Source organism: Streptomyces sp. BA2 (genome assembly GCF_009769735.1).
GTDB lineage: Bacteria > Actinomycetota > Actinomycetes > Streptomycetales > Streptomycetaceae > Streptomyces.
Genome location: NZ_WSRO01000002.1, coordinates 2,165,020 through 2,280,362, shown reverse-complemented (window position 1 = coordinate 2,280,362; position 115,343 = coordinate 2,165,020). Strand labels below are relative to the sequence as shown.

The window sequence follows — 115,343 nt, the reverse complement described above, 5'->3', positions numbered from 1 at the left end:
ACAAGGGGACTTGGGGTGTACATGAACATCCCGAGCACCGGCCGCGACGGCTTCCGCCACGGACTCGGCCATCGCCCCGGGCGACAACGGGATCACCGCACCATCGCTCGCGCCGCGGGCGCCGTTCACACATACCTGCATCACGACAGGACAGTACAGACGACGACACACAGGGGGATAGTCCGATGGGAATCGCCATCTGCTCGTTGCTGTGGAGTTCCGCGCACTCGGGGCCGCAGAGGATCAGGTACGACAGCGACGGCTACCACCTCGTGCGGTTCCCGTACGCGGACGCCGAGGAGTCGTACGACCCGTGGCACATGCACCACCCCGGCAAGGGGGGCACGAGCCCGTCGAAGTTCCCGGACGCCCGGTCCGCGCTGATCTGGCCGAGCCACGACGGCTGGGGCACCCTGTCGGCGATGATCTTCTGGGAGCCGGACGACCGGCCCACCGAGTACCGTGCGCGCTATGTGCGCGATCCGCTCGGCCTCTCCACCGGGTACGACTCGACGGCCACCACCGACTGGGCTCCCACCAGGGGCGGGCAGTACCGGACGCACATCTGGCAGATGTTCGTCCACCCGCAGACACCGGTCGGCCTGAAGATATCGGCGCGCGGTCCCGGCGACGTGAAGATCGCCGCGCCGCTCATGTTCGCCGAGTTCAAGCTGGCCATACAGTCCGACGTGGCGACGCCCTAGTCGCCGTACACCGCGATCCCGTCCGTCCTGACCTCATGCCGAGACCAGCGGCCGTGCCCGTCGTGCCCGTGCCCTCGCCATCGCGGCGGGCGTGAGCACCGGGGCCGGCACGACGATCCCGCAGCCCGTGCAGACGGCGCCCGAAGAGGGCTCGTGCGCCAGGCCGTGGGTCCAGACGAGGTCGGAACTGTCGCACACCGGGCAGTCCGTGCCCGGCTCCCGCTCCAGCGCCGCGATCAGCCGGCGCAGCACCTCGGCGAGCGGTCCGGAGGGATACACGCAGGGGTCGTCGCACCAGGCGACCCCGAACCCTCCCCAGGTGCACCGGTGCCAGTCGTCCACGCTGCCGGGACTGCGGAGGCCGTCGTGCTTCTCCTTGCGGCGGCGCTCCGCGAACCCCTCCTCGTAGGCGAGCCAGACCGCACGCGCCGCTTCCAGTTCATCTAGCGCGGCCACGAGCCGCGCCGGGTCGGGTGAGCGGTCCTCGGGCCCGAAGCCCGCCCGGGAGCACAAATGGTCCCAGGTCGCCCGGTGGCCGTAAGGGGCGAACCTCTCCAGGCACTTGCGCAGTGAGTACCGTCGCAGTGCCAAATCGCTCAGCGGATCGCGCACCTGTCTCGCGAGACTCCGGAATCCGGCCATCGCCCTGCACCTCCGTCGCACGTTCTCGGACGTTGCCGAGTAGACGTATCGACACGCGATTCGGCTCCCTCGACTTCCATTCGATTTTCGATGCCTGACATAAGGCGGCCGTGAGCTGGAGCTATGTGGTGGTTCTGAAAAGGCGACGCATGCTCATCTTCCGGGTTGGGCAACCCGCCAGTAACCTCCGCCTCAACTCCCTCCCACAGGAGCACAAGCGGAGCCCAGAGGAGCACACATGCGACGACGCATCGTCCGGCTCAGAACCCTCACCGCCACCGCGGCGCTCGCGCTCGCCGCGTCTCTCCTCGCGCCGCAGCCGGGGGCGGCAGCCGACGAGCCGCCACCGGTCACCGCCACGGACCACTGCGAGGGGCAATGTGCTGACGTGCTGCCGCCCGGTGCGAACGGCAACGCCACGCTCGCCGAGATCCTCGCGCACCGCGTCCTCGGCACCCAGCCCAAGCACGCGAACGACCAACTCGGGCCCTACGACGCACTCTCCTCCGGCTATCAGTCCCTCACCGACGACAAGCTGACGGAGTTCTTCAACGACGCCTCCTTCGGCGTCCGCGACGGCCAGGTCGCCTCCGTCACCAAGCCGCGCGACGACGTGACGATCACCCGGGACAAGAAGTACGGCATCCCGCACATCAAGGGCTCCACGCGCTACGGCACCGAGTTCGGCGCGGGCTTCGCGGCCGGGCAGGACCGGCTCTGGCTCATCGACCTGTTCCGGCACATCGGCCGCGGCCAGCTCACCTCGTTCGCGGGCGGCGCTCCCGCCAACCAGGGCCTTGAGCAGCAGTTCTGGCCGCAGGCCCCGTACACGGAGAAGGACCTGGAGAAGCAGGTCGAGTACATCAAGTCGACCCAGGGCGAGCGCGGCAAGCAGGCCATGGAGGACGCCCAGGCCTATGTCGACGGGCTCAACGCCTACCGTGTGAAGGCGAAGAACGGCCGCTACTTCCCCGGTGAGTACGTCCTCACCGGCAAGATCGACGCGATCACCAACATCGGCGAGATCGAGCCCTTCAAGGTCACCGATATGATCGCCCTCGCCTCCGTCGTCGGCGGGCTCTTCGGCAACGGCGGCGGCGGAGAGGTCGACTCGGCACTCTCCCTCCTCAAGTCCCAGGAGAAGTACGGCATCGAGAAGGGCACGAAGGTCTGGGAGTCCTTCCGGGCCCGCAACGACCCCGAGGCCGTCCAGACGATCCACGACGGCACGAGCTTCCCGTACGCGGGCAAGCCGGAGAACGCGCGCGGCACCGCGATGCCCGACGCGGGCTCGGTCGAGCGCGAACAGCTCGTCTACGACCGGGAAGGCGGCGCCAAGTCCGCGTCCAGCGCCCCCAAGGACCCGGTGAAGGCGCCCAAGAAGCTCGAACCGCTCCAGGGGATGTACGACGACGGGGTGCTGCCCGCCGACCTGTTCAAGCAGGACGGCCAGAAGAAGGGCATGTCGAACGCTCTTCTCGTCTCCGGGAAGCACACCGCGAGCGGCAACCCGGTCGCCGTGTTCGGCCCGCAGACCGGCTACTTCGCCCCGCAGCTCCTGATGCAGCAGGAGCTCCAGGGCCCCGGCATCAGCGCGCGCGGCGTCTCCTTCGCGGGCGTCGGCATGTACGTCCAGCTGGGGCGCGGCCAGGACTACGCCTGGTCGGCCACGTCCGCCGGGCAGGACATCACGGACACCTACGCCGTGGAGCTCTGCGAACCGGGCGGCGGCGCCCCCACGAAGCAGTCCGCCCACTATCTCCACCACGGCACCTGCACCCCCATGGAGAAGCTGGAGCGCAAGAACGCCTGGAAGCCGACCCTCGCCGATTCCACCGCGGCGGGCTCCTACCGCATGCAGGTGTTCCGCACGAAATACGGCGTCGTGACGCACCGCGCGAGCGTCGACGGCAAGCCCGTCGCGTACGTCTCGCTGCGCTCCACCTACCGCCACGAGGCCGACTCGATCATCGGCTTCCAGATGCTCAACGATCCCTCGTACGTCAAGGACGCCTCGACCTTCAAGAAGGCGGCCCAGAACATCAGCTACGCCTTCAACTGGTTCTACGCCGACTCGCGCGACACCGCGTACTACAACAGCGGCGCCAACCCGGAGCGCGCGAAGGACATCGACCCCGCCCTGCCGGTGAAGGCCCAACAGGCATACGAATGGCGGGACTTCGACCCGGAGAACAACACCTCCGCGCAGACCCCGGCCGCCGAGCACCCGCAGTCCGTCAACCAGGACTACTACATCTCCTGGAACAACAAACAGGCCAAGGACTTCAGCACGGCGGGCTTCGGCCTGAGCGCCGTGCACCGCGGTGACCTGCTCGACGGACGGGTGAAGAAGCTCACCGAGGAGGGCGGCGTCACACGGGCCTCGCTGACCCAGGCCATGTCCGAGGCGGCGGTCACCGACCTGCGCGGCGAACAGGTGCTGCCCGAGCTGCTCAAGGTGGTGCGGAGCGAGCCCGTCACCGACCCCCAGCAGGCGAAGGCCATCCAGCAGTTGGAGGCCTGGCGGAAGGCGGGCTCGCAGCGGAACCAGACGGCGGCGGGCTCCAAGACGTACGCCCACCCCGACGCCGTACGCATCATGGACGCCTGGTGGCCCCTGCTGATCGAGGCCGAGTTCAAGCCGGGCATGGGCAAGGAGCTGTACGACGCTCTGACGGCGCAGCTCGGCACCGACGAGTCACCCTCCGCCGGGCACGGCCCGACCGGGGCGCACGCCGGATCGGCCTTCCAGTACGGCTGGTGGGGTTACGCGGACAAGGATCTGCGGGCCGTGCTCGGACAGCCCGTCGAGGGAAAGCTCGGGGACGCGTACTGCGGCGAGGGCAAGCTCGACGCCTGCCGTGACGTGCTCCTGGCCACCCTGACGCAGGCCGTCGCCAAGCCCGCGACCGAGGTCTATCCCGGCGACGACAGCTGCAAGCCCGGCGAGCAGTGGTGCGCGGACTCGATCATCCACCGTGCGCTCGGCGGGATCACGCACGGGCCGATCCAGTGGCAGAACCGGCCCACCTACCAGCAGGTCGTCGAGTTCCCCAAGCACCGCTAGACGAAGAGGAGTTACGTCAGAGCGATCCGTCCTGCGGCGAACACGACACGCGCCAGCTCCTCGTGGCAGATGTCGCTGTGCGCGCCGGAGGGCGGACCGCCGCGCCGCACCACCGACGAGGCGTCCACGCTCACACACCCCTTGGCGGGGATCGCCCGGCCCAGCTTGACGCGCCTGGCACCGTCCACCGCCCGGATGCCGTCGTACCCGATGGCGCCCCAGCGCTCCCACAGGCCGAGGAAGGTCGAGGAGTCACCGGCGATCTTCGACGCCAGGGGATAGATCTTGCCCAGGGCGTCGTCGTGCCGGGAGTAGCAGGACACCAGCGGCCCGTCGATCCGCCGCTGTACGCCGTTCAGCGCGCCGCTGCGCGTGGGCGCGTGCGGCAGGCGCTTGGAGAACGCGTAGTGCGAGAAGGCCCCTTGGAGCAGGGTCGTGGACTTCACGCTGCGCACCGACGCCGGCATGCCGCGCAGTGTGTACGACACGAGCCGCGCGCCGAAGCTGTGCCCGATGAGGTGCACCCGCAGGTCCGGAGCCTCGCGGGCGAGCAGTCCGATCGCGGGGCCGAGGCCCAGCTGGCCCACGGAGCCCGCCCGGCGTTTCATGGCGTAGTAGCTGGCCTGGCGCAGGAGTTCGTGCGCCCCGTTCCACAGCCGCTTGCGCAGGCTGCCGAAGAGCTCCTGCTGGCCGGTGCCCTCCATCGCCGCGGCGAACACCTGGCAGACCTCGACCGCGTCGTCGGTCAGCATGGCGGGCTCGCCCGTCCAGGTGTCGTTGGCGAAGCGCTGGGCGGCGCTGTTCTGGTGCACGGCGACCAGATCGCGTACGAGACGACCGTACTGGTAGAGCCGCGACGGCACTTCGGAGCGCTCTGCCAGCAGCCCCCCGATCAGCCGGATCTCGGCCTCGTGGTCGGGGAACGTGCGTTCCAGAAGGAGCCGGGTCGGCTCGTCGAGCAGGGGCCCCGCGCCCGGTGCCGGGCCCGGCCCGGTGGCCGTGAGCGAGGGTTCGAAATCCGGGATCGGCTCGTCGGGGAAGCGGATGGCGGGCCAGAGCACACCCACGTATCCCAGGCGTACGCGCGGGCCCGCGAGGTCCTGGCAGGGTGCGAAGAACCGCCGGTAGAGGTCGGTCGCCATGTCTTGGTCGTTGTTCCAGCCGTGCGCGAGGACGAGGAGATCGGTGATGTGCTCGTCGGCCACCTCGGCGAGGAGGTGGTCGCGTTGCGTGGTGTCGACATCCCCGTCGGCGTCGAAGGTCAGTTCCCAGTAGGGCTCCACGCGGCCCATCGTCCTGCGGCCCCGGTGTACTGACCAGATGTCCCGCACAACACGTTGGGACAGGCGCCCACCCCCGGCGGCACCTGCCCCAACGCGGTCCTTTCGCCGTCGGTCAGCCGACGGCCTTCCGTTCCCGCGCGAAGCGGTTGACGGGCGGGAGCCAGCACAGCACGATCACCGCGAGGGCCGTGAGCAGCGAGACGAAGCTCAGGGCGAAGACCGAGTCCGGTTCGTAGTCCCCGAGGATCAGGAAGTGCGGGAACAGGGCGACGACGGCCGAGACGGTGATGAGCACCCGGGCCCAGACCGCGGCGCTCCTGCGCGCGGCGAGGGCGAACACCAGCAGGCAGAGCGCGGTGAACGCCGCGAACCCTGCCCGAGCGGCGAGCGTGCCCGCCCGGTCGCTGACCAGCTCGTCCCAGATGGGCCCGGACAGCGCCTTGATGTCCGCCGCCGTGGTCCCCGAGGGAAGTCCGACGACGTCCGGGTGGTCCTGGATGACGTCGTTGATGTTGTCCTCGGCCATGTCGTCGCCGCCGGCGAAGACGAGGACCGCGCCGATGAGTGCGGCGACCGCGGAGAGTACCGAGGTCCACACCAGAGCGGTGAGGGTGCCGGGTCGCCTGGCCGCGCGGCGTGTGGGGCCCGTGGGGTGGTGGCCCGGATGCGCGGGTGCGGCCTGGTAATGGCTCACGAGCGTAAGTCTCCTTGCAGAGATGGTGGGTTGACGCAGAGATGGCGGGTCGCCGAGATGGCGGGCCGATCGGGATTGGCTCGACCATTCCACGGGTACCGGGAACGCATCCAGCCTTTTCTGGAAGAAATCGCCAGATAATTTTCGGTGTTCTCCGGATCAGTTTCTGCGGCAGTTTCCGCGGCGGCTATGCTCCATTGCCGTAAAAGCAAAGGGAGTCGGAGAGCGAGTAGCCGAACATGGCCTTATCCGGTCCGCAGCAGTACCCCACGGAGCTGCTGGACACCACGATGGATCAATTGCGTACGCTGCTCTCGGTGCACGAGACGGGCACGGCGCTCGCCGCTGCCCGCCGGCTCGGACGTGAGCAGTCCAGCGTGCAGAAGCAACTGGACACGATGAACCGCACCTTCGGCGCACTGTGCGGAGAAGCCCTCGTCCTGAAGCGGGGACGCGGCAAGGACGTCCTGTTCACCCCCACGGGCGAGGCCCTCGTCGACCTGGCGCGGCGCACGCTCGGCCAGTGGCACGACGGCCTGCACGACGCGCGCCGGCGCCTCGGCCGCACCCTGTCCGTCGGCTCGACCCGCTACACGCTGGGGTTTCTCCTGGACGCCGTGGAGCGCGTGAGCGACGCCTACGAACGCCGAGGCGTCGACCTGAAGGTCACCCACGTGCGCACCGGCGACCTCTTCGCCAAGCTGCGGTCCAAGGAACTCGACCTGGTCTGCGGCAGTGTCGTGGTCATCGAGGGCGAGGAGGCGGAGCTCGATCCGTACGAGGTCATCGAGTGGCGCCGCAGTGGACTCTCGCTGCTCACGAACCTCCCGGGCGACCGGCTCCCCGGGCCTTCAGTGGGCGCGAGCCAACTGCCCGAGCTGCCCCTCGTGGTGTCGGCGGGCGGCCTCATCGGCCGCTTCCTGACCTCCTGGTACGGCCCCGACTACCGCCAGCAGCTGTCCATCGCCGCCGAGATAGAAGCCGCGCACTACGGCTTCGAACTCCTTCGCTCGGGCGTCGTGAGCGGGGCCATGCTCGTCACCAGGGGTATCGCGGAGGCCGCCGAGAGCGGCAGCCTCCCGGAGGCCGGGGGGCTGCGGCGGCTCGATGTCGTCGGCGATACCGGCCCGCGCACCGAGGTGCTCGTCGGGGTGTTCACGCGGCGCGGCGACCGCGATTCCTGTGATTTTGGGCACCCGTTGAACCTGCTCTGGGACGCATTGGCGAAGGACAATGAACGATGGTGGCTCAGTAGGTGAATTGGCCATTCCGGATATGGCAGGAGTATGTGGTCTAGACGTGTGAAGAATTCACTCGCCCACAACTCCTCACGCGCGCCGCATTACGTTTATCGAGTTCACGCCGGTCTCATGACAGTTCCCGCTCGCGGGTTTCCGGCAGCGCGAGAACACACACCAGGGACACGACCGCCATCGCGCTCACGTACCAGCCCACCGACGAGGAACCGAACGCCGACTGCAGCCGCGTCGCCACCAGAGGGGAGACCGCGCCGCCGAGCACACCGCCCAGGTTGTAGGCGAGCGAGGCGCCCGAATAGCGCACGTTCGTACCGAACAGCTCCGGCAGATACGCGCCCATCGGCCCGTAGACGACACCCATGCAGAACAGCGCGCCGCCGAGCGCCAGCGCCATCAGCACCGGCTGCTCTGTGTCCAGGAGGGGGAAGAGCACCAGGCCCCACACCACCGCGAGCCCGGCGCCCACGAGGACCAGCTTGCGGCGCCCCGCACCGTCGGAGCGGGTCGCGGCGAGCCACGTACCGGCCGCGAGGAAGAGACAGGCGACCAGCGAGAGGCCCAGCATGGTGTCGCGCGAGACGCCCAGGGTGCCGGTGGAGTAGGCGAGGCAGTACGTCGTCGCCGTGTAGAAGAGCCCGTACGCGACGACCATCCCGCCGGCGCCGAGCAGCAGTTCGCGCGGATAGCGCCGCAGCACGTCGAGCGTGGGGACCTTGCTGGCCTCCTGCGCGTCCATGACCTTCGCGAAGACCGGCGTCTCGCTGATGCGCAGCCGCACGAAGAGTCCGACGCCGACAAGGAGGAAGGAGAGCAGGAACGGCACGCGCCAGCCCCAGGTGCGGAACGCGTCGTCGGAGAGGACGGCGGAGAGCAGCCAGAAGACTCCGGTCGCCGCGAAGAAGCCCACGGAGGGGCCGAGTTGGGGGAAGGCGGCGTACAGGCCGCGCTTCTTCTTCGGCGCGTGCTCCACCGCGAGGAGCGCGGCCCCGCCCCACTCGCCGCCGAGCCCGATGCCCTGGAGGAAGCGCAGCAGGATCAGCAGGACCGGCGCCCAGATGCCCAACGTGCCGTATCCGGGCAGGAGTCCGACGAGCGCCGTCGAGAGGCCCATGAGCAGCAGCGAGGCCACGAGCACCGACTTGCGGCCGACCCGGTCACCGAAGTGCCCGAAGACCACGGAGCCGATGGGTCGCGCCGCGAACGCCACCGCGTAGGTGGAGAAGGAGGCGAGGGTGGCGTTGACCGGGTCCAGGGTCGGGAAGAAGGCGTCGTTCAGGACGAGCGCGGCCGCCGTGCCGTAGATGTAGAAGTCGTAGAACTCGATGGCCGTCCCGATGAACGACGCCACCGCCACGCGGCGCATGCTCTCGGGGCTCGCGTCCGCGTCCTGGGCCTGCTGTTTCTCTGCTGCTGTCGTTTCACTCCGCACGACCGGCACTGTCGCGTTGGATGTATGGGCCAGTCAATACCTGGGACGGCTCGTCTCGGTCATTGAGACTGGCGGTGAGCTGCGGTGACGCGATCCAGATGGATGAGGATGTCGTACGAGGGCGCCAGGCGGATCTTGTGGGGGCCGTCAGGGAAGGCCGTACCGATGCTCTTGGTCATCCGGGCCTTGCCCAGCCACTTCCGGGCGGTCGCGGGAGCGGTCCTCATGTCCAGGAAGTAGTCGTCGTGACGCACCTTGTCGAGCGTGTACTCGTTCATGCCGCGCGTGGCCGCGCCCACCGATCGCGGCTTCCACGCCTCGGATTCCGCGCTCTGCGCCATGAGCGAGCCCCGGTCGAAGGTGAACCCGATGCTGACGTACCGGTCGCCGAGCCGGTCCCGCAGGAAGGCGCCCTGCATCTTCGGGTAGCTCGGGTCGTAACTCTCGTACCCCACATGGGCGTTGTGGGCCGACAGGAGTACCTTGCCGCCGGTGTGCCGCTGCCACCAGGCGGTGTTCTGCGCCATGAGGCGGTCGCGGTACAGCATGGCGTCCGTCTCGCCCTGGGGGGTGCCCAGGGGGAAGGCGTAGACCGTGGCGGTCTGCGAGAGGGACCGGGCGTGCTGCAACGCCCAGGCGAACTTCCCCCCGGGTGAGGCGGGTTGACGCTTCCTGAGCAGGTCCAGGGCCTCGCGCGCGTTTCCCGCAAGATCCCGCCGCTCCTTCAGCGGCCTGCCCATGTACGTGTCCCCGTTCGCGAGGCGCCGCATCGGCGCATACAGCTCGGTGATCGTGGGCAGCAAATCGGGCTCGTGCGCGCGGACGTAGTCCTCGACCCCGTCGAACAGCTCATCCCCGATCTCGGGGTAGTTGAGGTCGTTGCCCATGAAGCGCACCTGACGGTGCGGATGCTTGTCGTTGTACGCGCGCATCCACGTCAGGAGCTCGACGTACTCCTCGGTGTCCCAGGGCGTCTTCGCCAGCTCCTCGTGGACGAGCTCGCGCACGTCGCCCTCGCCCCCGCGCACGTACGCGTCGAAACGCAGCCCCGTCGTCCAGCTGACCTCCTGCGCGAAGGTGGTGAACCCCTTCTCCTCGACGAGGTAGCGGAAAACGCGGTCCTTCATCGTGAAGAACTCGTGCGAACCGTGTGTGGCCTCACCCAGGCCCACCACCGAAGCGTCGCCCACCATCCGGCCCATCGGCCGCAGGTCTTTCGTGGAGCCGCCCGGATCGGTCGAGCGCAGAGGCTGGGCCGCGCTTTCGATCGCCGGGACCGGGTCCGTGGTCGCGGGCGACGCGCCGGCCTGAGGGGCGACGAGCGCCCCCAGGCCGAGCGTCCCGGCCAGTGCCAGCGGAACCGTGCGGCGTACCGTCCGTGCCATGCGGGATCTCCTCAACTCGGGTGTACGGAGCTGAAGATCACGATCCCGGACCCGTCGGGGCGCCTGCCATCCGGCAGGCACCCCTCTCGCCGGTGGGGCGTTCCCTACCTACCGGTAGTGCAGGTACTGCCTCCGCACGCCGCGGAACCGCGCCAGATCCTCCTGCCAGCCGCCCACCACCTCGTCCGTGTCCGCGCCCGCGTCGATCATGGTGCGGACCCGCGTGGTGCCCGTCAGCTTGTCGATCCAGTTGTCGGAGCGCCAGGCGAAGCCGCTCCACGTCTTCTTGGCCGTCACCAGGAGGGCGATTCCGGTGCGCACCGGGTCGTACGACTCCCTGTCGTGCACGTGGAGCTGCACTCCGCCGATCGTCTTGCCCTGGAACTTGGAGAACGTCGGCGCGAAGTAGGCCTCCCTGAAGTGCACGCCACGCAGGCCCAGTTCATCGACCGACGCCGCCCACTTCCGGTCGATGCCCTCCGCCCCGAGCAGCTCGAAGGGGCGGGTCGTGCCGCGCCCCTCGGAGAGGTTCGTGCCCTCGAAGAGGCAGGTGCCGCTGTAGACCAGGGCGGTCTCGGGCGTGGGCATGTTCGGGCTCGGCGGCACCCACGGCAGCGTGGACGCGTCGTAGAAGTCCGAGCGCTTCCACCCGGTCATCCGTACGGTCTCCAGGTCGGCCGGGCGCTCCAGGAACTCGCCGTTGAACAGCAGCGCGAGCTCCGTCACGGTCATCCCGTGAGCCTGCGAGATCGGCTGCCGCCCGACGAACGTCGCGAACTCCTTGTGCAGGACAGGGCCGTACGCGCCGCGTCCCGTCACCGGATTCGGCCGGTCGAGGACGACGAACCGCTTGCCCGCGAGCTCGGCCGACTCCATGCAGTCGAAGAGCGTCCAGATGTACGTGTAGAAGCGCGCCCCCACGTCCTGGATGTCGAAGACGATCGTGTCGACCCGGGCGGCTGTAAAGATGTCGGCAAGCGCCTTGCCGCTCTTCTGGTACGTGTCGTAGACGGGAAGCCCGGTCGCCGGGTCGTCGTAGCGCCCTTCGGAACCGCCCGCCTGAGCCGTCCCCCGGAAGCCGTGCTCGGGGCCGAGCACCGCGACCAGGTTCACGCGCTCGTCGGCATGCATGACGTCGACGATGTGGCGTACGTCCCTGGTGACGCCGGTCGGGTTGGTGACGACGCCGACCCGCTCACCGTCCAGGAGGGCATAGCCGTCGGCGGCCAGGCGCTCGAAGCCGGTGCGCAGCCGCCGGCCGCCGCCCGATCCGCCCCCGCCTCCGGCCGCGGCCGCGGGGGCCGCGGAGGTGAGGGCCGTGGCGGTGGTGACGGCCAGCAGGCCCCGTCTGGACAGACTGCGGCGGGACAGGTTCATACAGAGACCTCCGTGAGCGCGGTGGCTGTCATGGCCACGCACGCTAGCGCGCGGACTCCGGCCGGGGAACGAACCTGACGGCCCGACCCCCTTCCATCCGTACATACCGACTGGTTAGTCTGCGATCACAGCGGAGCCGCAGTCGAAGGAGACTGATCGTGGAGACCCTGCAGGACAAGGGAGTTGTCGTCACCGGTGCCGGAGGCGGGATCGGGGCCGCGCTGGCCCGCCGGTTCGCCGCCGCGGGGGCGCGGGTCGTGGTCAACGACCTGGACGCCGCCAAGGCCAAGTCGGTGGCCGACGAGATCGGCGCCGTCGCCGTGGCCGGCGACGCGTCTGCGGTTGTGCCGGAGGCGAGAGAAGCGCTCAGTGGCACCGTCGACGTGTACTGCGCCAACGCGGGCCTCGGCTCCGGCGGCTCGGAGGCCGCGCCCGAGGAGGTCTGGGCCACGGCCTGGGACGTCAACGTCATGGCCCACGTCCGAGCGGCCCACGCGCTGCTGCCCGACTGGCTGGAGCGCGGCAGCGGGCGCTTCGTCTCCACCGTCTCGGCGGCGGGACTGCTCACCATGATCGGCGCCGCGCCCTACAGCGTCACCAAGCACGGCGCGTACGCCTTCGCCGAGTGGCTCTCGCTGACCTACCGCCACCGCGGCATCGACGTCCACGCGATCTGCCCCCAGGGCGTGCGCACCGACATGCTCGCCGCCACCGGCACCGCGGGCGACCTCGTGCTCACCCCGACCGCGATCGAGCCGGACGACGTCGCGGACGCGCTCTTCGCCGGGATGGAAGAGGGCCGCTTCCTGATCCTGCCGCACCCCGAGGTCGCCGAGTACTACCGCATCCGCGCCGCCGAGCCGGACAAATGGCTCACCGGCATGAACCACATCCAGCAGAAGTGGGAGGCGACGGAGCGGTGAGCGAGGCGACCCCGACCGCATCCGAATCCGAGGCCACACCCGCCGCCGCGTCCATATACGCCGCCAAGCCCTGGCTCGGCCGCCTCACCGAGGCCCAGCGCGGCCCGGTCGAACCCGCCGCTTCCGTCGTGCACGCCTTCCGCGCCGCGGTGCTGAGGGCCCCCGAGCACACGGCCCTCGCCTACTTCGACGGGCGCCTGAGCTACCGCGAGGTGGAGGCCCTCACCGACTCCGTCGCCGGGCACCTGGCCGCACGCGGGCTCGCCCGGGGCGAACGGGTCGCGATCCTCCTGCAGAACACCCCGCACTTCGTGATCGCGCTGCTCGGCGCGTGGAAGGCGGGCGCCACGGTCGTGCCGGTGAACCCCATGTACAAGTCGGCCGAGGTCGGGCACGTCCTCGCGGACGCCGACGTGACCGCGCTGATCTGCTCGGACCGCGCATGGGAGACGTATCTGCGCGAGACGGCCGCCGCCTCTCCCGTACGCATCGTGCTCACCGCGTGCCAGCTCGACCTGCAGACCCGGGGCGACACCCGCGTCCTCGACTTCGAACGCCTCCCGCAGGCCGCCGACGCCGACGATCTGGTGACGGTCGCCCGGCAGGGCCTCCCGGCCCCGGGGGACCGCCAACTCGGCCCCTCCGACGTCGCGTTGATCAGCTATACGTCGGGTACGAGCGGCACGCCCAAGGGCGCCATGAACACCCACGGCAACATCACCTACAACGCCGAGCGGCAACGCACGGGCTCCGGCATCCCCGAAGGCGCCTGCTACTTCGCGATGGCGCCGCTCTTCCACATCACGGGCATGGTCGCGCAGGTCGCCGCCTGTCTGACCAACGCGGGCACCCTCGCGCTCGCGTACCGCTTCGAAGCAGGCGTCGTCCTCGACGCCTTCGCCGAGCACAAGCCGGCGTACACCGTGGGCCCCTCCACGGCCTTCATGGCGCTCGCCGCCCACCCCTCCGTCACGCGGGAGCACTTCGACTCCTTCGCGATGATCTCCTCGGGCGGCGCCCCGCTGCCGCCCGCCCTGGTGGAGAAGTTCCGCGCGGGCTTCGGCCCCTACATCCACAACGGCTACGGCCTCACCGAGTGCACCGCGCCCTGCGCCTCCGTGCCGCCGGGCCAGGAGGCGCCGGTCGACCCGGTGTCGGGCACGCTGGCCGTCGGTGTCCCCGGCCCCGAGACGGTCGTCAGGATCGTCGACGACCACGGCGCGGACGTCCCCTTCGGGGAGCAGGGCGAGATCACCGTGCGCGGCCCGCAGGTCGTGCCCGGCTACTGGAAGCGCCCCGACGCGACAAACGAGGCGTTCCCCGACGGGGAGCTGCGCACCGGCGACATCGGCTTCATGGACGAGCAGGGCTGGCTCTACGTGGTCGACCGCAAGAAGGACATGATCAACGCGTCCGGTTTCAAAGTCTGGCCGCGCGAGGTGGAGGACGTCCTCTACAGTCACGCAGCCGTCCGTGAGGCGGCGGTCATCGGCGTCCCCGACAGCTACCGCGGCGAGACGGTCAAGGCCTTCGTCAGCCTGCGCCCGGAGGCCGACGTGGCGCCGGACGATCTCGCGGCGTACTGCAAGGAACGGCTGGCGGCGTACAAATACCCCCGCGCGGTCGAGATCCTGCCGGAGCTGCCGAAGACCACAAGTGGGAAGATCCTCCGGCGGGAACTGCGTTCCCGTACAACCAACAGCTAGCGGTATTCGAAAGGCAGGTGGCGGCAGTGGCCAGGACGACGGACGGTGACGGCACGCCCGTCCCTCAGCGGCTGCTCGCCGCCGCCACACGGCTCTTCGCCGACCGCGGCTACGACCGCACGTCGGTGCAGGAGATCGTGGAGTCGGCAGGCGTCACCAAGGGCGCGCTCTACCACTACTTCGGATCCAAGGACGACCTCCTGCACGAGGTGTACGCCCGCGTCCTGCGCGTACAGCAGGAGCGCCTGGACGCCTTCGCGGACGCCGACGCCCCCGTCGAGCAGCGGGTGCGGGACGTGGCGGCGGACGTGGTCGTCACGACGATCGACAATCTCGACGACGCCTCGATCTTCTTCCGCTCCATGCACCACCTGAGCCCGGAGAAGAACAAGCAGGTTCGGTCCGAGCGCCGCCGGTACCACGAGCGGTTCCGCGCGCTGATCGAGGAGGGCCAGGAGGCCGGCGTCTTCTCCAAGGCGACGCCCGCGGACCTGGTGGTGGACTACCACTTCGGCTCGGTCCACCACCTGTCCACCTGGTACCGCCCGAACGGCCCGCTCACCCCGCAGCAGGTCGCCGACCACTTGGCGGACCTGCTGCTGAGGGCGCTGCGGCCGTAATCTCCCGTAGCTACAGGTACTTCTTCAGCTCCCGCCGGGCCAGCGACCGCTGGTGCACCTCATCGGGCCCGTCAGCCAAGCGCAGCGTCCTCGCCGCCGCCCACAGTTCGGCGAGCGGGAAGTCCTGACTCACTCCACCCGCGCCGTGCAGCTGCACGGCCTGGTCGAGGATGTCGACGACCGTCCGCGGGGTGGCGATCTTGATGGACTGGATCTCCGTGTGCGCGCCCTTGTTGCCCACGGTGTCCATCAGCCACGCCGTCTTCAGGACGAGCAGCCGCAGCTGCTCCACCGCGACCCGGGCGTCCGCGATCCACTCCTGGACGACGCCCTGCTGTGCGAGCGGCTTGCCGAAGGCGGTACGCGCCACCGCCCGCTGACACATCAGCTCGATCGCACGCTCGGCCATGCCGATGAGGCGCATGCAGTGGTGGATGCGGCCGGGACCCAGGCGCGCCTGGGCGATGGCGAAGCCGCCGCCCTCCTCGCCGACCAGGTTGCTCACGGGGACCCGGGCCCGGTCGAAGACGACCTCGGCGTGCCCTCCGTGGGAGTGGTCCTCGTAGCCGTAGACCTGCATCGCGCGCCGTACTTCGACACCGGGGGTGTCGCGCGGCACGAGCACCATGGACTGCTGGCGGCGCGGGTCGGAGCCCTCGGGGTCCGTCTTGCCCATCAGGATGAAGATCTGGCAGTCCGGGTTCATCGCCCCGGAGATGTACCACTTGCGTCCGGTGATCACGTACTCGTCGCCGTCGCGCTCGATGAGCGTGGTGATGTTCGTGGCGTCGGACGAGGCCACCTCGGGCTCGGTCATCGCGAACGCCGAGCGGATCTCACCGGCGAGCAGGGGCTCCAGCCAGCGCTTCTTCTGCTCGTCGTTGCCGAATTGGGCGAGGACCTCCATGTTGCCGGTGTCCGGGGCCGCGCAGTTCAGCGCGGTGGGCGCCAAGTGCGGGGAGCGGCCGGTGATTTCGGCGAGCGGGGCGTACTGGAGGTTGGTGAGCCCGGCGCCGTGCTCGGCGTCCGGCAAGAAGAGATTCCACAGGCCCTGCTTGCGGGCCTCGGCCTTCAGTTCACCCACGATCGCCGGGGTGTCCCAGGGCGACGCGAGCCGGGCGCGCTGCTCCTCGGCGACCTCCTCCGCCGGGTAGACGTGCTCGTCCATGAAGGTGAGGAGCCGGTCGCGCAGCTCCTCGGTGCGGGCGTCGAATGCGAAGTCCATGGCTGTCTCAGCCTTCCTGTCGTCCTTGGAGGGTGGTGAGGCCGTGCTCGATGAAGACGGGGACCAGTTCCCCGATGCGGTCGAAGCCCGCGCCGACCGTCTGGCCGAGCGTGTACCGGTAGTGGATGCCCTCCAGGATCACGGCGAGCTTGAACCACGCGAACGCCGTGTACCAGGCGACCGCGGAGACATCGCGCCCCGAGCGCGCGGCGTACCGCTCGATCAGCTCGGCGGCCTCCGGGTGCCCTGGCGCGCCCGCGGTGGTGCTGATGGGGGAGTCGGGCAGTTCGAGCCGGGTGCTGTACATGACGAGCAGCCCCAGGTCGGTGAGCGGATCGCCGAGGGTGGACATCTCCCAGTCGAGGATCGCCTTGATCCGGTCGTCATCGCCGATCAGGACGTTGTCGAGCCGGTAGTCGCCGTGCACGACGGTGGGCGCGGGGGAGACGGGCAGCTGTCGTCCCAGGGCGGCGTGCAGCTCGTCGATCCCCGCCAGGTCGCGGTTGCGTGAGGCGTCGAGCTGCTTGCCCCAGCGGCGCAGCTGCCGGTCGAGGAAGCCGTCGGGCCGCCCGAAGTCACCGAGGCCGACCGCTTCCGGGTCCACGGAGTGCAGGTCGACGAGGGTGTCGACGAGGCCGATGACCGCCGCACGGGTGCGCTCGGCGCCCAGCGGTGCCAGCTCCTCGGCGGTGCGGTAGGGCGTGCCGTCCACGAAGTCCATGACGTAGAAGGGCGCGCCGATCACGGAGTCGTCCTCGCAGAGCAGCAAGGGCTCGGGCACGGGCACGTCGGTCCCGTGCAGCGCGCTGATCACCCGGTGCTCGCGCTTCATGTCGTGCGCGGTGGCGAGCACGTGCCCGAGGGGTGGACGGCGTACGACCCAGCGTGTGGTGCCGTCCGTCACGGCGTACGTGAGGTTCGACCGGCCGCCCTCGATCAGCCGGGCGGTGAGCGGTCCGCCCACGAGGCCCGGCCGCTCGCGGTCCAGATGGCCGCGCAACTGGTCGAGATCGAGGCCGGGTGGATGGTCTGAGCTCATCTTCGCTCCTGGTCGGACGGTCGTCGTCGAATGCCGCGCGGCGTCGCGCTGACGTTCATGATGCCGACCAGTCGGTATGTCGTCCAGAGCGCAGTGGGAACGTGATCAGAATCGCTATGGCGCGAAGATGCCCGCACAAGCCGATCCCCCGCCACAGACTGCCAGTTGGCGCCCGTGCGGGGGAAGTCGGCCGAGGCGGTGCCTCGCGGTGTGGTTCCGGTGCCTCAGTGGTCGTCCCAGTGGCCGTCGTGCTCCGCGTGCCGGTGACCGTCGTGGACGTAGTCGACGTGGTCGCCGTGCAGCACCGAACTGTGCCCGCAGCCCTCGCCGTGCCGGTGGTCGTGACCCTCGTGGACGACATGGCTGCCGGGCTCGCACTCGTCGTAGTGCTCGGAGTGCAGGCGGTGCATGTGCCCGTCGTGCGCGTAGTCGACGTGGTCGCCGTGCGGTACCTCCGTGTGGCCGCAGGCCGGGCCGTGGATGTGGTCGTGCACCGGGTGTTCGTGGTGGAGCGTGGTCATGGCGTGTGCACCTTCTGTGGGAGGGAGTGACCCTCTCAGGCTAGTACTCGATGCCCCTTTGGTGGGGATATGGAAGCCTTCTTGATGTTTCCACCACTGCGCCACCCTTGCATCCCCACCGCCCCACACCTGACCCCTGGACCACCACCGCACCTTTGCCCCACAGGGGCGCTCCCACGAAGGCACTCCCATGAAGCCGACCCCATGAAGGCGATCAGCTACCGCCGGTACGGCGGTCCCGAAGTCCTCGAGTACGGAGATGTGCGCGACCCCAAGGTCGGCCCCGACTCCGTCCTGGTGAAAGTCCGCGCCGCGTCGGTGAACCCCGTCGACTGGAAGTGCATGGGCGGGCACCTCGACGCCATCCTCGACCCCGTCTATCCGGTGATCCCGGGCTGGGACGTCGCTGGCGTCGTGGTGCAGCCGGGCGCCTCCGTCCCGGAGTACGTGGTGGGGGACGAGGTCATCGGCTACGTACGCGAGGACTTCCTCTCGCGCGGCACCTTCGCCGAGTACGTCGCCGCCCCCGTGCGCACCCTGGCCCGCAAGCCGCGGAACCTCACCTTCGAGGAGGCCTCCGGCCTGCCGCTCGCCGGGCTCACCGCCTATCAGGTGATCGTCAAGACGCTCGCGGTGACGGAGGGCGACGTCGTTCTCGTGCACGCGGCGGCCGGCGGCGTCGGCTCGATCGCCGTCCAGCTGGCCCGGCACGCGGGCGCCCGCGTCATCGGCACAGCGAGCGAGCGCAACCACGACTTCCTGCGCGAACTCGGCGCGGAACCGGTCGCCCACGGAGACGGTCTGGCCGAGCGGGTACGAGCCCTCGCGCCGGAGGGGGTGGACGCCGCCTTCGACACGGTCGGCGGCGACACCCTCAAGGTGTCCGCCGAACTCCTCGCACCGGAAGGGCGTCTCGCGTCGATCGCGGACGGCGCGGTGATCGGCCTCGGCGGCCACTACTGCTTCGTACGTCCTGACGCCGACGATCTCCAGCGCCTGACGCAGCTCGTGGAGCAGGACGTCGTCACGGTCCATGTCTCGGAGACGTTCCCGCTGGAGAAGGCGGCGGACGCGTACCGCCTGAACGCGGAGGGCCGCACCCGGGGCAAGATCGTCGTCACCGTTGACTGGGCGGCCGAGGACGGGTCCTCCAGGCACTGAGGGCGGCGTTTCCCGGAGGGGCGGGGCGTTCAGAACACCATGGCCGTCGCGCACGCCGCGAGCGCCATCGTGCACAGCGCTGCCGTCGCCGCGGCCCGCGCCGGGAGCCGGACCGGCCTGCTGCTGGCCGCGAGTTCGGTCATCCTGCGGTGCGCGACGCCCAGGAAGCCGAGCCACAGGAGCAGGCAGAGGGCGCAGGCGATGACAGCCACCGCGGTGGTTCCCTCCTGAAGGGCGGCCCGCGCCGCGAGGACCGCCGCGACGGTGCAGGACAGGGTCGTACGCCGCCACGCGAGCCTCGTGCGCTCAGGCTGCAGCCCCGGATCGCGCTCGGGGACGGCCACCTCGCCCTGGCCCGTCACCCCTCCCACCCGAAGAGCACGACGACGACCATGGCGAGCGCCACGACCGCGACGGCCAGGCTCAGGACGGTCGGGAAGCGCGAGACGGGCAGATCATCGCCGCGCCGCATCGCCCGCTCGCAGCGCACCCAGTGGTTGACCGCGCGCAGCGAACTGAGCACACCCGCGGCGAGCAGGGCGAGGGCGAGCCCGATGCGCCACCCCCAGCGCAGGTCCGGCAGGAACTGGTCCACCGCGAAGCCGCCGCCGATGAGGGCGAGCGCGGTGCGCAGCCAGGCGAGGAAGGTGCGCTCGTTGGCGAGCGAGAAGCGGTAGTCCGGGGTGTCGCCCTCGTCGCGGATCCGCTCGGGCGCGAACCACAGGCGCAGGGTCTGTACGAAGTTGCTCACTCGCCGCACCCTAACGGGCACTAACGCGCACTAACCCGCACGGAACTCCCGCAGCCGTTCGTACGCGGCGAGCCCGTCCGGCACCCAGTCCCACTCGCCGAGCCGCCGCGCCAGCTCGTCCTCGGTGACGAAGGCGTGCCACGCGACCTCCTCGGCCTGCGGGCTCACGGGCAGGTCGCAGCGCACCTCATAGAGGTACGACCACCAGGTGTGCCCCGCGCCGTCGTCGTACAGGAACTTGAACAGCGGTGTGGGGCGCGGCAGTCCGTGGACCCCGAGCTCCTCCTCCGCCTCGCGCAGGGCCGCGTCGTCGTAGGACTCGCCGGCCCCGACCACGCCGCCGACGAACATGTCGTACATCGAGGGGAAGACCAGCTTGACGGGCGTGCGCCGGTGCACGAAGACGCGGCCTTCGGCGTCCCGTGCCTGGATGAACACGCAACGGTGGCGCAGGCCCCGAGCGTACGCCTCACCGCGCGGGGCCTCGCCGACGACCTCGTCGTTCTCGTCGACGATGGACAGGATCTCTTCACTGGGGTCGGGCACCGGCACGCTGTTGGTCGTCATGCCGACCATCCAATCTCAACGCACGGCGGGGGAGTTCACTGCCCCATGACGTACTTCACGGTGGGTCCCGCGGTCCAGCCGCCGTCGACGGCGAGCTCGGCGCCGGTCACGTACGACGCGGCGTCCGAGAGCAGGAAGACCATGGCGCCCGCGATCTCGTGCGGCTCGCCGACTCGCCCCATCGGGGTGTTGGGGTACTTGCCCTCGCCCTTCTCGATGCCCACCTGCGCGGTCATCGGGGTGTACGTCATGCCCGGGTGGACGGAGTTGACGCGGATGCGGGCGGTACCGAGCTCCACGGCGCCGATCTTGGTGAGGCCGCGTACGCCCCACTTGGAGGCGCCGTAGCCCGCGGTGAGCGCGAGGCCCATGAGCCCGGCCGCGGAGGAGATGTTCACGATGGATCCGCCGCCGGCCTCCTTCATGGCCGGGACGACGCTCTTCATGCCGATGAAGACGCCGGTGAGGTTGATGTCGAGGACCTTGCGGAAGTGCTCGACCGACTCCGACTCCAGGAACTGGCCCGTGGATATACCGGCGTTGTTGACCAGGCCGTGGATCCCGCCGAACTCGCTGACCGCGAGGTCCACGACGCGCTGCCAGTCCTCCTCCGACGTCACGTCGTGGTGCGCGAAGCGGGCGCGCTCGCCGAGTTCGGCGGCGGTGACCTCGCCTTCCTTGTCGAGCACGTCGGTGAGCACGACGTTCGCACCGGCGGCGACCGCCTGGCGTGCGGCCTCGGCGCCGAGACCGCGGGCGGCTCCGGTGATGACGACGGTCTTGCCGGTGAGGTCGTGCGCTTGGCTCATGGTTCTCTCCGTGGGACTGGGGCCCGCAGCAGGGCCGTGGTGGTCTCGACGAGGTCGGCGAGGAAGAGGTCCTCGTCGGTCAGGGGGGTGGCGCCGGCCAGGTACTGGCCCGCACGGTCGGCCATGGCGGCGCCGACGAGGGTGAGGGCGAGGTCGAGCCGCTCCAGGCGGACCGGCTCCGGGAGCTGCGAGGCGAGGCACTCCTCGACGCGGCTGATCAGATCCCAGTAGACGGTGCCGTCGAGGGTCGGGTGCGGGGTGCGGGTGCGTACGCCGCTCTCGTGGCTGAGCTGGGTGGAGATGCGCAGGCAGCGCCGCCCTCGCTCGGTGCGCAGTTCGGTGGCCTCGGCGGTCACGAGGGCGCGCAGCAGGCCGCGAAGGCCGTTGTCGTCGGCCCGCGCGAGCTCCGCGGTGAGCACTTTCTCCGTACGGGACTGGCGCTCGGCCATGACGGCGTCCAGGAGGCCGGCGCGGCTGCCGAAGTGGTACTGCACGGCGGAGGGGTTGCTCTGCCCCGCGAGCCGGACGATGTCGCGCAGCTGCGCGCCGTGTACGCCCTGCGCGGCGAACACTTCCTCACCCGCGCGGATCAGCTTGTCGCGGGTTTCGGGTCCGGAGGTCCTGGCCATGGGGCCATAGTAATGCTGGCCATTATTAAAAGCGAGACAGTCCCCAACCCCGCCCCTTCCCGGCTGTGACATAGCGGCTCCGCCGCGGGCCGCTCTGCCGCGGGGGCCTCGGTTGCCGTCAATCACCGGCTCCGCCGAGTTCGTCCTCAAACGCCGGACGGGCTGGAAATCCAGCCCGTCCGGCGTTTGAGGACATCTTGTGCGGGGTCTGGGGCGGAGCCCCAGGCAGGCCCCCGCGCCGAGCGGGTTTTCGGGAAGGGGCGGGGTTGGGGAAAATTAATGCCCCTCCACCTCCCGCCCCTCTAATCGGCCCTCGGCCCTCGGCATAGCCGGATGCAATCCCAGCAGCACGATCCCGCCCACGATGGCCGCAAGGCCCACCACCTGCCACGTCAAAGCGACAGCGTCCATCCGCAGCTGATCCCCCATGAACCCCACCCCGCACACGATCCCCGCCAGGGGCTGCGCGGCGGTCAGCGCGGGCAGCGACATCCGCAGCGGTGCCGTCTCGAAGGCGCTCTGCACCAGCAGAAGCCCGGTCACCCCCAGCACAAGCACCACGTACGGCTGCCACCCCGTGAACAGTGCGACCCAGCCTTCCTCCGAAAGCCGCTTCCCGCTCACCCGCGTCAACGCGTCCTGCACGCCGTACAGCAGCCCCGCCGCCACCCCAAGGAGCACGGGCCCGGCGGTGAACCGGTGCCGGGACCCCTTCGCGTACAACGTGAGGAGCATCGCGATGCCCGCCATCACGCCCATGATCAGCCACTGCCGCAGCGGATCGGACTCGGAGTCCCCGCCCCGCGGCTCACCCGCCACGATGAACGCGGTGACCCCGCCCGCGAGCAGCGCGAGCCCCGCCCAGCCCTGACGCCCCAAGGACTGCCTCGTCCGATGGCGGGAGAGCGCGAGGGCGAAGATCAGGTTCGTGGCGAGGAGCGGCTCCACCAGGGAAATCTCGCCCTGGCCGAGCGCGAGCGCGCCGAGGACCATGCCGCACACCATGAGCCCGATCCCGCCCAGCCACTCGGGCACCCGCACCAGATCGAGCAGCAGCCGCGGCGAGAGGAAGTCGCTCAGCGGGGCGCGCTGCGCCGCGTGCTGCTGGAACACGAAGCCGAAGCCCAGGCAGCAGGCGGCCGACACGGAGAGGACGAGGACCAGAACCGACACGTCAGACCTCAAGACGGGGGACGGGCTCGAGGCGGGCCAGAAAGTGGGGGTTTGGCGGCTACCCGGCCGACGATAGCCCTCCCCGGGGAGCTCCGCCCCACGAGGCATCCGAGGGGGTGTCCGAGCAGACATCCGAGCAGACATCCGAGCAGACATCCGAGCCGGACGGTTGACGCCGGTCACTTCGCTGCCCAGGATCTGACTCACCAGTAAGCCCCTGCTTAGGAGGAACCCCCGGATGGCCTACGACGCAGACGTCATCGTGATCGGCGCGGGCCTCGCGGGGCTCGCGGCCACCGCGGAACTCGTCGACGCGGGCCGCCGGGTCATCCTCGTCGACCAGGAGCCCGAGCAGTCGCTCGGCGGCCAGGCGCACTGGTCCTTCGGCGGGCTCTTCTTCGTCGACTCCCCGGAGCAGCGCAGGCTCCGCATCAAGGACTCGCACGCCCTGGCCCTCCAGGACTGGATGGGCACGGCCGCCTTCGACCGCCCCGAGGACCACTGGCCCCGCAAATGGGCCGAGGCGTACGTCGATTTCGCCGCGGGCGAGAAGCGGGCCTGGCTGCACGGGCAGGGCGTGCGGTTCTTCCCCGTGGTGGGCTGGGCCGAGCGCGGGGGCTACGACGCGCAGGGGCACGGCAACTCCGTGCCGCGCTTCCACATCACCTGGGGCACGGGCCCCGGACTCGTCGCCCCCTTCGAGCGCCGCGTCCGCGAAGGCGTCGCCCGCGGCCTCGTCAAGATCAAGTTCCGCCACCGGGTCTCCGGCCTCTCGCGCAGTGCGGGCAGCGTGGACACCGTCACCGGCGAGATCCTGGAACCCTCGGACGCCGAGCGCGGCAGGGCCAGCAGCCGGGAGGCCACCGGGTCCTTCGAGTTCAGGGCCCAGGCGGTGATCGTCACGTCAGGCGGCATCGGCGGCAACCACGACCTCGTACGCGCCAACTGGCCCGAAAGGCTCGGCACTCCGCCGGAGCGGATGGTCTCCGGCGTGCCCGCGCACGTCGACGGGCGGATGCTCGGCATCACCGAGGAGGCCGGCGCGCGGCTCATCAACCGCGACCGCATGTGGCACTACACCGAGGGCATCCAGAACTGGAACCCCATCTGGGACAACCACGGCATCCGCATCCTGCCGGGCCCCTCCTCGCTCTGGCTCGACGCGCGCGGCGACCGTCTTCCCGTGCCGCTCTTCCCCGGCTTCGACACCCTCGGCACGCTCGAACACATCATGAAGTCGGGTTACGAGTACACGTGGTTCGTGCTCAACCAGCGCATCATCGGCAAGGAGTTCACACTCAGCGGGTCGGAGCAGAACCCCGATCTCACCGGCAAGTCCGTGCGCGGCGTCATCGACAGGGCGCGCGCCGACGTGGCCGCGCCGGTGAAGGCGTTCATGGACAACGGCGTCGACTTCGTCGTGGAGAAGGACCTCTCCTCGCTCGTGCGCGGCATGAACGCGCTCACCAAGGAGCCCCTCATCGACGAGGCCGCGCTGCACCGCACGATCGCCGCGCGCGACCGGGAGATCCGCAACCCCTTCACCAAGGACCTCCAGGTCACCGCGATCCGCGGCGCCCGCAAGTTCCTCGGTGACCGGCTCATCCGGGCCGCCGCCCCGCACCGCATCCTCGACCCCAAGGCGGGCCCGCTCGTCGCGGTCCGGCTCAACATCCTCACCCGCAAGACCCTCGGCGGCCTGGAGACCGACCTCTCCTCGCGCGTCCTGACCCAGGGCGGTCAGCCGCTCCCCGGCGTGTACGCGGCGGGCGAGGCGGCCGGTTTCGGCGGCGGGGGAGTGCACGGCTACCGCTCGCTCGAAGGCACCTTCCTCGGAGGCTGCCTCTTCTCCGGGCGCACGGCGGGCCGCGCGGCCGCCAAGTCGGTGAGCTGAAGGGTGCGTTCGTCGCATCGCGCGGTGATCGTCACCGCTTGTCCGAATCGTGTCCTGCCGGGCAACTCCGCAGGTCGGGGGTGAAGTCTGCGGATTCTGAAACGAGTTGGTGAAGGCCCCTGAGTTGGGCAGACCTTGACTGGAGGGCTGCCTACCGCTTTGCTGTGCGTGATCATCCGCACGCGAGCCGCGCCGGGGAGGAAGTCCCGCGGTGTCACCACCCCCACCCCCCTTGGGCCGTTCCCGCAAGCGAGCGGCCTACGTTTTCGACTCCGCACTCGACGACACCGAACTCGCGGGCGCCCGCACCGCGTTGGCCCAGGGCCGCTGGACCGAGGTCCGCGCGCTGCTCGCCGCCACCGGTGACGACTGGGACCGCAGGGGCCACCGGTTCGACGTACTCGCACAGGAGCACACCACCACCGCCTGGGCCCGTGACTGGCGGCTCGCCGAGCCGGAGAGCACCGACGCCGTCGTGCTGCTCGCCTACGCGTCCGTGCACCTCGCGCTACGCGGCAAGGGGCGCTCCGAGAAGGCGCGGCAGGCCTGCCGCGAAGTGGCCGCGCTGCTGCCCGCCGACCCCACGCCGTGGCTCGCGCTGCTCACCCTGGAGCGATCCCTCGGCCGCGAGGAGGACGTCGTCCGGCTCTTCGACGAGGTCCGTCACCGGCACCCCGAGCACCACCACGCCCACCACCTGATGGTGGCCAGGCTCGCCGAGCGGCGCCCCGCCGCGGGCCAGGACCCGCTGCACGAGGTGTACGACTTCGCCGCGTGGGCGGCCGAACAGGCGCCCGAAGATTCGCCGTTGGCGGTCCTGCCCGTCATCGCGCACGCCGAGCGCTACCGCGTCCTCGCCACCGCGGGCAGCGAGCCCGTGAACCCCGCGGCCTCCGAGCACTGGACGGGACGCCGGGCCCGACAGGTCATGAAGGCCGCTTTCGACTGGTGGCTGGAGTGGCAGATGCCCACGAGCAGGGCTCATCCGCGCGGCCTCGTCGACCTCAACTTCCTCGCCCACGCCAAGTTCTGCGAGGGCCGGGCGGCCGAGGCGGCCGCCCTCTTCCACCGCATCGGGCGGCACGCGACCCGAGCCCCCTGGTCGTACCCGGACCGGGACCCGTACAAGGCGTTCACCGCCGCGCGCGACGCCGCGCTCGGCTCAGCCTGACCCACCGCACCAACCGGCACACGCGAAAGGACAACCGCGCCATGGCGACGGGCAGTTCGAGCAGCACGAGCGACACGAGACCCGCGCGCGCCAAGGGCGCCGCCGACGGCAGCGGGATCAGCACGTACAAGGGCCAGGAGACTGCGCTGCGCGCCGGCCGGCTCGGCACGGCGGGCCTCCTCCTGTCCGTGCTCGCGGCGACCGGACCGCTCATGGTCGTCGCGGGCGTCATGCCCACCACGTACGGCGTGATGGGCGTCGTCGGACAGCCGCTGCTCTTCCTCATCCTCGGCGTCGTCCTCGGTCTTTTCAGCTTCGGTTACGCCGAGATGAGCCGCCACGTCCACAACGCGGGCGCCTTCTACGCGTACATATCGAGGGGCCTCGGCGGCACCGCCGGCGCGGGAGCGTCGCTGGTCGCGCTCGTCGCCTACAGCGTCTTGCAGGCGGGCCTCTACGGCCTCCTCGGCTTCGAGGTCTCCGGGCTGCTCAACACCTACTTCGACGTCGAAGTGGCCTGGTGGATACCGGCACTCGTCACCGTCGCCGTCGTCGGCGTGCTCGCCTGGCTGAAGATCGACCTGAACGCGCGCGTGCTCGGCGTGCTGCTGCTCATCGAGGTGGCGCTCGTCGTCATCTTCGACATCGCGGCCATCGCGGACCCGGCCAAGGAGGGCCTGTCCCTGCACGCGTTCAACCCGGACACCCTCACGGGCGCGGGCGTCGCCACCTCGCTCTGCTTCTGCATCGCCGCCTTCACCGGCTTCGAGCAGGCCCCCGTGTACGCGGAGGAGACCAGCCGCCCGCAGGTCGTCGTGGCCCGCGTGATGTTCTTCGCCGTCGGCTTCGTCGCGATCTTCTTCGCGATCAGCTCCTGGGCGCTCACGGTCGCCGCGGGCCCCTCCGGCATCGTCCCCGCCGCACAGGAACAGAGCGCGGGGCTGCTCTTCGGGCTCACCGAGTCCCGGCTCGGCGGCACCTTCACCGACGTACTCCACGTCCTGTTCGTGACCGGCATGTTCGCGGCGATCCTCTCCTTCCACAACGTGGTCGCGCGCTACGCCTTCGCCATGGGCCGTGAGGGTCTGCTGCCCGCCGCGTTCGGCAGGACCAACACCTCCACCGGCGCGCCCGGCACCGGCTCCCTGCTCCAGACGGTCATCTCCGTCGTGATCGTGGTGGCCTTCGCGGTCACCGACGACGGCCCGTTCGGCGACCCGACCGCGCCGGTCCTGCACCTGTTCACCTGGGGCGGCAACATCGGCGCCCTGGGCGTCATCCTCCTGATGGCCACCGCGTCCGTCGCGGTCATCGTCTTCTTCGTACGACGCGGCGCCGCGCGCGCCCAGGCCTGGCGCATCACCGCCTCCGCGCTCGCCGCGGCCGGCCTGCTCGTCATCGCGGGCTACACCGTCAAGGACTTCGACGTCCTGGTCGGTGCGGGCCCCGACTCGGCGCTCAGCTGGGTACTGCCCGGCATCATCCTGCTCGCCGCCGTGATCGGCGTGGTCTACGGCGCGATCCTGCGCTCGACCAAGCCGGAGGCGCACGCGCGGATCGGCCTGGGCAACGAGGCGTTCCAGCTGGAGAAGGCCGCGGAGGACCCGGGCGTTCGAGGCCAGGTGTGACGAAACACTGACGGACACCCGCGGCCCCTGTACCCCGGGGGCCGCGGGTGCTCGAATCGAAGGGTGACAACTCCCCTTCCGCAGCCGCCCGAAGAGGAAGGCGGCTCCGGGACACCGGTCGGCCGCCGTCTGGTCCTGGGCATGCTCGGCCTCGGCATCGCGGGCGTGGCCGCCGCGCCGCAGCTCCAGCGGGGCCTGGAATCCTTCCTGGGTGCCGCGTCCGACAAGGACCCCACGGGCTTGACGGACCTGCTCCCCAACGGCGGCGGATTCCGCTACTACTCGGTAGCCGCCTCAGTCCCGCACAGGAGCGCGTCCACGTACCGTCTGAAGATCGACGGCCTGGTGGACCGTCCCACGACGTACGCCCTCGCCGAGCTGCGCGCCCTGCCGCAGACCCGACTGGTGCGCGACGTCCAGTGCGTGACGGGCTGGCGGGTGCCGAGCACGCCGTTCGAGGGCGTGCGGCTCTCCCGCATCCTGGACGCGGCGGGGGTGCGCCCCACCGCCCGCGCCGTCCGCTTCACCTGCTTCGACGGGACGTACAGCGAGAGCCTGACGCTGAAGCAGGCGCGACGGGCGGACGTCCTGGTGGCGCTGCGCATGCAGGACAGGGACCTGGGCCACAGCCACGGCGGCCCGGCCCGCCTCTACGTCGCCCCCATGTACTTCTACAAGTCGGCGAAGTGGCTCTCCGGGATCACGCTCACGGACGAGGTGGAGCCGGGCTATTGGGAGAAGCGCGGGTACGACGTCGACGCGTGGGTGGGTGATTCGAATGGCAGGGACGACGAGCCCACGGCCTGAAGTGGCGTCGCGCGTAAGGAGGTTCACCCCGACACAGCGGTGGGTGCACAGGGCGACGGCACTGCTCATGGGGATCTGCGTCGCGACAGCGGCGTGCCTGTACGTTCCTCAGCTGGCCGAACTCGTGGGGCGCCGCGCGCTGGTGGTGACCGTCCACGAATGGTCGGGCCTGCTGCTCCCGGCCCCCTTCCTGGCGGGCCTCGCGTCCCGCGCCTTCCGCGGCGACCTGCGCCTCCTGAACCGCTTCGGCCCGCACGACAAGGCCTGGCTGCGGCGCCGGAACCCGCACCGCCTGGCGGGAAAGTTCAACGCGGGCCAGAAGCTGTACGCCGGCTGGCTCGCCGGAGCGGTCCTGGTGATGCTGGGCACGGGCCTGCTGATGTGGTTCACGGACCTCGCCCCGCTGGCCTGGCGCACGGGAAGCACCTTCGTCCACGACTGGCTGGCCCTGGCGCTCGGCTTGGTGATCGCCGGGCATGTGGGGATGGCGTGGGCGGACCCGGAGGCGAGGCGGGGGATGCGGACCGGGTCGGTGGACCCGGGGTGGGCGGAGCGTCGGCATCCGCTGTGGCTTTCAGCCCGTCCGGCGTTTGAGGACGAACTCGGCGGAGCCGGTGATCGACCGAGCCAAGAGCCCGGCGGAGCCGGAAGGTTCGGGAAGGGGCGGGATCGGGGAAAAGGACCCCGCCCTGACCCCAGCTAAATCACAAGGGAGAGCAGCAGAACCAGCCCACCCGCAACCACGGAGATGATCGTCTCCATCACGGACCACGTCTTGATCGTCTGCCCGACGCTCATCCCGAAGTACTCCTTCACCAGCCAGAACCCCGCGTCGTTCACGTGCGAGAAGAAGAGCGAACCCGCTCCGATGGCCAGCACGAGCAGCGCCGTGTGCGCGTCGGACATGTCCGCGGCCAGCGGTGCCACAAGTCCCGCAGCCGAGATGGTGGCCACCGTCGCCGACCCCGTGGCGAGCCGGATCACCACGGCGATCAGCCACGCCAGCAGCAGCGCCGGAATCGACCAGTCCTTGGAGATGTCGAGGACCATCTCGCCGACACCGGAAGCGATGAGGGTCTGCTTGAAGCCGCCACCCGCACCCACGATCATCAGCACACCGGCGATCGGCGCGAGCGACTTCTCGACGGTGGTCGAAAGCCGGTCCTTCGTGAACCCGGCCGCACGGCCCAGCGTGAACATGCCGACGATGACCGCCGCGAGCAGCGCGATCAGCGGCGAGCCGATGACGTCGAAGACGCGCTGCACCGTGTGCTCGGGGTTGTCCACGATGATGTCGACCAGCGCCTTGGCCAGCATCATCACGACGGGCAGCAGCACGGTCGCGACCGTGACGCCGAACCCGGGACGCTTCTCCAGGTCCTCCGAGGGACGCTGCGGCATCATCTTCTCGGGAGCCGGGACGTCGACCCACTTCGCCGCGTACTTCGAGAAGACGGGCCCGGCGATGATCACCGTAGGGATGGCGACGAGCACGCCGAGGGCCAGCGTGATCCCGAGGTTCGCGTCCACCGCGTCGATCGCGACCAGCGGACCGGGATGCGGCGGAATGAGCCCGTGCATCACGGACAGACCGGCCAGGGCCGGGATGCCGATCCGCATCAGCGAGTAGTTGCCGCGCTTGGCGACCATCAGGACGACCGGGATCAGCAGCACGATGCCGACCTCGAAGAAGAGCGGAAGCCCGATCACCGAAGCGATCAGGACCATCGCCCACGGCATCGAACGCCCGCCCGCCTTGGCCAGGATCGTGTCGACGATCTGGTCCGCGCCGCCGGAGTCGGCGAGCAGCTTGCCGAGGATCGCGCCGAGCGCGATCAGCACACCCACGCCCGCGACCGTCGAGCCGAGACCCTCGGTGAAACTGGCGATCGCCTTGTCGAGAGGTGCGCCCGCGAAGGCGCCGAGGGCGAGCGAGCCGATGGTCAGGGCCAGGAACGCGTGCAGCTTGAACTTCGTGATGAGCAGGACGATGACGGCGATGCCCGCGAGGACGGCGATACCCAGCTGGGCATGGCCAGCGGAGGTGATCGGCTCGGCGGCGTCCGCTGCCAGCATCTCAACGCTGAGACTGGTCACGGTGGCTTCCTTGTACGTCAGGGGAGGGGGGTGCGGGGGACAGGGGACTACTGGTCGAGCCGGCCGAGCGCCTCGAAGGCCCGCTCGCTGATCTCTTCCGGACTGCCGGTGACGTCGACCGCGACGCCCGCCTCGTCCGCGCCGAGCGGCTGCAGCGTGGCGAACTGCGAGTCGAGCAGGGCCGTTGGCATGAAGTGGCCCTGCCGGTGGGACATCCGGTCCTCGATGAGGGCCCGGTCACCGGTGAGGTGGACGAAGACGATGCCGGGGGCGGCGGCCCGCAAGCGATCGCGATAGCCGCGCTTCAGCGCCGAGCTGCTGACCACACCGCCGAGCCCGGCCCTGCCGTGGGCCCAGGCACCGATGGCATCGAGCCACGGCCAGCGGTCGTCGTCGGTCAGCGGGGTCCCGGCCGACATCTTGGCGATGTTCGCCGGGGGGTGGAAGTCGTCGCCCTCGGCGTAGGGAACGCCGAGCTGTGCCGCGAGCAGGGGGCCGATCGTTGTCTTGCCGGTTCCTGCCACGCCCATGACCACGACGACGTGGGGGGTGCTCATCGCTGTCCTGCCTCGCTGTCTTCATCGACATCGGTCCGAAACGAGCCATCGGTCCGGAACGAGCCACGGGTCGGGGGAGGCCCGTGGCTCGTTCACGTCACTGAAACCCATTAGGTCTGACAAATTCAAGAGCCTGTGACACAAAAGTCTGACTTTTTGTTCCCGAGGGTCCCCACATACCCTGACGACATGACCGATCAGGCCCGTGGGCTGCACGCTCGCGTACTGGAAAGCCTCGGGCCCGCCATCACCGGCGGCGAGTACCCGCCGGGCAGCGTGTTGCGCACGGACGAGCTGGCCCAGCGCTTCGAGGTGTCACGTTCCGTCGTACGAGAAGCGGTGCGGGTCCTGGAGTCGATGCACCTCGTCGAGTCCCGGCGCCGGGTCGGCGTGACCGTGCGGCCCACCGAGGAGTGGAACGTCTACGACCCCCAGGTCATCCGGTGGCGTCTGGCCGGCGCCGACCGGCCGCGCCAGCTGCGCTCGCTCACGGTCCTGCGCTCGGCGATCGAACCGGCCGCCGCCGGCCTCGCCGCCCAGCACGCCACCCCCGAGCAGTGCGCGGCCCTCACCGAGTGCGCCCTCGGCATGGTCGCCACCTCGCGGGGCCAGCAGCTGGAGGGCTACCTCTTCCACGACATCAACTTCCACCGCATCGTCCTGAAGGCGTCGGGCAACGAGATGTTCGCCCGCCTCGGTGACGTCGTCGCGGAGGTCCTCGCGGGCCGCACCCACCACCAGGTGATGTTCGAGGACCCGGACCCTGCGGCCGTCACCCTGCACGTCAGGCTCGCGGAGGCGGTGCGCGAGGGCGACGCGGCGCGTGCCGAGGAGCTGACACGGGAGATCGCGGTGGGGGCGCTGCACGAGCTGGACATTCTTGCCCCCTAGCGGACGCCCCCTTCCGGGGCTCGGGTGCATTCCGCGGGCGCGTCGTGGCTGGTCGCGCCCACGCGGCGAAGCCGCACATGTCAGAGCCCCGCGCCCCTGCGGGGCGCTCCTCCCCCCCGTCGTCGGGGACAATGGTCCGCATGTCCCGACGTGCTCCCAGTACCCCGTCCTGCCCCTGCGGCCACCCCCAGCCGTACGAGAAGTGCTGCGGCAGGCTGCACAAGGGCGAGGCCGTGGCCGCCGTGCCCGAGGAGCTGATGCGCTCCCGCTACTGCGCCTTCGCCGTCAAGGACGAGGCCTACCTCCTGCGCACCTGGCACCCGCGCACCAGGCCGCCCCGCGTGGAGTTCGACCCGGGGCTCCGCTGGGTCGGCCTGGAGATCCTGGACACGGCGGACGGCACCGCGTTCCACACCACCGGCACGGTCGAGTTCCGGGCCCGCTACACCGACGGGGGCCGCAAGGAGGCCCTCCACGAGCGGAGCCGTTTCGAGCGGCTCGACGGGGCCTGGGTGTACGTCGACGGGGCCTTCATCGACTAGCCGCGGCCCGGCGGCCCGTCACCGGATGTCCCCGAACTCGCTCATGACCCCCGGCGGCGCCAGCGCGTTCACGTAGTGCCCCGGCCCGTGGTCCTCGAAGGAGTACGTGAACGGGACGTTCCGCGTCAGCGCGAGCCGGGCCGCGAAGAACGCGAGCGGTGCCACCACCGCGAGCCCCGCGAGGCTGTCCATCTGCGGGTAGTGCGGCGCCGGGTCCCGCACCTCGATCCAGCCGTGCTCACGGCCGGGCCCCCGCGCCAGCTCGGCCAGGGCCCGCCCCACCGACTTCGCCCTGCGCCCCGCCATGGCAGGCAGCCGCCCCCCGAGCAGATCGCCCGGCAGGGACAGCGCCTCGATCATCGCGTCGGCCGTGAGCGAGACGGCGCCGTCGACCACGCTCCGCCTGCGCCGGTAGTGGAACTCGCGGCCGAAGGGTGCGTACGGCCCGACCGGGCGCGGCGGCAGCGCGGGCACGACATCGCGGTCGAAGATGTAGCGGATGAGCCGGTCGCGCAGCACGTGGACGCCCCGCGGATCACAGGCCGCGTGGCAGGCGCGGGCCAACTCGGGCCCGCCCAGCATGGGTTGGCCGAAGGTGTAGACGGCCTTCAGGCGTTCCGCGACGGCGGCGTAGCGCGGCTCGTGGACCAGCACGACGCCCATCAGCGCCGCCATCGCACCGCCGAGACTGTGCCCGGTGATGTAGAGCGCCTCCATCCCGTCGCCCACCGTGCCCTGTTCGTCGGGGTTGACCGACTCGCCGCGCAGCGCACGCTCCAGGGCCTGCATGACCAGGTACCGGGAAGCCCTCATGTTGCGGTAGAAGCCCGCGTGGACGTCGTACCGCTCCCCGCCGAGGTCCACGCGGAGCGTCTCGGGCCGTACGTCGGCGTCGGTGAGGATGCTGATGATGTCCTCGGGCTGCGTGCCGCGGTAGCAGAGGATCACCACCCGCCGGTCCTTGTCCTGGATGAGGTACGCCGCCGACGCGATGTACATCGCGCCCACCCGCTGCTCGAAGACCCGGCAGTCGTTCTCCTCAAGGCCGAGCCGCGCCATGATCATGGACAACGTCGCCGCGTCGGCCTCCTCGGCGGACCCGGCGTAGGCGTACGCCGAGCAGATCGCAAGGGCGTGCGGGACCACGCCCTCCGGATCGGGCTGGGCCTTGGCCTCCACCAGCCGCTCCACCAGGTCGGGATAGACCGGGAAGTCCGGGCCGGGGCCGGTGTCGGTACTGGTCTTGTACGGGCGCAGGTCGGTGAACGACGGAGCCTTGGCGTGGTGGTCCCGCATGGTTCCCCCGGAACGGGCGGTGACGGCAACGGAGTTGTGAGCACACCACCGGCCCGATCCGCAGTCAACTCACGCGTGTAAGGGCCCGGCCCACCCGTCACGGACCGGCCATCGGCGCACCTCCGCTCCTGGGGTTGCTGTGAGAGAAGACTCCAGTGGGAATCCCGGACGATCACTCGCGCCGCGCCGCACGGCGGTCCCAGGGCGCCCGACGGGCCCAAACACCCTCGCCCGCCTGCCTGTTCGAGGCCAGGGCGGCGCCCCGCACATAGGCGGGAACCCGCGCTGTGGCCGCCCGGTGCCGCCAGTAGCGTCCTAGGCCCTGTCGTCGGACAGGGCCCCAAGGTCCTGCCGTCGGACAGGGCCGAGCCCACCCGTCCCGTACGCCTGCGTGCGAAGGAAGCTCCTGATGGTCGACACCGCCGGACAGTACGAGCAGACCTACGAGCGATACGTGGGCGGCAGCCCCGAGGCGGAGCGCCGCCTCTTCGAGCGCCTGGCCCGCGAGATCATGAAGGTCCAGGCGAAGAACCGGCGCACCAGCGGCGCCGGTTCTCTCGCGCGCACCCAGCACGCGAAACCCGCGCTCGGTGTGGAGAACGCCCGCCTCACCTTCCACGAAGACCTGCCCGAGGCCCTGCGCAGCGGCTTCGCCAGGCCCGGCGCCGACTACGCGGCGACCGTGCGGCTCTCCAACGCCAGCGGCACCCGGCAGCCCGACGCCGCGGCCGACCTGCGCGGCGTGGCCGTGCGCGTGACGGTGTCGGAGGAGGAGAGCCACGACCTGCTCGCCACCAACTTCCCGGTGTCGCACGCCCGCGACGCCCGCGAGTTCGTCGCCTTCGCCAAGGCCATGGCGGGCGCGAACAGCACGCTGGAGAAGGCCTTCGGCCTGTTCGTGAAGCTCCCGCTGGCCGTCGGGCTCTCCACCGCGACCCGGATGCGGCGCAACATCCAGGCCGCCACCCGGCAAAAGGTCAACAGCCTCGCCAGGGAGACGTACTGGAGCCGCGGCGCCATCCTCTGGGGCGAGGCGGGCCCCGTCCGCTACCTCCTGCGCCCCGTGGTGGGCAGCGCCCCCGAGCCGAAGCCCGAGCGCCGCGACCCCGGCTTCCTGCACCGCGAACTGGCGCACCGCCTCGTCACGTCGGACGTCGCCTTCGACCTGTGCGTCCAGCGGTACGTGGACGAGCAGCGCACGCCCATCGAGGACGGCTCCGTGGAGTGGAAGGACACCATCACGCCCGCGGTGCCCGTCGGACGCCTCACCATTCCGCGCCAGGACCTCACCACCGCCGAGGCACAGGCGGCGGCGGGACGGGTCGAGGAGCTCGCCTTCAACCCCTGGTACACGACCGACGAGTTCCGCCCACTCGGCAATCTCAACCGCGCCCGCAAGGCCGCGTACGAAGCGAGCGCCGCCCACCGTCAGGGCCTGCGCTTCAGCACCCCGGAGCCGCTGCGCAACACGGTGCTCGGCATCCCCGTCGGCCGGTTCTTCGCCGCGGTCAACCGCTATGTTCCGTGGCACAGGCTGCCGTTGGAGGCGAGCCTGCTGAACCTGGTCTTCCTGCGCAAGGCGCTCCGGCGCCTCAACCTCATCGACACCGACGTCCACGAGGCCCCGCCGAAGGCCGTCCGTGTTCCGGCGCCGGTCGACGAGCGGCTGCGCACGGCCCGGTCGTACGACGGGAAGCACAACGACCTCTCCGCGCCCTCCATGGGAGCCGTGGGCGCCGCCTTCGGACGCAACCTGAAGCCGGACTACCGGCCCGACCTCTTCGACACCCCGAACCCGGTCACCGTCAGCCGCCAACTCCTGCAGCGCGACACCTTCGTGCCGGCGACCTCGCTCAACATCCTGGCCGCCGCCTGGATCCAGTTCCAGGTCCATGACTGGGTCAACCACGGCCGCTACCCGTTCGGCACCAAGACCGTCGAGGTCCCGCTGCCGCCCGGCAGCACCTGGCACAACACCCCCGGCGGGCCGCCCGAGAACGTGATGCGCTTCGCCGAGAACGAGGGCATCCAGCTCCCCGGCAACCAGCCCCCGATCCTCTTCGCCAACACCGCGTCCCACTGGTGGGACGGCTCCGAGGTGTACGGCGCGGACGAGCAGACCGCGAAGTTCCTGCGCGAGCCCGACGGGAGCGCGAACCTGCGCCTGGAGGAAGGCCATCTGCCCATCGGCCAGAACGGCATCCCGCTCACCGGCTTCAACGAGAGCTGGTGGCTCGGCCTCAGCGCCATGCACACGCTCTTCGCCCGCGAACACAACGCGGTCTGCGCGGCCATGCGCCGCGAGTACCCGGCGATGAGCGAGGACAGCATCTACCACGCGGCGCGCCTGGTCGTCTCCGCCCTCATCGCCAAGATCCACACGGTGGAGTGGACCCCGGCGATCCTCGCCACCGAGGCCATCGACCTCGGCCTGCACACCAACTGGGAGGGCCCGCCGGACAATTGGCTCAACAAGCTGGGCCTGTGGCTCCTGGAGTCCCACTCGCTGACCGGCATCCCCAAGACGCTGCCGGACCACCACGCGGCGCCGTACTCCCTCACCGAGGACTTCGTCACCGTCTACCGCATGCACCCGCTGATCCCCGACGACTACGTGATGCGCGAGCACCACTTCGGACAGCGTCTGGAGAGCCTGACCTTCCAGGACATCCAGGGCGGCGCGGCGGAGGCCGCCATCCGCAAGACGGGCCTGGCCGACACCCTCTACTCGCTGGGCATCGCCCACCCCGGCGCGATCACCCTGAACAACTTCCCGCGCGCGCTGCAGCGCTTCGAGCGCGACGGCGAGATCATCGACCTGTCGGTCGTCGACCTCGTCCGCACCCGCAGGCGGGGCGTGCCGCGCTACAACGACTTCCGCGCGGGCCTGCACAAGCCGCGCATCCGCCGCTTCGAGGACCTGAGCCAGGACCCCGAGACCGTCGCGCGCCTCAAGGACGTCTACAGCTCGGTCGACGAGATCGACACCGTGGTCGGCCTGTTCGCCGAGAACCCGCCGACCGGCTTCGGGTTCAGCGACACGGCCTTCCGCATCTTCATCCTGATGGCGACGCGGCGCCTGCAGAGCGACCGCTTCCTGACCGTCGACTACCGCCCCGAGATCTACACGCCGCTCGGCATCGAATGGGTCGAGAAGAGCGGCATGAAGTCCGTGATCCAGCGGCACGCCCCGGAACTCGCCGGTCTGCTGCCCCGCGACGCGAGCGCGTTCGCGCCGTGGCGACAGGTCAAGCCGGTTCGGGACGGAGACAGCGATGCCTCCGACTGAGCCCGGGCCCGAGAGCCGCGCGAACGGCCACCACCCCGGGCTCGCCGACCTCTTCGTACGGCCCCTTCTGGAGACGGTCTGGCGCCGCCGCACCCACCGGGTGAGCCGCGGCGCCACCGTCCCCGCGGGATCGATGAGTTACGTCTCCAAGGACCCGCCGCAGCCGCTGACCGAACTGGAGGAGGCGGTCCTGATCGCCCTCACCGGCTGCACGGGTCTCACCATGCCCGACCGCCCCTTCGAGGACCCGCGGAACGGCAAGCCGATCATGGCGAAGCCGAACCTGACCATGGCGGGGCGCACGGCGGGCAGCCCCGACAACGCGCAGGGCACGCACTTCTTCCTGATCAACGACACCGGCACGTACTACCTGAGGAAGCTGCCACCCGCGCCGGAGGAACCCTTCGACGACGCGACCCTGACCGCCCGCGCACGGGAAGCCAAGGTCAAGGTCCTCGACCACCGGCTGGACGTGGCGGAGGGCCTGCGGGACTTCCCGGCCTACCTGGACTCGAACCGCTTCCTGTCCAACCTGCCGGGCACGACGATCCTGTTCCCCGTGGTGGACCTGTCCCACCAGTACATCAACGCCCTGATGTACCTGCTCACGCAGCCGGACGGGGCACGGCCCACGCTCGTGGACGACCGGAACTTCTACCGCCCCGCAGGCGTCAAGAAGTGGATCAAGAACGGTTTCCTGAACGAGGAACTGAAACTGCCGCTCGGGGCACTGGGCCCTCTCCGCACCCAGATCGAGGCGGACCTGCTGCTCCAGAACCTGATGCTGGTGGCGGACGCGATGGGCCTCGGCGCCTGGATCCACGCGTCCATCAACCCCCAAATCGCCCTGGGAGACCCGAAGTTCTCCCCCGCCTACGGCAAGATGCTCGGCTTCACCTTCGTCACCCCGCGCTGGCGCCCCGCCGACGTGTGGCGCTGGCACATCCCGCTCCCCAAGTACGCCAACGTGCGCTCGCACCCGGTGGGCCTGAAGGCGCCAGGCGGCGAGCAGCTCATCTCCGCGATGTGCCCACCGGCGTTCTCGTCGATGTCCGACGCGGTGGACGCGGTGATCCGCGAGAAGTTCGGCCCCGGCGGCGTCTACGGCGACAAGGACGTCTTCACCCGCATCTACCGGGAGGACTACGGCCAGCGCTACCTCGCCGAAGCGAGCGAGTACGAGGAGCGGGTGATCGAGTGCGCCCGCGACATCTGCACGTACATCCTCCGCACGCACCGCCGCTTCCCCGCCCACACGGACGCGATCCACGTCCCCGGAGTCTGGCTGCAGGCCCACCACGTGGAGAACGAGTACTACGACAAGTTCTTCACCCAAGGGCTCACACCGGCGCACCGCCGACACGAGGGTCTGTGGGACGGGATCAGAGATCCACAAGATTGATTTCCACCGCGCTCCACCAGATAAGCTCCCCTGCAGCGCCGTGAGTTGACGCGATATCAGTCTGTCGCGCACCACGGCGCTGTCGCGCTGTCGCACGGGGGATCACGCAGGTGATCGAGAGGGTGCCGCCGCCGTCCCAGGGGGCACCGGGCTGCGACGGGTGCGGCCCCTTGGTTGGGTTGTCCACTCTTCGATCGCGTTGGTTTTGAGGATGCAGATGGAACTTGCCACGCCGCCGTCGGCGGCTGCCCGGGCGCCCGCGGCCTGGTACAGCTGGTGGCTGTTACCGGCCGGCCTCGGTGCGGGCAGCGTCGCCACCCTGGCCGCCGGCTCCGACCCGGCCCGAATACCCGCCGCGGTCGCGGCCCTCGCGGCAGCCGCGGCCGCCGCCGCGTGCGTCCGCCTCCTGTTACGCACGCGACAGGAGCTGCGTCGCGCGGCCGACGACGCCCGCACCGCCCAGCTGAACCACTCCCAGCAGTGGCAGCAGCACGTCGCCGTCATCGAGCGGCGGCACGAGGACGAACGCGCCGCCTACGAAGCTCACCAGATGGACGAGGCCAAGGCGTGGCAGTGGCGGCTCGACCGGCAGCAGGCCCTGGTCGCCCGCCTGGCCGACGAATTCCTGCCCGCGGCCTTCGAAGGCTTGCGCGGCGGTGAGGCGATCGAGGACGTCCTGCCGCGCGCGCTCGACCAGGAGACCGAGATCTCACCGGAGTTCAGGCTCGAACTGCGCAAGGTCCTGCGGACCGGCCTGATCGCCGTCGAAGAGGAGTTCAACCGCAGCACCTCCGCCGAGCAGGCCGTGATCAGCATCGGCAGCCGGATCCACGTGCTCACCGGAAAGATCCGCGGCCGACTGCACGAGATGCAGGGCGAGCACGGCGGTACCCCCGCCGTCGCCCAGGGCCTGATGGAGCTCGACCAGGCGATCGGCCCCGCGGACTGTCTGGCCGCGAGCATCGGCGTGCTCGGCGGCACGGACCGGCCCGGCCGCCAGTGGCAGGAGCCGCAGCGCCTGCTCAGCGTCGTACGCGGCGGCATCGGCCGCATCAAGGACTTCGACCGGGTCCAGCTGCGCCAGTTGCCCGAACTCGGCGTCGACGGCGGCCTGGTGGACCACCTCACGCTGATCTTCGCCCACCTCCTTGACAACGCGGCGCGCTACTCGCCGCCCACCGAGCCGGTCGTCGTGTCCGGCAAGGAGGTGCCCAACGGCGTCGGCATCGAGATCCAGGACGCGGGCAAGGGCCTGACCGACGAGAAGAAGCAGCAGGCGCTGCAGGCACTCGACGGCGTCGCGGACGGCCCCGGCATCGGCGGCCTCTCGGAGGACGCGCACCTGGGCCTGCGCGTCGTCGGCACCCTCGCCCGCAAGCACGGGATCAGGGTCGCCTTCGCCGACTCGCCCTGGCTCGGCACCTCGGTGGTCGTCGTCGTGCCGCACAAGTACTTCAGCCGGCTGCCACCCGCCCCCGTGACGACGCCGGCCCAGGCGCGGAGGCAGGCACCCGCCGTGGAGACGGCTCCCCGGTCCCGGCCGGCCGTCGCGTCCGCCGCCCAGCAGGTGCGGGCCGCCGAGGACGTCACGCCCGGCGGTCTGCCCCGGCGCAGGAGCAAGCGCACCGACTCCCCGGGGAGGGCGGGAGCAAGGCCGGAGACCACGAAAGACACTCCCGCGCCGCCCGCGGCGCCGCCCGACGCGTCCTTCACCGGCATGGCGGCCTTCGCCACCGCCGGCCGAGAGACCGAAGAGCCCCGCACCGAAGAGAGCGACTAGCCACATGACGCAACACGAATCCGACGTGAGCTGGGCGCTCCGCGATCTGACCGAGAGCATCCAGGAGATCCGCTTCGCCCTCGTCGCGTCGAGCGACGGCAAGGCCATCACCTCGTACGGAGCCGAAGACCCGGACGACGTGGACCGCTTCGCCGCCGTGGTCGCGGGCCTGCAGGCGCTCGCCCAGCCGGTGGCCGACCAATTCCCGCGGTACGGCGGCCAGTTGCGCCTGGCGATGATCGAGGTCGACGGCGGGCACCTGTTCGTGGTGCGGGCCGGAGTGGAGACGTACCTCGGGGTCCTCGCCAGGGAAGGGCTCGACCAGGGGCTGCTCGGGCACCAGATGAGGGATCTGTCCCGCAGGATGGGTGAGCTCCTCGGCACCTCTCCGCGGCAGGAGGAGCACCCTGGATGAGCGGCCCCCACCGGTCCGGCCCCCCACGGCCCACCGACCCGTCAGGGCTCGAGCGCTACTACGTGCTCACCGGCGGTCGCAGTGGTCCCGGGGGGCCGGCCGTCGGCCTCGACGTGGCAACCCTCATCGTCTCCCGCTCCGCCCCCGCGGCCGCACCCGTGCCCGGCATGCAGCGCGAGCACGAGGACATCGTGCGCTGGTGCCGCGACCCCCTGTCGGTGGCCGAGTTGAGCGCCCACCTCGGACTGCCGTTCAACATTCTTGCTGTGCTCGTGGCCGACCTGTTGGAAGCAGGCCAGGTGGACGCCCGTGACCCCATCCCGGCGTCCACGCCCGGCCAAGGAGCGGACATCGCGCTCCTGGAGGAGGTACTCAGTGGACTTCAAAGGCTTTGACCGACCGGACCAGACGACGTCGGCGGGCTCCCTGCCCGCCCGGAGCCGCTCGGTCAAGGTGATGATCGCCGGGGGCTTCGGCACCGGCAAGACCACCATGGTCCGCTCCGTGAGCGACATCAAACCGCTGACCACAGAGGAGACCCTCACCCGGGCCAGCGTCGACGTCGACCACCTCATCGGGGTGGCCGAGAAGAACGAGACCACCGTCAGCCTCGACTTCGGACGGATCGGCCTGAACGACGAGCTCGTGCTGTATCTGTTCGGCACGCCGGGCCAGGAACGCTTCTGGTTCCTCTGGAACGGCCTGTTCAAGGGCGCCCTGGGGGCCGTCGTCCTGGTGGACACGCGGCGCCTGGCGTCCAGCTTCCGGGCGATCGAGGAGATGGAGCAGCAGGGCGTGCCCTTCGTCATCGCCCTCAACGTCTTCCCGGACTCCCAGGACCATCCCGTCGACGAGATACGGGACGCCCTGGACATCCCCGCGCACATACCGGTCGTCGCCTGCGACGCCAGGGACCGGGAGTCGAGCCGCGATGTGCTCATCGCCCTGATCCGCCACCTCAAGGAGCACGCGGCCCCCGCACTGGAAGCCGCCCGCTGACCACCGCGGAAGCTGACCACCGCAAAACGAAGAGCGGGCCAGGATTCCCTGGCCCGCTCTTCGCGGTGTATCTCTGTAACTCTGTATCTATCTCTGTGTCCGAGGGGGGACTTGAACCCCCACGCCCGATAAAGGGCACTAGCACCTCAAGCTAGCGCGTCTGCCATTCCGCCACCCGGACCGGTGGTCTGTCGCGGTTTCCCGCGGCGACGTGGAAAACCATAGCAAACATTCGGGGGCCTCTGATCACACAGGTCAGGTGCGTGAACGGCGTATGTCGGCGGGTGCCCGGCCTTGGGCGTCGGAGGGTGGACGCGGGAGGATGAAGAGGACCACCAGCAGCGATAGCGGGAGGAACCATCGTGAGCGAGTCGAGCAGGGCCGACAGGGCGGGCGACGCGGACCGGTCGCGGGCCGTCACCGGTGAGGACGAGGTCGTCGATCTCTGCCGCGATCTGATCCGCATCGACACGAGCAACTACGGTGATCACTCGGGCCCGGGGGAGCGCAAGGCCGCCGAGTACGTCGCGGAGAAGCTCGCCGAGGTGGGACTGGAGCCGCAGATCTTCGAGTCGCACCCCGGCCGCGCCTCCACGGTGGCCCGCATCGAGGGCGAGGACCGCTCCCGGCCCGCGCTGCTCATCCACGGCCACACCGACGTCGTACCGGCCAACGCCCAGGACTGGACGCACCACCCCTTCTCCGGGGAGATCGCGGACGGCTGCGTGTGGGGCCGCGGCGCCGTCGACATGAAGGACATGGACGCGATGACCCTCGCGGTCGTCCGGGAACGCATGCGCACCGGCCGCAAGCCCCCGCGCGACATCGTGCTGTCCTTCATGGCCGACGAGGAGGCGGGCGGCACGTACGGCGCGCGTTACCTCGTCGACAACCACCCGGAGCTCTTCGAGGGCGTCACGGAGGCCATCAGCGAGGTCGGCGGCTTCTCCTTCCAGGTCAACGAAGACCTGCGGCTCTACCTCATCGAGACGGCCCAGAAGGGCATGCACTGGATGAAGCTGACCGTGGACGGCACCGCGGGCCACGGTTCGATGATCCACAAGGACAATGCCATCACCGAACTGTCCGAGGCCGTGGGCCGGCTCGGGCGGCACAAGTTCCCGGTGCGCGTGACCAAGACGCTGCGGCACTTCCTGGACGAGCTCGGCGACGCCCTCGGCACCGAGCTCGACCCCGAGAACATGGACGAGACGCTCGCCAAGCTCGGCGGCATCGCCAAGCTCATCGGCGCGTCCCTGCAGAACACCGCCAACCCCACCCAGCTGGGCGCGGGCTACAAGGTCAACGTCATCCCGGGACAGGCGACGGCGCACGTCGACGGCCGCTTCCTGCCGGGGTACGAGGAGGAGTTCCTCGCCGACCTGGACCGGCTCCTCGGCCCGAAGGTGAAGCGGACGGACGTGCACGCGGACAAGGCCCTGGAGACCACCTTCGACGGCGCGCTCGTCGACGCCATGCAGACGGCGCTCCAGGCCGAGGACCCGATCGCCCGCGCCGTGCCGTACATGCTCTCCGCCGGCACCGACGCCAAGTCCTTCGACGACCTCGGCATTCGCGGCTTCGGCTTCGCGCCGCTGAAGCTGCCGCCGGAGCTGGACTTCGCGGGCATGTTCCACGGTGTGGACGAGCGGGTGCCGGTGGACGGCCTGAAGTTCGGGGTGCGCGTGCTCGACCGGTTCATCGACGCGTCCTGAACGCTCCAATAATCGTCAGCGCGTGCGTACTTGACTGAAAAGAGTGAAAGCGACCATACGCTCGTAGCCCCCATGCGCCCTCCTCGTTACAGGTGGTGCGGTCCGCGGCTGGGATCGCATTGCCAACAAGGAGGAATAATGATCAAGAAGATCGTCGCCGCTGCGGCTGCTACTGGTGGTCTCGTGCTCGCGGGTGCGGGTATCGCTGCTGCCGACGCCGGTGCTCAGGGTGCCGCCGTGAATTCCCCCGGTGTGCTCTCGGGCAACGTCGTCCAGGTGCCGGTGCACGTGCCGGTGAACGCCTGTGGCAACACGGTCTCCGTGATCGGGCTGCTGAACCCCGCCTTCGGCAACACCTGCGTCAACAAGTGACGTTGCAGTGCCTCACCCCATGAGGGTCTGAGTCCCTGGGCCCCGGAGTGCTCGCCATGCACTCCGGGGCCTTCGGGCATTCCGTGTGCGCGCCCCGAGGCGCGTACGCATTCCTGAAGGTCAAAGGCAGGGAAAACCTATGCGACAGGTCACTCGTAAAGGCCTGATCACGGTGGCGGCCGCGACGGGCATGCTCGCCGTCAGTGGCGGATACGCGCAAGCCGATTCGGGCGCCCGCGGGGGAGCATCGGATTCTCCGGGCGTGGCGTCCGGCAACTCGGTCCAGCTCCCGGTCGACGTTCCGGTGAACGTCTGCGGCAACAGCGTCAACGTCGTCGGGGTGCTCAACCCCGCGGCGGGCAACAACTGCGTCAACACCTCCGACGAGGGGGGCAGCGGCTCGGACAAGCCTTCGGGAGGCGGGTCGTCGGCGGACGGGCACACCAGTGACTCGCCCGGCGTCGGCTCGGGCAACAACGTCCAGCTCCCGGTCGACGTGCCGGTGAACGTCTGCGGAAACAGCGTCACCATCGGCGGTCTCGGCAACGCGACCGGCGGCAACGACTGCGTCAACGACTCGGGCGAGGGAACCCCGCCGGGCAGCGAGAAGCCGCCCACGAAGCCGGAGCAGCCGCCGGGCGGCCCGGAGAAGCCGGAGAAGCCCGGCGGGCCGGGGGAGCCGGGGGAGCCGGGGAATCCGGGGAATCCGGGGGAGCCGGGGAATCCGGGGCAGCCCGGTACGCCGGGTGACAAGTCGGCGGACGACCGGGCGATGCCGAACCAGCCGGGGGCGCAGACCATCGCGCAGCCCGAGGGCTCGGAGACGCTCGCTCAGACGGGCAGCGAGCTGCCGGTCGGTGTCGTGCTGCCGGTGGGCGCGGGCATGCTGCTCGCGGGCACGGTGCTGTACCGCAGGGCGCGGTCGGCCGCCTGATCAGGCTGCTGGTCGGCGCCTGATCCGGTACGGAGAACGGAGGGTGTCCCGCATGGTCGGGGCGCCCTCCTTCTCGTTCCCTCACATCACCAAGTGGCCCGCAGCTGGCGGATGATCCGCCGCTTCAGCCGCACTCTGCGGCTGCCGTCCGTGTGCAGGCTCAGGCGGTCCAACTCCCAGTGTCCGTACTCTGCGTGGTCCGTCAGCAGGCGCGTTGCTTCCTTGCGGGTTACCCCGCGCGGCACATACACGTCGACAAATTCGTATTCCGGCATCGCATCTATTGTGCAAGTACAGGCCCGGTACGGATAGCGTCTGCACTATGTCTGATGCTGCGCAGCCCACCGCTGCCGAGGTACGCGCCGCCGCCGAGGCGGTCAAGACCGCGCTCGACCGTCACCTTGCCGCGGTCGAACGCAGGTCGGGGGAGGACGACCCGGCCGTCTATGAAGCGTTCAACGAGCTCGCCGCCGCGGCCGAGGAGTACGACGAGCTCCTCTACGACCGCTATGACGAGGTCACCCCCTTCGAGATCCCCGGCTCGGACAGCGGCGTGCTGCCGCCGTATCAAGGCCCGGAGGAGGCGAATGCGCTCAGCGTGCTGATCCGCAGGGACTACGCCGTGGCGGAGCCGCAGCGGCTCCTGGCGCAGGCCCAGCGGGTCGCGGACCTCGACGCGGGCACGGCGGGCGAGAGTCCCGCGGCCTCGGCGGCCGGCAGCAGTGTGCACGCCGCGCTCGGCGTCCTCTTCGGCGAGTTCGAACCGGACGAGATCGCCTCCCGGCACAAGGAGTTCGGCCTGGAGGAGGGCGACTCCACGCTCTGGGTCACCGCGGCGGACGAACCCGCCGAGCCGGGGGAGTGGCTCGACGCCCCCTTCGACCAGGCGGACCCGCACCGGGTCGTGTGCCGGTTCGACGTCAGCGCGGTCTTCGACGACGAGCCGGACGACGACGGGATCGACGTCGACGCCGACGTCCATGTCCGCGTCGATCCCGACGCCGTGGCGGTTCTTGAGGAACTCGACGAGGTCGACGACGTCGACGACGCCGACGAGGTGGACGACGTCGACGACGACAGAAGCCCCCTGGACGCGGATCGCTGACCCCTCAGGTCCCCGCCCCGGCTCAGGCCGTGGCGGGGACCTGAGGGCGCAGGAGGGTCTGGAGGCGGGTCGTACGGGCCTTCGCGGGGATCTCCGCCACCGCGCGCGGCAGGGCCTGCTCAGCGCCTTGGACCACCGAGAGGTGCCGCTCACCGCGGCTGAACGCGGTGTAGACCCAGGGCCTGCTCAAGGCCGCTGTCGCGTCGCCGGGCAGCACCACGACCGCCGCGGGCCAGCTCAGGCCCACGGCCTGGTGCGCGGTGAGTGCCCAGGCGTGCCGCACCGTCTGCTCCACCTGCTCCTTCGGTACGACGACGGGGGCGCCGTCACACTCCAGATGCAGCCCCTCCGCGTCCGCCCGCAGGACGCGGCCCAGAGTCGTACGCCCGGGTGCCGGGACGTGGGCGACGCGGTCGCCGGGGTCGAAGCCGCCGAACCGGCCGGGGCCGGGGTTCAGCCGCTCCTTGAGCGCGGTGTTCAACGCGCGCGTGCCCGCCGCTCCGCCGTGCCCCGGAGTGATCACCTGGGTGTCCTCCGTGGGCACCCCGATCGCCCGCGGCACCGAGTCCGCCACGAGCTGCACCGTGCGGTGGACCGCCTCGCCCGCGTCGCGGACGGGGACGATCACGACTTCCTTGCCCGGCGCCTCGACCTGGTTCAGCTCGCCGATGCCGATGCCGGAGACCAGTTCTCCGATGGGCCCGGGGTCAGGGACGCGCGAGACGACCTGCGGGCAGCAGCGTGCCGCGAGGAGATCCGCGAAGACGCGACCGGGGCCCGCCGACCACAGCACCCCCGGGTCTCCGCTCAGCACGAGACGGGCGCCGTCCGGCAGGGACTCCACCAGCATCGCGGCGGTCTCCACGTCCAGTTGCGGCGCGTCCAGGACCACCAGGAGGTCGAGGGCGAGCGCTCCGTCCCTGTCCCGCCCTGGGCCTTCGGCCCCGGAGAGCAGCCCCGCCACGGTCGCGGCGCCCGTCTCGTCCGAACCGATGAGCCCGGCGATGCGACCGCGCCCGGCGGCGCTGTGCGTGGCCGCCCACGCCCGCAGGCCGAGACCCGTGGCGGCCCTCACCAGCGCGGCGGGCTCGGCGCGTGCCGCCTCGCCGCCGGTGTGCAGGACGAGCCCGTGACCGGCCACCGCGCGGATCAGCTCGGCGGTGGAACCGGACGCCTCGCCCGCCGCGGACTCCCAGTCGGCGGCCCGTGGGCTCGAACTCTCCTCCTTGGGTAGGGAGTTGATCACCCGGGCGAGGCCGTCGGCGAGGCTCTCCTCCGCGAGGGCGTACTGCTCCAGGCCGACCAGGACGCGGACCGGCTGCTCGGTCTCCGCACCCTCGCCGTCGCCCTCTTCCTGTACGGGGGCCGGGGCCCCCGGTGTCTCGATGGCGTCCTGGAAGACCAGGATGTCGCCCTCCGCGATGGCGCTCTGCACCGCCGCGTCCGGGTCGGGCACGGCGCGCTGACCGAGCGCCGCGGTGAGCGCGGCCGCGTCCAGGGCCGTGTGCCCCGCGACGGCCGCCTGCTCCAGGAGCCAGGCGGTGATCGCGCGCCCCCTGCGCTCGTCGTCGGGCCCGCACTCCGCGCCGAGCAGCGCTCGCGCGAACCCGTCGGCCTGCTCCGTGCGCACGCCGCCGACCCGCAGCAACTGCCAGGGGTCATCGCGCAGTTGGGCATCGGCACCCTCGCCGAGCACTGCCGCGGTCCGCGCGGCGAGGGCGGCGGGCGCTCCTCCGTCGGCGAGGACGGCACGGACCGCTTCCACGGCTTCGTCGCCGGGGCCCGAGGTGGCCGCCATGACGGGCTGAGGCCGCCGCACGGGCTCCGGCGCGGCCTTGCGGGGCGTGGGCTCGGGCTCGCTGAAGGCGCTGGCGACCGGCTTCTCTCCGCTCTCCACCGCGCGCACGGCGGCCAGCAGATCGGCGGCCTTGCCGCTGAGCTTGGCCCCGGCGTCGACCGGCCCCTGCTTGGCGGCCTTCCGCTCGGCGATCCGCTCCTGGAGCTCCCGCTGGGCGGCGATCTCTGCCTCGGTCTCGGAGAGTTCCTTGCTCTCGGCGGCGGCTTCACTCTCGGCGGTGGCGTCGCTTTCGGCGGCGCCCTCAGGCTCGGCAAAGCCGCCCGCCTCGGCCGCCTCGTCGGAGCCGGCGGTGTCGGCCGCGCCCCCGGGCTCCGGGGCGCCCGCCCCGTTCGCCTCCGCGGCAGCGGCCCCCTCCGCTTCCTGCGCGGCAGCGGTTTCCGGCTCCGTACTCACAGCGTGCTCCAGTCCTGATCGGGGTAGCGGTGCACGGGCGCCGACACGTCGTCGAGCGCCTGGCAGATCTCGTCAGGAAGACTAAGGGTCTCCACTGACAATGCGGCCGTGAGCTGCTGCGCGTTGCGCGCGCCGACGATCGGCGCGGTCACTCCGGGACGGTCGCGCACCCAGGCGAGGGCGACTTGGAGGGGCGTGGCCGCGAGGCCGTCCGCAGCCGTGGCGAGCGCGTCGACGATGCGGCTCGCGGCGTCGTCGAGATAGGGCGCGACGAACGGCGCGAAGTGCTCGGAGCCGCCGCGCGAGTCGGCCGGGGTGGAGTGGCGGTACTTCCCGGTGAGGACCCCGCGGCCGAGCGGTGACGAGGGCAGCAGGCCCACGCCGAGGTCCATCGCGGCGGGCAGCAGCTCCCGCTCGACGCCGCGTTGCAGCAGGGAGTACTCCATCTGCGTACTGGCCAGGCGGGTCCGTGTCCCCGGGGCGGCGAGCTGCCACGTCGCGGCCTTGGCGAGCTGCCAGCCGGAGAAGTTCGAGATGCCCGCATAGCGTGCCCGGCCGCTGCTGACGGCGATGTCCAGGGCCTGGAGCGTCTCGTCAAGGGGCGTGCAGGGGTCGAAGGCGTGCAGCTGCCACAGGTCCACGTAATCCGTGCCGAGGCGGGCCAGGGACGCGTCGAGCGCGGAGAGGAGGTGGCCCCGGGAGCCGTCGAAGCGCCGGTCGGGGTCGGGCACGCTGCCGGCCTTGGTAGCGATGACCAGGTCGCGGCGCGGCACGAGCCGTTCTATGAGGCGGCCGAGCAGATACTCCGCCTCCCCGTCGCCGTACACATCAGCCGTGTCGATGAGGTTGCCGCCGGCTTCCCAGAACACCTTCAGCAGATCGGCGGCGTCGCTCTCCTGGGTGTGCCCCCAGGTGAGGGTGCCGAGTCCGATCCGGGACACGCGAAGGCCGGTACGGCCGAGATGCCTCTGCTCCATGGGCGCTGAGATTACTGGCCGTGCTCCAGCGGCGTGAGGGGCTGTGGACAAACCCGTGCCTGTGGAAAACCCGCGAACCCCCCGGCACCCCCGAGCCCACCGCTGACGGGCCCCGCGCCCACGCGCTACAGTCCCCGGCACAGGGACGTTACTGCTCAGTAAGGGGATTCGGCCATGCAGCTCGGGATCAACCTCGGCTACTGGGGCGCGGGGATGGACGCGGACAACCTCGCCGTCGCCAAGGAGGCCGACAAGCTCGGCTACGCGGTCTGCTGGGCCGCCGAGGCCTACGGCTCGGACGCCGCGACGGTGCTGTCCTGGGTGGCCGCGCAGACCGAACGCATCGACATCGGGTCCGCGATCTTCCAGATCCCGGCACGGCAGCCCGCGATGACCGCCATGACGGCCGCCACGCTCGACTCGCTCTCCGGCGGCCGCTTCCGCCTCGGCCTCGGCGTCTCGGGGCCGCAGGTCTCCGAGGGCTGGTACGGCGTCAAGTTCGACAAGCCGCTGGCCCGCACCCGCGAGTACGTCGAGATCGTCCGCAGGGCGATGACGCGCGAGCGCCTCAGCTACGAGGGCGAGCACTGGACGCTCCCGCTGCCGGGCGGACCGGGCAAGCCCATCAAGCTCACCGTCCACCCGCAGCGCGAGCACATCCCGCTCTACGTCGCCGCGATCGGCCCCAAGAACCTGGAGCAGACCGGCGAGATCGCCGACGGCGCCCTGCTGATCTTCCCCTCGGCCGAGCACCTGGAGGAGACCGCGATCCGTCACCTGCGCGCGGGGCGCGAGAAGGCGGGCAAGACGATGGAGGGCTTCGACGTCGTCCCGACGGTGCCGCTCGCGGTGGGCGACGACGTCAGCGGCCTCGCGGACATGTTCCGCCCGTACACCGCCCTCTACGTGGGCGGCATGGGCAGCCGCAAGCAGAACTTCTACAACCAGCTCGCCCAGCGCATGGGCTACGAGAAGGAAGCGGCCGAGATCCAGGACAAGTACCTGTCCGGCGACAAGGAGGGCGCGGCGGCCGCCGTGCCGCGCGAGCTGATCGACTCGACCACGCTCCTCGGCTCCGTGGACCGCATCGCCGAGCGGATGCAGGCCTACGCGGCCGCCGGGGTCACCACGCTGACGCTGGCACCGGCCGGCTTCACGCTGGATGAGCGGATCGCGGCCCTGCGCGCGGGTACGCAGGCGCTGGAGCGCGCTGGACTTGCGTAACCGGAGGGAAGTTCTGCGGCCGTGGTGGGGGCTCGGGGGTCTTCCCCGCCACGGCCGTCACGGGGCACAACGCGTCATGGCGCCCCTCGGTTACGGCCCCGTCCGGGGCCAACTGTCCTTCGTTTGGCGGAGCTGTTCGCGGCAGCTGTTGCCACACCCGCGCCACCGCCTTTGACTTGTTCTTTGCGTGGGTTCGCGCGGAGGGCATGGAGGTGCCACTGATGCTTTCGGCCAGGAGTGTCTTCGAGGAGATCCTCGACAACGACGAGTCGTTCCAGCTCTTCTGTTCCATCGCGGCCAGCGGGGAGTCGCAGGGCGGCTGGGAGAACGGGCGCATCGCGGCGCTGCTCCCCGAGAGCTACCGCGGCCTCACCCAGAAGGTCACCCGGCACGGCGCCGACGAGGACAAGCACGGGCGGATCTTCAACGCCCTGCTGAAGAAGCGCGGCCTCGAACCCGTCCCGGTGCCGCCCGAGACGGACTACACCATGCTCCTGGAGCAGAAGGGCATCGGCCTGGCGCACGAAAAGCTGCGCCGGGAGGAGCCGCTGACCGAGCGGGACGTCGTCGTCTACCTCTCGCACAGCCGCGTCACCGAACAGCGCGCCGCCGACCAGATGGACATGCTCGTCACGTACTTCGGAGACCACCCCGAGGTCGGCAAGGCCATCAGGATGATCTGCCACGACGAGGACAACCACCTGGCGTACTGCCACGAGGAGCTGCTGCGGCTGGCCGCGGCGGGACACGGGCGGACGATCCTGGACACCCTGCACGAGTGCGCCCGGGCCGAGACACGCGTGTACCGGGACGTGAGCATCGCCGTGATGGGCCACATGGGACGCATCCTGGGCTGGCCGAAGCCCAAGTCCGCGGCGCTGGCCTCGGGCGTCAACGCCATCTACGTGTACGAACGGCTCGGCGGATGGCGGCGGATGGTGTCCCTGAAGATGCCCGAGCGGCGCGACGCCCTCGGCGGGCCCGCCACGTCGGCGGCCGGCTTCGCCTGACCCCGGGCCGGACCCCGCTAGAGCCAGCCGCGGCGCTTGAACAGCCCGTAGAGGAAGATCTCGAGCCCGACCATCAGCAGGATCACCGCAGGGTAGGACCACACCCAGCGCAGCTCGGGCATGTGGTCGAAGTTCATGCCGTAGACCCCCGCGATCATCGTCGGGACCGCTGCCATGGCCGCCCACGCCGAGATCTTCCGCATGTCGTCGTTCTGCCGCACGCTCATCTGCGCCAGGTGCGCGGAGAGGATGTCGGACACCAGGCGGTCGAGGCCGTCCACCCAGTCGTTCACGCGCGTCAGATGGTCGCTGACGTCCCGGAAGAACGGCTGGGCCGTGTCCTTCACGAAGGGCACGTCAGGCGCGAAAGGGCCCGTTCCGGAGAGGCGCATCATGGGCATCGCCAACGGTCCGGTGGCCCGGCGGAACTCGACGATCTGCCGCTTGAACCGGTAGATCCGCGACGCCGTGTTGCGGCTGCCCCCGCCGTCGGGCGAGAAGACCTCCGCCTCCAGCTCCTCCAGATCGGTCTGCAGCTCGCCCGCGACGTCCAGGTAGTGATCGACCGTGGCGTCGGCGATCGCGTACAGGACGGACGTGGGCCCGTGCCTGAGCATCTCGGGCTCCGCCTCCATGCGATGGCGTACGGCACCGAGGGGCGCGCCCTCGCCGTGCCGGACCGTCACCACGAAGGCGTCGCCGATGAAGACCATGACCTCGCCCGACGAGACGGCGTCGCTGTCCGGCTCGTACACGACCGGCTTCAGGACCACGAACAGCGAGTCGTCGTACATCTCCAGCTTGGGCCGCTGATGCGCCTTCAAGGCGTCCTCCACCGCCAGCGGATGCAGCCCGAACTCCCTGCTGACCTCGTCGAACTCCGCCTCCGTCGGTTCGTGGAGGCCCACCCAGACAAAGGCGTCCCCCGCGCTGCGTGCCTCGCCGAGGGCATCCGAGAAGTCCGCCCCGCACTCGGTGCGGAGCCCGTCCCGGTACATCGCGCAGTCCACGATCACGGAGCGCATTCTTCCGAACCTCCGCTCGGGGCGCACCCCCGCGTCGGCTTAGGCTGGCCCGCATGCCCACGCTGATCCTCGTCCGGCACGGACGATCCACCGCCAACACCGCGGGCCTGCTCGCCGGGTGGACCCCCGGCGTGGCCCTGGACGAGCGCGGCGCCGCACAGGCCGCCGCGCTCCCCGGACGCCTCGCGGACCTGCCGCTCGCCGAAGTCGTCACGAGCCCGCTGCAGCGCTGCCAGGAGACCGTCGCACCGCTGCTCGCCGCGCGGCCGGACCTGCGGGCGCACACCGACGACCGCATCGGGGAGTGCCACTACGGCGACTGGTCGGGCCGCAAGCTGGCCGAGCTGTCCGACGAGCCGCTCATGGAGGTCGTACAGCAGCATCCGTCGGCCGCCGCCTTCCCCGGCGGCGAGTCCATGCGCGCCATGCAGACGCGGGCGGCCGAGGCGGTACGCGAGTGGAACGCGCGCGTGGAGCGCGACCACGGCCCCGACGCCGTCTACCTGATGTGCTCGCACGGCGACATCATCAAGTCCCTTGTCGCGGACGCCATCGGACTCCACCTCGACCTCTTCCAGCGCATTTCCGTGGAGCCCTGCTCCGTCACCGCCATCCGCTTCACGCGCCTGCGCCCCTTCCTCGTACGCCTGGGGGACACCGGCGACTTCGGGTCGCTCGCGCCCCGCGCGGAGCCGTCGGGCAGCGACGCGGCGGTGGGAGGCGATGCGGGAGCACCGTGATCGTCACCCGCAGTAGGGTGCAGTCGTCGCGCCGAACAGGCGCAAATGATCAACCGCAGTCGATCCCAATGGAGACAGGACGTGTCGCGTCAGGTGTTCCTCTACGACCCGCCGGAACGCTTCGTGGCCGGAACGGTCGGGCTCCCCGGACGGCGTACCTTCTTCCTCCAGGCCTCCGCAGGGGTCAGGGTGACCAGTGTCGCCCTGGAGAAGACCCAGGTGGCCGCGCTCGCCGAACGCATGGAAGAGCTGCTCGACGAGGTCGTGCGCCGCAGTGGCGGCAACACGCCCGTGCCCGCGGTCGCGCCCACCGAGGTCAGTGACAGCGCGCCCCTCGACTCGCCCGTCGAGGAGGAGTTCCGCGTCGGCACGATGGCGCTCGCCTGGGACGGCGAGGAGGAGCGGATGATCGTCGAGGCGCAGGCTCTGGTAGAGCTGGACGCCGAGTCCGACGAGGATCTCGCCGAAGCCGAGGAAAGGCTTCTGCAGGACGATGAGAACGGGCCGCCGATGCTGCGCGTGCGGCTCACCGGTGCCCAGGCGCGCGCGTTCGCCAAGCGCGCCCTCGACGTCGTGAACGCGGGGCGGCCGCCGTGCCCGCTGTGCAGCCTCCCGCTCGACCCGGAAGGACACGTATGCCCGCGGCAGAACGGATACCGGCGGGGAGCGTGAGCCCCGCCTCCGGCGCCGACTCCGTGGAACTGCTCACCCGGGGCGAGCTGACCGTCCGGGGACGGATCCGCGAGGCCTCGAACGCCGTGCTCTACTGCTCCGTCTCGTACGAGGGCCAGGAAGCCGCCTGTGTCTACAAGCCGGTCGCCGGGGAGCGCCCCCTGTGGGACTTCCCCGACGGGACGCTCGCGCAGCGGGAGATGGCCGCGTACGAGGTCTCCGAGGCGACCGGGTGGGGCCTGGTCCCGCCGACCGTCCTGCGGGACGGGCCGCACGGTGAGGGCATGTGCCAGCTGTGGATCGAGGGCTCGCAGGAGGAGGGGCCCGAGCTGCTCGCCCTCGTCGAGGGGGACGAGCCGTCCGAGGGCTGGAAGGCGATCGGCTTCGCGGACGTGGGGGAGGGGCGCACGGCGCTCCTCGTGCACGCGGACGATGAGCGGCTGCGGCGGCTCGCCGTGCTCGACGCCGTGATCAACAACGCGGATCGCAAGGGCGGGCATCTGCTGGCCGACGGGGACCGCCTGTACGGCATCGACCACGGGGTCACCTTCAACGCCGAGGACAAGCTGCGGACGCTGCTGTGGGGCTGGGCGGGGGAGCCGCTTTCCGCCGAGGCGGTGGCGGTGCTTGAGTCCCTGCGGGACGGGCTGAAGCCGGCTGAGCCGTTGTGCCTGCGGTTGGGCGAGCTGATCACCGGAGCCGAGGTCGACGCGCTCCGCGCGAGGGTGGACGCCCTGCTGGCGTCCGGGGTGCATCCCGTGCCCAGCGGGGAGTGGCCCGCCATTCCGTGGCCGCCGGTTTAACCGATACCCCGAAGCTTCGGCGTTGTGCCCACCCGTTCCGCCCTGCGGAACGCCTGCCCACAACGGGGGCGGGCGATCAGGCTGGCTCGCTGCCGGGTGATCGGGTGGGTGGGCGGGAAAAGATCCGCCGCGAAGCGGTGGTGCAGTGGCCCCGCCCCGCCCAAGGCGCCCACGCCCGCAAAAGGCGCCCCCGCCAGCACCCCCACTCGTATACGGACGCTCCGTCCGGTTAGGCTCATGGCATGCATGCCTGGCCCGCTTCTGAGGTCCCCGCCCTGCCTGGCAAGGGCCGCGACCTCCGGATCCACGACACCGCGACCGGTGGTCTTGTCACCCTTGACCCCGGTCCCGTCGCCCGTATCTACGTCTGCGGCATCACTCCGTACGACGCCACCCACATGGGTCACGCGGCGACCTACAACGCGTTCGACCTCGTGCAGCGCGTGTGGCTCGACACCAAGCGGCAGGTTCATTACGTCCAGAACGTGACCGACGTGGACGACCCGCTCCTGGAACGTGCCATCCGCGACGGCAAGGACTGGGTCGAGCTCGCCGAGGGCGAGACCGCGCTGTTCCGCGAGGACATGACCGCCCTGCGACTGCTCCCGCCGCAGCACTTCATCGGAGCCGTCGAGGCCATACCCGGCATCGTTCCGCTCGTCGAACGGCTCCGGGACATGGGTGCCGCCTACGAGCTGGAGGGCGACGTCTACTTCTCGGTCGAGTCCGACCCCCACTTCGGTGAGGTGTCCGGCCTCGATGCCGCCGCGATGAAGCTGCTCTCCGCCGAGCGCGGTGGTGACCCGGACCGTCCGGGCAAGAAGGACCCGCTCGACCCGATGCTCTGGATGGCCGCCCGCGAGGGCGAGCCGAGCTGGGACGGCGCCTCGCTCGGCCGTGGTCGCCCCGGCTGGCACATCGAGTGCGTGGCCATCGCCCTCGACCACCTGGGCATGGGCTTCGACGTGCAGGGCGGCGGCTCCGATCTCGCCTTCCCGCACCATGAGATGGGCGCGTCGCACGCCCAGGCCCTCACCGGTGAGTACCCCTTCGCCAAGGCGTACGTCCACGCCGGGATGGTCGCCCTGGACGGCGCGAAGATGTCCAAGTCCAAGGGCAACCTCGTCTTCGTGTCGAAGCTGCGGCGGGACGGGACCGACCCGGCCGCCATCCGCCTCGCGCTGCTCGCCCACCACTACCGCGCCGACTGGGAGTGGACCGACTCCGTCCTGACCGAGGCCGTGGAGCGCCTCGGCCGGTGGCGTGCCGCCGTCTCGCGTCCCGACGGACCTGACGCCGAGGCGGTGGTCGAGGAGATCCGCGACGCCCTCGCGAACGACCTTGACGCTCCCGCGGCGCTCGCCGCCGTCGACCGCTGGGCCGCACGCCAGGACGCCGAGGGAGGCACGGACGAGGGCGCCCCCGGCGTCGTATCGCGTGCCGTGGACGCGTTGCTCGGCGTGGCCCTGTAGCTCCCAGTAGCTCCCAGGCCATCGCTTCACCGAAATGGGCCGCTCCCGGAAATCCAGGAGCGGCCCATCAAAGTCCATGGCCCTGGCGCCCGTTGAGGCGCTAGACCACCGGGCATGAGATCACCCACGCGCCTCAGACGGGCGGCCGTCGCCGCCGCCCTGCTCGGCCTTCTCGCGGTGTTCGCCGGTCCCGGTGGCGGCGCCGCGCAGGCCGCCGACGATCCAGCGACCACGGTCGGGGACATCACGGACTTCGCCGCCGACGGCTCCGTCTACCGCCTTGGCGCGGGCAAGGCCGAGGCCCGCGTCAGCTTCGTATCGAAGGAGACGTTCCGGCTCGAACTCGCCCCTGAAGGCGACTTCACCGACCCCACCGGCAAGGACATCGTCCTGCCGCAGGGCGAACCGCCCCGCACCAAGTGGGCCGACAAGGGTGACCGATACGAGCTCAGCACCTCCGAAGTGACCCTGCGCGCCTACAAGTCGCCGCTGCGCTTCGCCCTGTACCGCGCCGACGGCACCCAGGTCTGGGCCGAGTCCAAGGGCCTGAGCTGGACGAAGGACGCCACCACCCAGAGCCTGGCCCGCGGCGCGGACGAGCAGTACTACGGCGCCGGAATGCAGAACGGGCGCGGCAACACCTCGCACCGCGGCAAGAAGGTCGAGGTGAGCGTCGACTACAACTGGGACGACGGGGGCCATCCCAACTCCGTTCCCTTCTACCTGTCTTCGGAGGGCTACGGAGTCTTCCGGAACACCTACGCCCCCAACACCTACGACTTCGCCGAGCCGGTGACGGCCACCGCCAAGGAACAGCGCTTCGACGCCTACTACTTCGCGGGCCGCGGCAGCGACGCCGCCAAGGACGTCATCGGGCAGTACACGAAACTCACCGGGAAGCCCTTCCTGCCGCCCGTCTACGGGCTTGAGATCGGTGACGCCGACTGCTATCTCCACAACGCCAACCAGGGCGAGCGGCACACCCTGGACTCCCTGAAGGTCGCCGACGAGTATCTGAAGCACGACATGCCCAACGGCTGGATGCTCGTCAACGACGGCTACGGCTGCGGCTACGAAGACCTCGCCGAGACCGCCAAGGGCCTCCAGGACCGCGACATGCAGCTCGGCCTGTGGACCGAGGACGGCCTCGACCAGATCGCCGAGCAGGTGAAGGCCGGTCAGCGCGTCGCCAAGCTCGACGTCGCCTGGGTCGGCGACGGCTACAAGAAGGCGCTCGACGGCTGCAAGGACGCCTACAAGGGCATCGAGGACAACAGCGACGCCCGCGGCTTCACCTGGGCCCCCGAGAGCTGGTCGGGCGCCCAGCGCTGCGGAGTGCAGTGGTCCGGCGACCAGAGCGGCAGCTGGGAGTACATCCGCTGGCAGATCCCCACGTACGCGGGCGCGACCATGTCCGGCCTCGCCTACACGACCGGTGACGTGGACGGCATCTTCGGCGGCAGCGCCAAGACGTACGCGCGCGATCTGCAGTGGAAGTCGTTCCTGCCGGTCACGATGACGATGGACGGCTGGGCCGCCACCGACAAGCAGCCCTTCCGGTACGGGGAGCCGTACACCTCCATCAACCGCAAGTACCTGAAGCTGCACGAATCGCTGCTGCCCTACTTCTACTCGTACGGCCACGAGGCGACGAAGACGGGCGTCGGCGCCGTGCGCCCGCTCGCCCTCGAATACCCCGACGACCCGAAGGCCGCCACCGACGCCGCCAAGTACGAGTTCCTGGCGGGCGAGGACTTCCTCGTCGCGCCCGTCTACAAGGACACGACCGTGCGGGACGGCATCTACCTCCCCAAGGGGACGTGGACCGACTACTGGAGCGGCCGCACCTATCAAGGGCCGACGACCGTCGACGGCTACAGCGCGCCCCTGGACACCCTGCCGCTCTTCGTCAAGGGCGGCGCCACCGTGCCGATGTGGCCCGGCGGCATCAGGTCCTACAAGGACCGCACCGCAGACTCGCCGCTCGCCTGGGACATCTACCCGCAGGGCAAGTCCTCCTTCGAGCTGTACGAGGACGACGGCGTGACCCGGCAGCACCGCGACGGCAAGTACGCCACCCAGCGCGCCGACGCCGACGCGCCCCGCTCCGGCGCGGGCGACGTGCGGGTGCGGATCGGCGCGAGCAAGGGGGAGTTCAGCGGCAAGCAGACCGAGCGGCCGTACGCGTTCACCCTGCACACCGGTGACGCGCCGAGCCGCGTGGAGCTGAGCGGCGACAAGCTGCCGCGGTTCACGTCGACGACGGCGTACGAGAAGGCGGCGCAAGGCTGGTTCTACGACCGGGACGACCGGGGCGGTGTCGTCAAGGTGAAGACGGCGGCGCTCCGCACGGACCGGGCGTTCGAGATCGAGCTCGACGACACCAGCGCGGTCGGCGGTGCCGTGCCCGGCGCGAGCGCCACGCTGAGCGCCCCCGCAGGACAGGAGCTCGGCGCGGGCACGGCGGGCAAGGTCGCCGTCGACGTCACCGCGGGGACGCGGGACGCCACCGGCGTCGACGTCACTCTGGACGTGCCGGAGGGCTGGACCGCGGGCACCGCCCACGCCGACCGCGTCGAGGCGGGCACCACCCGCCGCGTCGAGGTCGCCGTCACCCCGCCCAAGGACGCCGAACCCGGCGAACAGCCGCTGAACGCCACGGCCCGCCACCGCGCGGCGGGCCAGGACCGCACCGCCACCCAGCGGATCGCGGTCGCCGTCATGCCGCCGGCGCCGACGGGCGACACCTGGGCGAGCGACATGGTGTGGCTGAAGTCCACCAACGGCTACGGGCCCGCCGAACGCGACCGGAGCAACGGCGAGTCGGGCGCCGATGACGGCCACACGCTGACCCTCGCGGGGAAGACGTACGAGAAGGGGCTCGGCACCCACGCAGACTCCGTCATCGAGGTCTACACGGGCGGCCAGTGCTCGAAGTTCACGGCCGACGTGGGCATCGACGACGAGATCAACGGCTATGGCGAGGTGGCCTTCTCGGTCGAGGCCGACGGCAAGGTGCTGTGGACCTCGCCCGAGGTGACGGGCGCGTCGGCGACCGTGCCGGTGGACGTCGACGTGAGCGGGGCCCGGCACGTGGAGCTGAAGGTGACCGACACCAACGGCTCCAAGAGCGGGGACCACGGGGACTGGGCAGCGGCGAGGTTCAGCTGCGCGTAGCCGGTCGTCGGCAGAGAGCGGCGCCGGGCGGGAAGGACTCCGCCCGGCGCCGCCGTATGTCACCAGCCGTACGTCACTTCGTCGTGATCACGATGGCCACGAGATAGGACGGGTTGGTGGTGTCGTAGTAGCCGATCACCTGCTGCCCGTGGGCGAAGGCTTCCTGGACCGCGACGTGGGTGTGCTGACTGGGGTTGATGAACGCCTTCCATGCGTTGTCGATCATCAGGTAGAGGGCCGACGCCTGGCCGGGCAGCGGCTGGACGACGTCCCAGAACGCTGTGGCGATGCCCGACGCGACCGCCTGGGTGGAGATCTCCGGGGCCTGCGCCTGCGGGACGTTCTCCTGGCCGAGCTGCTGGAGCAGCTGCTGGTAGGGCTGCTGCCGGCCGAGTTGCTGGAGCTGCTGCTGCGGGCCGGACTGCTGGGAGCCCTGCCGTTGCGGAGGCGCCGTGCTCGGACCCTGCATGCCCTGTTGCTGCTGGCCTTGCTGCTCCATGGGACTCATGTACGGGGTGGTGCTCATGCGAATGCCACCTTCCCTCAATGGTTGTGGTGCTTCACGCGAGTGCTTCAGCCCGTGACGACCAGGCCGACGACCTCGTCGTCCGAGAACCAGACGCGTACGTCGGGGTGTCCTCCCGCGAAGGCGGCGTGCACCGCCTGGCGGATGTCGGGGCTCGGGTCGTTCAGGTTGCGCCACTCTCCGGCGACGAACAGCCGCAGGCGCTGCGGGAGTTCGGGAGGATAGGGGAGCAACTCGTCCCAGTAGCGCTCGGCCCGGCCCGAGCCCACCGCCGACGGCAGCAGGTTCGTGACCGCCGACTTGATGTCGGGACGGTTGCCGATCCGCTGCGACGCAGGGCGGCCCGGCGCGTCCTGCTGCGGCGAACCCGTCGAGCGCAGCACCGCACGCGCCCGGTCCGGCGTCATCAGCTGCTGGCCCGCGGCCTTCAGCATGCCCTGCAGACAGGCAAGGGCGCCGACGACGACCGGTGAGGCGGACGAGGTGCCGGAGAACGTGTCCGTGTACCAGGCGATCTCGTCGGCGCCGCCCTGCAAGTCGCCCGGCTGGTTCCAGGAGCCGCCGGTCGTGGTCGTCTCGCGGCCCCAGCCCTGTGCGTCCACGCGGGCGCCGTAGTTGGAGAAGCCCAGGCGTGAGCGGTCAGGTCCGTGATCGCGGCCGTGCGTGCCGGGCGGCGGTGCGCCCGCGCCGACCAGGACGGCGCCCGAAGGACGGTTGGAGGGGTTGAAGGGGTTGCGCCACCACTCGGGGAACTCGTCGGGCCTGCGCTCGTACACCGCGTCGTCCAGGGACTCCGCTCCGTTGCCCGCCGCCCCGACGACGATGACGCCCTTCGCGGTGGCGTGCCGGATCGCCGCGTAGTCGTCCGGCCACCACTCCAGGGCGATGTATCCCCGCTGGTCGTCGCGCGGCTCGAAGTCGAACCGCGGTCCCGGGCGGTGCAGTTCGATCAGGACGATGTCACCGGGGCCGAGCCGCTCCGCCGCCGCGTGGATCGTGGCCGCCGTGCCGAGGGGCTGGAAGGAGGCCGCCGCGGTCATGGCCTCGGGCGCGATGCCGGAGATGCCCACGTAGTTGCGGTCGCCGCCGATCACGCCGATCACCGCGGTGCCGTGGTTGCGCCAGGCCAGGTCCTGGATGGGCGTTCCGATGACCACCCCGGCGAGCTTGCCGGTCAGGTCCTCGTGGCTCAGCTGCCAGGCGCCCTCGATGTCGATCACCGTGACGCCCTCGCCCGAACCGCCGAGCCGCTGCCACGCCCAGTACGCGTCGACGCCTTCGGGCGCTGGGCGCAGATAGCCCTGGCGGCCGGTGAAGTCGGGGGTGACGGGGGCGCCTTCCTTGCGGCGCCCGGACTCGCCGGCGTCGGGCGACCCGAACGGGCCCGCCTGGCGCTGGGGCGGGGGCTGCGGCCGGTCCGTCGAGCCGAGCGACGCCGGTACGGCGCCGGGCTTCACGTACGCCGTGTCGATCCCCGGCAGCGCCGCCATGCGCGAGCGCAGCTCCTGCGCCCTGCTCCCGCCGCCGCGCACGCGGTAGAAGAGCGCCAGGTCGGGGACGTCGTTGCCGTCGTCCGGCGCGTTGTGCTGCCGGCCCCGCAGTCGGTCCTCGTTGCCGAACAGCGGTTCCAGGGCGAGCTGTTCGTCGCTGAGGAACATGTTCAGGGCCGACACGTCGGAGCCCGCCGCCGAGCGGACGCCCTCGGCCTGGGCGCGCAGCCGGGCCTCGGGCCGTGCGACGACGATCAGCTCCTGCTCGGACGCGCGGTAGGTGAACCCCGCCCCATCCGGTCCGGGGCCACTGGCTCCCGGGCCCCCTGCCGGCTCTACCTGGTCGGTCATCGCTCCACCGCTCCCTTCGATCCTTCGGGTGCCGTGCTGTGCGCTGTGGCCGCGCATTCCGGGGCACACCCTGCTACCGCCGGGCGCGGCCGTCCACCCCCTTTGCCCCAACTGCGTTTGAAATCAAGGCAACGTGGGAACCCCGTGCAATTCGTCCGGAAGGCGATGTCACGCCTCAATCCGGCCATAGGCAGGACGGGACGCAGAAGGGCGGCACCCTCGCGGATGCCGCCCCACGTCGCTCTGCGTGCTGGTCAGTCCTCGGAGGAATCAGACGGTCCGGATTCGGACTCGCCGCTGCTCTCCTCATCCGTCCCCGTCCCCGTTCCGGGTCCGGGTTCCGTGTCCGGACGCGTCTGCGGCTTCGGCGGCCGTGTGCGGTCGCCGGGGCTGTCGCGCAGATACGGGGCTCCGTCGCCGCCCTCCGTGGCGTGACCGCCGGGCTGCGGCGGACCGCCGCCGTCGCGCCGCCGCAGATAGCGCTCGAACTCGCGGGCGATCGCCTCGCCGGTCGCCTCGGGCAGCTCGGCCGTGTCCCGCGCCTCCTCCAGCGACTGGACGTACTCGGCGACCTCGCTGTCCTCGGCCGCCAGCTGGTCCACGCCCACCTGCCAGGCGCGCGCGTCCTCGGCGAGGTCACCAAGGGGGATCCGCAGGCCGATGAGGTCTTCGAGGCGGTTCAGGAGGGCCAGCGTGGCCTTCGGGTTCGGCGGCTGCGAGACGTAGTGCGGGACGGCCGCCCACAGGCTCACCGCGGGGACGCCCGCGTGCGTGCAGGCCTCCTGCAGGATGCCGACGATGCCCGTCGGGCCTTCGTACTTCGTCTCCTCCAGGTCCATGGTGCGGGCCAGGTCCGGGTCGGAGGTGACGCCGCTGACCGGGACGGGACGGGTGTGCGGGGTGTCGCCGAGCAGTGCGCCCAGGATCACCACGAGCTCCACGCCCAGCTCATGGGCGAAGCCCAGGATCTCGTTGCAGAACGACCGCCAGCGCATCGACGGCTCGATCCCGCGCACAAGCACGAGGTCGCGCGGCTTGTCACCGCCCACGCGGATCACCGAGAGCCGGGTCGTCGGCCACGTGATCTTGCGGACGCCGCCCTCCAGGAAGACCGTGGGGCGGTTGACCTGGAAGTCGTAGTAGTCCTCGGCGTCCAGCGCCGCGAAGACCTCGCCCTTCCACTCCTTGTCGAGATGCGCGACCGCGGTGGAGGCGGCGTCGCCGGCGTCGTTCCAGCCCTCGAACGCGGCCACCATGACCGGGTCGACCAGCTCGGGTACCCCCTCGAGCTCGATCACCCAGGCCTCCTTCCGACGTCCTTTACGTACGCCCCAACCTTACGGCGTCCGGCGGGGCCCTCCGCAGCCCCCTTGCGCGGGCTTCGATGACCGGATCACTGCCCCGCGGGAGGCCCGCGCACTCCCACGGTGCCCGTGCTTCACAGCGTGGAGCGCAGCCACTGCTCCACGCTCGCGATGTGCACCGTCGCCCATGACCTGGCCGCCTCCGCGTCGCGGTCGCGCAGCGCGGTGAGGATCGCGCGGTGCTCGTGCAGGGTGCGGCTCACGGCGTCCTCCTGGGTGAGGCCGCGCCAGATGCGGGCCCGGGTGGTGGGTCCGGAGAGGCCGTCGAGGAGCGAGCAGAGCACCGAGTTGCCGGACGACTGCACGATGCCGCGGTGGAACTCCAGGTCGCAGGCGACCAGCTCCTCCACCGAGGGAGCCGCCCCGAGGGCGTCCAACTGCGCCGTCAGGACGTCGAGTTCGGCCTCGGTGATGTGGGCGCTGGCCATCGCCGTGGCGGCAGGCTCCAGGATGCGGCGCACCGCGAGGAACTCCAGGACCGTGTCGTCGCGGTGGAAGTCGACGACGAAGCTCAGGGCTTCGAGCAGGAGTTGCGGGTCCAGGCTCGTCACGTACGTGCCGTCGCCCTGTCGTACGTCGAGGATGCGGATCAGCGAGAGTGCGCGCACCGCCTCGCGCAGGGAATTGCGGGAAAGGCCCAGGTCGGCGGCGAGTTCACTCTCCTTGGGCAACCGGTCGCCGGGGCGCAGCGCGCCGGAGACGATCATGCCCTTGATCTTTTCGATGGCTTCGTCGGTGACAGCCATGGGGACCTCGCCTCACAAGACAGAAGACATCCGATGTATCGGATGATTATGTCGTGTCCCTGGGCTGTTGTGTACCTGGATCCGGGCGAATATCCCCACGCGGTGGCCGTGGGGAGCCTGGCCATGCTCGACGACAAAGCCCGCAGGCGCCCCTACCCGAACCGCTCGATGCGGATCCGATCCACCGGCTGGCCCCCTGCCACCAGCAGCCGCGACGCATGCTCGGCGAAGCCGTTCGAGCCGCAGATGTACGCCTCCCAGCCCCCCTCGGGCTGACCGGCGCCGAGGAACGGCGCCAAGTGCTCGGCGCGAAGCCGGCCCTCCGCCCGCGTCAGCACCACCGTGGTCTCGTCCCCGTACTCATCCGCGTAGATCAGATCCTCACGCGTACGCGCGGACACCAGGAGCCGCAGTGGCACCGGACGCCCGGCCCCCCGCCAGTGCCGCAGCATCGACATCAGCGGGACCACACCGGACCCGGCCCCCAGAAGCAGCGCGGGACGGTCACCCGGCCACGCGAAGAAGCCCGACAGTGGCCCCCGCACCTCCACCACGTCGCCGACGCGGGCGACCGTGTGCAGATGCCCGGACACCTCGCCTCCCGGCACGTGGTCCAGGGTCAGCTCGACCTCGCCGCTCTCGGCGGCCTCCTCCGGCGCGGAGGCGATCGAGTAGTGCCGCTGAGCGACGTACCCGTCCGGGGCCGTGAGCCGCAGCATCAGATGCTGGCCCGGCAGATGTCCCTGCCAGTCCGGCACCTTCAGGCGGAAGCTCGACACCGTACCGGCCGCGTTCTCGCGCCGGACGTCCACCACCACGGCCCGCTGCCAGACCGCCGCCGCGCGATTGCTCACCGCGATCCGCCCCGGCACGGCGAACCGCGTCGGCGGCACAAAAGTCTCAGTCACCGGAGTAACGCTCCTCCCGCCAGGGATTGCCCCGGTGGTGATAGCCGTTCTGCTCCCAGAAGCCCGGCTCGTCGTGGTCGAGCAGCCGCAGCCCCGCCACCCACTTCGCGCTCTTCCAGAAGTAGAGGTGGGGCACGATCAGACGCGCCGGACCGCCGTGCTCCGGCGGCAGCGGGCCGTCCCCGTACTCCCAGACGATCCACGCCTTCCCGCCCGTCACGTCGGAGAGGGGGAGGTTCGTGGTGTACCCCGTGTGCGAGTACGCGACGACGTGCGTGGCCTCCGGGCGCGGCCCGGCCGCGGCCAGGAACGCGTCCAGGCTCACCCCGCCGAAGCGCACCCCGAACTTGGACCAGCTGGTCACGCAGTGGATGTCGCCGCGGTACTCGGACGCGGGCAGTGCGTGCGCCTCGTCCCACGTCCAGGTGTGCGGGGAGGTGACGAGGCCGTCCACGCGGAACGTCCAGTCCGCGGCCGCGAGCTGGGGCGTCACCTCGGCGGACAGGACGGGCCAGCCGTCCGCCGCGTCGTACTGCCCGGGAGGGAGCCGCGGGTCGCGGTCGGCGGCGCGGGCGCGGCCGGTGAAGCCGCGGGTGGGTTCGACGGTCATACGGTGCTTGCCACTTCGGAGGTGCCAGTCGTGCTCGTGGGGACGGGCGCCGCGGAGTCCGCCGCGTCCTGGAGGGCTCGCAGCGCGCGCCGCTCGTCCAGTGTCACCAGCGTACGGTCCCGCATCAGGACCCGGCCGTCGACGACCGTGTCCCGTACGTCACTGGACGCCGCGGCGTACGCCAGCATCGACCAGGGGTCGTGCCGCGGCGTGAGATGCGGCCGGGCGAGGTCGAGGACGATCAGATCCGCGCGCTTGCCGGGCTCCAGGGAGCCGAGCTGGTCGCCGAGGCCGAGCGCCCGCGCCGACTCGATGGTCGCCATCCGCACGGCCTGCTCGGCGCCGACAGCCGTCGGGTCGCCGCCCGCCTTGTGGACGAGGGCCGCGACCTTGACCGCGCCGAGGAGGTCCAGGGTGTTGGAGCTCACCGCGCCGTCCGTGCCGAGGCCCACCGTGACACCCGCGTCGAGCAGGTCGGGGACGCGCGCGATGCCGCAGCCCAGCTTCAGGTTCGACACCGGGCAGTGCGCGACGGACGTGCCGGTGCGGGCGAGGGTCGCGATCTCCGCGTCCGTGAGGTCGACGGCGTGCGCGAGCAGCGTGTCCGGGCCGAGCACGCCCAGCGAGTCGAGCAGCTCCACCGGGCGCATGCCGTGCTGCTCGGTGACCATCTCCACCTCGCCCGCGTTCTCGGCGGCGTGGATGTGCAGCAGGGCGCCGTGCTCCCGGGCCAGCGCGCTGATCGCCGTCAGCTGCTCGGGCACCAGGGTGTACGCGGAGTGCGCGAAGACCACCGGGCGTGTGCCAGGCGCCGGGGTGCGCGCTGCCAGGTCCGCCGCCGCCCAGCCGAGCCGTTCGGCGTAGGGGCGGCCGTCCGGCGGGCCCGGCACGTCCATGAACGTGGGCCCTGTCAGGAGGCGCCACCCGGCATCGCGGGCCACGGCCTCGGCCGCCTCGTGGAACCAGTACATGTCGAGCGCGGCGGTGACCCCGCCCCGTACGGACTCGGCGATCGCGCCCTGGATGCCCGCCGTCACCGTCTCGGGGGAGAGCAGCTCCGCCTCGGCCGGGATCACGCGGGCCAGGAAGCCCTGCAGCGTCAGATCGTCGGCGATGCCGCGGAACAGGGTCATCGCCAGGTGCGTGTGCGTGTTGATCAGGCCCGGCAGGACGAGACAGCCGCGGGCGTCCAGCTCTTCGGCGGCTTCATAGGCGGCGCGCAGCTGCTCGGCCGGGCCGACGTCGACGATCCGGCCGTCGCGCACCGCGACGGCGCCGTTCGTCACGACGGTGCCGGACGCGTCGACGGTGAGGACGTCGCCGCCGTGGACCAGGAGATCTATGGAGCCGCCCCGGTCCTGGGCCGGCAGGTCAGTGGGGTGCATCGGTTCCGTTCTCCGTGAGGTGGTTCTGGTGCGGCTCAGTGCTCCGTGGCGGCAAGGAGCCGGAGCGCGTCCAAGGCTATCCGGGCGCCCCGGTCGACTCCTTCGGCCACCACATCGCGGTGCGGGTTGTAGCCACCGGTGGATTCCTCGTCCACGAGTTCATCGGCGTTGGCGCCGTCCACGACGAGCGCGCCGCCCGCGACCAGGCCGTGCGTGGACGCGAAGACGTACAACGCCGAGAGCTCCATCTCGATGGCCGCGATCCCGGCGGCCGCGTACGCCTCGCCGGGCAGCGGCAGGAAGCCCGGCTGGAACGCGGCCCGCGTCCACACCACCCCACGGTGGTACGGGGCTTCGGCCGCGCGCGCCGCTCGCTGGAGCGCGATGACGGCCTCCGGAGTCGCGAACGCAGGGTACTCGGCGGGGATCAGCTGCTGCGTCACGCCGTCGTCGCGCACCGCCGCGTCCGCGATGACCAGGTCGCCATCGCGGATGCCGGGGCGGATCGCGCCCGCCGTGCCGAGCCGCACGATGGCGGTGACGCCCGCCTCCGCGAGCTCCTGGAAGAGGAGGATCGCCCCGGGCGCGCCGACGCCGTGCGACGCGACGACGACCGGTGTGCCCTGCCAACTGCCGGTGAAGGTGCGGTACTCGCGGTGGTACGACACCTCCTTCGCGTCGTCCAGGAGGTCGGCGACGGCGGTGGCGCGCGCCGGGTCGCCGACCACGACCGCCTGGCTCGGCAGACCGGTGCGGGGGACGCGGGTGATGGGCAGCGCGTCGCTGAGCGTGCGGGCGTCGGTCGTCATGAAGGTGCTCCTACCAGGGGCTGCTTGCGGCGGCGCCTGCGCGCCGTGGACAGGAAGAGGGCGGCCAGGGTCACCACGTACGGGGCGGCGTCGGTCGCCTGCTGCGGCATGCCGAGCCCCTGGAGACGGAAGCCGACGGCCTCCGCGATGCCGAAGAGCAGCCCGGCGAGCAGGACGCCGAGCGGCAGGGCGCGGCCCAGCATCACGGCCACCACGGCGATCCAACCACGCCCGGCCGTCATGTTCTCGGAGAACAACGTGACGTTGCCGAGGGCGAGTTGGGCGCCCGCGAGACCGCACAGGACACCCGACGTCAGTACGGCCGCGTACTGGTACTTCGCCGGGCTCACCCCCAGCGTCGCCGCCGCGTCGGGAGTCTCGCCGACGCCGCGCAGCCGAAGGCCCCACGGGTGGCGGGCCAGGAACACCGCGGCCACGGCGACGGCGGCCCACGCGAGGTACACGAGCGCGGAGTGCCCGGAGAGGACCGACCCGGCGAACGGGATGTCGATGCCGCTCAGACCGGCCAACTCCGGGTCGGAGAAGGTGCCTTGGACGCCGAAGACCGTCCGCAGCAGGAACCCGGTCAGACCGACCGCGAGGAGATTGAGCGCGACGCCGAGTACGACGGCGTCCCCGCGCAGCGAGATCGTCCCGACGGCCAGGATCATCGAGTACGCCGCCGAAGCGAGGGCGGCGAAGACGACACCTAGCCAGGCGCTCCCGGTGAACCAGCTGCCCGCGACGCCGCTGAAGCAGCCGATCAGCATCATGCCTTCGAGGCCGATGTTGAAGACGCCCGCGCGCTCGCAGATCGTGCCGCCGAGCGCGGCGAGGAGGATCGGGGTGAGGGCGAGGAGCGCCGAGTGGAACAGCGCGGAGTCGATGCTCATCGCACGCTCACTTCCTTTACTTCGGTCTCGTCGGTGGGCTGCTCTCCGGGCTTCTTCCTGGCCCGCCGCCACGTCAGGTTGAGCCGCGCCGCGAGGAAGACGATGACGACGGCCTGGAGGACCTGCGTCAGCTCGCGCGGCACTTCGGTGGTCCGCTCCATGGCGAGCCCGCCCACTTCGAGCGCTGCGAAGAACAGGGCGGCCAGGACCGTCCCGAGGGGCGCCGCCGCGGCGAGCAGCGCTGCCGTGAGGCCGGTCCAGGTGTGCCCGGCGGCGGTGAGCGACCCGTCGATGAAGCGATAGGGGAAGCTCAGTACGCCGATGGCGCCGACCAGGCCCGCGACGGCGCCGGAGAGCGCCATGAGCCGCAGCGTGAGCCGTGGCCTGTCGACCCCCGCGTACGCGGCGAAGCGCGGATTGAGCCCCGTCATGCGGATCTCGTAGCCGGTGGCGGTGCGGGCGTCGGCGAACGCGAAGACGGCGGCCGCGACGGCCACGAGGAGCAGCCCGACGGTGACGGTCGACGACCCGAGGGCGGGCAGCTCGACCCCGTCGGGCAGCCGCCGCGTCTGCGGAAGGCTCGACCCGTCCTCCTTCAGCGGAAAGCGCGCGAGGTAGGAGGCGAAGGACATCGCCGGATAACCGAGCAGCAGACTGCTGACGAGCAGCGGCACCCCGAACCGGTTCTGGCAGACGGCGGCGAGCGCCGCGTAACCCGCCCCGGCCGCCATTCCCGCGAGGAGCGCGGCGGCGACGGTGAGGGGCGCGGGCAGCGGCGAGTAGAGCCCGGTGGCAGCGGCGGCGATCCCGCCGAGCACCAACTGCCCGTCCCCGCCGAGGTTGAGCAGCCCCGCCCGCATGGGGATCGCGAGCGCGACGGCGAGCCCGATGATGCTGGTCCCCGTGGTGAGCGTGGACCCGATGCCGTCGGGCCCGAGTGCCCCGCTGACCACGGAGCCGTACGCCCCGACGGGGTCGGCGCCGGTCCCGACGAGGAAGAGCGCGCCGACGAGGACGGCGGCGATGACGGAGTGCAGTGCGGGCGCGCGCAGGACGCGCGCCCCGAGCGATGCCCCGGAGCCGGGGATCTGTGTCTCGGCCGCCATGTCAGGGGGCCTCCTTCACGGGGGCGGGGCGGTCGTCGCTCTCGCGGGGAGGCGGGTCCGCGGCGCCGGATGGGGGAGCGGCGGCCGGGGAGGCGCCGTCGGTCTGATCGGTGACCGCAGTCGCAATCGCAGCGGCAGTCGCAGCCTCGGCGCCGGGCGCGGGAAGTGCCGCGTCCGCTGCGGCGTCGCCCTGCGGGCCGGCTGCCTGCGCGGCTCCGGCAGGCGCGGCCTCCGGGAGGGACCCGCCCGCCATGGCGAGGCCGAGGGTTCGCTCGTCCGCGTCCTCGCGGGCGTACTCCGCGGCCACCCGGCCCTCGTACATCACAAGGACACGGTCCGACAGGCCGCGGATCTCGCTCAGTTCGGCGGAGACCAGGAGGATCGCGTGGCCCGCGTCGCGGTGGGCGATCAGCTGGTCGTGGATCGTCTGGATGGCGCCGATGTCGACGCCACGCGTGGGCTGCTCGACGATCAACAGGGGGGATTCGTGGGCGAGTTCGCGGCCGATCACCAGCTTCTGGAGGTTGCCGCCCGACAGCGAGCCCGCCGTGTGGCGTGACGAGGCCGCCTTGATGCCGAAGCGGTCGATCAGGACCCGCGCGTGCTCGCGGAGCCAGGACGGGCGCAGGAGGCCGTGCCCCCGGTGATGGCCCATCGCCAGGTTCTCCGCGATCGTCGCGGCCGGCGCCGTACCGACCGCCACACGGTCCTCGGGGACATACGCGAGACCCGCCGCGCGGCGCCTCGCCGCCGACGCGTCCGTGATGTCCTGGCCGGAGAGCGTCACCCGCCCGCAGGAGAGCGGCCGCAACCCGGCGATCGCCTCGACCAGTTCACTCTGGCCGTTGCCCGCCACTCCCGCGATGCCCACGATCTCGCCCGCGCGGACGGAGAGCGACACCTCGCGCACCCTCTCCGTCGACAGGGAATCGACGAGAAGGACCTCACCGCCCGGCGCCCCCGCCGGATGCACGCGGTCCAACTCCACCGCCCGCCCGGTCATCGCCGTGGCGATCCCGTCCGCGGTGGTGTCCGCGGTCCGCATGCGTGCCGCGACCCGGCCGTCCCGCAGGACCGTCACCGCGTCGCTGCCCTCCATCACCTCACGCAGCTTGTGGGTGACGAGGAGGACCGTGCGCCCGTCGTCCGCGAGGGAGCGCAGGACACCGAACAGACCGTCGGCCTCCGCCGGGGTCAGGACCGCCGTCGGCTCGTCGAGGATCAGCGTACGAGCACCGCGGTAGAGGAGCTTGAGGATCTCCACCCGCTGGCGCACACCCACCGGCAGGTCCCCGACCTTCGCCGCCGGGTCCACCGCGAGCCCGTGCTCATCGGCGAGCGCACCCACGCGCCGCAACGCCTCGGCCCGGTCCGTCAGGCCGAAACGGCGCGGCTCGGCGGCGTACACGACGTTCTCGGCGACCGTGAAGGACGGGAAGAGCTTGAAGCTCTGGTGCACCATGCCGAGGCCCGCCGCGATCGCCTCGCTCGGGCTCGCGAACGTCACCTCGCGCCCGTCGAGCAGGATCTGCCCGGCGTCCGGCCGCTGGAGTCCGTAAAGGACGGACATCAGCGTCGACTTGCCCGCGCCGTTCTCGCCCATCAGGGCATGGATCTCACCGCGCGCGACGGTCAGATCCACCCGGTCGTTGGCGAGGGTGCCCGGGTACTCCTTGGTGATGCCGCGGAGTTCGACGGCGGGGGAGGCGGCTGGGGAGGCGGCGGCGGAGGCGACGGTGGACTCAGGCCGCGGGGTCATCGACCTTCAGCTTCCCCGCGACGATCTCGTCCCGCAGCGACTCGACGCGCTTCAGCACGTCCTCGTGGTCGGCGATCAGGCACTTGGAGTCCGCGACACCGGGCTCAAGGCCGGTCAGCGACATGCCGCCCTCCTTGAGGCCGTACGACACCGTGGTGCCGCCCTTGCCCTTGAGGATCTGCGCGATGCCCTTCTCGACGGCGACATCGGTCTTCTTCAGTACGTTGTCGACGACGACCCCCGGGTTGCCGACGCACTGGTTCGCGTCGACGCCGTACGCCTCGAAGCCCTTGGCCTTCGCGGCCTGGAAGACGCCGGTGTTGCCGCCCGCGGCGGCCGCCATCACCTGGTCGACCCCGCCGGAACCGAGCGTGGCCGCCTGGTCCTTGGCACGCGCCGCGTCGTTGAAGGGCGACTGCCCGCCCACGAAGAGCGTGCGGGACTTGACCCCCGGCTCCACCTTCTTCGCACCGGCCGCGAACGGCTCGCTGTAGCGGCGGAACTGCGGGGTGTCGAGGACGTCGACGGCGCCCACCTTCTTGCTCTTGGTGAGAAGCCCGGCCTCGGCGCCCGCGAGATACACCGCCTCGTGCTCGCGGAAGACAGCGCAAGTGACGTTCTTGTACGTCTTCTTCGTGCACGCGTCGACGAGCAGGAACTGCTGCTCGGGGTGCGCCTCGGCCTGCTGGGCGGCGATGTCGGCGAACTCGAAGCCGACGAGTGCGATGACATCGGGCGCGGAGTCCACGGCCGACTGCACGTTCTGCTGCTGCGAGGAGGTGTCGCTGCTCTGGAAGACCTTCGGTGCCCCGGCACCTTGCGCCTTCGCAGCCGACTTCACCCCGCTGACGGCCAGCTTGAGGAACTCGTTCTGGGCCACGGGGTCGGGCGTGACGAGCGTGAACGCCTTGGCCCCCTTGTCGCCGGTGGAACCGCCCTTGTCGGCGGCCGCGTTGCAGCCGGTGGCGAGGAGGACGGCACCGACGGTGGCGGCGGCGAGTCGCAAGGAGGTACGCGTGGAGAGAGACATAGGGGAGCGCCTTCTCGAAGGTGCCTGGTGAGCCCAGGCCGTGGCGGGGAGTCGGACGGTGCGGAGCGGCGTCGCTCAGCGGCGGCAGGAGCGACAGCGGCACATTCGGCCGCCGTCGACGGCCACGGCGGGGCAGCGCATGACGTCCATGCTGTTGCTGGCGTCGCGCATGGCCGTCCTCCTCGCACCGTGGGTCGATCCGTCCTGGGTGGCGGTGAGGGTAACACCGGATTTCGGACAGCCGCACGAACGTCTCGAAATATGGTTCGAGCACGTCAGGTACGGTGACGGCACCCCTCCCCGCATGGCCACAAACGCCCCTGTTTCCCCGGAGTTGAGCACCATGACGAGCCAGGATCTGCGCGCTGTCACCTGGACGGCGGCCGCGGAGGGCGGCGCGCCGTCCCTCTCCCTCATCGACCAGACGGCGCTCCCGCACGCCCTGGAGCGCCTCGACGTCACCACCGTCGACCAGCTGATCGACGCGATCGTGCGGCTCGTCGTCCGCGGCGCTCCCGCGATCGGTGCGGCCGGCGGGTACGGCGTCGCGCTCGCCATGGTCCAGGGCGAGCGCGAGGGCTGGGACCGCGCGCGTCTGGACGCGGAGGTGGCACGGGTGCGTGCGGCGCGGCCCACGGCCGTGAACCTGATGGTGTGCGTGGACAGGGTCGCCTCGCTGATCGACGCGGGTCTTTCGGCGGCGCTCGCGGAGGCGGACGCGATCGTGCGCGAGGACCTGGAGGCGAACCATGCGATGGGCACGTTCGGAGCGGACTGGTTGGTCAAGCGTCTGCCCGAGGACCGTCCGCTGAGGATCCTCACCCACTGCAACACGGGCGCGCTCGCCACGGCGGGCTGGGGCACAGCACTGGGCGTCATACGCGAACTCCACAGCCGTGGCCGCCTGGAGACCGTGTACGCCGACGAGACCCGCCCCCTTCTCCAGGGTGCGCGCCTGACGGCGTGGGAGCTGGTCCAGGAGGGGATACCGCACTTCGTCCAGGCGGACGGGGCGGCGGCGGGCACGATCCTGCGGGGCGAGGTGGACGCGGCGATCGTCGGCGCGGACCGGATCGCCGCGAACGGCGACACGGCGAACAAGGTGGGGACGGTGGGGATCGCGCTGGCGTGCGCGTACGCGGGCATCCCGTTCATGGTGGCCGCCCCCACCACGACGGTGGACCTCGCCACGGCGACGGGTTCCGAGATCCACATCGAACTGCGGGGGGAGGGGGAGGTGTTGGAGTGGGCCGGTGTCCGTACCGCTCCGGCGGAGTCGCGGGGCCACAACCCGGCCTTCGACGTGACGCCGGGTTCGCTGGTGACGGGGTTGGTGACGGAGCGGGGTGTGCTGGAGGTCGCCGCGGGCGATTTGCCGTCGACCGGGCTGAGCTGAGAGCAGTTTCTTTTCCCCAACCCCGCCCCTTCCCGAAAACCCGCTCGGCGCGGGGGCCTTGGCTGCCGTTAATCACCGGCTTCGCCGAGTTCGTCCTCAAACGCCGGACGGGCTGAATTCATTCAGCCCGTCCGGCGTTTGAGGACATCTTGTCGGGGGTCCAGGGGGCGGAGCCCCATGGTTTCGGGAAGGGGCGGGATTGGGGAGAGCCCCGCAGGGTTAGCCCCGCGTCAGCTCAAGCTCCAGCAACCACTCCACCACCTCCGTGCGATGCCGCGCCTCCCGGGGGTTCTCCCCCCAGACATAAAGCCCGTGCCCAGCGACAACCACCGCCGGCATCCCCGGCTGAAGCGCCGCCTCAAGCCGATCCCCCAGGACACCCATGTCCTGGCTGTTCTCGATCACCGGCAGCGTCACAGCAACCTCATGCGTCCCGTGCCCGAGCCCCTTCAGCATCTCCAGGTCCCGGAACTCCACACCCCCCGGCTTCCGATGCCCCATGGCCACCGAAGCAACGGTGTGCACATGCACCACAGCCCCGGCCCCGGTGAGCGCAGCCACCCGCGCATGCAGCGCCGCCTCCGCCGAGGGACGCCCCGCGCCCAGCGCCGCACCGGACGCGTCCGTCAACACCACGTCCGCAGAGGTGAGTTCACCCTTGTCCCGCCCACTCGCCGTCACGGCCAGCTGAAGCGGCGTACGCGAGAGGACCACGGACAGGTTCCCGGACGTACCCCGCATCCACCCGAACGAAGCGAAACGCGCGGCCTCGGCAGCGAGGACGGCCCCCGCCTCCTCCAGGTCCAACTCCGACGCGGCAGACCCGAGCCTGATCTCATCGAAGGCCGAAACCTCCGCATGCCCGCCCACCCCAGCGGCGAAGTACGGCTCCCCGGCCCGCCGTACCCCCACGGTCCGCCACCCGGCGTCCCGCGCCGCGTCCAGCTCCCCGAGCCGGTCGGAGAGGAAGAGCGTGCGGCCGGCGTCCGCCCCGACAGCGGCCGAAATGGCACGGTAGGAGTCCGGCTCCTGCTTGGGCCCCGCGTTCTCGGTGTCGAAGAAGCCGCCCACCAGCTCCATCAGGGAGCCTTCGGGCGAGTACGTGAACCACGCCCGCTGCGCCGCCACGGACCCGGACGAGTACACGTACAACCGCACCCCGGCAGCCGCCCACCCCCGTAGCACGTCGATCACATCCGGGTAGAAGTGCGAGACCAGCTCGCCCCGCGCGAAGCCCTCCGCCCAGAGGATTCCCTGCAGCGTCTTCAGAGGCGTCGCCTTGCGATCGGCATCGACCCATTCGCCCAGGATCTTCTCGACCCGCCCGGCATCCGCGTCCGGCTCACCGGCCAGTTCCCGCACCTGCGCGACGGCCCGCGCCACCTCCGGCTCCTCGCCCCGCGAGGCGAGCAGCGCCCCGAAGCGTTCGCGCGCGTAGGGGTACAGCACATCCACCACGAACCCGGTGGCGCCCGTGGTGCCCTCGATGTCGAGCACCACGGCGTCGACGGAGCCCGCGTCGAACTGAGCGGTCACGCGATGTACCCCGCGTGGATCGCGTCGAAGTCCGGGAAGCGGTCCGCGATCGGGCTGCCCGTGAACGTGCCGATCCAGCCGTCCTCCTCGTGGAAGAAGCGGATCGCCGTGAACGAGGGGGACGTGCCCATGTCGAACCAGTGCGTCGTGCCGCGCGGCACCCCGAGCAGATCGCCCTTCTCGCAGTAGACCGCGTGCACTTCACCGCCCACGTGCAGATAGAAGATGCCCGAGCCCGCGACGAAGAACCGCACCTCGTCATCGTCGTCGTGCGTGTGCTCGGCGAGGAACTTCTGCCGGGCCGCCTTCGCCTTCTGGGGCCACTCGGGGTCGTCGCTGGGGTGCAGCGCGACCACGTCGACCGTCTGGAAGCCCTCCTCGGCGTTCAGCAGGTCGATCTCCGCGCGGTACGCGGCGAAGACGGTGCCGCTGTCCGCGTCGGCGGGCACGTCCTCGCGCACCGGCCACTGCTCGTACCGCACGCCGACGGGGGCGAGCGCGGCGGCGATCTCGACCGGGTCCGCCGTGCGGCGTATGACGGTCTCGGGGCCGGACTCCGGCCAGGTCGTCAGGAGAGTCATGGCTCGCTCCAGAAGGGGACAAGGTGGGTACGGGGGATCGTAACTCCCAGGTCAGCAGACGTCAGCCGCGCTTACGCGCCGTCCCACAGCGTGGACGGCGCGGCCCCGCGGACCACCGGCGCGACCTCCTCCGCGAACCGCAGGAGCGTCTCGATCTGCTCGCTCCGCCCCAGGCCGAAGCCGTCGACGGTGATGGACTGCAGGTCGTGCCCGTACACCTCGTGGTAGCCGAGGATCTTGTCGATGATCTGCTGCGGCGAGCCGATGAGCTGCGGCCCGTTGGCGATCGCCTCCTCGATCGTGCGGAAGGGCGTGTTGTAGCCCGCCTTCCCCTCCAGGTGCGGCCTGAAGGCCTGGCGCACCTTCGCCTCGTACAGCTCGCGGTAGCGCGAGATGGCCTGCTCCGCGGAGTCCGCGATGAGCAGTCCCCCCGAGCCCGCGGCCACCCGGGCGCGCGGGATCGTGCCCGTACTCCTCGAACCGCTCGCGGTAGTGCGCGATCAGCTTCGCGTACGCGGCACGCGGCTGGACGGCATTGGCGGTGAAGAGCGGATCGCCGTGCCTGGCTGCCAGATCAGGGGAGTTGAGGGACGTCGCGGAACCGTGCCAGATCCGCGGCGGGCCCGCGTACGGGCGCGGGACCGTCGTCACGTCCTTCAGCGCGGGCCTGAACTCGCCTTCCCAGTCGACGTTTTCCTCGCTCCACAGGCGGCGAAGGAGTTCGTACTTCTCCTTCTGCAGATCCCACTGCCGCTCCTCGTCGGGCCCGAAGAGAGCGAAGTGCCCCGCCTCGGCACCCTTGCCGATCACCAACTCGACGCGGCCGCGCGAGATCTGATCGAGCGTCGCGTAATCCTCGGCGACCCGCACCGGGTCGAGAATCGCCACGACGGTGACACCGGTCAGCAGCTTGATACGGGTGGTCCGCGCGGCGAGCGCGCCCAGCACGACCGTGGGACTGGACGACAGGAAGGCGCCCGCGTGCCGCTCGCCCACGGCGTACGCGTCGTAGCCGAGCCGCTCGGCGGCCACACCGACCTCGATCACGTCCGCCAACCGGTCGGCGGAGGAGGGGAGTTGGCCGGTCAGCGGGTGCGGGGCATGACCGATGATCGACAGCACCTGGAACTTCATGGAGCCCACTCTTCCGGCGGCCTGTTGCACACGTATGTACGCGGTGTGGCAGCCCGGCCGGGTACGCCGAAGGGGCGGCCCCCCAGCGGGAGCCGCCCCTCGGACAAGCCACTGCCTACTTGCCGTCGAGCACGTCCTGCACCTTGGCGCGGACGTCGTCCGTGGCCAGGCCGCGGATCGTCAGCGTCGTACGGCGGCGCAGCACGTCGTCCGCCGTCTCGGCCCATTCGTTGTCACGGGCGTAGACGACCTGCGCCCAGATCTCCGGGGCGTCCGGCGATACGCGCTCGGCGAGCGCCGGGTTCTCGTTCGCCAGGCGGGCGATGTCGAAGGAGAGCGAGCCGTAGTGCGTCGCCAGGTGCTTGGCGGTGTCTGCGGCCATGCGCGGGCCGGGCGCCGGACCGTCGACAAGGAGGCGGTGCGCGACCGCGCGCGGGTTGGCGATGCCGGGCAGCGGCAGACGCTTCTGCAGCTGCGAGATCGGCTCGTAGTCGTCGCCGAGGGGGTGACCCGGCAGCGACTCCAGCTTCTTCATCACCGTACGGCCGATGTGCCGGAAGGTCGTCCACTTGCCGCCCGCGACGGACAGCATGCCGCCCGCGCCCTCGGTGACGACCGTCTCGCGCTTGGCCTTCGAGGTGTCGCCGGGACCGCCGGGAAGCACCCGCAGACCCGCGAAGGAGTACGTGATCAGATCGCGGGACAGCTGCTGGTCGCGGATGGAGAACGCGGCCTCGTCCAGGATCTGAGCGGTGTCCGCCTCGGTGACCTTGACGTCCGCCGGGTCGCCCTCGTACACCTCGTCGGTCGTGCCGAGAAGCAGCATGTCCTCCCACGGCAGGGCGAACGTGATGCGGTACTTGTCGATCGGCGTGGCCAGCGCGGCCTTCCAGGGGGCGGTGCGCTTGAGGACCAGGTGCGCGCCCTTGGAGAGGCGGATGGAGGGCGCCGCGTCGGGGTTCTCCATCTTGCGCAGGTGATCGACCCACGGCCCGGTCGCGTTGAGCACGAGCCGCGCGTTGACGCCGAACTCGGCGCCGTCCATGCGGTCCTTGAGCTCCGCGCCCGTGACCCGGCCCTTGGTGAAGCGCAGGCCCGTGACCTCGGCGTGGTTGAGGACGGCGGCGCCGGCCTCGACGGCCGCGCGGACCGTCATCAGGGCCATGCGCGAGTCGTTCATCTGGTCGTCGCCGTACACGGCCACGGCCTTGAGGTTGTCCGTGCGCAGCTCCGGCACGTCCTGCGCGGCCTTCGACGGCGAGAGCAGGTGGCCGACGCCGTCGCCGAACGCGGAAAGCGCGCTGTACGCGAACACGCCCGCGCCCAGCTTGGCGGCGCCGTGCGGGCCGCCCTTGTAGACGGGCAGGTAGAAGGTGAGCGGGTTCGCCAGGTGGGGGGCCACCTGACGGGACACCGCGCGACGCTCGAAGTGGTTCTCCGCGACCAGCTTCACCGCGCCGGTCTGCAGGTAGCGCAGACCGCCGTGGAGGAGCTTGGAGGAGGCGGAGGAGGTGGCGCCGGCGAAGTCACCGGCGTCCACCAGGGCCACCCGCAGTCCCGACTGCGCGGCATGCCAGGCGGTGGAGATGCCCAGGATCCCGCCGCCGATCACCAGGAGGTCGTACGTCGCCTTGGAAAGCTGCTCCCGGGTCTCGGCGCGGCTCGGGTTGGAACCGGCAGCCGGATGCGTCCCGAGGGCGGGGACGCTCTGCAGGGTGGTCATGTTGTTTACTCCTCGCCACTTTCGTCGAGCCAGCCCATGGAACGTTCCACGGCCTTGAGCCAGCTCTTGTACTCACGGGCGCGGGTGTCCGCGTCCATGCGGGGGGTCCACTCCGCCGCCCGGCGCCAGTTGGCGCGCAGCTCGTCGGTGCCGGACCAGAAGCCGACGGCGAGACCGGCGGCGTAGGCGGCGCCGAGGCAGGTCGTCTCGGCCACCATCGGGCGCACCACCGGTGCGTCGAGGAAGTTCGAGAGCGTCTGCATCAGCAGGTTGTTGGAGGTCATGCCGCCGTCGACCTTGAGGGCCGTGAGCTCGACGCCGGAGTCCTTCGTCATGGCGTCGGTGATCTCACGGGTCTGCCAGGCCGTGGCTTCCAGGACGGCGCGCGCGATGTGCGCCTTGGTGACGTACCGGGTCAGACCGGCGATCACACCGCGGGCGTCGGAACGCCAGTACGGGGCGAAGAGGCCGGAGAAGGCCGGTACGAAGTAGGCGCCGCCGTTGTCCTCGACCGACGACGCGAGCGTCTCGATCTCGGCGGCGGAGTTGATCAGGCCCATCTGGTCCCGCATCCACTGCACCAGCGAACCGGTGACGGCGATGGAACCCTCAAGGGCGTAGACCGGCTTCTGGTCGCCGATCTGGTAGCCGACGGTGGTCAGCAGGCCCGAGTAGGAGTTGATGGCCGACTCACCGGTGTTCATCAGCATGAAGGTGCCGGTGCCGTACGTGGACTTGGCCTCGCCCTTGGCGAAACAGGTCTGCCCGAAGAGGGCCGCCTGCTGGTCGCCGAGCGCGGAGGCGACGGGGATGCCGGGCAGGATGTCGCCGAGCTTGCCGCCGGTGACCTCGCCGTAGACCTCGGCGGAGGAGCGGATCTCGGGGAGCATCGGCATCGGGACGCCGATGGACTCGGCGATCTTCTCGTCCCACTTCATGGTGTGCAGGTTCATCAGCATGGTGCGCGACGCGTTGGTGACGTCGGTGACGTGCTTGCCGCCGTTGACACCACCCGTCAGGTTCCAGATGACCCAGGAGTCCATGGTGCCGAAGAGGATGTCGCCCGCCTCGGCGCGCTCGCGCAGACCCTCGACGTTGTCGAGCAGCCAGCGGGCCTTCGGCCCGGCGAAGTAGCTGGCGAGGGGCAGACCGGTCTCACGGCGGAAACGGTCCTGGCCGACGTTGCGGCCGAGCTCCTTGCACAGGGCGTCGGTACGGGTGTCCTGCCAGACGATGGCGTTGTGCACCGGCTCGCCGGTGTTCTTGTCCCAGAGCAGCGTGGTCTCACGCTGGTTGGTGATGCCGATCGCCTTGATGTCTTCGTGGGTGATGCCGGCCTTGGAGATGGCGCTCGCGACGACTTCCTGGACGTTGGTCCAGATCTCGGTCGCGTCGTGCTCGACCCAGCCCGGCTTCGGGAAGATCTGCTCGTGCTCCTTCTGGTCGACCGAGACGATCCGGCCGTCCTTGTCGAAGACGATGCAGCGGCTCGAGGTGGTGCCCTGGTCGATGGCCGCGATGAAGGGGCCGGCGGTGTGTGCGTCGGTGGTCACGGTGTGCTCCTGATTTCTTGCTCGGCGGTCTGTCTCAGGCGGTCATCGGTAACTGTCGCGGTCCTACTTGAACGCGATGTTGTAGATACCGCCCGCGATGGCGCCGCCGATCAGCGGGCCGACGATGGGCACCCATGCGTACGTCCAGTCCGAGCCGCCCTTGTTGGGCAGCGGGAGCAGGGAGTGCACGATGCGCGGACCCAGGTCACGGACCGGGTTGATCGCGTAGCCGGTGGGGCCACCGAGCGAGAGACCGATGCCGACGACGACGAGCGCGGTGATCAGCGCACCGAGGACGCCGATGCCGTTGCCGTTGTCGTTCAGGCCCTGGGTGAGGATCGCCAGGACCAGTACGACGGTGGCGATGACCTCGGTCAGCACGTTCTGCGCGTAGTTCCGGATCTCCGGACCGGTCGAGAAGATGCCGAGCACCGGACCCGCCTTGGGCGCGGCCTTCTGGTCGACGAGTCCCTCGTCCACCGGCTGCGCGGCGAGGATCGCCGGGTCGGTGAGGTGCGCCTTGAACTGGCCCATGTACGTGAGCCAGACCAGGATCGCGCCGATGATCGCGCCGAGCAGCTGCGAGCCGAGGTAGAGCGGAACGTCGCTCCACTTGGTGCCGCCCTCGATGGCGAGACCGACGGTGACCGCCGGGTTGAGGTGGGCGCCTGACACGCCACCCGCCAGGTAGGCGCCGGTCAGCACCGCGAAGCCCCACCCGAAGGTGATCGCGAGCCAGCCGGCGTCCTTGGCCTTGGAGGCCTTGAGCGTGACGGCGGCGCAGACGCCACCGCCGAGCAGGATGAGTATGGCGGTACCGATGGTCTCGCCGATGAAGATGTCGGAGCTGGACACCCGCGACTCCTTTGTCCTTCGTCCAGGGGAAGGCGAACCCCGGGTCCCTCCGGTGGTCCGCGACCTCAGGTGAGGTCGTTGCCGGCCCTTGGCCTCGTCACACTCTAGCGCGTAATGCCGGTAGGTGTTCGACAATGCCGACCGATGGACGCGAGTCTCACCCCGGGGTTACTTGCCCGTCAAGAGTTCTGTTATTGAAAACACGATCGTTATTGATCGTTCCGGGTTATCGGTGGTGGCGGGGGTCGCCACGGGGTGAAACACGTGCATCGATGGTCGCGCAGAAGGATGCCCCCTGCATGTTGAGCAGGGGGTATGCGGCGTAAGGGTGGCGGCGGTGCGGGGCTAGAAACGCCCGGCGCCAAGGTCCCGCGACACGGCGCGCGCGCAGTCCCGTACGGCGGCAATCAGGTCGGGACGCAGCTCCCCGTCCTTCTGGACCCGTTCCACCGCCCCTGTGATGCCGACCGCGCCGACCGGCATGCGGCGCCGGTCGTGGATGGGGGCGGCCACGGAGGCGATGCCCTCCCAGGTCTCCTCGATGTCGGCGGCGTACCCACGCGCGCGAGTCATGTCCAGGACGCCCTCGAAGTCGTCCGGGTCCACGACGGTGCGGGTGGTCAGGGCCGGCCAGTCGGCCTCGGCGGCCTCGCTGTGCGCCACCGGGTCGTAGGCGGCGAGCACCTTGCCGAGGGCCGTGGAGTGCAGCGGCTGCATGGCCCCCACCTCCAGGACCTGGCGGCTGTCGTCGGGCCGGAAGACGTGGTGCACGATCAGGACGCCCTGCTGGTGCAGGACGCCGAGGTAGACGCTCTCGCCGCTGGACCGGGCCAGGTCGTCGGTCCACACCAGGGCGCGGGCCCGCAGCTCGTGCACGTCCAGGTAGCTGTTGCCGAGGCGCAGGAGCTCGGCGCCGAGCTGATAGCGGCCGGACGCGGACTCCTGCTCGACGAAGCCCTCCGCCTGCAGGGTGCGCAGAATGCCGTGGGCCGTGCCCTTGGCCAGGCCAAGGGCGGACGCGATCTCCGAGAGGCCGAGCCGTCGCTCTCCGCCCGCGAGCAGCCGCAGCATCGCGGCCGCCCGCTCGAGCGACTGGATGTTCCGTGCCATCGCAGCCCCTTCCTCCGTCCCCTCTGACTCCAACGTTCGACAATGCTGAACACTATCGGTCGTTGTCGACCTCCCGCGACAGAGCGGCAGGCTGTGTTTCTGGCCGGATCTCGCCGACTTCCCGCAGAATTCTCGCCGTTCCCCGCCGTGCGCCGCGCCACGCCCCCGAGAAGGGCCGGACCCGCCGGGCGTCCGCCTCGTGAACACTCGCGCGCTGTGGACCTTCGTCCCGTTACCCTGACCGAGTGCGCCTTCCTCCGAAGCGCAAAGCCGACAGCCGTCGCACCTCAGGGAGCTATTTCATGGCCTCGTTGCCGACCCCCTCGTCCGGTTCCTCGAATTCCTCGAACGGAACCCGAGCCGATGCCCTCCGTGAAGCCCTCGCCACGCGTGTGGTGGTGGCGGACGGTGCGATGGGCACGATGCTCCAGGCGCAGGATCCGACGCTTGAGGACTTCCAGCAGCTTGAGGGCTGTAACGAGATCTTGAACGTGACCCGTCCGGACATCGTCCGCTCGGTCCATGAGGAGTATTTCGCGGTCGGCGTCGACTGTGTGGAGACGAACACGTTCGGCACGAACTTCGCCGCGTTGAGCGAGTACGACATCCCCGAGCGCAACTTCGAGCTGTCCGAGGCGGGTGCCCGTATCGCCCGCGAGGTGGCAGATGAGTTCACCGCGTCGACGGGGCAGCAGCGGTGGGTGCTGGGTTCGATGGGTCCGGGCACCAAGCTGCCGACGCTGGGCCATGCCCCCTACACGGTGCTGCGCGACGCCTACCAGATCAACGCCGAGGGCATGATCGCGGGCGGTGCGGACGCGCTGCTGGTGGAGACCACCCAGGACCTGTTGCAGACCAAGGCGGCGATTCTGGGTGCCCGCCGGGCTCTGGAGGCCACCGGCGCGAACCTCCCGCTGATCTGCTCGGTGACGGTCGAGACGACGGGCACGATGCTGCTCGGCTCGGAGATCGGCGCCGCGCTGACCGCCCTGGAGCCGCTGGGCATCGACATGATCGGCCTGAACTGCGCGACGGGCCCGGCGGAGATGAGCGAGCACCTGCGCTACCTGGCCCGGCACTCGCGGGTCCCGATCTCCTGCATGCCCAACGCGGGCCTGCCGGTGTTGGGCAAGGACGGCGCGCACTACCCGCTGACGGCCCCGGAGCTGGCCGACGCCCAGGAGACCTTCGTACGCGAATACGGCCTCTCGCTGGTCGGCGGCTGCTGCGGCACCACCCCCGAGCACCTGCGCCAGGTCGTCGAACGCGTCCGCGGCGTGGAGACGGTGCGCCGTGAGCCGCACCCGGAGCCGGGCGCCGCCTCGCTCTACCAGACCGTGCCTTTCCGCCAGGACACCGCGTATATGGCGATCGGTGAGCGCACGAACGCCAACGGCTCGAAGAAGTTCCGTGAGGCGATGCTGGAGGGCCGCTGGGACGACTGTGTGGAGATGGCCCGCGACCAGATCCGCGAGGGCGCGCACATGCTCGACCTGTGCGTCGACTACGTGGGCCGCGACGGGGTCGCCGACATGGCCGAGCTGGCGGGCCGGTTCGCCACCGCCTCCACCCTGCCCATCGTCCTTGACTCGACCGAACTGCCGGTTCTTCAGGCGGGGTTGGAGAAGCTGGGCGGCCGCGCGGTCATCAACTCGGTCAACTACGAGGATGGGGATGGTCCCGAGTCGCGGTTCGCGAAGGTGACCGCGCTCGCCAAGGAGCATGGTGCGGCGCTGATCGCGCTGACCATCGACGAGGAGGGTCAGGCCCGTACCGTCGAGCACAAGGTGGCCATCGCCGAGCGCCTCATCGACGACCTGACCGGCACCTGGGGCGTTCACGAGTCGGACATCCTCATCGACTGCCTGACCTTCACCATCTGCACGGGCCAGGAGGAGTCACGCAAGGACGGCATCGCCACCATCGAGGCGATCCGCGAGCTCAAGCGCCGCCACCCGGACGTGCAGACCACGCTGGGCCTGTCCAACATTTCCTTCGGCCTCAACCCGGCCGCCCGCGTCGTCCTGAACTCCGTGTTCCTGGACGAGTGCGTCAAGGCGGGCCTGGACTCGGCGATCGTGCACGCCTCCAAGATCCTGCCCATCGCGCGCCTGGAGGAGGAGCAGGTCAAGGTCGCCCACGACCTGATCTACGACCGCCGCGAAGAGGGCTACGACCCCCTGCAGAAGCTCATGGAGCTGTTCGAGGGCGTCAACATGAAGTCGATGAAGGAGGGCAAGGCCGAGGAGCTCCTCGCGCTGCCGCTGGACGAGCGCCTGAAGCGCCGCATCATCGACGGTGAGAAGAACGGCCTGGACGCCGACCTCGACGAGGCGCTGCAGAGCCGCCCGGCCCTGGACATCGTCAACGACACCCTGCTTGAGGGCATGAAGGTCGTCGGCGAGCTGTTCGGCTCCGGCCAGATGCAGCTGCCCTTCGTGCTGCAGTCCGCCGAGGTGATGAAGACCGCGGTGGCGCACCTGGAGCCGCACATGGAGAAGTCGGACTCCGAGGGCAAGGGCACCATCGTCCTGGCCACCGTCCGCGGTGACGTGCATGACATCGGCAAGAACCTCGTCGACATCATCCTGTCCAACAACGGCTACAACGTGGTCAACCTCGGCATCAAACAGCCGGTGGCCGCGATCCTGGACGCCGCCGCCGAGCACCGCGCCGACGTCATCGGCATGTCCGGTCTCCTGGTGAAGTCGACCGTGATCATGAAGGAGAACCTGGAGGAGCTCAACCAGCGCAAGATGGCCGCCGACTTCCCGGTGATCCTCGGCGGCGCGGCACTCACCCGTGCGTACGTCGAGCAGGACCTCCACGAGATCTACGAAGGCGAAGTCCGCTACGCCCGCGACGCCTTCGAAGGCCTGCGCCTGATGGACGCCCTCATCGCGGTCAAGCGCGGCGTCCCCGGCGCCACGCTGCCCGAGCTGAAGCAGCGCCGGGTGGCCAAGAAGGACACCCCCGTCTTGGAGGTGTCCGAGGACGAGGGCCCCGCCCGTTCGGACGTCTCCGTGGACAACCCCGTCCCGACCCCGCCGTTCCGCGGCACCCGCGTCGTCAAGGGCATCCAGCTCAAGGAGTACGCCTCCTGGCTCGACGAGGGCGCCCTGTTCAAGGGCCAGTGGGGCCTCAAGCAGGCCAGGACCGGCGCCGGGCCCTCGTACGAGGAGCTGGTGGAGACCGAGGGGCGGCCCCACCTGCGCGGCTGGCTCGACGAGCTGCACACCAAGAACATGCTTGAGGCAGCCGTCGTCTACGGCTACTTCCCCTGTGTCTCCAAGGGTGACGACCTGATCATCCTGGACGACGAGGGCAACGAGCGCACCCGCTTCTCCTTCCCGCGCCAGCGCCGGGGCCGGCGCCTGTGCCTGGCGGACTTCTTCCGCCCGGAGGAGTCCGGCGAGACCGACGTGGTCGGCCTTCAGGTCGTCACCGTCGGCTCGAAGATCGGTGAGGCCACGGCCGAGCTGTTCGCCGCCGACTCCTACCGCGACTACCTCGAACTGCACGGCCTGTCCGTGCAGTTGGCCGAGGCGCTCGCCGAGTACTGGCACGCGCGCGTGCGCGCCGAGCTCGGCTTCGGCGGCGAGGACCCCGCGGACGTCGAGGACATGTTCGCCCTGAAGTACCGCGGCGCGCGCTTCTCGCTCGGCTACGGGGCCTGCCCCGACCTGGAGGACCGCGCCAAGATCGCCGAGCTCCTGGAGCCGGAGCGGATCGGGGTGCAGCTCTCCGAGGAGTTCCAGCTGCACCCCGAGCAGTCCACGGACGCGATCGTCATCCACCACCCCGAGGCGAAATACTTCAACGCGCGCTGAGCGGACAAGTCGTACACTTATCGGTCCAGTGCAGGCCGGTTGCCCTCCCGTCAAAAGGGGGCAGCCGGCCTTCTCGTCCCTCATGGAGGTGTGCCCGGATGACCAGTACGGTTCCCGCGCTCGGTACCCGAACGGCCGAAGGCTCCGCTCTGCAGGCGGTGCTCCTCGACATGGACGGAACACTCGTGGACACCGAGGGGTTCTGGTGGGACGCGGAGGTCGAGGTCTTCGCCGCACTGGGACACACGCTCGACGAGGCCTGGCGTGACGTGGTCGTCGGCGGTCCGATGACGCGCAGCGCCGGATTCCTCATCGCGTCCACCGGTGCCGACATCACGGTGCCCGAGCTGACCGTGCTGCTCAACGACGGCTTCGAGGAACGCATCGGCCGCGCCCTGCCGCTGATGCCGGGTGCCGCGAGACTCCTGGCGGAGCTCGCCGCGCACGAGGTGCCGATGGCCCTGGTCTCCGCGTCGCACCGGCGCATCATCGACCGCGTGCTCGACTCGATCGGAGCCCACCACTTCACGCTCACCGTCGCGGGCGACGAGGTGACCCGGACCAAGCCGCACCCGGACCCGTACCTCCTCGCGGCGGCGGGGGTTGGCGCGGAACCGGCCAGATGTGCGGTCATCGAGGACACCGCGACCGGCGTCGCGGCGGCCGAGGCCGCGGGCTGCCACGTGGTGGCCGTACCCTCCGTGGCGCCCATCGCGCCGGCCTCCGGCAGGACCGTCGTCCCGTCCCTCGAACACGTCAACCTGCCCTTCCTGCAAGGACTGATGGCTGGAAAGCGCTGAGCAGTTGAAGTTGTGACCTTTCCCACTCGCCGGGGGGTCGACAGCCGGTCACGGCTGTGCCGGGCCTCCGATTTGGGCGAGTTGTGGAGTGACGTTGTGTCCCGATTGAGGGGAACCTGACGAAACCTTCCCGTGTTGGGTTATCGGTGCGTCCGCGCCCGGTTTCGCTGCGTGATTGAGGGTCAACTCCGGTCCCTTCCAGCCCTCCTGGTGGTGCGGACTAATGTCGTCGCGAGAACATCGCCCCGCCCCCACGGACCGACTGACCCCACCCCTCGTTGCCGGTCCGGACGGGACCAACAGCTGTGGAGAACGACGAGCATGAACCGTAAGACTTTGGTGCTGCCGGCCGTCGTAGGTCTGCTCGCCCCCGCGCTCGCGGCGTGTGGCGGAGCAGGCGACGGTGGGGGCGACGACGCGATCGCCGTCGGCACCACGGACCGGTTCGCCACCTCGCCGGAGGTCCCGGCCCCCTTCGACCCGGCGTACGCCTATGACGCGGGCTCCTGGAACATCCTGCGCCAGACGGTCCAGACGCTGATGGCCATGCCGCGCGGCGACGGCGACCCGGAGCCCGAGGCCGCCGAGCGGTGCGGATTCACCGACACCGGCAACGAGCGCTACGAGTGCACGCTGCGCAAGGGCCTGAAGTTCGCCGACGGCAAGCCGCTGACCGCCACCGACGTGAAGTTCTCCATCGAGCGGGTGCGGGACATCAAGGTCAAGGACCCCAGCGGCTCCGACGGCCTGGTGGCCAACGTCGACGCGATCGAGACCCAGGGCGACCGGGGCATCGTCTTCCACCTCAAGAGCCCCGACGCGACGTTCCCGTACAAGCTGGCCACGCCGACCGCGGGCATCATCAGCTCGGAGCACTACGCCAAGAACAAGCTGCGCGACGGCTTCGCGGTGGACGGCTCCGGCCCCTACACCGCCGAGCACGAGGTCAAGGGCAACCAGCTCGTCAAGACGACGTTCTCCAAGAACCCCAACTACAAGGGCGCGTTGAAGCCCAAGAGCGACAAGATCGAGCTGCGCAACTACGCGTCCACCGACGCCATGGGCGCGGCGCTCAAGGGTGGCGACATCGACATGATGACGCGCACCATGTCGCCCGAGCAGATCAAGCAGCTCGGTGAGGACCCGGGCAAGAACATCGAGTTCGTCGAGACGCCCGGCCTCGAAATCCGCTACCTCGGCTTCAACACGGACGCCACCACCGTCAAGTCCAAGGCCGTCCGCCAGGCCATGGCGCAGGTCATCGACCGCGGCGCCCTCGCGACCGGCGTGTACGGCGACGCGGCAGAGCCGCTCTACTCCCTGGTGCCGACCACGATCACGGGCCACACCAACTCGTTCTTCAACAAGTACGGCGACCCGAGCCCGGCCAAGGCTCGGAACCTGCTCCAGAGGGCCGACATCAGCACCCCGGTGAAGCTCACCCTGCACTACACGACCGACCACTACGGCCCTGGCACCAAGAAGGAGTTCGAGCTGCTGAAGAAGCAGCTCAACGCCAGCGGCCTGTTCGACGTGTCGATCAAGGGCGAGGCCTGGGGCACCTTCCGCGCCGCCGAGCAGAAGGGCGCCTACGACGTCTACGGGATGGGCTGGTTCCCCGACTTCCCCGACGCCGACAACTTCCTCGCGCCGTTCCTCGACGAGGACAACTTCCTCGGCTCCCCCTACGTGAACCGCACCATCAACGAGGAGCTGATCCCGCACTCGCGCCGCGAGGCCGACCGGCTCACCGCCTCCAAGAGCATCAAGAAGATCCAGGACATCGTCGCCGAGGACGTGCCGGTGCTTCCCCTCTGGCAGGGCAAGCAGTACATCGCGGCCCGCGACGACATCACGGGCGTCGAGTGGGCCCTCAACTCCTCCTCGAACCTGCAGCTGTGGGAGCTCGGCCGCGGTGTGAGCGGCTGACCTCCGCGCACACCGGCACACCGCCGGGCTTCGCTCCACCGATGGACATCAACGACAAGGCACGTACGTGAAATTGCGTAACCAGTGGTTGGCCCTTCCCCTCACGGGAGGACTGGCCGCCGCCCTGCTGACCGGCTGCGGCTCGGAATCGGGTGGAGCGGGGGAGGACGGCGACTCGGTGGTGATGGGGATGTCGGACGACGTCCTTGCCACCGACCCGGCATCCGGCTACGACCCCGGGTCGTGGCTCCTGTTCAACAACGTCTTCCAGTCCCTGATGAGCTTCCCGAACGGGGGCACCGAGCCGGAGCCCGAGGCCGCGAAGGAGTGCGGTTTCACGGACACGGAGACCAAGGTCTTCGAGTGCACGCTGCGGGACGGCCTGAAGTTCAGCAACGGCAACGCGCTGACCTCGAAGGACGTCAAGTACTCCTTCGACCGCATGATGAAGATCAATGACGACGACGGCCCCGCGATCATGTTCCCGATGCTCGACCGCGTCGAGACCCCGAACGCCAAGAAGGTCGTCTTCAAGCTCAAGTACGCCGACGCGACCTTCCCCAGCAAGATCGCGTCCGGCGCCGGTTCCATCGTCGACCACGCGTCGTACGACATGAACTCCCTGCGCGGCGGCGACGAGGCCACGGGTTCGGGACCGTACAAGCTCGACTCCTTCGACAAGGAGCAGGCGGTCTTCTCGGTCAACCCCGACTACAAGGGCACCGCCAAGGTGAAGAACAAGGGCGTCACGCTCAAGTTCTTCCACGACGACCAGAAGGGCCTGAAGAAGGCGCTCCTGGACGACAAGATCGACATCGCGTACCGAGGCCTCGCCGCCAACGACATCGCGGACATCGAGGCGGACACCTCCGAGGCGAGCCAGAACATCGACGTCGTCGAGGGCACGAGCGCCGAGGTGCAGCACCTGGTCTTCAACATGAAGGACCCGGTCGCGGGGAAGCTGGGCGTCCGCAAGGCCATGGCGTACCTGCTCGACCGTGACGCCCTGGTCAAGGACGTCTACCGGGACACGGCGACGCCGCTGTACTCGATCGTCCCGGCCGGCATCGGCGGTCACAACACCGCCTTCTTCGACACCTACGGCGCCCGCCCGCAGCGCTCCAAGGCCGCGGCCGCCCTGCGCGCCGAGGGCCTGAGCGGCAAGGTCAAGCTCACGCTCTGGTCCACGCCGTCGCGCTACGGCCCCTCGACCGACCAGGAGCTGAAGGCGATCGCCAAGCAGCTCAACGCCAGCGGTCTCTTCGACACCGACGTGAAGTCGATCGAATTCAGCCAGTACGAGCGGGACATCAAGTCCGGCAAGTACGGCGTGTACGTCAAGGGCTGGGTGCCGGACTACCCGGATCCGGACAACTTCACCCAGCCGTTCTTCGGCAAGGGCAACGTCCTGGACAACGGCTACCGGAACAGCGAGATCACCGGCAAGATCATCCCCGGCACCGCCGCCGAGACGGACCGCACGAAGACCGACGAGGACTACTCCAAGCTCCAGGACATCGTCGCGAACGAGCTGCCGATCCTGCCGGTCTGGCAGGCCAAGCAGTACGCCGTCATCTCCGACGACGTGTACGGCGTCGAGTCGTGCCTCGACGCGTCGACGGTGTTCCGCTTCTGGGAACTCAGCAAGGCCTGATCCCCGCCCCACGAACGACTGAAGGTGGCCGCCCCTCCAGGGGCGGCCACCTTCTTCGTTCACCTGTCCCGGCTATTGGGCGCCGGGCCGCACCAGACCGCTCTCGTACGCGTACACCGCGGCCTGCACCCGGTCGCGAAGGCCGAGCTTCGTGAGCACGTGACCCACATGCGTCTTGACCGTCGTCTCGCTCACGAACAGGTCCGCCGCGATCTCCGCGTTCGACAGGCCGCGCGCCACCAGCTTGAGGACCTCGACCTCCCGCTCGGTGAGCGTGTGCAAGGTGTCCGGCACCGGCTCGTCGCCCGACGGGAGATGCCCCGCGTACTTGTCGAGGAGCCTGCGGGTGATGCTCGGCGCGAGCATCGCCTCGCCCGACGCGACCACCCGGATCGCCTGCACCAGTTCGTTCGCCGGGGCGTCCTTGAGGAGGAAGCCGCTGGCACCCGCGCGCAGCGCCTCCACCACGTACTCGTCGAGGTCGAAGGTGGTCAGGACCAGGACCTTCGCAGGACCGTCCCGGCCCGGCCCGGTGATCTGCCGGGTCGCCTCGACACCGTCCATCCGCGGCATGCGGATGTCCATCAGGACCACATCGGGCTGCAGCGCCCGCACCTGGTCGAGAGCCTGCAGGCCGTCTCCGGCCTCGCCGACGACCGCGACGTCCTGCTCGGCCTCCAGAATCATCCGGAACCCGGTGCGCAGCAGTGGCTGGTCGTCGACCAGTAGGACACGGATCGCCACGTAACTCTCCTTCGCTAGCCCGGGGCCATTCTGCCCTGCGTGTCCTCTTCGGACTCGGGCACCCTCACCGCAAGGGGGTACGGCGGGGGAGTCCCGCCGAATTCCGGACATACGGCCTGGTGGTCGCACCAGCCGCAGAGCTTCGTGGGCCTCGGCCGCCAGTCACCCGTCTCGGTGGCGAGCGTGATCGCCTCCCACAACGCGTGCAGCTTCCGCTCGACCTGCTCCAGATCCTCGGTCCTGGGGTCGTACGTGATGACGTCGCCGCTGCCCAGATAGACGAGCTGGAGGCGGCGCGGGACCACGCCCTTCAGCCGCCACACCACCAGGGCGTAGAACTTCATCTGGAAGAGCGCACCCTCCGAATACTCGGGGCGCGGGGCCTTGCCCGTCTTGTAGTCGACGATCCGCACCTCGCCGGTGGGCGCCACGTCCACCCGGTCGATGATGCCGCGCAGCTTCAGGCCCGAGTCCAGCTCCGCCTGCACGAACAGCTCGCGCTCGGCCGGCTCCAGGCGGGTGGGGTCCTCAAGGGTGAACCACCGCTCGACGAGCTTCTCCGCGTCCGCCAGCCAGCGCGCGAGCCGCTCACCCTGCTCGTCGTCGGCGAACAGCTCCGTCAGCTCCGGCTTGGCCTCGCGAAGGCGGTCCCACTGCCCCGGGATCAGGGACTTCGCGCGCGGCGCCGTCCGCTCACCCGCGGGCGCGTCGAAAAGCCGCTCCAGGACGGCGTGCACCAGCGTGCCGCGGGTCGCCGCCTCGCTCGGCTTCTCCGGCAGCTTGTCGATCACCCGGAACCGGTAGAGCAGCGGACACTGCATGAAGTCACTGGCGCGCGAGGGCGACAGGGACGCCGGACGCACGGCCGTCACGACACCGTCGGTGCTGGTTTCCATGAGGACAGACCCTACGACCCGCCACTGACAACGGCCGCATACCATCGACGACAGACCCTCTCGCCCTGCATGATCGTGCGTGTACCGCGCCGGACAGGGGCGAGGGACGCTTATCGAACGAGGGGACATCGTGGACGAGAGCGGCGGGAGCGGCAGGCCGCGATCCGACGGCACGGACGGTCGGCGACCGGGTGCCGCAGAAGGCTCCGGTCACCCGGAGCCGCCACGACCGGTGGACACGGCCGACTCCGCGGAACCCGCACAGGGCGGCCCCGAAGGCACGCCGGGCGCTGCCGGGACTTCCGGCAGGGACAGCGCCGACGACACCGCCCGGCCCCAGACAGCCGACGAGACACCAGGCCCCGCGGAAGAACCCCGGCAGCCGGGCGACCGCCTCACGAAGGCGCCGCAGGCCGCACCCGGAAAGCCCCCGCACGACACCCACCCCGACTACGCCCACGCCAGCCACGGCCCCGCTCCCAAGCTCACCCCTCCCAAGGACAAGAAAGGCCCCGGGGGAGGACTGCTCATGGGACGCCCCTTCGGCGTGCCCGTGTACGTGGCCCCGAGCTGGTTCCTCGTAGCCGCGCTCATCACCTGGGTCTTCGGCGGCCAGCTCGACCGCGTCCTGCCCGAACTCGGCGCCGCCCGCTACCTCGTCTCGCTCTTCTTCGCCGTCGCCTTCTACGCCTCCGTGCTCGTCCACGAACTGGCGCACACCGTCGCCGCCCTGCGCTTCAAGCTGCCCGTGCGCCGCATCCAGCTGCAGTTCTTCGGCGGCGTCTCGGAGATCGAGAAGGAGTCGGAGACACCGGGACGCGAGTTCATCCTCGCCTTCGTGGGCCCCCTGCTCTCCCTCGTCCTCTCGGGCCTCTTCTACGGGGCCATGCGCCTCGTGGAGCCCGGCACCGTGCCCGGCGTCCTGCTCGCGGGCCTGATGATCTCCAACCTCATCGTCGCCGCCTTCAACCTCCTGCCCGGCCTGCCCCTGGACGGCGGCCGCATGCTCCGAGCCGTCGTCTGGAAGATCACCGGCAAGCCCATGAGCGGCACGATCGCCGCAGCCTGGGTCGGCCGCGCGCTCGCCATCTCCGTCCTGATCGGCCTGCCCCTCCTCAACCAGTCCGGCGCGCTCGGCGGCGAGAACCAGGACATCGGCGGCATGGACACCGTCACCGACGCCCTGCTCGCCGCGATCCTCGCCGCCATCATCTGGACCGGCGCAGGAAACAGCCTCCGCATGGCCCGCCTGCGCCAGCACCTGCCCGAGCTCCGCGCCCGCGCCCTGACCCGCCGCGCCGTCCCCGTCGAGTCCGGCACCCCCCTCTCCGAGGCACTGCGCCGCGCCAACGACGCCGGGGCCCGCGCCCTCGTCGTCGTCGACACCGACGGCGACCCGATGTCGGTGGTCCGCGAGGCGGCCATCGTCGGCGTGCCCGAGCACCGCCGCCCCTGGGTCACCGTCAGCGGCCTCGCCCAGGACATCACCGAAGGCATGCGGATCTCCGCCGAGCTCGCGGGCGAGGAGCTCCTCGACACCCTCCGGGCGACACCCGCCACCGAGTACCTCGTGGTCGAGGCCTCCGGCGAGATCTACGGAGTGCTGTCCGCCGCCGACGTGGAGCGCGCCTTCGTCAAGGCGATGGCCCGCCCCAGCTGACGCCGCCACCCTGGTCCGAGGCCCGCGCGGGGGCCGGTAGGCTGTTCACATGTCCGAACCGACCGGTGCCGCCCGCCGACGCGGGCCCTTCAAGGTCGGGGACCAGGTTCAGCTGACCGACCCCAAGGGCCGCCACTACACGTTCACGCTCGAGGCCGGGAAGAACTTCCACACCCACAAGGGTTCCTTCCCCCACGACGAGCTGATCGGTGCTCCCGAGGGCAGCGTTGTCCGCACCACGGGAAACGTCGCCTACCTCGCGCTGCGCCCCCTGCTCCCCGACTATGTCCTGTCCATGCCCCGCGGCGCCGCCGTGGTCTACCCCAAGGACGCGGGGCAGATCCTGGCCTTCGCCGACATCTTCCCCGGCGCACGCGTCGTCGAGGCGGGGGTGGGCTCCGGCTCGCTCAGCAGCTTCCTCCTCCGCGCCATCGGCGACGACGGAATGCTGCACTCCTACGAGCGCCGCGAGGACTTCGCCGAGATCGCCCAGCAGAACGTGGAGCGCTACTTCGGCGCCCCGCACCCCGCCTGGCAGCTCACCGTCGGCGACCTCCAGGACAACCTGAGCGACACCGACGTCGACCGCGTCATCCTCGACATGCTCGCCCCCTGGGAGTGCCTGGACGTCGTCTCCAAGGCGCTCGTCCCCGGCGGCATCCTCTGCTGCTACGTCGCGACCACCACCCAGCTCGCGAGGACCGTCGAGTCCATCCGCGAGATCGGCGGCTTCAACGAGCCGACCGCCTGGGAATCGATGATCCGCAACTGGCACGTCGAGGGCCTCGCCGTCCGCCCCGACCACCGCATGATCGGCCACACCGGCTTCCTGCTCACCGCCCGCCGCCTCGCGGACGGCGTCGAGCCGCCCATGCGCCGCCGCCGCCCCTCCAAGGGCGCCTACGGCGACGACTACACCGGCCCGAACGCCGGCGGCGGCACACCCCGCGCGGAAGACTGAGACACCCGGCACCGCCGACACCCGCGTACAACCGCTGAACGCACAGGCGCCGCCGCCGAGTTCCCCACGAGAGAAGGGAACTCGGCGGCGGCGCCTTTCCGTTCACGGAAGCCCCCGACCCCGGTGTTCCGCCGCACTGTGAGGTATGGCACGATGCTGGCCACCTCCCCCACCGGCACAGCCCTCACAGGAGACACTCCTAGTGCAGCACCCCGCCGTCCCGGAACTGGCACACAACACCACCCGCCCCATCCACTGGCTGGCCACCGCGGCCGCGCTCGCCGCCGTCGTCGCCGGCTCGTCCTTCCTGCAGCCCGACCCCGCGAACGCCGCACAGGCGGGCTCCAAGCCGTCCAGCAAGACCGCGGCCGCGCCCGCGACCGCCCCGGATCCGGCCACCGTCACGTACCCCCTCACTTGCGGCAGCGTGAAACCCGTGGTCAAGGAGAAGGCCTCCGGGGACCTCGACGGGGACGGCAGACCGGAGACCGTCGCCGTGGTGCACTGCGCCGCCGGATCGGGCACGCCGCCCGACGGCGTGTACGTCGTCACGCGCCCCACGGAGGGCAAACCCCGGGTCGTCGCCACCCTCGTCGACCCGAAGGACCGCCAGAACGTCAGCGACTTCGCCGTACGTGACGGTGTGATCACCGCCACGCTCCTCGGCTACTCGTCACCGAACGTGCCCAGCTGCTGCCCCGACCTCCAGGAGGAGGCCAAGTGGCAATGGAAAGACGGCACGTTCGCCCGCTCCACACCGGCCGGGGCACACAGCGTGTGACCGAAGAGACACGAACAAGGGCCTGTGCCCGCCGTCCAGCGGCGGGCACAGGCCCTTGTCAGTCGTCGAGTTCGTCGTCGAGTTCGCGCCCTTACGCGGCGTCGGGGCCGTAGACCTCCACCCTGTCCGAAACGCGACGCACGTGGATGCAGTCCCCGGGGCACTCCTTCGCCGAGTCCGCCACATCACGCAGAAGCGGCAGCGGTACGGGCGTTGTGGCGCCCGGCGCCTGCAGAAGCTCGTCGTCACCGCTCTTCACATAAGCCAGCCCGTCGATGTCCAGCTCGAAGACCTCGGGCGCGTACTGCGCGCAGATGCCGTCGCCGGTGCAGAGGTCCTGGTCGATCCAGACCTCCAGAAGATCGCCCTCAGGGCCGGTCCCAGCCTCGTTCTGCACGGTCATATCTCCTGCCGATCGCTGCGTCGAGCCCACCGACTCGGGTACAAGTCGGGCCAGCTCTGACGGGTGTTGAACGCTTCGACGATACAACCGCCCGCTTTCCGATGTTGCTGGGTGGGTAATGACCTGACGTGAGGGAGAGCGCAAGGGTGAAGATCGGACACACCTCTACCGTCTTTGTGATCTAGGGGTTTCAATCGACACCCACCCAGGTAGGGTCTGGAAGCGTCCAGCTCCCCTTGGAGGAGGTGAGGACCGTGGCAGCCCACGACGACGACATCAACCGCGGCATCCGGCCGGGGCGAGGGTCTGAGGACCCCGCCGGTCAGGTTGCCTATCTCGAGCAGGAAATCGCCGTCCTGCGACGCAAGCTCGCCGACTCTCCGCGGCATACGAGGATTCTCGAAGAGCGGATCGTCGAGCTGCAGACCAACCTGGCCGGCGTATCCGCACAGAACGAGCGGCTCGCCAACACGCTCCGTGAGGCCCGCGACCAGATCGTGGCCCTCAAGGAGGAAGTCGACCGGCTCGCGCAGCCGCCGGCCGGCTTCGGAGTCTTCCTCGTCGCGAACGAGGACGGCACGGCGGACATCTTCACCGGGGGCCGCAAGCTCCGGGTGAACGTCAGCCCCAGCGTGGAGCTCGAAGAGCTCAGGCGTGGCCAGGAAGTCATGCTCAACGAAGCACTCAACGTGGTCGAGGCCATGGAGTACGAGAGCGTGGGCGACATCGTCACCCTCAAGGAGATCCTTGAGGACGGCGAGCGCGCCCTGGTGGTCGGACACACCGACGAGGAGCGGGTGGTACGGCTCGCCGAACCACTCCTCGACGTCACCATCCGCCCCGGCGACGCACTCCTGCTCGAACCCCGCTCCGGCTACGTCTACGAAGTGGTTCCCAAGAGCGAGGTCGAAGAACTCGTCCTCGAAGAGGTACCGGACATCGGCTACGAGCAGATCGGCGGCCTGGGCAACCAGATCGAGCTGATCCGCGACGCGGTCGAACTGCCCTACCTCTACCCGGACCTCTTCAGGGAGCACGAACTGCGGCCGCCCAAGGGCGTCCTGCTGTACGGGCCCCCCGGCTGCGGCAAGACGCTGATCGCGAAGGCCGTCGCCAACTCCCTTGCCAAGAAGGTCGCCGAGGTGACCGGAGCGGCTGCGGGGAAGAGCTTCTTCCTCAACATCAAGGGACCCGAACTCCTCAACAAGTACGTCGGCGAGACCGAGCGTCACATCCGCCTGGTCTTCCAGCGTGCGAGGGAGAAGGCGAGCGAGGGCACCCCCGTCATCGTCTTCTTCGACGAGATGGAATCCCTCTTCCGCACCCGCGGATCCGGAGTCAGCTCGGACGTGGAGAACACCATCGTCCCCCAGCTGCTCGCCGAGATCGACGGCGTGGAAGGCCTGGAGAACGTCATCGTCATCGGCGCCTCCAACCGCGAGGACATGATCGACCCCGCGATCCTGCGGCCAGGACGACTCGACGTGAAGATCAAGATCGAGCGCCCGGACGCCCAGGCGGCGAAGGACATCTTCGCCAAGTACCTCACCGAGCGGCTCCCGCTGCACGCGGACGACCTCGCCGAACACAGCGCCGACCGGCGCACCACCGTGGACGGCATGATCCAGTCCGTCGTCGAGCAGATGTACGCGGAGTCCGAGGAGAACCGCTTCCTCGAGGTGACGTACGCCAACGGCGACAAGGAAGTCCTCTACTTCAAGGACTTCAACTCCGGCGCCATGATCGAGAACATCGTCGGACGCGCCAAGAAGATGGCCATCAAGGCCTTCCTCGACGCCAACCAGAAGGGCATCAGGGTCTCTCACCTCCTCCAGGCTTGCATCGACGAGTTCAAGGAGAACGAGGACCTGCCCAACACCACCAACCCGGACGACTGGGCCCGCATCTCCGGCAAGAAGGGCGAACGGATCGTCTACATCCGTACGCTCGTCACCGGAAAGCAGGGCGCGGACACCGGACGCTCCATCGACACGGTGGCGAACACCGGTCAGTACCTGTAGAAGGCAGGGCGGCTGCGGGTGTCCTTCGTGGGTACCCGCAGCTGTCTGTTTTTCAATGAAGGCAATGATCTCCCCACCAGCGCAAAGGCGCTCTAGGCTCTTCGGTACCGCCGAGTCGCGCAGTGCGGGGACGGGCACCGCACACGCACCGGAGAACCAGCGGTACTTGAGCGCCGTTCCCGAAGGGGAGCGCCGCCGGGCAAGGAGGGCCGCATGACCGTACGGCGAGTAATGGGCATCGAGACGGAGTACGGCATCTCCGTCCCCGGCCACCCGAACGCCAATGCCATGCTCACCTCGTCCCAGATCGTCAACGCCTACGCCGCGGCGATGCACCGGGCGCGACGCGCCCGCTGGGACTTCGAGGAGGAGAACCCCCTGCGGGACGCGCGGGGCTTCGACCTCGCCCGTGAGACCGCCGACGCCAGTCAGCTCACCGACGAGGACATCGGCCTCGCCAACGTGATCCTCACCAATGGGGCACGCCTCTACGTGGACCACGCGCACCCCGAGTACAGCTCACCCGAGGTCACCAACCCCTGGGACGCCGTCCTGTGGGACAAGGCCGGCGAGCGCATCATGGCGGAGGCGGCCGAGCGGGCCGCACAGCTGCCCGGGGCCCAGCCGATCCACCTCTACAAGAACAACACCGACAACAAGGGCGCCTCGTACGGCACGCACGAGAACTACCTGATGAAGCGGGAGACCCCCTTCTCGGACATCGTGCGCCACCTGACGCCGTTCTTCGTCTCCCGCCAGGTCGTCACCGGCGCGGGACGCGTCGGCATCGGTCAGGACGGGCACGAGCACGGCTTCCAGCTCAGCCAGCGCTCCGACTACTTCGAGGTCGAGGTGGGCCTGGAGACCACCCTCAAGCGGCCCATCATCAACACCAGGGACGAGCCGCACTCCGACGCCGAGAAGTACCGCCGCCTGCACGTCATCATCGGCGACGCGAACCTCTCCGAGATCTCGACGTATCTGAAGCTGGGCACGACATCCCTGGTCCTCGCCATGATCGAGGACGGCTTCATCGCGGTGGACCTCGCCGTCGACCAGCCCGTACGCACCCTCCACCAGGTCTCGCACGACCCGACACTCAAGCGTCTGATCACACTCCGTAGCGGCCGGACACTCACCGCTGTCCAGCTCCAGATGGAGTACTTCGAGCTGGCCCGCAAATACGTGGAGGAGCGGTACGGCTCCGACGCCGACGAGCAGACCAAGGACATCCTCGGTCGCTGGGAGGACGTCCTGGGCCGCCTGGAGAGCGACCCGATGAGCCTCTCCGGAGAGCTCGACTGGGTCGCCAAGCGGGAACTCATGGAGGGCTACCGCCGCCGTGACAGCCTCGACTGGGACGCGGCACGCTTGCACCTCGTCGACCTCCAGTACGCGGACGTACGGCCCGACAAGGGCCTCTACAACCGCCTGGTGGCACGCGGCAAGATGAAGCGCCTCCTGGAGGAGCCACAGGTCGAGCGCGCCCAGACCAAGCCTCCGGAGGACACACGCGCCTACTTCCGCGGCCGCTGCCTGGAGCAGTACGCGGACGACGTGGCCGCGGCCTCGTGGGATTCGGTCATCTTCGACCTTCCCGGCCGCGACTCCCTCCAGCGTGTGCCCACACTGGAGCCCCTGCGCGGCACGCGGAACCACGTCAAGGAGCTCCTTGACCGCTGCCGCACGGCAGAGGATCTGGTACGGGTGCTCTCCGGAGGCTGAAAGACCCGGCGTGTGGGAATCATCGAGGTGGTCCCCGGACGTTGCAGTAACTACGGGGCCGATGTCAGACCTGGCTTATAGGGTCTGATCAAGTACATCGCACCTAACGAGCGGGGTGAGGTAGATGGCGACCAAGGACACCGGCGGCGGACAGCAGAAGGCAACGCGTTCCACCGAGGAGGTCGAGGAGCAGACAGAGGAAGCGCAGGGCTCCGAGGACCTCAAGGAGCGCCAGGAGAAGCTGAGCGACGATGTGGACTCCGTCCTGGACGAGATCGACGACGTCCTTGAGGAGAATGCCGAGGACTTCGTGCGGTCCTTTGTTCAAAAGGGCGGCGAGTAAGGCGTTCTGCCTTCGTTTCGAAGGCTTGAACCGAAGGTCGAGCTGGGGGGTTGCTAGGTCGGCCGTGGGCCGGTGGTCGCAGGACCGCCATGCCTCGGATGACCTGGCGACGCTCTCCGGCGGGTCCCTGTGTGATCTTCGAGAACGCTTCAGCCGTTCATGTGGATCACCGCCACGAGACGGGTAGGGTCCGTGGCGTACTGTGCTTCAACTGCAATTCGGCCATCGGCAAGTTGGGGGATTTTCCCGATACTTTGCGGCGGGCCGTCACTTACCTGGAAGGAAACGCGTGGAAGCCAACACTCGTAGCACCGGGCGTCTACCAGCTGCCTTCCTGACGCCTGGTTCTTCGTCCTTCATGGACTTTCTGGCCGAGCATCAGCCCGACATCCTGCCGGGCAACCGGCAGTTGCCGCCCACGCAGGGTGTGATCGAGGCGCCGCACGGCACGACCATCGTGGCGACGACGTTCCCCGGCGGCGTGGTGCTCGCCGGTGACCGGCGGGCGACCATGGGCAATGTCATCGCGCAGCGCGACATCGAGAAGGTCTTCCCGGCCGACGAGTACTCCGCGGTCGGCATCGCCGGCACCGCCGGTCTCGCCGTGGAGATGGTCAAGCTCTTCCAGTTGGAGCTCGAGCACTTCGAGAAGGTCGAGGGCGCCACGCTCTCCCTGGAGGGCAAGGCAAATCGTCTCTCCACGATGATCCGGTCGAACCTGGGAATGGCCATGCAGGGCCTGGCCGTTGTCCCGCTCTTCGCGGGGTACGACGTGGACCGCGAGAAGGGGCGCATCTTCAGTTACGACGTCACGGGCGGCCGTTCCGAGGAGCACGGCTTCGCGGCCACCGGCTCGGGTTCGGTGTTCGCGCGTGGTGCGATGAAGAAGCTCTACCGCAGCGACCTGACGGAGCAGGAAGCGACGACGCTCGTCGTGCAGGCGTTGTACGACGCCGCGGACGACGACTCGGCGACGGGTGGCCCGGATGTGGCCCGCCGGATCTATCCGATCGTCACCGTGATCTCCGACGAGGGGTTCCGGCGGCTTGGAGATGATGAGTCTTCCGAGATCGCTCGCTCGATCCTTGAGCGGCGCCTGGAGCAGCCCGACGGCCCGCGGGCCTCGCTGCTCTGATCGATCCGTATTCGCCACTGACTGAGTCACTGACAGAAAGGGACGGATAGCCGGTGTCGACGCCGTTCTATGTCTCACCCCAGCAGGCCATGGCCGACCGGGCGGAATACGCCCGCAAGGGCATCGCCCGCGGTCGCAGCCTTGTTGTGCTGCAGTTCGCCGATGGCATCGTGTTCGTCGGCGAGAACCCGTCCCGTGCGCTGCACAAGTTCAGCGAGATCTATGACCGGATCGGCTTCGCGGCCGCCGGCAAGTACAACGAGTACGAGAACCTGCGGATCGGCGGTGTGCGGTACGCCGACCTTCGTGGGTACACCTACGACCGCGACGATGTGACGGCCCGTGGGCTCGCGAACGTCTATGCCCAGACGCTGGGCACGATCTTCTCGAGCCAGGCGGAGAAGCCGTACGAGGTGGAGCTGGTCGTGGCCGAGGTGGGTGCCACGGCTGACGCCGATCAGATCTATCGGCTGCCGCATGACGGTTCGATCGTGGACGAGCACGGTTCGGTCGCGGTCGGTGGCAACGCCGAACAGATCAGCGCGTTTCTCGATCAGCGTCATCGTGACGGGATGTCGCTCGCCGAGGCCCTGAAGCTGGCCGTGCAGTCGCTGTCGCGCGACACCAACGGCAGTGAGCGGGAGATCCCTGCGGAGCGGCTCGAGGTGGCGGTGCTCGACCGTACGCGCCCGCAGCAGCGGAAGTTCAAGCGGATCGTGGGGCGTCAGCTCGCGCGGCTGCTCGAAGGCGGTGCCTCGGCGCCCACGGACGCCGAGTCCGACAACGAGGAGGAGACGGATTCCGGCTCCGGGTCCGGCTCCGGGTCCTCCGAGGAGTAGTTCGGTTCGTCGTACGCCCCGTGTCCCGGCCCTGCGGCCGGGGTGCGGGGCGTACGCGTGTGTGGGGGGTCTAGCGGGCGGCGGGGGCCGTCGAGCCGCGGATCACCAGCTCGACCGGGAGGGTGTCGGTCTGGGGCGTGCGGCCGTCGAGGACGGCGAGCAGGGACGTCATGCCGCGTTCGCCGAACTGCTCCGCCGGCAGTCGCACGGTGGTGAGTTCGGGTTCGACGGCGGTGGCCAGGGTGAGGTCGTCGAAGCCGGTCACGGAGAGGTCTTCGGGTACGCGCAGGCCGAGGCGGCGGGCCGCCTTGCAGGCGCCCGCGGCGAGGATGTCGTCGTCGCAGACGAGCGCCGTGGGGCGGGGTCCGGGCGCGGAGAGGGCGGCTTCGGTGACCGTGCGGGCGTGCTCGACGGTGAGGAGTGCCCGCGCGGTGCGTACGGCCGCGCCGGTGCCGCTCAGTGCCGCCGCGAGGGCGTCGGAGCGTACGTCGAAGGTCCAGGAGTCGACGTCCGCGGCGAGGTGCAGGATGTCGCGGTGGCCCAGGGCGAGGAGGTGTTCGGTGGTCTGGCGCATTCCGTCGCCGATGTCGAGGTTGACGGTGGCCGCGCCGAGGCTGCCCGCGGGGTCGCTGTCGAGCATGACCAGGGGGAGTTCGTCGCCCTGGATGGTGGCGAGTGCGTCGGATGCGATGGAGGAGGCGAGGATGCCGTCGAGGGCGGCGCGGCTGGAGTCGAAGGGGTCGCGGGCGGGGCCGATGCCTTCGGGGGAGGGGTAGAGGACGACTCCGAAGCCGTGTTCGGCGGCGACGCGGGCGGCTCCGGTGTAGACGCGGGCGAAGAATTCGTTGGTGAGGGCGGGGACGACGAGGAGGGCCGTCCTGGTGCGGCCGAGGCGGAGGTTGCGGGCGGCGAGATTCGGGCGGTAGCCGAGCTCGCGGGCGGTGGCCCGGACGCGCTCCGCGGTCCGTTCGGCGACGCGGCCGCGCCACTTCTCGCCGAACACGAGGGAGACGGTGGCCTGGGACACCCCGGCGGCGCGGGCGACGTCGCGGCTCGTGGGGCGTGGCCCCCCGGCCTCCTGCTGTGGCCCGGCCACTACTGGTACCTCCCGGATCGGTCCCGCGGGGAGATCGGGATGGACCCGCGGTGAGCGCTCATGGTACGTATGACGCTCGACGTTATACGTAAAACCTCGGCGCGTCGGCGTCGGGGGAGGGGCGGGAAGCATGGCTGCCGGATACGCGGAGATCCTCCGGACGAGATATGCCGGGCGGCTGCTCGCGGGCACGCTGGTGGGCAGGCTGCCCAACGCGACCGCCGCGATCGCGATCGTGCTGTTCATCCGCGCCGAGGGAGGGACCTACAGCCTGGCCGGTGGCCTCGCCGCGGTGTACGGCGTGGCCAACGCGGTGGGGCAGCCGCTGCTCGGCCGCCTGGTGGACCTGTACGGGCAGCCGCGGATCCAGCTCCCCGCGGCGGTCGTCTCGGCGCTCGGCATGGGGGCCTTCGCCTTCACCGGGCCCGATTCGCTCGGCCTCGCGTACGTCGCGGTGGGCGTGGCGGGCCTCTTCACGCCGCCCCTCGAAGGCGGCTTGCGCGCGCTGTGGCCGAGCGTCCTCGGCAAGGAGGAGCAGGTGCACAGGGCGTACGCCATGGACGCCATCGCCCAGGAAGTCATCTTCACCGTCGGGCCGTTGCTCATCACGGGCTGTGTCGCGCTCTGGTCGGAGCGGACCGCGCTGCTCGTGGTGAACGTCATCGGCGTGCTCGGCGCCCTCTCCGTGGTGATGTCGCAGCCCTCGCGCGCGTGGCGCTCGGCGCCCCGCGAGGCGCACTGGCTCGGCGCGCTGCGCTCACCCGGGCTCATCGCGCTGCTCGGCGCGTTCCTCTTCATCGGCATGGCACTCGGCTCCATCACCGTCGCGGGCGTCTCGTACGCCGATGAGAACGGCGGCGACGCGGTGTACGGCTGGATAATGGCGGCGGTCGGACTCGGCGCCCTCATCGGCGGTTCGGTGTACGGGGCGCGGCAGTGGGCCGGCGTGCCGGAGAAGCGGCTGACCGTCCTGGTGGCCCTGCTCGCGCTCTGCTACTGGCCGTTGACGCTGACGCCCGGTGCCGTCGCGATGACGGCGCTCGCGGCCGTCGCCGGGATCTTCCTCGCGCCGGCGCTCGCGTGCGCGTTCATCATCGTGGACCGGCACGCGCCGCGGGGCACCGTCACCGAGGCGTTCTCCTGGCTCGTGACCACGTTCACCGTCGGCGCGTCGCTCGGCACGGCCGCCGCGGGTCCGGTCGTCGAGTGGGGCGGGACCGTGTGGGGCTTCGCCGTTCCGGGGGGCGCGGGCGTCGCCGCGCTGGTTGTTCTGCTGGCCACGGCGCGGGTGCTCGTACTCCCCGCTGATTCGGCGGTCGTTGCGGGTTCATCGGAAAATGATCGAAACGGTGCCGTCGAACCCGGTTTCAGGGCAGGGCATCAGGCGTAATGTTCAGTCATGGACCGCCGCATTTTCGGGCTGGAGAATGAGTACGGCGTCACGTGCACGTTTAGGGGACAGCGCCGTCTGTCGCCTGACGAGGTGGCGCGCTACCTCTTCCGCCGTGTTGTCTCATGGGGCCGCAGCAGCAACGTCTTTCTGCGGAACGGCGCCCGCCTCTATCTTGACGTCGGGTCACATCCGGAATATGCGACACCGGAATGTGACAACGTGACCGAGCTGGTCACGCACGACAAAGCGGGCGAGCGCATTCTGGAAGGCCTGCTCGTCGACGCCGAACGCCGCCTGCACGAGGAGGGAATCGCGGGCGACGTCTATCTCTTCAAGAACAACACCGACTCGGCGGGAAACTCCTACGGCTGCCACGAGAACTATCTGGTGGCCCGGCACGGGGAGTTCTCGCGGCTCGCGGACATCCTCATTCCCTTCCTCGTCACGCGACAGCTGCTGTGCGGCGCGGGCAAGGTGCTGCAGACTCCACGCGGCGCCGTGTACTGCGTCAGTCAGCGTGCCGAGCACATCTGGGAAGGGGTCTCCTCCGCGACCACCCGCTCCCGGCCGATCATCAACACCCGCGACGAACCGCACGCGGACGCCGAGCGCTACCGCCGGCTGCACGTCATCGTCGGTGACTCGAACATGTCCGAGACGACCATGCTCCTGAAGGTCGGCGCCACCGACCTCGTCCTGCGCATGATCGAAGCGGGCACGGTGATGCGGGACCTGACCCTGGAGAACCCGATCCGGGCGATCCGCGAGGTCAGTCACGACATCACGGGCCGCCGCAAGGTGCGTCTGGCCAGCGGCCGCGAGGCCTCCGCCCTCGAAGTACAGCGCGAGTACTACGAGAAGGCCGTGGACTTCGTGGAGCGCCGCGGCATCCGCACGGGCACGGTCGAGCAGGTCCTTGAGCTGTGGGGCCGCACGCTCGACGCGATCGAGGCCGAGGACCTCGACCGCATCGGCACCGAGATCGACTGGGTCATGAAGTACAAGCTCATCGAGCGGTACCGAGCGAAGAACAACATGACCATGTCGCATCCGCGGGTCGCGCAGATAGACCTCGCGTATCACGACATCCACCGCCGTCGCGGGCTGTACTACCTCCTGGAGAGGAAGGGTCAAGCCGCCCGTATCTGCAACGACTTGAAGATCTTCGAAGGCAAGTCGGTGCCGCCGCAGACCACCCGCGCGCGGCTGCGCGGCGACTTCATCCGCAGGGCCCAGGAGCAGCGCCGCGACTTCACGGTCGACTGGGTGCACCTGAAGCTCAACGACCAGGCACAGCGCACGGTGTTGTGCAAGGACCCCTTCCGGTCGGTGGACGACCGGGTGGAGAAACTGATCGCCGGCATGTAACCCCTGATACAGGAGGTGCGTTGCGGGAACGCAACGCGGGGCGCCGTACGTTCCTCGTACGGCGCCCTTCTCCATGCGTAGAGTTGCGCGCACGCCAACCGACAAGATCGACCGATACGAGGCCCCCACCGTGCGCCGACGCTCACTTCTCCTTGCTGTTCCGGCCGGCCTGCTGACGCTGGCCGGGTGTGGTGACGACAAGAAGGCCGACAAGGCCAAGTCCAGCGACAGCCCGTCGCCTTCCAACTCGACCTCGGCCGCGCCGACGGCGAAGATCGTGGACGGGCCGGTGCCCGAGATCACGAAGGGGAACAAGTTCGGCCAGAAGCCGACGGTCGCCAAGGGGTCCGGGAAGCCGTCCTCCGACCTCGCGGTCAAGACCCTGATCGAGGGCAAGGGCGCCGAGGTGAAGAAGGGCGACTACCTCCAGGCCAACTACCTCGGCCAGATCTGGGCCACGGCCAAGGTCTTCGACAACTCGTACGACCGCGGTAACCCCACGGTCTTCCCGATCGGCGTCGGTCAGGTCATCCCCGGCTGGGACCAGGCCCTGGTCGGCAAGAAGCTCGACAGCCGTGTGGAGCTCGCGATCCCCCCGAAGATGGGTTACGGCACCGAGGGCAACAAGCAGGCGGGCATCAAGGGCGACGACACGCTGGTCTTCGTCGTCGATCTGGTGGGCACCTTCAGCGCCAAGAGCTCGGCCAAGGGCAAGGAGGTCGCGCAGTCCAACATCGACCTCCCCAAGGTCGGCACGAACACGGACGGCAAGGCCCCCTCGATCGACGTCCCGAAGAAGAAGGACGCCCCCAAGAAGCTCGTCGCGAGCTACGTCCTCGAGGGCGACGGCGACGAGATCAAGGAGACCGACAGCCTCCTGTGCCAGTACAAGGGCGTGCTGTGGGCCGACGGCAAGGAGTTCGACTCCTCGTACAAGAGCGGCCAGCTCGCGCAGTTCCAGCTGGCACAGGTCGTCAAGGGCTGGGCGCAGGGCCTGACCGGCAAGAAGGTCGGCAGCCGCGTCCTGATCGTCGTCCCGCCGGAGCTCGGATACGGCGACCAGCCGCCGCAGGGCAGCACCATCAAGAAGGACTCCACGCTGGTCTTCTCCGTGGACATCCTCGCGAAGATGTAACACTGTCCCAGCTGGCCATTCGTAACAAGCAGGAGCAAGTGACGTGAGCATCGACAAGCCCGAGATCGACTTCCCCGACGGTCCGGCCCCCTCCGACCTCGAGATCGTGGACATCTGGGAGGGCGAAGGCCCGGAGGCCAAGGCGGGCGCCACCGTCTCCGTCCACTACGTGGGCGTGGCTTTCTCCACCGGTGAAGAGTTCGACGCCTCCTGGAACCGCGGCACCCCGCTCCAGTTCCAGCTGGGCGCCGGTCAGGTCATCGCCGGCTGGGACCAGGGCGTGCAGGGCATGAAGGTCGGCGGCCGGCGCAAGCTGACCATCCCGTCCCACCTCGCGTACGGCGAGCGTGGCGCCGGTGGTGGCCGTATCGCGCCCGGCGAGACGCTGATCTTCGTCTGCGACCTCGTCGGCGTCTGAGCGACGACTGAGGCCAGGGTCTGATCAGACCTGTCCACCGAGGGTCCATGCCTGTTACGGCATGGGCCCTCGGCTTTTCGCAAGACACCCCTGGGCGGTACGGTCAGCGGTCGGAAGCACTGTTGAGAAAGGGCGTCGATGGCCATTGCCAAGGCCGAGCGGCTGATGAACCTCGCGCTGTGTCTGCTCGGGACGCGGCGGCCGCTCAGCAAGCGCGAGCTGCGCGAGTCCATCGAGGCCTATCTGGAGGCGGGGTCCGACGACTCCTTCAACCGGATGTTCGAGCGCGACAAGGACGATCTGCGCGAACTCGGCCTGGTCATCGAGACGGTGGAGAACCTCGACGGCGAGGTGGGCTACCTCGCGCGCCGTGACAGCAACCGCCTGCCGCCCATCACCATCGACGCCGAGGAAGCCGCAGCGCTCGGCCTCGCGGCCAAGGTCTGGCAGCAGGCGCGCCTCGCCGGAGCAGCCAGCGGCGCCCTGCAGAAGCTGCGCGCCGCCGGACTGCCCGAGGACCTCGACCCGTACGAGGCGCACAGCGCCCTGGAGCCGCGGATCCCCGTGCACGAGGCGTCCTTCGAGCCGCTGATGCTCGCCTGCCGCGACCGCCGCCCCGTCGTCTTCGACTACCGCAAGGCCACCGCCGCCCGCCCCGAGCAGCGTCACGTCGAGCCGTGGGCGCTGGAGTGCTGGCGCGGCCACTGGTACCTCGCGGGGTGGGACCGTGACCGCGGCGCCGAGCGCGTCTTCCGGCTCTCCCGCATCACGGGGAAGGTCCGCGCCCGCGCCGGCAAGTTCACCGCCGACATCCCCGATGTGGTCACGGTGCGCGAGACCGTCGCGAGCTGGGCGGGGGAGAGCGCCGACCGCTCGGCCCTGATCCGACTGCGTACGGGCGCGGGCTATCCGCTGCGCGCCAAGGCCGCCCAGATACGTGAAGTGGGCGAGGGGTGGGACGAGTTGGAGATTCCGTACGGGCACGGGCTCGATGCCTGGCTGGTGGAGTTCGGGCCCGATGTGGTGGTCCTGGAACCCGCCGAGCTGCGGGCCGACGTGATGGACCGGCTGCGCGCCGTGGCCAAGGGCTGAGGGGACGTACAGACCATGGCCTCGAACGCCATCGACCAGACCCGGCGGATGCTCTCCCTGGTGACCTATCTGCGTGAGCGCCCCGGCGCCCACGTCAGCGACGTCGCCCGAGCCTTCGGGATCACCGAGGACGAGCTGATCTCCGACCTGGACGTGCTGCCGCTGTGCGGGACCAGCTTCCGCGGCGGCGACCTCCTGGACATCGACACCGACGGCGACCGCATCTGGTGGCACAACCCGGACGACGTGGCGGCCCCCCTGCGGCTCGCCGCCGACGAGGCCACCGCTCTCCTGGTGGCCGCACGCGCGGTCTCCACGCTTCCGGGGCTCCGCGAGAGCGACCGGCAGGCGCTGCTGCGCGCCACCGCGAAGCTGGAGACGGCGGCCGGTGAGAACGCGGTCGCCAGCGCGCGGCTCTCGGTGACCTTCGAGTCCGAGGGCGGTGTCTTCGCCGAGGTCGACCGCGCCATCTCCGAGCGGCGCCGGCTCTGGCTGCGCTACTACTCGCCCGCGCGCGACGAGCTCACCGAGCGCGAGGTCGACCCGATCCGGCTCTTCGCCGTCGGGCACACGTACATGGAGGCGTGGTGCTACCTCTCCGAGGCGCGCCGCACCTTCCGCCTCGACCGGGTGGCCGAGATCAGGATCCTGGACGAGCCGTCCGCGCCGCCCGAGGTCGAACTGCGTGATCTCTCCGAAGGGCTCGTGCAGCCCGCCGCGGAGGACCCCGAGGTGGTCATCGAGGTGGGGCCCGGCGGCCGCTGGGTCGCCGAGTACTACCCCCACGACGCGGCCGATGAACTTCCCGACGGCGGCCTGCGGATCACGCTGCGCACCCCGGACCCCACCTCGCTGCGGAGGCTAGCGCTGCGGCTCGGCGGGGACGGGCACATCGTCTCCCCGGCGGATCTCGCGGACAGCGCACGGCAGGCGGCACGCGAGGCACTGGCGGCCTATGACCGGCACCCGGGCGGGGCGGACCGACACGCGGACCGGCACCCGGACGGGTCGTACGACAGGCAGGAGCAAGGGCGTTGAACACCAGCCTTATGTCCGAGATTCCCGGAATGTCGAGAATCGCCCCCGTGCTCTTCAAGGCCGCCTGCCCCGACTGCCGCGCCCGCTTCGAACTCTCCGCGGGTGCCCTGCGGTTGGCCATCGGCGCCTCGGCCCGCACCACCTTCTACTCGTTCACCTGCCCCGAGTGCGGCAACGCGGTGCGCAAGCCCGCGGGCGAGCGCATCGTCGAACTGCTCACCGGCGGCGGGGTGCGGACACTGCGTCTGCACTCGACCGTCTAGGCTCGGCGCATGTTCTGGGCGATGCTGGCGATCGCCGCGGGGTTCTGTGGCCTCGCGGTGCTCGGCGTACTGGCGATTCGGGTCTTCATAGAGGCGCAACGCCTCAGCACTCAAGTGACGCAGACCACGCAGCGGATCAATCGCGCGGCGGAGGATCTCGAGGCGGCGGCGACGGGTGCGGCCCGCGCGAGCCGGGATGTCCTGTAGTTCCTGTGCATCCGCTCGGTGCCGCTGAGACGCGCATCGAGACCGCGGCCTGTCAACTTCCCTTGTCCGGAAGGTACGCTGCTGACGTAGCCCGGAGTGCGAGGCGCGGGCCGCAACTGGGGGTACGCACAGGGATTGCCCTGCGTTCACCCCTGAGCGTTACGATCGCTGTCAGCACGGTGGCCGGACAGCAAGTCCGACCTGTCCGGCAGCCCCGCCCCTGCCGCCTCGGTGAGAAGGTAAAGACGTATGTTTTCCGGAAAGATCGGCGCCCCCGAGATCATTCTCATTCTCGTCGTTGTCATTCTGCTGTTCGGCGCGAAGAAGCTTCCCGACATGGCCCGGTCGCTCGGCAAGTCCGCGCGCATCCTCAAGAGCGAGGCCAAGGCGATGAAGTCCGACGGCAAGAAGGACGAAGCCGCCCCGGCCGATCCGCCCGGCGACCCCTCCGCCGCTCAGCCGCGCACCATCCAGGCCGCGCCCGGCGACGTGTCCAGCTCCCGCCCGGTCACCGAGCCCACCGACAGCACCACACAGCGCTGATCCAAGGCCGGCGACGGCCGGCCTGCCGCACGAGATGAGGACGTGGGTTGCTCAAGTCTGCCCGCAAGAAGGAACAGGATCCCGAGGGGCGGATGCCGCTTGCGGAGCACCTGCGCGAGCTCCGCAACCGGCTCGCGAAGGCCGTGCTGGCCATCATCGTCGTCGCGATCGTCGCTGCCTTCTTCTACAAGGACATCATCGAGTTCTTCACGAACCCGATCCTTAGCTCCGTCGGGTGCGAGTCGAGCTTCGCCGAGCTGGCGGACAAGGGCGGCGAGGAGACCTGCGCGCGCATCGTGCTGAACGGTCTGATCACGCCGTTCACGCTCGCCCTGAAGATCTCCCTGATGGCCGGTGTGGTGCTCGCGTCGCCGATCTGGCTGTACCAGCTGTGGGCCTTCATCGCGCCGGGCCTGCACAAGGGCGAGAAGAAGTACGCGTACGCGTTCGTGGCCGCCGGCTTCCCGCTGTTCATGGGCGGCGCGTTCTTCGCGTACAAGACGCTGCCGACGATGGCACGCGTGCTGCTGGAGTTCTCTCCCGTCGGCGTCGACAACCAGCTGCCCCTTGACGAGCTGATCGACCTGGTCACCCGCATGGTGGTCGTCTTCGGTCTCTCCTTCGAGCTGCCGCTGCTCCTGGTGATGCTCAACCTCACCGGAGTCATCACCGGCAAGCGCATGCTCGGCTGGTGGCGCGGCATGATCATGGGCATCACGGTCTTCGCGGCCGTGGCGACGCCCAGCACGGACCCGCTGACCATGATGGCCCTCGCCGGACCGATCTGGGTGCTCTACTTCGCGGCCACCGCCTTCTCGCTCCTGAACGACCGGCGCAAGGCCAGGATCGAAGCGGCCAAGCCCGGTGACGACGAGGCGTCCGACCTCGACCTGACGCCCGAGGACGTCGGCGAGATCGAGCCCGTGTCCGCGAACAGGGCACTGCCCGAGCAGGCGAGCGGCGACGGCGTGACCCGAGACCGAGTGAACGGTTTCGACGACGTCACCTGACCTTGTAGGGTCCTCCCGCACACTTCGTCCGGGGGGACCCCTAGTGACCAGCGAGATCACACTCTTCGTCAATCCCACCGCGGGCCGCGGCCGGGGCGCCCACGCGGCGCAGCCGGCCGCTTCCGCGTTGCGCGCCGCGGGGTACTCCGTGCGCACGGTCATCGGCGAGGACTCCGCCGACGCGCTGCGCCGGGCACGCGATGCCGTCGATGCCGGTACGGGCGCGCTGATAGCCGTCGGCGGTGACGGCATGGCGAGCCTCGCGCTCCAGGCCGTCGCTCGGACGACGACACCCCTGGGGGTGATCGCCGTGGGCACCGGCAACGACTTCGCGCGTGCCCTCGGGCTCCCGGTGCGCGACCCGGCCGCCGCGGGGGCGGTCATCGCCGACGCGCTCGACGCGGGGCGCACACGCGACGTCGACCTGGGGCGGGTGGGCAAGACGTGGTTCGGCACGGTGCTCGCATCCGGCTTCGACTCGCGGGTCAACGACCGGGGCAACCGGATGCGCCGGCCCACCGGACGCTTCAAGTACGACCTCGCGATGGCCGTGGAACTGGCCGCCTTCCGGCCCATCCCGTTCCGGATCACGCTGGACGACGCCCAGGTCCACGAGATCGACGCGACGCTCGTCGCCGTCGGCAACGGATCCTCGTACGGCGGGGGCATGAAGATCTGCGCGCGGGCCGACATGAGCGACGGCCTGTTCGACGTCACGGTCGTCGGCGACTGCAGCCGTACGACGCTCCTGAAGGTCTTCCCGCGGGTCTACAAGGGCACGCACCTCGACCACCCCAAGGTCACCGTGTTCCGGGCCTCGAAAGTGGAGCTCGCCGCCCCGGGCGTCACGGGGTACGCGGACGGGGAGCAGCTCGGCGGGCTTCCGCTGAGGGCGGAGTGCGTGCCGGGGGCCGTGCGGGTGCTCGGGCCAAAGGGGCCGCAGGAGCCGTAAGGCAGATAATGATCGTCCGTTGTCAGTGGTGGCCGGTAGGCTCGAAAGCACGATGACAGAGGACCTCTCACCGGCCGAGCGGTATGCGGCGGCGCGCGAGCGCGCTGTCGAGCAGGCCACCGCACTCGCTGGCTTCCGCGAGATGTACGAATTCGGCCTCGACCCCTTCCAGATCGAGGCCTGTCAGGCACTCGAGGCGGGCAAGGGTGTGCTCGTGGCCGCCCCCACGGGTTCGGGCAAGACGATCGTCGGCGAGTTCGCCGTGCACCTGGCCCTGCTGCAGGGCAAGAAATGCTTCTACACCACGCCCATCAAGGCGCTCTCCAACCAGAAGTACGCCGACCTCTCCAAGAGATACGGCGCGGACAAGGTCGGTCTGCTGACCGGCGACAACAGCGTCAACTCCGATGCTCCGGTGGTCGTGATGACCACCGAGGTGCTGCGGAACATGCTGTATTCGGGCTCGCAGTCGCTGCTTAACCTCGGCTATGTCGTGATGGACGAGGTGCACTACCTCTCCGACCGCTTCCGTGGCGCCGTCTGGGAAGAGGTGATCATCCACCTCCAGGAGTCGGTGACGCTGGTCTCCCTGTCGGCGACCGTCTCGAACGCCGAGGAGTTCGGTGACTGGCTGGACACCGTGCGCGGCGACACCCAGGTGATCGTCTCGGAGCACCGGCCCGTGCCGCTGTTCCAGCACGTCCTCGCCGGACGCCGGATGTACGACCTCTTCGAGGAGGGCGAGGGCCAGCGCAAGACCGTCAACCCCGACCTCACGCGCATGGCGCGGATGGAGGCCAGCCGTTCGTACAACCCGCGCGACCGCCGCAAGGGCAAGATGGTCCGCGAGGCCGACCGTGAGCGCGAGCGCAGACAGCGGTCGCGGATCTGGACGCCGGGCAGGCCCGAGGTCATCGACCGGCTCGACTCCGAAGATCTGCTGCCCGCGATCACCTTCATCTTCAGCCGCGCGGCCTGCGAAGCCGCCGTGCAGCAGTGTCTGTACGCGGGACTGAGGCTGAACGACGAGGCCGCCCGGGCCCAGGTCCGCGAGATCGTCGAGGAGCGCACGGCCGCCATCCCGGACGAGGACCTGCACGTCCTTGGCTACTACGAATGGCTGGAAGGCCTGGAGCGGGGCATCGCCGCGCACCACGCGGGCATGCTGCCGACCTTCAAGGAAGTCGTCGAGGAGCTCTTCGTGCGCGGGCTCGTGCGTGCCGTCTTCGCCACCGAGACGCTCGCGCTCGGCATCAACATGCCCGCGCGCAGTGTGGTGTTGGAGAAGCTCGTCAAGTGGAACGGCGAGCAGCACGCCGACATCACCCCCGGTGAGTACACGCAGCTGACCGGCCGTGCGGGGCGGCGTGGCATCGATGTCGAGGGCCATGCGGTGGTCCTGTGGCAGCGCGCCATGAGCCCGGAGCACCTCGCGGGCCTCGCCGGCACGCGTACGTACCCGCTGCGGTCCAGCTTCAAGCCGTCGTACAACATGGCGGTGAACTTGGTCGAGCAGTTCGGGCGGCACCGTTCGCGTGAGCTCTTGGAGACGTCCTTCGCGCAGTTCCAGGCCGATAAGTCGGTCGTCGGGATCTCCCGGCAGGTGCAGAAGAACGAAGAGGGCCTTGAGGGCTACAAAGCCTCGATGACCTGTCACCTGGGCGACTTCGACGAGTACGCGCGCCTGCGCCGCGAGCTGAAGGACCGGGAGACCGAGCTCGCCAAGCAGGGCGCCAACCAGCGCAGGGCGGCGGCGGCCGCCGCCCTGGAGAAGCTCAAGCCCGGTGACGTCATCCACGTCCCGACCGGGAAGTACGCGGGCCTTGCCCTCGTCCTGGATCCGGGGATTCCCGCGGGCCGGGTCAACGGCCACCGCGGCTTCGAGCACCAGGATGGGCCGAGGCCTCTGGTCCTCACTGCCGAGCGGCAGGTCAAGCGCCTGGCCTCGATGGACTTCCCGGTGCCGGTCGAGGCGCTCGAGCGGATGCGCATCCCGAAGTCGTTCAACGCGCGCTCGCCGCAGTCGCGCAGGGACCTGGCGTCCGCGCTGCGCACGAAGGCCGGGCACATCGTGCCGGAGCGGCACCGCAAGGGGCGCGCGGCCGCCGCCGACGACCGGGAGATCGCCCGGCTCCGTACGGAACTGCGGGCGCATCCCTGCCACGGGTGCGACGAGCGGGAGGACCACGCGCGGTGGGCCGAGCGCTACTACCGCCTGCGGCGGGACACCGTGCAGCTGGAGCGGCGCATCGAGGGGCGCACGAACACCATCGCGCGGACCTTCGACCGGATCGTCGCGCTGCTCACGGAGATGGACTACCTCCGGGGTGACGAGGTCACCGCGGACGGCAAGCGGCTCGCCCGGCTCTATGGGGAGCTGGACCTCCTTGCGAGCGAATGCCTGCGGGAAGGCGTGTGGGAGGGGCTCAGCCCGGCCGAACTGGCCGCGTGTGTCTCGGCGTTGGTGTTCGAGGCCCGGATGGCGGACGACGCGCTCGCCCCCAAGATGCCCTCCGGGAAGGTGAAGGCCTCCCTCGGCGAGATGGTGCGGATCTGGGGACGGCTCGATGCCCTGGAGGAAGAGTTCAAGATCAACCAGGCGGAAGGGGTCGGGCAGCGGGAGCCGGACTTCGGCTTCGCCTGGGCGGCGTACATGTGGGCGTCCGACAAGGGCCTCGACGAAGTGCTTCGGGAGATCGAGATGCCTGCCGGGGACTTCGTGCGGTGGTGCAAACAGGTGATCGACGTCCTTGGGCAGATCTCGGCGGCTGCTCCCCGCGAGGGCTCGACCGTGGCCAAGAACGCCCGCAAGGCCGTGGATCAGCTGCTGCGGGGTGTGGTGGCGTACAGCTCTGTCGGCTGACGACGACTGACGCCGACTGATGTCGGCGGGGCGGGCCCGGGGGTTTTCATCCCCCGGGCCCGCCCCTTTTTCGTATCCAGATCCGCCTGTTCGACGCCATCACTCCACGTGTTCGATTGATCGCCACGCGTGTAAATGGAGCCGAGTGTATGCCCGTGGGTGAGCCCGCT

Annotated in this window: 101 protein-coding genes, 1 tRNA gene and 2 pseudogenes (1 of these 104 running past the window's edge); 57 read left to right on the top strand and 47 right to left on the bottom strand. The window is 70.2% G+C overall.

Annotated features, from left to right (window positions below):
- Nucleotides 1-144 carry the 5' portion of a 3-keto-5-aminohexanoate cleavage protein gene (locus tag E5671_RS12915; protein ID WP_160504114.1) on the bottom strand. Its footprint begins 573 nt before the window's first position, so only the first 144 of its 717 coding nucleotides appear in the window; it begins with the start codon at nt 142-144; the stop codon falls past the left edge of the window.
- 41 nt (nt 145-185) lie between these two features.
- Here E5671_RS12915 and E5671_RS12910 point away from each other — a divergent pair, with 41 nt between their 5' ends.
- On the top strand, nt 186-704 hold the full coding sequence (locus tag E5671_RS12910) for a hypothetical protein (RefSeq protein WP_160504113.1): 519 nt from the start codon (nt 186-188) through the stop codon (nt 702-704).
- Between the two features lie 33 nt (nt 705-737).
- Here the strand turns inward: E5671_RS12910 and E5671_RS12905 are convergent, their stop codons facing one another.
- Entirely contained in the window at nt 738-1,346 is a 609-nt protein-coding gene (locus E5671_RS12905) for a hypothetical protein (RefSeq protein WP_160504112.1), read from the bottom strand.
- A gap of 238 nt (nt 1,347-1,584) precedes the next feature.
- On the opposite strand from E5671_RS12905, the gene E5671_RS12900 reads away from it, so the two are divergent.
- A complete protein-coding gene (locus tag E5671_RS12900; RefSeq protein WP_160504111.1) occupies nt 1,585-4,413 on the top strand; it encodes a penicillin acylase family protein in 2,829 nt (942 codons plus the stop codon).
- An 11-nt stretch (nt 4,414-4,424) separates the two neighbouring features.
- On the opposite strand, the gene E5671_RS12895 is transcribed toward E5671_RS12900, so the two are convergent.
- Together E5671_RS12895 and E5671_RS12890 are read right to left on the bottom strand one after the other, a co-directional pair.
- Nucleotides 4,425-5,705: a serine-threonine protein kinase gene (locus tag E5671_RS12895; protein WP_202121101.1), complete on the bottom strand. Its 1,281-nt coding sequence runs from the start codon at nt 5,703-5,705 to the stop codon at nt 4,425-4,427.
- Nucleotides 5,706-5,808: 103 nt separating this feature from the next.
- Nucleotides 5,809-6,390 (bottom strand): hypothetical protein, encoded by a 582-nt coding sequence (locus E5671_RS12890; protein WP_237330161.1) that lies wholly within the window; start codon nt 6,388-6,390, stop codon nt 5,809-5,811.
- 239 nt (nt 6,391-6,629) lie between these two features.
- Between E5671_RS12890 and E5671_RS12885 the strand changes: the two genes are divergently transcribed.
- Nucleotides 6,630-7,649, top strand: coding sequence for a LysR family transcriptional regulator (locus tag E5671_RS12885; RefSeq protein WP_160504109.1), 1,020 nt, complete (start codon nt 6,630-6,632; stop codon nt 7,647-7,649).
- 109 nt (nt 7,650-7,758) lie between these two features.
- Here E5671_RS12885 and E5671_RS12880 read toward each other — a convergent pair whose 3' ends face one another.
- The 3 genes from E5671_RS12880 to E5671_RS12870 form a co-directional block, all read right to left on the bottom strand.
- Nucleotides 7,759-9,012 (bottom strand): MFS transporter, encoded by a 1,254-nt coding sequence (locus E5671_RS12880; protein WP_160510152.1) that lies wholly within the window; start codon nt 9,010-9,012, stop codon nt 7,759-7,761.
- Between the two features lie 125 nt (nt 9,013-9,137).
- Nucleotides 9,138-10,463, bottom strand: a complete 1,326-nt coding sequence (locus E5671_RS12875) for an erythromycin esterase family protein (RefSeq protein ID WP_160504108.1) — start codon at nt 10,461-10,463, stop codon at nt 9,138-9,140.
- A gap of 108 nt (nt 10,464-10,571) precedes the next feature.
- Complete coding sequence (locus tag E5671_RS12870; RefSeq protein ID WP_202121100.1) at nt 10,572-11,840, bottom strand: exo-beta-N-acetylmuramidase NamZ family protein; 1,269 nt, start codon at nt 11,838-11,840, stop codon at nt 10,572-10,574.
- A 155-nt stretch (nt 11,841-11,995) separates the two neighbouring features.
- Between E5671_RS12870 and E5671_RS12865 the strand changes: the two genes are divergently transcribed.
- The 3 genes from E5671_RS12865 to E5671_RS12855 are packed head-to-tail and all read left to right on the top strand — an operon-like array spanning nt 11,996 to nt 15,089.
- A complete protein-coding gene (locus E5671_RS12865; RefSeq protein ID WP_160510151.1) occupies nt 11,996-12,763 on the top strand; it encodes an SDR family NAD(P)-dependent oxidoreductase in 768 nt (255 codons plus the stop codon).
- Complete coding sequence (locus E5671_RS12860) at nt 12,709-14,469, top strand: AMP-binding protein (protein ID WP_160504106.1); 1,761 nt, start codon at nt 12,709-12,711, stop codon at nt 14,467-14,469. Before E5671_RS12865 ends, E5671_RS12860 begins: the two co-directional genes overlap by 55 nt.
- A gap of 26 nt (nt 14,470-14,495) precedes the next feature.
- On the top strand, nt 14,496-15,089 hold the full coding sequence (locus E5671_RS12855) for a TetR family transcriptional regulator (protein WP_160504105.1): 594 nt from the start codon (nt 14,496-14,498) through the stop codon (nt 15,087-15,089).
- 10 nt (nt 15,090-15,099) lie between these two features.
- On the opposite strand, the gene E5671_RS12850 is transcribed toward E5671_RS12855, so the two are convergent.
- From E5671_RS12850 to E5671_RS12840, 3 genes are all read right to left on the bottom strand, one after another.
- Entirely contained in the window at nt 15,100-16,314 is a 1,215-nt protein-coding gene (locus E5671_RS12850) for an acyl-CoA dehydrogenase family protein (RefSeq protein WP_160504104.1), read from the bottom strand.
- A gap of 7 nt (nt 16,315-16,321) precedes the next feature.
- Nucleotides 16,322-17,353: a phosphotransferase family protein gene (locus tag E5671_RS12845; protein WP_160504103.1), complete on the bottom strand. Its 1,032-nt coding sequence runs from the start codon at nt 17,351-17,353 to the stop codon at nt 16,322-16,324.
- 224 nt (nt 17,354-17,577) lie between these two features.
- Nucleotides 17,578-17,874: a hypothetical protein gene (locus E5671_RS12840; RefSeq protein WP_160504102.1), complete on the bottom strand. Its 297-nt coding sequence runs from the start codon at nt 17,872-17,874 to the stop codon at nt 17,578-17,580.
- Nucleotides 17,875-18,078: 204 nt separating this feature from the next.
- Between E5671_RS12840 and E5671_RS12835 the strand changes: the two genes are divergently transcribed.
- Nucleotides 18,079-19,035, top strand: coding sequence for an NADP-dependent oxidoreductase (locus E5671_RS12835; protein WP_160504101.1), 957 nt, complete (start codon nt 18,079-18,081; stop codon nt 19,033-19,035).
- A gap of 29 nt (nt 19,036-19,064) precedes the next feature.
- Here E5671_RS12835 and E5671_RS12830 read toward each other — a convergent pair whose 3' ends face one another.
- The 6 genes from E5671_RS12830 to E5671_RS12805 all read right to left on the bottom strand — a co-directional run bounded on the left by E5671_RS12830 (nt 19,065) and on the right by E5671_RS12805 (nt 22,964).
- The gene (locus E5671_RS12830) at nt 19,065-19,406 is read right to left on the bottom strand and encodes a DUF202 domain-containing protein (RefSeq protein ID WP_160504100.1); all 342 of its coding nucleotides are present in this window, start codon (nt 19,404-19,406) and stop codon (nt 19,065-19,067) included.
- Nucleotides 19,394-19,786: a DUF202 domain-containing protein gene (locus E5671_RS12825; protein WP_160504099.1), complete on the bottom strand. Its 393-nt coding sequence runs from the start codon at nt 19,784-19,786 to the stop codon at nt 19,394-19,396. The genes E5671_RS12830 and E5671_RS12825 overlap by 13 nt, the downstream gene beginning before the upstream one ends.
- Before the next feature lie 30 nt (nt 19,787-19,816).
- Complete coding sequence (locus E5671_RS12820) at nt 19,817-20,353, bottom strand: NUDIX hydrolase (RefSeq protein WP_160504098.1); 537 nt, start codon at nt 20,351-20,353, stop codon at nt 19,817-19,819.
- 35 nt (nt 20,354-20,388) lie between these two features.
- Complete coding sequence (locus tag E5671_RS12815) at nt 20,389-21,162, bottom strand: glucose 1-dehydrogenase (RefSeq protein WP_160504097.1); 774 nt, start codon at nt 21,160-21,162, stop codon at nt 20,389-20,391.
- A complete protein-coding gene (locus E5671_RS12810) occupies nt 21,159-21,791 on the bottom strand; it encodes a TetR/AcrR family transcriptional regulator (RefSeq protein WP_160504096.1) in 633 nt (210 codons plus the stop codon). The genes E5671_RS12815 and E5671_RS12810 overlap by 4 nt, the downstream gene beginning before the upstream one ends.
- Before the next feature lie 276 nt (nt 21,792-22,067).
- Nucleotides 22,068-22,964 carry a DMT family transporter gene (locus E5671_RS12805; RefSeq protein WP_160504095.1) on the bottom strand — a complete coding sequence of 299 codons (897 nt, stop codon included), beginning with the start codon at nt 22,962-22,964 and terminating at the stop codon, nt 22,068-22,070.
- 238 nt (nt 22,965-23,202) lie between these two features.
- Between E5671_RS12805 and E5671_RS12800 the strand changes: the two genes are divergently transcribed.
- The 5 genes from E5671_RS12800 (at nt 23,203) to E5671_RS12780 (ending at nt 29,167) form a co-directional block, all read left to right on the top strand.
- Nucleotides 23,203-24,858 carry an FAD-binding dehydrogenase gene (locus E5671_RS12800; RefSeq protein ID WP_160504094.1) on the top strand — a complete coding sequence of 552 codons (1,656 nt, stop codon included), beginning with the start codon at nt 23,203-23,205 and terminating at the stop codon, nt 24,856-24,858.
- A gap of 211 nt (nt 24,859-25,069) precedes the next feature.
- Nucleotides 25,070-26,029 carry a hypothetical protein gene (locus tag E5671_RS12795; protein WP_160504093.1) on the top strand — a complete coding sequence of 320 codons (960 nt, stop codon included), beginning with the start codon at nt 25,070-25,072 and terminating at the stop codon, nt 26,027-26,029.
- Between the two features lie 41 nt (nt 26,030-26,070).
- Nucleotides 26,071-27,657 carry an APC family permease gene (locus E5671_RS12790; RefSeq protein WP_160504091.1) on the top strand — a complete coding sequence of 529 codons (1,587 nt, stop codon included), beginning with the start codon at nt 26,071-26,073 and terminating at the stop codon, nt 27,655-27,657.
- Nucleotides 27,658-27,798: 141 nt separating this feature from the next.
- Complete coding sequence (locus E5671_RS12785) at nt 27,799-28,464, top strand: molybdopterin-dependent oxidoreductase (RefSeq protein ID WP_160510150.1); 666 nt, start codon at nt 27,799-27,801, stop codon at nt 28,462-28,464.
- Nucleotides 28,436-29,167 carry a cytochrome b/b6 domain-containing protein gene (locus E5671_RS12780; RefSeq protein WP_202121097.1) on the top strand — a complete coding sequence of 244 codons (732 nt, stop codon included), beginning with the start codon at nt 28,436-28,438 and terminating at the stop codon, nt 29,165-29,167. The genes E5671_RS12785 and E5671_RS12780 overlap by 29 nt, the downstream gene beginning before the upstream one ends.
- On the opposite strand, the gene E5671_RS12775 is transcribed toward E5671_RS12780, so the two are convergent.
- Entirely contained in the window at nt 29,164-30,561 is a 1,398-nt protein-coding gene (locus E5671_RS12775) for a GntT/GntP/DsdX family permease (RefSeq protein ID WP_160504088.1), read from the bottom strand. The genes E5671_RS12780 and E5671_RS12775 overlap by 4 nt on opposite strands.
- Nucleotides 30,562-30,608: 47 nt before the next feature.
- The gene (locus tag E5671_RS12770; RefSeq protein WP_160504087.1) at nt 30,609-31,118 is read right to left on the bottom strand and encodes a gluconokinase; all 510 of its coding nucleotides are present in this window, start codon (nt 31,116-31,118) and stop codon (nt 30,609-30,611) included.
- A gap of 189 nt (nt 31,119-31,307) precedes the next feature.
- Here E5671_RS12770 and E5671_RS12765 point away from each other — a divergent pair, with 189 nt between their 5' ends.
- A complete protein-coding gene (locus E5671_RS12765; RefSeq protein ID WP_160504085.1) occupies nt 31,308-32,009 on the top strand; it encodes a FadR/GntR family transcriptional regulator in 702 nt (233 codons plus the stop codon).
- A 140-nt stretch (nt 32,010-32,149) separates the two neighbouring features.
- Entirely contained in the window at nt 32,150-32,551 is a 402-nt protein-coding gene (locus E5671_RS12760) for a YchJ family protein (RefSeq protein ID WP_160504083.1), read from the top strand.
- Between the two features lie 18 nt (nt 32,552-32,569).
- Here the strand turns inward: E5671_RS12760 and E5671_RS12755 are convergent, their stop codons facing one another.
- Nucleotides 32,570-33,847, bottom strand: coding sequence for a lipase family protein (locus E5671_RS12755; RefSeq protein ID WP_160504081.1), 1,278 nt, complete (start codon nt 33,845-33,847; stop codon nt 32,570-32,572).
- Between the two features lie 409 nt (nt 33,848-34,256).
- Here E5671_RS12755 and E5671_RS12750 point away from each other — a divergent pair, with 409 nt between their 5' ends.
- The 6 genes from E5671_RS12750 (at nt 34,257) to E5671_RS12725 (ending at nt 41,732) form a co-directional block, all read left to right on the top strand.
- A complete protein-coding gene (locus tag E5671_RS12750; RefSeq protein WP_160504079.1) occupies nt 34,257-37,136 on the top strand; it encodes a peroxidase family protein in 2,880 nt (959 codons plus the stop codon).
- The gene (locus E5671_RS12745) at nt 37,123-38,538 is read left to right on the top strand and encodes a hypothetical protein (RefSeq protein WP_160504077.1); all 1,416 of its coding nucleotides are present in this window, start codon (nt 37,123-37,125) and stop codon (nt 38,536-38,538) included. Before E5671_RS12750 ends, E5671_RS12745 begins: the two co-directional genes overlap by 14 nt.
- A gap of 217 nt (nt 38,539-38,755) precedes the next feature.
- Nucleotides 38,756-40,318: a sensor histidine kinase gene (locus E5671_RS12740; RefSeq protein ID WP_160510149.1), complete on the top strand. Its 1,563-nt coding sequence runs from the start codon at nt 38,756-38,758 to the stop codon at nt 40,316-40,318.
- Nucleotides 40,319-40,322: 4 nt separating this feature from the next.
- Complete coding sequence (locus E5671_RS12735) at nt 40,323-40,733, top strand: roadblock/LC7 domain-containing protein (RefSeq protein WP_160504075.1); 411 nt, start codon at nt 40,323-40,325, stop codon at nt 40,731-40,733.
- Nucleotides 40,730-41,128, top strand: coding sequence for a DUF742 domain-containing protein (locus tag E5671_RS12730; RefSeq protein ID WP_160504073.1), 399 nt, complete (start codon nt 40,730-40,732; stop codon nt 41,126-41,128). The genes E5671_RS12735 and E5671_RS12730 overlap by 4 nt, the downstream gene beginning before the upstream one ends.
- A complete protein-coding gene (locus E5671_RS12725) occupies nt 41,109-41,732 on the top strand; it encodes an ATP/GTP-binding protein (protein WP_160504071.1) in 624 nt (207 codons plus the stop codon). Before E5671_RS12730 ends, E5671_RS12725 begins: the two co-directional genes overlap by 20 nt.
- A gap of 96 nt (nt 41,733-41,828) precedes the next feature.
- On the opposite strand, the gene E5671_RS12720 is transcribed toward E5671_RS12725, so the two are convergent.
- Nucleotides 41,829-41,913: transfer RNA gene (locus E5671_RS12720), tRNA-Leu, on the bottom strand.
- A gap of 181 nt (nt 41,914-42,094) precedes the next feature.
- Between E5671_RS12720 and E5671_RS12715 the strand changes: the two genes are divergently transcribed.
- From E5671_RS12715 to E5671_RS12705, 3 genes are all read left to right on the top strand, one after another.
- Nucleotides 42,095-43,447, top strand: a complete 1,353-nt coding sequence (locus E5671_RS12715; protein WP_160504069.1) for a M20/M25/M40 family metallo-hydrolase — start codon at nt 42,095-42,097, stop codon at nt 43,445-43,447.
- 138 nt (nt 43,448-43,585) lie between these two features.
- Nucleotides 43,586-43,819, top strand: a complete 234-nt coding sequence (gene chpH / locus E5671_RS12710; RefSeq protein ID WP_160504066.1) for a chaplin ChpH — start codon at nt 43,586-43,588, stop codon at nt 43,817-43,819.
- 139 nt (nt 43,820-43,958) lie between these two features.
- Entirely contained in the window at nt 43,959-44,753 is a 795-nt protein-coding gene (locus E5671_RS12705; protein WP_160504064.1) for a chaplin, read from the top strand.
- A gap of 86 nt (nt 44,754-44,839) precedes the next feature.
- On the opposite strand, the gene E5671_RS12700 is transcribed toward E5671_RS12705, so the two are convergent.
- Entirely contained in the window at nt 44,840-45,028 is a 189-nt protein-coding gene (locus E5671_RS12700; RefSeq protein WP_160504062.1) for a DUF5703 family protein, read from the bottom strand.
- A 47-nt stretch (nt 45,029-45,075) separates the two neighbouring features.
- Here E5671_RS12700 and E5671_RS12695 point away from each other — a divergent pair, with 47 nt between their 5' ends.
- Complete coding sequence (locus E5671_RS12695) at nt 45,076-45,858, top strand: hypothetical protein (protein WP_160504061.1); 783 nt, start codon at nt 45,076-45,078, stop codon at nt 45,856-45,858.
- A gap of 22 nt (nt 45,859-45,880) precedes the next feature.
- Here the strand turns inward: E5671_RS12695 and E5671_RS12690 are convergent, their stop codons facing one another.
- Both E5671_RS12690 and E5671_RS12685 read right to left on the bottom strand, forming a co-directional pair.
- Nucleotides 45,881-48,109, bottom strand: a complete 2,229-nt coding sequence (locus E5671_RS12690; RefSeq protein WP_160504059.1) for a helix-hairpin-helix domain-containing protein — start codon at nt 48,107-48,109, stop codon at nt 45,881-45,883.
- Nucleotides 48,106-49,086 (bottom strand): aldo/keto reductase, encoded by a 981-nt coding sequence (locus tag E5671_RS12685; RefSeq protein WP_160504056.1) that lies wholly within the window; start codon nt 49,084-49,086, stop codon nt 48,106-48,108. Before E5671_RS12685 ends, E5671_RS12690 begins: the two co-directional genes overlap by 4 nt.
- A gap of 174 nt (nt 49,087-49,260) precedes the next feature.
- On the opposite strand from E5671_RS12685, the gene E5671_RS12680 reads away from it, so the two are divergent.
- Together E5671_RS12680 and E5671_RS12675 are read left to right on the top strand one after the other, a co-directional pair.
- A complete protein-coding gene (locus E5671_RS12680; protein ID WP_160504054.1) occupies nt 49,261-50,310 on the top strand; it encodes an LLM class F420-dependent oxidoreductase in 1,050 nt (349 codons plus the stop codon).
- Between the two features lie 221 nt (nt 50,311-50,531).
- Nucleotides 50,532-51,320 (top strand): ferritin-like domain-containing protein, encoded by a 789-nt coding sequence (locus E5671_RS12675; RefSeq protein ID WP_160504052.1) that lies wholly within the window; start codon nt 50,532-50,534, stop codon nt 51,318-51,320.
- A 17-nt stretch (nt 51,321-51,337) separates the two neighbouring features.
- Here the strand turns inward: E5671_RS12675 and corA are convergent, their stop codons facing one another.
- Nucleotides 51,338-52,345: a magnesium/cobalt transporter CorA gene (gene corA / locus E5671_RS12670; RefSeq protein WP_202121096.1), complete on the bottom strand. Its 1,008-nt coding sequence runs from the start codon at nt 52,343-52,345 to the stop codon at nt 51,338-51,340.
- A 53-nt stretch (nt 52,346-52,398) separates the two neighbouring features.
- On the opposite strand from corA, the gene E5671_RS12665 reads away from it, so the two are divergent.
- The 5 genes from E5671_RS12665 to E5671_RS12645 all read left to right on the top strand — a co-directional run bounded on the left by E5671_RS12665 (nt 52,399) and on the right by E5671_RS12645 (nt 59,209).
- Nucleotides 52,399-53,085, top strand: coding sequence for a histidine phosphatase family protein (locus E5671_RS12665; RefSeq protein WP_160504050.1), 687 nt, complete (start codon nt 52,399-52,401; stop codon nt 53,083-53,085).
- A gap of 81 nt (nt 53,086-53,166) precedes the next feature.
- Nucleotides 53,167-53,757: a DUF3090 family protein gene (locus E5671_RS12660; protein ID WP_160504048.1), complete on the top strand. Its 591-nt coding sequence runs from the start codon at nt 53,167-53,169 to the stop codon at nt 53,755-53,757.
- Nucleotides 53,721-54,560: an SCO1664 family protein gene (locus E5671_RS12655; protein ID WP_160504046.1), complete on the top strand. Its 840-nt coding sequence runs from the start codon at nt 53,721-53,723 to the stop codon at nt 54,558-54,560. Before E5671_RS12660 ends, E5671_RS12655 begins: the two co-directional genes overlap by 37 nt.
- A gap of 242 nt (nt 54,561-54,802) precedes the next feature.
- The gene (gene mshC, locus E5671_RS12650; protein ID WP_160504044.1) at nt 54,803-56,032 is read left to right on the top strand and encodes a cysteine--1-D-myo-inosityl 2-amino-2-deoxy-alpha-D-glucopyranoside ligase; all 1,230 of its coding nucleotides are present in this window, start codon (nt 54,803-54,805) and stop codon (nt 56,030-56,032) included.
- 114 nt (nt 56,033-56,146) lie between these two features.
- Entirely contained in the window at nt 56,147-59,209 is a 3,063-nt protein-coding gene (locus E5671_RS12645) for an NPCBM/NEW2 domain-containing protein (RefSeq protein ID WP_160504042.1), read from the top strand.
- 73 nt (nt 59,210-59,282) lie between these two features.
- Here E5671_RS12645 and E5671_RS12640 read toward each other — a convergent pair whose 3' ends face one another.
- From E5671_RS12640 to E5671_RS12585, 12 genes are all read right to left on the bottom strand, one after another.
- The gene (locus E5671_RS12640) at nt 59,283-59,735 is read right to left on the bottom strand and encodes a hypothetical protein (protein ID WP_237330160.1); all 453 of its coding nucleotides are present in this window, start codon (nt 59,733-59,735) and stop codon (nt 59,283-59,285) included.
- 47 nt (nt 59,736-59,782) lie between these two features.
- A complete protein-coding gene (locus E5671_RS12635; protein WP_160504038.1) occupies nt 59,783-61,576 on the bottom strand; it encodes a S8 family peptidase in 1,794 nt (597 codons plus the stop codon).
- Nucleotides 61,577-61,830: 254 nt separating this feature from the next.
- A complete protein-coding gene (locus E5671_RS12630) occupies nt 61,831-62,874 on the bottom strand; it encodes a PAC2 family protein (RefSeq protein ID WP_160504036.1) in 1,044 nt (347 codons plus the stop codon).
- Between the two features lie 140 nt (nt 62,875-63,014).
- The gene (locus E5671_RS12625; RefSeq protein ID WP_160504034.1) at nt 63,015-63,686 is read right to left on the bottom strand and encodes a FadR/GntR family transcriptional regulator; all 672 of its coding nucleotides are present in this window, start codon (nt 63,684-63,686) and stop codon (nt 63,015-63,017) included.
- A 152-nt stretch (nt 63,687-63,838) separates the two neighbouring features.
- Nucleotides 63,839-64,594 carry an FAD-binding oxidoreductase gene (locus E5671_RS12620; protein ID WP_160504032.1) on the bottom strand — a complete coding sequence of 252 codons (756 nt, stop codon included), beginning with the start codon at nt 64,592-64,594 and terminating at the stop codon, nt 63,839-63,841.
- Nucleotides 64,587-65,204: a sulfite oxidase-like oxidoreductase gene (locus E5671_RS12615; protein ID WP_160504030.1), complete on the bottom strand. Its 618-nt coding sequence runs from the start codon at nt 65,202-65,204 to the stop codon at nt 64,587-64,589. The genes E5671_RS12620 and E5671_RS12615 overlap by 8 nt, the downstream gene beginning before the upstream one ends.
- Complete coding sequence (locus E5671_RS12610) at nt 65,201-66,589, bottom strand: amidohydrolase (protein WP_160504028.1); 1,389 nt, start codon at nt 66,587-66,589, stop codon at nt 65,201-65,203. Before E5671_RS12610 ends, E5671_RS12615 begins: the two co-directional genes overlap by 4 nt.
- Nucleotides 66,590-66,624: 35 nt before the next feature.
- Nucleotides 66,625-67,398 carry a phosphorylase family protein gene (locus E5671_RS12605; RefSeq protein WP_160504026.1) on the bottom strand — a complete coding sequence of 258 codons (774 nt, stop codon included), beginning with the start codon at nt 67,396-67,398 and terminating at the stop codon, nt 66,625-66,627.
- A complete protein-coding gene (locus tag E5671_RS12600; protein ID WP_160504024.1) occupies nt 67,395-68,291 on the bottom strand; it encodes an ABC transporter permease in 897 nt (298 codons plus the stop codon). Before E5671_RS12600 ends, E5671_RS12605 begins: the two co-directional genes overlap by 4 nt.
- A complete protein-coding gene (locus tag E5671_RS12595) occupies nt 68,288-69,397 on the bottom strand; it encodes an ABC transporter permease (protein WP_160504023.1) in 1,110 nt (369 codons plus the stop codon). The genes E5671_RS12600 and E5671_RS12595 overlap by 4 nt, the downstream gene beginning before the upstream one ends.
- Nucleotide 69,398: 1 nt before the next feature.
- Nucleotides 69,399-71,156, bottom strand: coding sequence for an ABC transporter ATP-binding protein (locus E5671_RS12590; RefSeq protein ID WP_160504021.1), 1,758 nt, complete (start codon nt 71,154-71,156; stop codon nt 69,399-69,401).
- Nucleotides 71,140-72,186, bottom strand: a complete 1,047-nt coding sequence (locus tag E5671_RS12585) for a BMP family ABC transporter substrate-binding protein (RefSeq protein WP_160504019.1) — start codon at nt 72,184-72,186, stop codon at nt 71,140-71,142. Before E5671_RS12585 ends, E5671_RS12590 begins: the two co-directional genes overlap by 17 nt.
- Before the next feature lie 343 nt (nt 72,187-72,529).
- Between E5671_RS12585 and mtnA the strand changes: the two genes are divergently transcribed.
- Nucleotides 72,530-73,582: an S-methyl-5-thioribose-1-phosphate isomerase gene (mtnA, locus tag E5671_RS12580; protein WP_160504017.1), complete on the top strand. Its 1,053-nt coding sequence runs from the start codon at nt 72,530-72,532 to the stop codon at nt 73,580-73,582.
- A gap of 219 nt (nt 73,583-73,801) precedes the next feature.
- On the opposite strand, the gene mtnC is transcribed toward mtnA, so the two are convergent.
- From mtnC to E5671_RS12545, 7 genes and pseudogenes are all read right to left on the bottom strand, one after another.
- A complete protein-coding gene (gene mtnC, locus E5671_RS47010) occupies nt 73,802-75,079 on the bottom strand; it encodes an acireductone synthase (protein WP_336606048.1) in 1,278 nt (425 codons plus the stop codon).
- A gap of 35 nt (nt 75,080-75,114) precedes the next feature.
- A complete protein-coding gene (locus E5671_RS12570; protein WP_160504013.1) occupies nt 75,115-75,699 on the bottom strand; it encodes a 1,2-dihydroxy-3-keto-5-methylthiopentene dioxygenase in 585 nt (194 codons plus the stop codon).
- Between the two features lie 71 nt (nt 75,700-75,770).
- Nucleotides 75,771-76,833 (bottom strand): annotated as a pseudogene (locus tag E5671_RS12565) (LLM class flavin-dependent oxidoreductase).
- A gap of 115 nt (nt 76,834-76,948) precedes the next feature.
- Entirely contained in the window at nt 76,949-78,556 is a 1,608-nt protein-coding gene (locus E5671_RS12560; protein WP_160504011.1) for a glycerol-3-phosphate dehydrogenase/oxidase, read from the bottom strand.
- Nucleotides 78,557-78,561: 5 nt separating this feature from the next.
- Nucleotides 78,562-80,109, bottom strand: a complete 1,548-nt coding sequence (glpK, locus tag E5671_RS12555) for a glycerol kinase GlpK (RefSeq protein ID WP_160504009.1) — start codon at nt 80,107-80,109, stop codon at nt 78,562-78,564.
- A 63-nt stretch (nt 80,110-80,172) separates the two neighbouring features.
- The gene (locus tag E5671_RS12550) at nt 80,173-80,964 is read right to left on the bottom strand and encodes an MIP family channel protein (RefSeq protein ID WP_160504007.1); all 792 of its coding nucleotides are present in this window, start codon (nt 80,962-80,964) and stop codon (nt 80,173-80,175) included.
- Between the two features lie 345 nt (nt 80,965-81,309).
- Nucleotides 81,310-82,074, bottom strand: coding sequence for an IclR family transcriptional regulator (locus E5671_RS12545; RefSeq protein ID WP_160504006.1), 765 nt, complete (start codon nt 82,072-82,074; stop codon nt 81,310-81,312).
- A 302-nt stretch (nt 82,075-82,376) separates the two neighbouring features.
- On the opposite strand from E5671_RS12545, the gene metH reads away from it, so the two are divergent.
- From metH to E5671_RS12525, 4 genes are all read left to right on the top strand, one after another.
- Nucleotides 82,377-85,904: a methionine synthase gene (gene metH / locus E5671_RS12540; protein ID WP_160504003.1), complete on the top strand. Its 3,528-nt coding sequence runs from the start codon at nt 82,377-82,379 to the stop codon at nt 85,902-85,904.
- A 98-nt stretch (nt 85,905-86,002) separates the two neighbouring features.
- On the top strand, nt 86,003-86,704 hold the full coding sequence (locus E5671_RS12535) for an HAD family hydrolase (RefSeq protein ID WP_160504002.1): 702 nt from the start codon (nt 86,003-86,005) through the stop codon (nt 86,702-86,704).
- Nucleotides 86,705-87,025: 321 nt separating this feature from the next.
- Nucleotides 87,026-88,633, top strand: a complete 1,608-nt coding sequence (locus E5671_RS12530) for an ABC transporter substrate-binding protein (protein WP_160504000.1) — start codon at nt 87,026-87,028, stop codon at nt 88,631-88,633.
- 67 nt (nt 88,634-88,700) lie between these two features.
- The gene (locus E5671_RS12525; RefSeq protein WP_160503998.1) at nt 88,701-90,287 is read left to right on the top strand and encodes an ABC transporter substrate-binding protein; all 1,587 of its coding nucleotides are present in this window, start codon (nt 88,701-88,703) and stop codon (nt 90,285-90,287) included.
- A 72-nt stretch (nt 90,288-90,359) separates the two neighbouring features.
- On the opposite strand, the gene E5671_RS12520 is transcribed toward E5671_RS12525, so the two are convergent.
- Nucleotides 90,360-91,031, bottom strand: coding sequence for a response regulator (locus E5671_RS12520; protein WP_135332738.1), 672 nt, complete (start codon nt 91,029-91,031; stop codon nt 90,360-90,362).
- 14 nt (nt 91,032-91,045) lie between these two features.
- Nucleotides 91,046-91,927, bottom strand: coding sequence for a RecB family exonuclease (locus E5671_RS12515; RefSeq protein ID WP_160503997.1), 882 nt, complete (start codon nt 91,925-91,927; stop codon nt 91,046-91,048).
- Nucleotides 91,928-92,057: 130 nt separating this feature from the next.
- On the opposite strand from E5671_RS12515, the gene E5671_RS12510 reads away from it, so the two are divergent.
- The 3 genes from E5671_RS12510 (at nt 92,058) to E5671_RS12500 (ending at nt 95,329) form a co-directional block, all read left to right on the top strand.
- Nucleotides 92,058-93,587 (top strand): site-2 protease family protein, encoded by a 1,530-nt coding sequence (locus E5671_RS12510; protein WP_160503995.1) that lies wholly within the window; start codon nt 92,058-92,060, stop codon nt 93,585-93,587.
- A gap of 49 nt (nt 93,588-93,636) precedes the next feature.
- Complete coding sequence (locus E5671_RS12505; RefSeq protein ID WP_160503993.1) at nt 93,637-94,548, top strand: tRNA (adenine-N1)-methyltransferase; 912 nt, start codon at nt 93,637-93,639, stop codon at nt 94,546-94,548.
- Nucleotides 94,549-94,750: 202 nt separating this feature from the next.
- Nucleotides 94,751-95,329, top strand: a complete 579-nt coding sequence (locus tag E5671_RS12500; RefSeq protein ID WP_160503991.1) for a hypothetical protein — start codon at nt 94,751-94,753, stop codon at nt 95,327-95,329.
- 91 nt (nt 95,330-95,420) lie between these two features.
- On the opposite strand, the gene E5671_RS12495 is transcribed toward E5671_RS12500, so the two are convergent.
- Entirely contained in the window at nt 95,421-95,732 is a 312-nt protein-coding gene (locus E5671_RS12495; protein ID WP_160503989.1) for a ferredoxin, read from the bottom strand.
- 254 nt (nt 95,733-95,986) lie between these two features.
- Here E5671_RS12495 and arc point away from each other — a divergent pair, with 254 nt between their 5' ends.
- From arc to prcA, 6 genes and pseudogenes are all read left to right on the top strand, one after another.
- On the top strand, nt 95,987-97,753 hold the full coding sequence (arc, locus tag E5671_RS12485) for a proteasome ATPase (protein WP_160503984.1): 1,767 nt from the start codon (nt 95,987-95,989) through the stop codon (nt 97,751-97,753).
- A gap of 213 nt (nt 97,754-97,966) precedes the next feature.
- Nucleotides 97,967-99,478, top strand: a complete 1,512-nt coding sequence (gene dop / locus E5671_RS12480) for a depupylase/deamidase Dop (RefSeq protein WP_160503983.1) — start codon at nt 97,967-97,969, stop codon at nt 99,476-99,478.
- Nucleotides 99,479-99,602: 124 nt separating this feature from the next.
- On the top strand, nt 99,603-99,821 hold the full coding sequence (locus E5671_RS12475) for a ubiquitin-like protein Pup (RefSeq protein WP_160503981.1): 219 nt from the start codon (nt 99,603-99,605) through the stop codon (nt 99,819-99,821).
- Between the two features lie 113 nt (nt 99,822-99,934).
- A pseudogene (locus tag E5671_RS12470) lies at nt 99,935-100,159 on the top strand (endonuclease VII domain-containing protein); the annotation flags it as partial.
- Nucleotides 100,111-100,956: a proteasome subunit beta gene (prcB, locus tag E5671_RS12465; RefSeq protein ID WP_160503980.1), complete on the top strand. Its 846-nt coding sequence runs from the start codon at nt 100,111-100,113 to the stop codon at nt 100,954-100,956. The pseudogene E5671_RS12470 and the gene prcB, both read left to right, overlap by 49 nt.
- A 53-nt stretch (nt 100,957-101,009) precedes the next feature.
- Complete coding sequence (gene prcA / locus E5671_RS12460) at nt 101,010-101,795, top strand: proteasome subunit alpha (RefSeq protein WP_160503978.1); 786 nt, start codon at nt 101,010-101,012, stop codon at nt 101,793-101,795.
- A 70-nt stretch (nt 101,796-101,865) separates the two neighbouring features.
- On the opposite strand, the gene E5671_RS12455 is transcribed toward prcA, so the two are convergent.
- Nucleotides 101,866-102,891, bottom strand: a complete 1,026-nt coding sequence (locus E5671_RS12455; RefSeq protein ID WP_336605740.1) for a LacI family DNA-binding transcriptional regulator — start codon at nt 102,889-102,891, stop codon at nt 101,866-101,868.
- Nucleotides 102,892-103,021: 130 nt separating this feature from the next.
- Between E5671_RS12455 and E5671_RS12450 the strand changes: the two genes are divergently transcribed.
- The 12 genes from E5671_RS12450 to E5671_RS12395 all read left to right on the top strand — a co-directional run bounded on the left by E5671_RS12450 (nt 103,022) and on the right by E5671_RS12395 (nt 115,173).
- Nucleotides 103,022-104,281, top strand: coding sequence for an MFS transporter (locus E5671_RS12450; RefSeq protein ID WP_160503974.1), 1,260 nt, complete (start codon nt 103,022-103,024; stop codon nt 104,279-104,281).
- 9 nt (nt 104,282-104,290) lie between these two features.
- Entirely contained in the window at nt 104,291-105,652 is a 1,362-nt protein-coding gene (pafA, locus tag E5671_RS12445) for a Pup--protein ligase (RefSeq protein WP_135334215.1), read from the top strand.
- Between the two features lie 130 nt (nt 105,653-105,782).
- Nucleotides 105,783-106,787, top strand: a complete 1,005-nt coding sequence (locus E5671_RS12440; RefSeq protein WP_160510147.1) for an FKBP-type peptidyl-prolyl cis-trans isomerase — start codon at nt 105,783-105,785, stop codon at nt 106,785-106,787.
- Nucleotides 106,788-106,830: 43 nt separating this feature from the next.
- Nucleotides 106,831-107,205 carry an FKBP-type peptidyl-prolyl cis-trans isomerase gene (locus tag E5671_RS12435; protein WP_160503972.1) on the top strand — a complete coding sequence of 125 codons (375 nt, stop codon included), beginning with the start codon at nt 106,831-106,833 and terminating at the stop codon, nt 107,203-107,205.
- A gap of 138 nt (nt 107,206-107,343) precedes the next feature.
- The gene (locus tag E5671_RS12430; protein ID WP_160503970.1) at nt 107,344-108,297 is read left to right on the top strand and encodes a helix-turn-helix transcriptional regulator; all 954 of its coding nucleotides are present in this window, start codon (nt 107,344-107,346) and stop codon (nt 108,295-108,297) included.
- A 15-nt stretch (nt 108,298-108,312) separates the two neighbouring features.
- Complete coding sequence (locus E5671_RS12425) at nt 108,313-109,335, top strand: helix-turn-helix transcriptional regulator (protein ID WP_160503968.1); 1,023 nt, start codon at nt 108,313-108,315, stop codon at nt 109,333-109,335.
- Nucleotides 109,336-109,346: 11 nt separating this feature from the next.
- On the top strand, nt 109,347-109,598 hold the full coding sequence (locus tag E5671_RS12420) for a hypothetical protein (protein ID WP_160510146.1): 252 nt from the start codon (nt 109,347-109,349) through the stop codon (nt 109,596-109,598).
- A 9-nt stretch (nt 109,599-109,607) separates the two neighbouring features.
- Entirely contained in the window at nt 109,608-109,805 is a 198-nt protein-coding gene (locus E5671_RS12415; protein WP_160503966.1) for a hypothetical protein, read from the top strand.
- Nucleotides 109,806-110,054: 249 nt separating this feature from the next.
- The gene (gene tatA / locus E5671_RS12410; protein WP_160503964.1) at nt 110,055-110,348 is read left to right on the top strand and encodes a Sec-independent protein translocase subunit TatA; all 294 of its coding nucleotides are present in this window, start codon (nt 110,055-110,057) and stop codon (nt 110,346-110,348) included.
- Between the two features lie 47 nt (nt 110,349-110,395).
- A complete protein-coding gene (gene tatC, locus E5671_RS12405; RefSeq protein WP_160503962.1) occupies nt 110,396-111,358 on the top strand; it encodes a twin-arginine translocase subunit TatC in 963 nt (320 codons plus the stop codon).
- 43 nt (nt 111,359-111,401) lie between these two features.
- Nucleotides 111,402-112,310 carry a diacylglycerol kinase gene (locus E5671_RS12400; RefSeq protein WP_160503960.1) on the top strand — a complete coding sequence of 303 codons (909 nt, stop codon included), beginning with the start codon at nt 111,402-111,404 and terminating at the stop codon, nt 112,308-112,310.
- A gap of 52 nt (nt 112,311-112,362) precedes the next feature.
- Complete coding sequence (locus E5671_RS12395; RefSeq protein ID WP_160503958.1) at nt 112,363-115,173, top strand: DEAD/DEAH box helicase; 2,811 nt, start codon at nt 112,363-112,365, stop codon at nt 115,171-115,173.
- Nucleotides 115,174-115,343: the final 170 nt, after the last annotated feature.

Bases quoted from the DNA above. Each gene is read 5' to 3' on its own strand.
- E5671_RS12910 (WP_160504113.1), top strand. From the start codon at position 186: ATGGGAATCGCCATCTGCTCGTTGCTGTGGAGTTCCGCGCACTCGGGG.
- E5671_RS12905 (WP_160504112.1), bottom strand. From the start codon at position 1,346: ATGGCCGGATTCCGGAGTCTCGCGAGACAGGTGCGCGATCCGCTGAGC.
- E5671_RS12900 (WP_160504111.1), top strand. From the start codon at position 1,585: ATGCGACGACGCATCGTCCGGCTCAGAACCCTCACCGCCACCGCGGCG.
- E5671_RS12895 (WP_202121101.1), bottom strand. From the start codon at position 5,705: ATGGGCCGCGTGGAGCCCTACTGGGAACTGACCTTCGACGCCGACGGG.
- E5671_RS12885 (WP_160504109.1), top strand. From the start codon at position 6,630: ATGGCCTTATCCGGTCCGCAGCAGTACCCCACGGAGCTGCTGGACACC.
- E5671_RS12880 (WP_160510152.1), bottom strand. From the start codon at position 9,012: ATGCGCCGCGTGGCGGTGGCGTCGTTCATCGGGACGGCCATCGAGTTC.
- E5671_RS12875 (WP_160504108.1), bottom strand. From the start codon at position 10,463: ATGGCACGGACGGTACGCCGCACGGTTCCGCTGGCACTGGCCGGGACG.
- E5671_RS12870 (WP_202121100.1), bottom strand. From the start codon at position 11,840: ATGAACCTGTCCCGCCGCAGTCTGTCCAGACGGGGCCTGCTGGCCGTC.
- E5671_RS12860 (WP_160504106.1), top strand. From the start codon at position 12,709: ATGGCTCACCGGCATGAACCACATCCAGCAGAAGTGGGAGGCGACGGA.
- E5671_RS12850 (WP_160504104.1), bottom strand. From the start codon at position 16,314: ATGGACTTCGCATTCGACGCCCGCACCGAGGAGCTGCGCGACCGGCTC.
- E5671_RS12845 (WP_160504103.1), bottom strand. From the start codon at position 17,353: ATGAGCTCAGACCATCCACCCGGCCTCGATCTCGACCAGTTGCGCGGC.
- E5671_RS12840 (WP_160504102.1), bottom strand. From the start codon at position 17,874: ATGACCACGCTCCACCACGAACACCCGGTGCACGACCACATCCACGGC.
- E5671_RS12835 (WP_160504101.1), top strand. From the start codon at position 18,079: ATGAAGGCGATCAGCTACCGCCGGTACGGCGGTCCCGAAGTCCTCGAG.
- E5671_RS12820 (WP_160504098.1), bottom strand. From the start codon at position 20,353: ATGACGACCAACAGCGTGCCGGTGCCCGACCCCAGTGAAGAGATCCTG.
- E5671_RS12815 (WP_160504097.1), bottom strand. From the start codon at position 21,162: ATGAGCCAAGCGCACGACCTCACCGGCAAGACCGTCGTCATCACCGGA.
- E5671_RS12810 (WP_160504096.1), bottom strand. From the start codon at position 21,791: ATGGCCAGGACCTCCGGACCCGAAACCCGCGACAAGCTGATCCGCGCG.
- E5671_RS12800 (WP_160504094.1), top strand. From the start codon at position 23,203: ATGGCCTACGACGCAGACGTCATCGTGATCGGCGCGGGCCTCGCGGGG.
- E5671_RS12790 (WP_160504091.1), top strand. From the start codon at position 26,071: ATGGCGACGGGCAGTTCGAGCAGCACGAGCGACACGAGACCCGCGCGC.
- E5671_RS12785 (WP_160510150.1), top strand. From the start codon at position 27,799: ATGCTCGGCCTCGGCATCGCGGGCGTGGCCGCCGCGCCGCAGCTCCAG.
- E5671_RS12780 (WP_202121097.1), top strand. From the start codon at position 28,436: ATGGCAGGGACGACGAGCCCACGGCCTGAAGTGGCGTCGCGCGTAAGG.
- E5671_RS12770 (WP_160504087.1), bottom strand. From the start codon at position 31,118: ATGAGCACCCCCCACGTCGTCGTGGTCATGGGCGTGGCAGGAACCGGC.
- E5671_RS12765 (WP_160504085.1), top strand. From the start codon at position 31,308: ATGACCGATCAGGCCCGTGGGCTGCACGCTCGCGTACTGGAAAGCCTC.
- E5671_RS12760 (WP_160504083.1), top strand. From the start codon at position 32,150: ATGTCCCGACGTGCTCCCAGTACCCCGTCCTGCCCCTGCGGCCACCCC.
- E5671_RS12755 (WP_160504081.1), bottom strand. From the start codon at position 33,847: ATGCGGGACCACCACGCCAAGGCTCCGTCGTTCACCGACCTGCGCCCG.
- E5671_RS12750 (WP_160504079.1), top strand. From the start codon at position 34,257: ATGGTCGACACCGCCGGACAGTACGAGCAGACCTACGAGCGATACGTG.
- E5671_RS12745 (WP_160504077.1), top strand. From the start codon at position 37,123: ATGCCTCCGACTGAGCCCGGGCCCGAGAGCCGCGCGAACGGCCACCAC.
- E5671_RS12740 (WP_160510149.1), top strand. From the start codon at position 38,756: ATGGAACTTGCCACGCCGCCGTCGGCGGCTGCCCGGGCGCCCGCGGCC.
- E5671_RS12735 (WP_160504075.1), top strand. From the start codon at position 40,323: ATGACGCAACACGAATCCGACGTGAGCTGGGCGCTCCGCGATCTGACC.
- E5671_RS12730 (WP_160504073.1), top strand. From the start codon at position 40,730: ATGAGCGGCCCCCACCGGTCCGGCCCCCCACGGCCCACCGACCCGTCA.
- chpH (WP_160504066.1), top strand. From the start codon at position 43,586: ATGATCAAGAAGATCGTCGCCGCTGCGGCTGCTACTGGTGGTCTCGTG.
- E5671_RS12705 (WP_160504064.1), top strand. From the start codon at position 43,959: ATGCGACAGGTCACTCGTAAAGGCCTGATCACGGTGGCGGCCGCGACG.
- E5671_RS12700 (WP_160504062.1), bottom strand. From the start codon at position 45,028: ATGCCGGAATACGAATTTGTCGACGTGTATGTGCCGCGCGGGGTAACC.
- E5671_RS12695 (WP_160504061.1), top strand. From the start codon at position 45,076: ATGTCTGATGCTGCGCAGCCCACCGCTGCCGAGGTACGCGCCGCCGCC.
- E5671_RS12685 (WP_160504056.1), bottom strand. From the start codon at position 49,086: ATGGAGCAGAGGCATCTCGGCCGTACCGGCCTTCGCGTGTCCCGGATC.
- E5671_RS12680 (WP_160504054.1), top strand. From the start codon at position 49,261: ATGCAGCTCGGGATCAACCTCGGCTACTGGGGCGCGGGGATGGACGCG.
- E5671_RS12675 (WP_160504052.1), top strand. From the start codon at position 50,532: ATGCTTTCGGCCAGGAGTGTCTTCGAGGAGATCCTCGACAACGACGAG.
- corA (WP_202121096.1), bottom strand. From the start codon at position 52,345: ATGCGCTCCGTGATCGTGGACTGCGCGATGTACCGGGACGGGCTCCGC.
- E5671_RS12665 (WP_160504050.1), top strand. From the start codon at position 52,399: ATGCCCACGCTGATCCTCGTCCGGCACGGACGATCCACCGCCAACACC.
- E5671_RS12655 (WP_160504046.1), top strand. From the start codon at position 53,721: ATGCCCGCGGCAGAACGGATACCGGCGGGGAGCGTGAGCCCCGCCTCC.
- mshC (WP_160504044.1), top strand. From the start codon at position 54,803: ATGCATGCCTGGCCCGCTTCTGAGGTCCCCGCCCTGCCTGGCAAGGGC.
- E5671_RS12645 (WP_160504042.1), top strand. From the start codon at position 56,147: ATGAGATCACCCACGCGCCTCAGACGGGCGGCCGTCGCCGCCGCCCTG.
- E5671_RS12640 (WP_237330160.1), bottom strand. From the start codon at position 59,735: ATGAGCACCACCCCGTACATGAGTCCCATGGAGCAGCAAGGCCAGCAG.
- E5671_RS12635 (WP_160504038.1), bottom strand. From the start codon at position 61,576: ATGACCGACCAGGTAGAGCCGGCAGGGGGCCCGGGAGCCAGTGGCCCC.
- E5671_RS12625 (WP_160504034.1), bottom strand. From the start codon at position 63,686: ATGGCTGTCACCGACGAAGCCATCGAAAAGATCAAGGGCATGATCGTC.
- E5671_RS12615 (WP_160504030.1), bottom strand. From the start codon at position 65,204: ATGACCGTCGAACCCACCCGCGGCTTCACCGGCCGCGCCCGCGCCGCC.
- E5671_RS12610 (WP_160504028.1), bottom strand. From the start codon at position 66,589: ATGCACCCCACTGACCTGCCGGCCCAGGACCGGGGCGGCTCCATAGAT.
- E5671_RS12605 (WP_160504026.1), bottom strand. From the start codon at position 67,398: ATGACGACCGACGCCCGCACGCTCAGCGACGCGCTGCCCATCACCCGC.
- E5671_RS12600 (WP_160504024.1), bottom strand. From the start codon at position 68,291: ATGAGCATCGACTCCGCGCTGTTCCACTCGGCGCTCCTCGCCCTCACC.
- E5671_RS12595 (WP_160504023.1), bottom strand. From the start codon at position 69,397: ATGGCGGCCGAGACACAGATCCCCGGCTCCGGGGCATCGCTCGGGGCG.
- E5671_RS12590 (WP_160504021.1), bottom strand. From the start codon at position 71,156: ATGACCCCGCGGCCTGAGTCCACCGTCGCCTCCGCCGCCGCCTCCCCA.
- E5671_RS12585 (WP_160504019.1), bottom strand. From the start codon at position 72,186: ATGTCTCTCTCCACGCGTACCTCCTTGCGACTCGCCGCCGCCACCGTC.
- mtnA (WP_160504017.1), top strand. From the start codon at position 72,530: ATGACGAGCCAGGATCTGCGCGCTGTCACCTGGACGGCGGCCGCGGAG.
- E5671_RS12570 (WP_160504013.1), bottom strand. From the start codon at position 75,699: ATGACTCTCCTGACGACCTGGCCGGAGTCCGGCCCCGAGACCGTCATA.
- E5671_RS12560 (WP_160504011.1), bottom strand. From the start codon at position 78,556: ATGACCACCCTGCAGAGCGTCCCCGCCCTCGGGACGCATCCGGCTGCC.
- E5671_RS12545 (WP_160504006.1), bottom strand. From the start codon at position 82,074: ATGGCACGGAACATCCAGTCGCTCGAGCGGGCGGCCGCGATGCTGCGG.
- metH (WP_160504003.1), top strand. From the start codon at position 82,377: ATGGCCTCGTTGCCGACCCCCTCGTCCGGTTCCTCGAATTCCTCGAAC.
- E5671_RS12535 (WP_160504002.1), top strand. From the start codon at position 86,003: ATGACCAGTACGGTTCCCGCGCTCGGTACCCGAACGGCCGAAGGCTCC.
- E5671_RS12530 (WP_160504000.1), top strand. From the start codon at position 87,026: ATGAACCGTAAGACTTTGGTGCTGCCGGCCGTCGTAGGTCTGCTCGCC.
- E5671_RS12515 (WP_160503997.1), bottom strand. From the start codon at position 91,927: ATGGAAACCAGCACCGACGGTGTCGTGACGGCCGTGCGTCCGGCGTCC.
- E5671_RS12505 (WP_160503993.1), top strand. From the start codon at position 93,637: ATGTCCGAACCGACCGGTGCCGCCCGCCGACGCGGGCCCTTCAAGGTC.
- E5671_RS12495 (WP_160503989.1), bottom strand. From the start codon at position 95,732: ATGACCGTGCAGAACGAGGCTGGGACCGGCCCTGAGGGCGATCTTCTG.
- dop (WP_160503983.1), top strand. From the start codon at position 97,967: ATGACCGTACGGCGAGTAATGGGCATCGAGACGGAGTACGGCATCTCC.
- E5671_RS12475 (WP_160503981.1), top strand. From the start codon at position 99,603: ATGGCGACCAAGGACACCGGCGGCGGACAGCAGAAGGCAACGCGTTCC.
- E5671_RS12450 (WP_160503974.1), top strand. From the start codon at position 103,022: ATGGCTGCCGGATACGCGGAGATCCTCCGGACGAGATATGCCGGGCGG.
- pafA (WP_135334215.1), top strand. From the start codon at position 104,291: ATGGACCGCCGCATTTTCGGGCTGGAGAATGAGTACGGCGTCACGTGC.
- E5671_RS12430 (WP_160503970.1), top strand. From the start codon at position 107,344: ATGGCCATTGCCAAGGCCGAGCGGCTGATGAACCTCGCGCTGTGTCTG.
- E5671_RS12425 (WP_160503968.1), top strand. From the start codon at position 108,313: ATGGCCTCGAACGCCATCGACCAGACCCGGCGGATGCTCTCCCTGGTG.
- E5671_RS12420 (WP_160510146.1), top strand. From the start codon at position 109,347: ATGTCCGAGATTCCCGGAATGTCGAGAATCGCCCCCGTGCTCTTCAAG.
- E5671_RS12415 (WP_160503966.1), top strand. From the start codon at position 109,608: ATGTTCTGGGCGATGCTGGCGATCGCCGCGGGGTTCTGTGGCCTCGCG.
- tatA (WP_160503964.1), top strand. From the start codon at position 110,055: ATGTTTTCCGGAAAGATCGGCGCCCCCGAGATCATTCTCATTCTCGTC.
- E5671_RS12395 (WP_160503958.1), top strand. From the start codon at position 112,363: ATGACAGAGGACCTCTCACCGGCCGAGCGGTATGCGGCGGCGCGCGAG.